Origin of the sequence: Salinibacterium sp. ZJ450 (assembly GCF_011751885.2) — a bacterium.
Classification (GTDB): Bacteria; Actinomycetota; Actinomycetes; order Actinomycetales; family Microbacteriaceae; genus Ruicaihuangia.
Genome location: NZ_CP061771.1, coordinates 1 through 113,130, shown reverse-complemented (window position 1 = coordinate 113,130; position 113,130 = coordinate 1). Strand labels below are relative to the sequence as shown.

At 67.9% G+C, this 113,130-nt stretch carries 111 protein-coding genes and 3 tRNA genes (1 of these 114 only partly in view); 50 read left to right on the top strand and 64 right to left on the bottom strand.

The annotated features are described in order from the left end of the window. The 4 genes in view from HCT51_RS00570 to HCT51_RS00555 are tightly spaced (at most 9 nt apart) and all read right to left on the bottom strand, a layout consistent with a single transcriptional unit that may run on beyond the window. A protein-coding gene (locus HCT51_RS00570; protein WP_166876439.1) for a heme ABC transporter ATP-binding protein crosses the window boundary here: on the bottom strand, positions 1-290 show its 5' end (the start). Its footprint begins 475 nt before the window's first position; 290 of the gene's 765 nt are visible here — the first part of the coding sequence; it begins with the start codon at positions 288-290; the stop codon falls past the left edge of the window. After that, on the bottom strand, positions 287-1,345 hold the full coding sequence (locus HCT51_RS00565; RefSeq protein ID WP_166876442.1) for a FecCD family ABC transporter permease: 1,059 nt from the start codon (positions 1,343-1,345) through the stop codon (positions 287-289). The genes HCT51_RS00570 and HCT51_RS00565 overlap by 4 nt, the downstream gene beginning before the upstream one ends. Beyond that, positions 1,324-2,373 (bottom strand): lipoate-protein ligase LplAB, encoded by a 1,050-nt coding sequence (locus HCT51_RS00560; RefSeq protein ID WP_166876447.1) that lies wholly within the window; start codon positions 2,371-2,373, stop codon positions 1,324-1,326. The genes HCT51_RS00565 and HCT51_RS00560 overlap by 22 nt, the downstream gene beginning before the upstream one ends. Before the next feature lie 9 nt (positions 2,374-2,382). Further along, positions 2,383-3,336 (bottom strand): alpha/beta hydrolase, encoded by a 954-nt coding sequence (locus tag HCT51_RS00555; RefSeq protein ID WP_166876450.1) that lies wholly within the window; start codon positions 3,334-3,336, stop codon positions 2,383-2,385. 61 nt (positions 3,337-3,397) lie between these two features. On the opposite strand from HCT51_RS00555, the gene HCT51_RS00550 reads away from it, so the two are divergent. Further along, positions 3,398-3,817, top strand: coding sequence for a MarR family winged helix-turn-helix transcriptional regulator (locus tag HCT51_RS00550; RefSeq protein WP_166876453.1), 420 nt, complete (start codon positions 3,398-3,400; stop codon positions 3,815-3,817). Next, positions 3,814-5,133 carry an MFS transporter gene (locus tag HCT51_RS00545; RefSeq protein WP_166876456.1) on the top strand — a complete coding sequence of 440 codons (1,320 nt, stop codon included), beginning with the start codon at positions 3,814-3,816 and terminating at the stop codon, positions 5,131-5,133. The genes HCT51_RS00550 and HCT51_RS00545 overlap by 4 nt, the downstream gene beginning before the upstream one ends. Positions 5,134-5,142: 9 nt before the next feature. Here HCT51_RS00545 and HCT51_RS00540 read toward each other — a convergent pair whose 3' ends face one another. After that, a complete protein-coding gene (locus HCT51_RS00540) occupies positions 5,143-5,808 on the bottom strand; it encodes a methyltransferase domain-containing protein (protein ID WP_166876459.1) in 666 nt (221 codons plus the stop codon). A 51-nt stretch (positions 5,809-5,859) separates the two neighbouring features. After that, positions 5,860-6,876 carry a LacI family DNA-binding transcriptional regulator gene (locus HCT51_RS00535; RefSeq protein WP_166876463.1) on the bottom strand — a complete coding sequence of 339 codons (1,017 nt, stop codon included), beginning with the start codon at positions 6,874-6,876 and terminating at the stop codon, positions 5,860-5,862. Between the two features lie 204 nt (positions 6,877-7,080). Between HCT51_RS00535 and HCT51_RS00530 the strand changes: the two genes are divergently transcribed. From HCT51_RS00530 to HCT51_RS00490, 9 genes are all read left to right on the top strand, one after another. Beyond that, positions 7,081-8,601, top strand: a complete 1,521-nt coding sequence (locus HCT51_RS00530; RefSeq protein WP_166876466.1) for a sugar ABC transporter ATP-binding protein — start codon at positions 7,081-7,083, stop codon at positions 8,599-8,601. Further along, positions 8,598-9,635 (top strand): ABC transporter permease, encoded by a 1,038-nt coding sequence (locus HCT51_RS00525; protein ID WP_166876469.1) that lies wholly within the window; start codon positions 8,598-8,600, stop codon positions 9,633-9,635. Before HCT51_RS00530 ends, HCT51_RS00525 begins: the two co-directional genes overlap by 4 nt. Continuing rightward, positions 9,628-10,701, top strand: a complete 1,074-nt coding sequence (locus HCT51_RS00520; protein ID WP_166876472.1) for an ABC transporter permease — start codon at positions 9,628-9,630, stop codon at positions 10,699-10,701. Before HCT51_RS00525 ends, HCT51_RS00520 begins: the two co-directional genes overlap by 8 nt. A 53-nt stretch (positions 10,702-10,754) precedes the next feature. Then, positions 10,755-11,804, top strand: a complete 1,050-nt coding sequence (gene rhaS, locus HCT51_RS00515) for a rhamnose ABC transporter substrate-binding protein (RefSeq protein ID WP_166876475.1) — start codon at positions 10,755-10,757, stop codon at positions 11,802-11,804. A gap of 69 nt (positions 11,805-11,873) precedes the next feature. Further along, positions 11,874-12,236, top strand: a complete 363-nt coding sequence (locus HCT51_RS00510; RefSeq protein ID WP_166876479.1) for an L-rhamnose mutarotase — start codon at positions 11,874-11,876, stop codon at positions 12,234-12,236. A gap of 4 nt (positions 12,237-12,240) precedes the next feature. Next, positions 12,241-13,413, top strand: coding sequence for an L-rhamnose isomerase (gene rhaI / locus HCT51_RS00505; protein WP_166876482.1), 1,173 nt, complete (start codon positions 12,241-12,243; stop codon positions 13,411-13,413). A gap of 1 nt (position 13,414) precedes the next feature. Then, the gene (locus HCT51_RS00500; protein WP_166876486.1) at positions 13,415-15,451 is read left to right on the top strand and encodes a bifunctional aldolase/short-chain dehydrogenase; all 2,037 of its coding nucleotides are present in this window, start codon (positions 13,415-13,417) and stop codon (positions 15,449-15,451) included. Next, positions 15,451-16,893 carry a rhamnulokinase gene (locus HCT51_RS00495; protein ID WP_166876489.1) on the top strand — a complete coding sequence of 481 codons (1,443 nt, stop codon included), beginning with the start codon at positions 15,451-15,453 and terminating at the stop codon, positions 16,891-16,893. Before HCT51_RS00500 ends, HCT51_RS00495 begins: the two co-directional genes overlap by 1 nt. A gap of 9 nt (positions 16,894-16,902) precedes the next feature. Next, the gene (locus tag HCT51_RS00490) at positions 16,903-18,129 is read left to right on the top strand and encodes an alpha-hydroxy acid oxidase (RefSeq protein ID WP_166876491.1); all 1,227 of its coding nucleotides are present in this window, start codon (positions 16,903-16,905) and stop codon (positions 18,127-18,129) included. Between the two features lies 1 nt (position 18,130). Here the strand turns inward: HCT51_RS00490 and HCT51_RS00485 are convergent, their stop codons facing one another. From HCT51_RS00485 to ddaH, 6 genes are all read right to left on the bottom strand, one after another. After that, positions 18,131-19,246: an acyl-CoA dehydrogenase family protein gene (locus HCT51_RS00485; protein WP_166876494.1), complete on the bottom strand. Its 1,116-nt coding sequence runs from the start codon at positions 19,244-19,246 to the stop codon at positions 18,131-18,133. Positions 19,247-19,424: 178 nt separating this feature from the next. Then, the gene (locus HCT51_RS00480; RefSeq protein ID WP_166876497.1) at positions 19,425-20,576 is read right to left on the bottom strand and encodes an ABC transporter ATP-binding protein; all 1,152 of its coding nucleotides are present in this window, start codon (positions 20,574-20,576) and stop codon (positions 19,425-19,427) included. Further along, positions 20,573-22,138: an ABC transporter permease gene (locus tag HCT51_RS00475; RefSeq protein WP_166876500.1), complete on the bottom strand. Its 1,566-nt coding sequence runs from the start codon at positions 22,136-22,138 to the stop codon at positions 20,573-20,575. Before HCT51_RS00475 ends, HCT51_RS00480 begins: the two co-directional genes overlap by 4 nt. Positions 22,139-22,148: 10 nt before the next feature. After that, positions 22,149-23,186, bottom strand: a complete 1,038-nt coding sequence (locus HCT51_RS00470; RefSeq protein WP_166876504.1) for an iron ABC transporter substrate-binding protein — start codon at positions 23,184-23,186, stop codon at positions 22,149-22,151. Positions 23,187-23,295: 109 nt separating this feature from the next. Next, positions 23,296-24,600, bottom strand: a complete 1,305-nt coding sequence (rocD, locus tag HCT51_RS00465; protein ID WP_166876506.1) for an ornithine--oxo-acid transaminase — start codon at positions 24,598-24,600, stop codon at positions 23,296-23,298. Further along, positions 24,573-25,427, bottom strand: a complete 855-nt coding sequence (ddaH, locus tag HCT51_RS00460) for a dimethylargininase (protein WP_166876508.1) — start codon at positions 25,425-25,427, stop codon at positions 24,573-24,575. The genes rocD and ddaH overlap by 28 nt, the downstream gene beginning before the upstream one ends. Before the next feature lie 103 nt (positions 25,428-25,530). Here ddaH and HCT51_RS00455 point away from each other — a divergent pair, with 103 nt between their 5' ends. Next, positions 25,531-25,968, top strand: a complete 438-nt coding sequence (locus HCT51_RS00455; protein ID WP_166876510.1) for an Lrp/AsnC family transcriptional regulator — start codon at positions 25,531-25,533, stop codon at positions 25,966-25,968. Positions 25,969-26,002: 34 nt separating this feature from the next. Here the strand turns inward: HCT51_RS00455 and aceB are convergent, their stop codons facing one another. Beyond that, entirely contained in the window at positions 26,003-27,622 is a 1,620-nt protein-coding gene (gene aceB / locus HCT51_RS00450; RefSeq protein ID WP_166876513.1) for a malate synthase A, read from the bottom strand. 79 nt (positions 27,623-27,701) lie between these two features. Next, a complete protein-coding gene (gene aceA / locus HCT51_RS00445; protein WP_166876515.1) occupies positions 27,702-28,994 on the bottom strand; it encodes an isocitrate lyase in 1,293 nt (430 codons plus the stop codon). Positions 28,995-29,306: 312 nt separating this feature from the next. On the opposite strand from aceA, the gene HCT51_RS00440 reads away from it, so the two are divergent. From HCT51_RS00440 to HCT51_RS00430, 3 genes are read left to right on the top strand one after another with little or no spacing between them, the layout of a single operon-like run. Beyond that, a complete protein-coding gene (locus HCT51_RS00440; RefSeq protein WP_166876517.1) occupies positions 29,307-30,773 on the top strand; it encodes a helix-turn-helix domain-containing protein in 1,467 nt (488 codons plus the stop codon). A 4-nt stretch (positions 30,774-30,777) separates the two neighbouring features. Next, positions 30,778-31,515 carry a GTP pyrophosphokinase gene (locus HCT51_RS00435; RefSeq protein WP_370626880.1) on the top strand — a complete coding sequence of 246 codons (738 nt, stop codon included), beginning with the start codon at positions 30,778-30,780 and terminating at the stop codon, positions 31,513-31,515. A gap of 17 nt (positions 31,516-31,532) precedes the next feature. After that, positions 31,533-31,925, top strand: a complete 393-nt coding sequence (locus HCT51_RS00430) for a toxin-antitoxin system YwqK family antitoxin (protein WP_166876519.1) — start codon at positions 31,533-31,535, stop codon at positions 31,923-31,925. 28 nt (positions 31,926-31,953) lie between these two features. Here HCT51_RS00430 and HCT51_RS00425 read toward each other — a convergent pair whose 3' ends face one another. Together HCT51_RS00425 and HCT51_RS00420 are read right to left on the bottom strand one after the other, a co-directional pair. Further along, a complete protein-coding gene (locus HCT51_RS00425; protein ID WP_166876521.1) occupies positions 31,954-32,298 on the bottom strand; it encodes a DUF1801 domain-containing protein in 345 nt (114 codons plus the stop codon). Next, on the bottom strand, positions 32,285-32,680 hold the full coding sequence (locus HCT51_RS00420; RefSeq protein ID WP_166876523.1) for a cupin domain-containing protein: 396 nt from the start codon (positions 32,678-32,680) through the stop codon (positions 32,285-32,287). The genes HCT51_RS00425 and HCT51_RS00420 overlap by 14 nt, the downstream gene beginning before the upstream one ends. A gap of 80 nt (positions 32,681-32,760) precedes the next feature. On the opposite strand from HCT51_RS00420, the gene HCT51_RS00415 reads away from it, so the two are divergent. Further along, positions 32,761-33,132 (top strand): GntR family transcriptional regulator, encoded by a 372-nt coding sequence (locus HCT51_RS00415; RefSeq protein ID WP_166876526.1) that lies wholly within the window; start codon positions 32,761-32,763, stop codon positions 33,130-33,132. 141 nt (positions 33,133-33,273) lie between these two features. Here the strand turns inward: HCT51_RS00415 and HCT51_RS00410 are convergent, their stop codons facing one another. Further along, positions 33,274-36,747, bottom strand: a complete 3,474-nt coding sequence (locus HCT51_RS00410) for a bifunctional proline dehydrogenase/L-glutamate gamma-semialdehyde dehydrogenase (protein WP_166876919.1) — start codon at positions 36,745-36,747, stop codon at positions 33,274-33,276. 128 nt (positions 36,748-36,875) lie between these two features. Between HCT51_RS00410 and HCT51_RS00405 the strand changes: the two genes are divergently transcribed. After that, complete coding sequence (locus HCT51_RS00405; RefSeq protein ID WP_166876529.1) at positions 36,876-37,766, top strand: LysR substrate-binding domain-containing protein; 891 nt, start codon at positions 36,876-36,878, stop codon at positions 37,764-37,766. 105 nt (positions 37,767-37,871) lie between these two features. Here the strand turns inward: HCT51_RS00405 and HCT51_RS00400 are convergent, their stop codons facing one another. Continuing rightward, a complete protein-coding gene (locus HCT51_RS00400) occupies positions 37,872-38,417 on the bottom strand; it encodes an NADPH-dependent FMN reductase (RefSeq protein WP_166876532.1) in 546 nt (181 codons plus the stop codon). A 107-nt stretch (positions 38,418-38,524) separates the two neighbouring features. Here HCT51_RS00400 and HCT51_RS00395 point away from each other — a divergent pair, with 107 nt between their 5' ends. The 5 genes from HCT51_RS00395 to HCT51_RS00375 are packed head-to-tail and all read left to right on the top strand — an operon-like array spanning position 38,525 to position 42,946. Next, complete coding sequence (locus tag HCT51_RS00395) at positions 38,525-39,025, top strand: MarR family winged helix-turn-helix transcriptional regulator (RefSeq protein ID WP_166876536.1); 501 nt, start codon at positions 38,525-38,527, stop codon at positions 39,023-39,025. Between the two features lie 26 nt (positions 39,026-39,051). Next, complete coding sequence (locus HCT51_RS00390) at positions 39,052-40,623, top strand: phytoene desaturase family protein (RefSeq protein WP_166876538.1); 1,572 nt, start codon at positions 39,052-39,054, stop codon at positions 40,621-40,623. Positions 40,624-40,675: 52 nt separating this feature from the next. Further along, positions 40,676-42,025, top strand: coding sequence for an FAD-binding oxidoreductase (locus HCT51_RS00385; RefSeq protein ID WP_166876541.1), 1,350 nt, complete (start codon positions 40,676-40,678; stop codon positions 42,023-42,025). Beyond that, complete coding sequence (locus HCT51_RS00380; protein ID WP_166876544.1) at positions 42,015-42,524, top strand: SRPBCC domain-containing protein; 510 nt, start codon at positions 42,015-42,017, stop codon at positions 42,522-42,524. Before HCT51_RS00385 ends, HCT51_RS00380 begins: the two co-directional genes overlap by 11 nt. 2 nt (positions 42,525-42,526) lie before the next feature. After that, on the top strand, positions 42,527-42,946 hold the full coding sequence (locus tag HCT51_RS00375; RefSeq protein WP_166876547.1) for a DUF1801 domain-containing protein: 420 nt from the start codon (positions 42,527-42,529) through the stop codon (positions 42,944-42,946). A gap of 12 nt (positions 42,947-42,958) precedes the next feature. Here the strand turns inward: HCT51_RS00375 and HCT51_RS00370 are convergent, their stop codons facing one another. Beyond that, the gene (locus HCT51_RS00370) at positions 42,959-43,516 is read right to left on the bottom strand and encodes an acyl-CoA thioesterase (RefSeq protein ID WP_166876550.1); all 558 of its coding nucleotides are present in this window, start codon (positions 43,514-43,516) and stop codon (positions 42,959-42,961) included. Positions 43,517-43,756: 240 nt separating this feature from the next. After that, positions 43,757-44,653, bottom strand: coding sequence for a DNA-3-methyladenine glycosylase family protein (locus tag HCT51_RS00365; RefSeq protein WP_166876553.1), 897 nt, complete (start codon positions 44,651-44,653; stop codon positions 43,757-43,759). 78 nt (positions 44,654-44,731) lie between these two features. Between HCT51_RS00365 and trhO the strand changes: the two genes are divergently transcribed. The 3 genes from trhO (at position 44,732) to panD (ending at position 47,346) form a co-directional block, all read left to right on the top strand. Further along, positions 44,732-45,607 (top strand): oxygen-dependent tRNA uridine(34) hydroxylase TrhO, encoded by an 876-nt coding sequence (trhO, locus tag HCT51_RS00360; RefSeq protein WP_166876556.1) that lies wholly within the window; start codon positions 44,732-44,734, stop codon positions 45,605-45,607. Positions 45,608-45,747: 140 nt separating this feature from the next. Further along, the gene (locus HCT51_RS00355; protein ID WP_166876559.1) at positions 45,748-46,773 is read left to right on the top strand and encodes a 6-phosphofructokinase; all 1,026 of its coding nucleotides are present in this window, start codon (positions 45,748-45,750) and stop codon (positions 46,771-46,773) included. Between the two features lie 162 nt (positions 46,774-46,935). Further along, complete coding sequence (panD, locus tag HCT51_RS00350) at positions 46,936-47,346, top strand: aspartate 1-decarboxylase (protein ID WP_166876922.1); 411 nt, start codon at positions 46,936-46,938, stop codon at positions 47,344-47,346. A 109-nt stretch (positions 47,347-47,455) separates the two neighbouring features. Here the strand turns inward: panD and HCT51_RS00345 are convergent, their stop codons facing one another. The 20 genes from HCT51_RS00345 to hemE all read right to left on the bottom strand — a co-directional run bounded on the left by HCT51_RS00345 (position 47,456) and on the right by hemE (position 66,016). Beyond that, complete coding sequence (locus HCT51_RS00345) at positions 47,456-49,030, bottom strand: tripartite tricarboxylate transporter permease (RefSeq protein WP_166876562.1); 1,575 nt, start codon at positions 49,028-49,030, stop codon at positions 47,456-47,458. 2 nt (positions 49,031-49,032) lie between these two features. Then, complete coding sequence (locus tag HCT51_RS00340) at positions 49,033-49,593, bottom strand: tripartite tricarboxylate transporter TctB family protein (RefSeq protein WP_166876564.1); 561 nt, start codon at positions 49,591-49,593, stop codon at positions 49,033-49,035. Beyond that, entirely contained in the window at positions 49,593-50,561 is a 969-nt protein-coding gene (locus tag HCT51_RS00335) for a tripartite tricarboxylate transporter substrate binding protein (RefSeq protein ID WP_370626879.1), read from the bottom strand. Before HCT51_RS00335 ends, HCT51_RS00340 begins: the two co-directional genes overlap by 1 nt. Positions 50,562-50,673: 112 nt before the next feature. Continuing rightward, positions 50,674-51,423 (bottom strand): triose-phosphate isomerase family protein, encoded by a 750-nt coding sequence (locus tag HCT51_RS00330; protein ID WP_166876570.1) that lies wholly within the window; start codon positions 51,421-51,423, stop codon positions 50,674-50,676. Positions 51,424-51,425: 2 nt separating this feature from the next. Continuing rightward, positions 51,426-52,466: a 4-hydroxythreonine-4-phosphate dehydrogenase PdxA gene (locus tag HCT51_RS00325; protein WP_224760595.1), complete on the bottom strand. Its 1,041-nt coding sequence runs from the start codon at positions 52,464-52,466 to the stop codon at positions 51,426-51,428. Continuing rightward, a complete protein-coding gene (locus HCT51_RS00320) occupies positions 52,463-52,948 on the bottom strand; it encodes a ribose-5-phosphate isomerase (RefSeq protein WP_166876577.1) in 486 nt (161 codons plus the stop codon). Before HCT51_RS00320 ends, HCT51_RS00325 begins: the two co-directional genes overlap by 4 nt. A 13-nt stretch (positions 52,949-52,961) precedes the next feature. Next, positions 52,962-54,686: a dihydroxyacetone kinase family protein gene (locus tag HCT51_RS00315; protein ID WP_166876579.1), complete on the bottom strand. Its 1,725-nt coding sequence runs from the start codon at positions 54,684-54,686 to the stop codon at positions 52,962-52,964. Continuing rightward, the gene (locus tag HCT51_RS00310; protein ID WP_166876582.1) at positions 54,683-55,642 is read right to left on the bottom strand and encodes a sugar phosphate isomerase/epimerase family protein; all 960 of its coding nucleotides are present in this window, start codon (positions 55,640-55,642) and stop codon (positions 54,683-54,685) included. Before HCT51_RS00310 ends, HCT51_RS00315 begins: the two co-directional genes overlap by 4 nt. 119 nt (positions 55,643-55,761) lie before the next feature. Continuing rightward, positions 55,762-56,451, bottom strand: a complete 690-nt coding sequence (locus HCT51_RS00305) for a GntR family transcriptional regulator (RefSeq protein WP_166876584.1) — start codon at positions 56,449-56,451, stop codon at positions 55,762-55,764. A gap of 158 nt (positions 56,452-56,609) precedes the next feature. Beyond that, positions 56,610-57,971 carry a glutamate-1-semialdehyde 2,1-aminomutase gene (hemL, locus tag HCT51_RS00300; RefSeq protein ID WP_166876586.1) on the bottom strand — a complete coding sequence of 454 codons (1,362 nt, stop codon included), beginning with the start codon at positions 57,969-57,971 and terminating at the stop codon, positions 56,610-56,612. After that, positions 57,961-58,938, bottom strand: coding sequence for a porphobilinogen synthase (hemB, locus tag HCT51_RS00295; RefSeq protein WP_166876588.1), 978 nt, complete (start codon positions 58,936-58,938; stop codon positions 57,961-57,963). The genes hemL and hemB overlap by 11 nt, the downstream gene beginning before the upstream one ends. Continuing rightward, positions 58,938-59,705: a uroporphyrinogen-III synthase gene (locus HCT51_RS00290; RefSeq protein WP_166876590.1), complete on the bottom strand. Its 768-nt coding sequence runs from the start codon at positions 59,703-59,705 to the stop codon at positions 58,938-58,940. Before HCT51_RS00290 ends, hemB begins: the two co-directional genes overlap by 1 nt. Further along, positions 59,702-60,619 (bottom strand): hydroxymethylbilane synthase, encoded by a 918-nt coding sequence (hemC, locus tag HCT51_RS00285; protein WP_166876591.1) that lies wholly within the window; start codon positions 60,617-60,619, stop codon positions 59,702-59,704. Before hemC ends, HCT51_RS00290 begins: the two co-directional genes overlap by 4 nt. Continuing rightward, entirely contained in the window at positions 60,616-61,827 is a 1,212-nt protein-coding gene (locus HCT51_RS00280; protein ID WP_370626876.1) for a ferrochelatase, read from the bottom strand. The genes hemC and HCT51_RS00280 overlap by 4 nt, the downstream gene beginning before the upstream one ends. Further along, positions 61,824-62,492, bottom strand: coding sequence for a hydrogen peroxide-dependent heme synthase (gene hemQ, locus HCT51_RS00275; RefSeq protein WP_224760594.1), 669 nt, complete (start codon positions 62,490-62,492; stop codon positions 61,824-61,826). Before hemQ ends, HCT51_RS00280 begins: the two co-directional genes overlap by 4 nt. 31 nt (positions 62,493-62,523) lie before the next feature. Beyond that, positions 62,524-62,754, bottom strand: a complete 231-nt coding sequence (locus HCT51_RS00270) for a DUF3618 domain-containing protein (protein WP_166876594.1) — start codon at positions 62,752-62,754, stop codon at positions 62,524-62,526. Then, entirely contained in the window at positions 62,751-63,236 is a 486-nt protein-coding gene (locus HCT51_RS00265) for a phage holin family protein (RefSeq protein WP_166876597.1), read from the bottom strand. Before HCT51_RS00265 ends, HCT51_RS00270 begins: the two co-directional genes overlap by 4 nt. A gap of 6 nt (positions 63,237-63,242) precedes the next feature. Beyond that, positions 63,243-63,665, bottom strand: coding sequence for a YtxH domain-containing protein (locus tag HCT51_RS00260; protein WP_191413679.1), 423 nt, complete (start codon positions 63,663-63,665; stop codon positions 63,243-63,245). 42 nt (positions 63,666-63,707) lie between these two features. Continuing rightward, entirely contained in the window at positions 63,708-64,964 is a 1,257-nt protein-coding gene (locus HCT51_RS00255; RefSeq protein ID WP_166876600.1) for a protoporphyrinogen/coproporphyrinogen oxidase, read from the bottom strand. Further along, the gene (gene hemE, locus HCT51_RS00250; RefSeq protein ID WP_166876603.1) at positions 64,961-66,016 is read right to left on the bottom strand and encodes a uroporphyrinogen decarboxylase; all 1,056 of its coding nucleotides are present in this window, start codon (positions 66,014-66,016) and stop codon (positions 64,961-64,963) included. The genes HCT51_RS00255 and hemE overlap by 4 nt, the downstream gene beginning before the upstream one ends. A gap of 44 nt (positions 66,017-66,060) precedes the next feature. Between hemE and HCT51_RS00245 the strand changes: the two genes are divergently transcribed. Continuing rightward, a complete protein-coding gene (locus HCT51_RS00245) occupies positions 66,061-67,275 on the top strand; it encodes a glutamyl-tRNA reductase (RefSeq protein ID WP_166876607.1) in 1,215 nt (404 codons plus the stop codon). A gap of 17 nt (positions 67,276-67,292) precedes the next feature. On the opposite strand, the gene HCT51_RS00240 is transcribed toward HCT51_RS00245, so the two are convergent. Further along, positions 67,293-68,231, bottom strand: a complete 939-nt coding sequence (locus HCT51_RS00240) for a serine hydrolase (RefSeq protein ID WP_224760593.1) — start codon at positions 68,229-68,231, stop codon at positions 67,293-67,295. After that, entirely contained in the window at positions 68,195-70,141 is a 1,947-nt protein-coding gene (locus HCT51_RS00235) for a M13 family metallopeptidase (RefSeq protein WP_166876610.1), read from the bottom strand. The genes HCT51_RS00240 and HCT51_RS00235 overlap by 37 nt, the downstream gene beginning before the upstream one ends. 225 nt (positions 70,142-70,366) lie before the next feature. On the opposite strand from HCT51_RS00235, the gene HCT51_RS00230 reads away from it, so the two are divergent. From HCT51_RS00230 to HCT51_RS00190, 9 genes are all read left to right on the top strand, one after another. After that, entirely contained in the window at positions 70,367-71,014 is a 648-nt protein-coding gene (locus HCT51_RS00230) for a response regulator transcription factor (protein WP_166876613.1), read from the top strand. Next, positions 71,011-72,207, top strand: a complete 1,197-nt coding sequence (locus HCT51_RS00225; protein WP_166876616.1) for a sensor histidine kinase — start codon at positions 71,011-71,013, stop codon at positions 72,205-72,207. The genes HCT51_RS00230 and HCT51_RS00225 overlap by 4 nt, the downstream gene beginning before the upstream one ends. Then, positions 72,204-73,226: a hypothetical protein gene (locus tag HCT51_RS00220; RefSeq protein WP_166876619.1), complete on the top strand. Its 1,023-nt coding sequence runs from the start codon at positions 72,204-72,206 to the stop codon at positions 73,224-73,226. Before HCT51_RS00225 ends, HCT51_RS00220 begins: the two co-directional genes overlap by 4 nt. 13 nt (positions 73,227-73,239) lie before the next feature. Further along, complete coding sequence (locus HCT51_RS00215) at positions 73,240-74,565, top strand: MATE family efflux transporter (protein ID WP_166876622.1); 1,326 nt, start codon at positions 73,240-73,242, stop codon at positions 74,563-74,565. A gap of 84 nt (positions 74,566-74,649) precedes the next feature. Beyond that, positions 74,650-75,879 (top strand): MFS transporter, encoded by a 1,230-nt coding sequence (locus tag HCT51_RS00210; RefSeq protein WP_166876625.1) that lies wholly within the window; start codon positions 74,650-74,652, stop codon positions 75,877-75,879. 118 nt (positions 75,880-75,997) lie between these two features. After that, a complete protein-coding gene (nucS, locus tag HCT51_RS00205; protein ID WP_166876629.1) occupies positions 75,998-76,693 on the top strand; it encodes an endonuclease NucS in 696 nt (231 codons plus the stop codon). A 9-nt stretch (positions 76,694-76,702) separates the two neighbouring features. Next, positions 76,703-78,022: a hypothetical protein gene (locus HCT51_RS00200; protein WP_166876632.1), complete on the top strand. Its 1,320-nt coding sequence runs from the start codon at positions 76,703-76,705 to the stop codon at positions 78,020-78,022. A 212-nt stretch (positions 78,023-78,234) separates the two neighbouring features. Further along, entirely contained in the window at positions 78,235-78,624 is a 390-nt protein-coding gene (locus tag HCT51_RS00195) for a hypothetical protein (protein ID WP_166876635.1), read from the top strand. Between the two features lie 25 nt (positions 78,625-78,649). Continuing rightward, the gene (locus tag HCT51_RS00190; RefSeq protein ID WP_166876638.1) at positions 78,650-79,339 is read left to right on the top strand and encodes an HAD hydrolase-like protein; all 690 of its coding nucleotides are present in this window, start codon (positions 78,650-78,652) and stop codon (positions 79,337-79,339) included. A gap of 28 nt (positions 79,340-79,367) precedes the next feature. On the opposite strand, the gene HCT51_RS00185 is transcribed toward HCT51_RS00190, so the two are convergent. The 3 genes from HCT51_RS00185 to HCT51_RS00175 all read right to left on the bottom strand — a co-directional run bounded on the left by HCT51_RS00185 (position 79,368) and on the right by HCT51_RS00175 (position 80,347). Next, a complete protein-coding gene (locus tag HCT51_RS00185; protein ID WP_166876641.1) occupies positions 79,368-79,562 on the bottom strand; it encodes a DUF1918 domain-containing protein in 195 nt (64 codons plus the stop codon). Positions 79,563-79,586: 24 nt separating this feature from the next. Then, on the bottom strand, positions 79,587-80,009 hold the full coding sequence (locus tag HCT51_RS00180; RefSeq protein WP_166876644.1) for a VOC family protein: 423 nt from the start codon (positions 80,007-80,009) through the stop codon (positions 79,587-79,589). An 89-nt stretch (positions 80,010-80,098) separates the two neighbouring features. Further along, positions 80,099-80,347 (bottom strand): hypothetical protein, encoded by a 249-nt coding sequence (locus HCT51_RS00175; RefSeq protein WP_166876648.1) that lies wholly within the window; start codon positions 80,345-80,347, stop codon positions 80,099-80,101. A gap of 207 nt (positions 80,348-80,554) precedes the next feature. Between HCT51_RS00175 and HCT51_RS00170 the strand changes: the two genes are divergently transcribed. Next, on the top strand, positions 80,555-81,223 hold the full coding sequence (locus tag HCT51_RS00170; RefSeq protein ID WP_166876651.1) for a Pr6Pr family membrane protein: 669 nt from the start codon (positions 80,555-80,557) through the stop codon (positions 81,221-81,223). Here the strand turns inward: HCT51_RS00170 and HCT51_RS00165 are convergent. From HCT51_RS00165 to HCT51_RS00150, 4 genes are all read right to left on the bottom strand, one after another. Next, complete coding sequence (locus tag HCT51_RS00165) at positions 81,195-82,583, bottom strand: flavin monoamine oxidase family protein (RefSeq protein WP_166876654.1); 1,389 nt, start codon at positions 82,581-82,583, stop codon at positions 81,195-81,197. The two genes, HCT51_RS00170 and HCT51_RS00165, sit on opposite strands and share 29 nt — an antisense overlap. Positions 82,584-82,642: 59 nt before the next feature. Further along, entirely contained in the window at positions 82,643-82,894 is a 252-nt protein-coding gene (locus HCT51_RS00160) for a multidrug efflux MFS transporter (RefSeq protein ID WP_166876656.1), read from the bottom strand. Positions 82,895-82,992: 98 nt separating this feature from the next. Beyond that, positions 82,993-83,457, bottom strand: a complete 465-nt coding sequence (locus HCT51_RS00155; protein WP_166876658.1) for a MarR family winged helix-turn-helix transcriptional regulator — start codon at positions 83,455-83,457, stop codon at positions 82,993-82,995. A gap of 50 nt (positions 83,458-83,507) precedes the next feature. Beyond that, positions 83,508-84,683, bottom strand: coding sequence for an ROK family transcriptional regulator (locus HCT51_RS00150; RefSeq protein WP_166876661.1), 1,176 nt, complete (start codon positions 84,681-84,683; stop codon positions 83,508-83,510). A 155-nt stretch (positions 84,684-84,838) separates the two neighbouring features. On the opposite strand from HCT51_RS00150, the gene HCT51_RS00145 reads away from it, so the two are divergent. From HCT51_RS00145 to HCT51_RS00125, 5 genes are read left to right on the top strand one after another with little or no spacing between them, the layout of a single operon-like run. Continuing rightward, positions 84,839-85,888 carry a sugar ABC transporter substrate-binding protein gene (locus tag HCT51_RS00145; RefSeq protein ID WP_224760592.1) on the top strand — a complete coding sequence of 350 codons (1,050 nt, stop codon included), beginning with the start codon at positions 84,839-84,841 and terminating at the stop codon, positions 85,886-85,888. Positions 85,889-85,918: 30 nt separating this feature from the next. Beyond that, positions 85,919-86,899 (top strand): ABC transporter permease, encoded by a 981-nt coding sequence (locus tag HCT51_RS00140; RefSeq protein WP_224760591.1) that lies wholly within the window; start codon positions 85,919-85,921, stop codon positions 86,897-86,899. After that, positions 86,896-87,681: an ATP-binding cassette domain-containing protein gene (locus HCT51_RS00135; RefSeq protein WP_166876664.1), complete on the top strand. Its 786-nt coding sequence runs from the start codon at positions 86,896-86,898 to the stop codon at positions 87,679-87,681. The genes HCT51_RS00140 and HCT51_RS00135 overlap by 4 nt, the downstream gene beginning before the upstream one ends. A 31-nt stretch (positions 87,682-87,712) precedes the next feature. Then, positions 87,713-88,585, top strand: coding sequence for a sugar phosphate isomerase/epimerase family protein (locus HCT51_RS00130; protein WP_166876667.1), 873 nt, complete (start codon positions 87,713-87,715; stop codon positions 88,583-88,585). After that, entirely contained in the window at positions 88,572-89,261 is a 690-nt protein-coding gene (locus tag HCT51_RS00125) for a nucleoside/nucleotide kinase family protein (protein WP_224760590.1), read from the top strand. The genes HCT51_RS00130 and HCT51_RS00125 overlap by 14 nt, the downstream gene beginning before the upstream one ends. Positions 89,262-89,334: 73 nt before the next feature. Here the strand turns inward: HCT51_RS00125 and HCT51_RS00120 are convergent. Next, positions 89,335-89,418: transfer RNA gene (locus HCT51_RS00120), tRNA-Leu, on the bottom strand. Between the two features lie 109 nt (positions 89,419-89,527). On the opposite strand from HCT51_RS00120, the gene HCT51_RS00115 reads away from it, so the two are divergent. The 7 genes from HCT51_RS00115 to pknB all read left to right on the top strand — a co-directional run bounded on the left by HCT51_RS00115 (position 89,528) and on the right by pknB (position 98,410). After that, positions 89,528-90,220 carry an FhaA domain-containing protein gene (locus HCT51_RS00115; RefSeq protein WP_166876670.1) on the top strand — a complete coding sequence of 231 codons (693 nt, stop codon included), beginning with the start codon at positions 89,528-89,530 and terminating at the stop codon, positions 90,218-90,220. After that, positions 90,217-90,783 carry an FHA domain-containing protein FhaB/FipA gene (locus tag HCT51_RS00110; protein WP_224760589.1) on the top strand — a complete coding sequence of 189 codons (567 nt, stop codon included), beginning with the start codon at positions 90,217-90,219 and terminating at the stop codon, positions 90,781-90,783. The genes HCT51_RS00115 and HCT51_RS00110 overlap by 4 nt, the downstream gene beginning before the upstream one ends. A gap of 3 nt (positions 90,784-90,786) precedes the next feature. Further along, positions 90,787-92,031, top strand: a complete 1,245-nt coding sequence (locus HCT51_RS00105) for a PP2C family protein-serine/threonine phosphatase (protein WP_166876673.1) — start codon at positions 90,787-90,789, stop codon at positions 92,029-92,031. Further along, positions 92,024-93,424: an FtsW/RodA/SpoVE family cell cycle protein gene (locus HCT51_RS00100; protein ID WP_166876678.1), complete on the top strand. Its 1,401-nt coding sequence runs from the start codon at positions 92,024-92,026 to the stop codon at positions 93,422-93,424. The genes HCT51_RS00105 and HCT51_RS00100 overlap by 8 nt, the downstream gene beginning before the upstream one ends. Beyond that, on the top strand, positions 93,421-94,875 hold the full coding sequence (locus HCT51_RS00095) for a peptidoglycan D,D-transpeptidase FtsI family protein (protein ID WP_166876681.1): 1,455 nt from the start codon (positions 93,421-93,423) through the stop codon (positions 94,873-94,875). Before HCT51_RS00100 ends, HCT51_RS00095 begins: the two co-directional genes overlap by 4 nt. Next, positions 94,872-96,608, top strand: coding sequence for a protein kinase domain-containing protein (locus HCT51_RS00090; RefSeq protein ID WP_224760588.1), 1,737 nt, complete (start codon positions 94,872-94,874; stop codon positions 96,606-96,608). Before HCT51_RS00095 ends, HCT51_RS00090 begins: the two co-directional genes overlap by 4 nt. A gap of 95 nt (positions 96,609-96,703) precedes the next feature. Continuing rightward, the gene (gene pknB / locus HCT51_RS00085; protein ID WP_224760587.1) at positions 96,704-98,410 is read left to right on the top strand and encodes a Stk1 family PASTA domain-containing Ser/Thr kinase; all 1,707 of its coding nucleotides are present in this window, start codon (positions 96,704-96,706) and stop codon (positions 98,408-98,410) included. Positions 98,411-98,455: 45 nt separating this feature from the next. Here pknB and HCT51_RS00080 read toward each other — a convergent pair whose 3' ends face one another. Continuing rightward, positions 98,456-99,094, bottom strand: a complete 639-nt coding sequence (locus HCT51_RS00080) for an anthranilate synthase component II (RefSeq protein ID WP_166876684.1) — start codon at positions 99,092-99,094, stop codon at positions 98,456-98,458. A 121-nt stretch (positions 99,095-99,215) separates the two neighbouring features. Between HCT51_RS00080 and HCT51_RS00075 the strand changes: the two genes are divergently transcribed. Next, a complete protein-coding gene (locus HCT51_RS00075; protein ID WP_166876687.1) occupies positions 99,216-99,464 on the top strand; it encodes a cell division protein CrgA in 249 nt (82 codons plus the stop codon). A 93-nt stretch (positions 99,465-99,557) separates the two neighbouring features. Here HCT51_RS00075 and HCT51_RS00070 read toward each other — a convergent pair whose 3' ends face one another. Beyond that, positions 99,558-100,211 (bottom strand): rhomboid family intramembrane serine protease, encoded by a 654-nt coding sequence (locus HCT51_RS00070; RefSeq protein WP_370626873.1) that lies wholly within the window; start codon positions 100,209-100,211, stop codon positions 99,558-99,560. Positions 100,212-100,400: 189 nt separating this feature from the next. Then, positions 100,401-100,934, bottom strand: a complete 534-nt coding sequence (locus HCT51_RS00065; protein WP_166876694.1) for a peptidylprolyl isomerase — start codon at positions 100,932-100,934, stop codon at positions 100,401-100,403. 118 nt (positions 100,935-101,052) lie between these two features. On the opposite strand from HCT51_RS00065, the gene HCT51_RS00060 reads away from it, so the two are divergent. Continuing rightward, positions 101,053-101,544, top strand: coding sequence for a DNA helicase (locus HCT51_RS00060; protein WP_166876698.1), 492 nt, complete (start codon positions 101,053-101,055; stop codon positions 101,542-101,544). Here the strand turns inward: HCT51_RS00060 and HCT51_RS00055 are convergent. From HCT51_RS00055 to dnaA, 11 genes are all read right to left on the bottom strand, one after another. Then, positions 101,541-101,984, bottom strand: a complete 444-nt coding sequence (locus tag HCT51_RS00055) for an NUDIX hydrolase (RefSeq protein WP_166876701.1) — start codon at positions 101,982-101,984, stop codon at positions 101,541-101,543. The two genes, HCT51_RS00060 and HCT51_RS00055, sit on opposite strands and share 4 nt — an antisense overlap. Positions 101,985-102,084: 100 nt before the next feature. Continuing rightward, a tRNA-Ala gene (locus HCT51_RS00050) sits at positions 102,085-102,157 on the bottom strand. Positions 102,158-102,187: 30 nt separating this feature from the next. Then, positions 102,188-102,261 (bottom strand) — tRNA-Ile (locus tag HCT51_RS00045). 58 nt (positions 102,262-102,319) lie between these two features. Beyond that, on the bottom strand, positions 102,320-102,727 hold the full coding sequence (locus tag HCT51_RS00040; protein ID WP_166876704.1) for a DUF3566 domain-containing protein: 408 nt from the start codon (positions 102,725-102,727) through the stop codon (positions 102,320-102,322). After that, complete coding sequence (gene gyrA / locus HCT51_RS00035; protein ID WP_166876707.1) at positions 102,720-105,311, bottom strand: DNA gyrase subunit A; 2,592 nt, start codon at positions 105,309-105,311, stop codon at positions 102,720-102,722. The genes HCT51_RS00040 and gyrA overlap by 8 nt, the downstream gene beginning before the upstream one ends. A 45-nt stretch (positions 105,312-105,356) precedes the next feature. After that, entirely contained in the window at positions 105,357-107,318 is a 1,962-nt protein-coding gene (gyrB, locus tag HCT51_RS00030) for a DNA topoisomerase (ATP-hydrolyzing) subunit B (RefSeq protein WP_166876710.1), read from the bottom strand. 90 nt (positions 107,319-107,408) lie between these two features. Then, positions 107,409-107,909, bottom strand: a complete 501-nt coding sequence (locus HCT51_RS00025; protein WP_166876713.1) for a DciA family protein — start codon at positions 107,907-107,909, stop codon at positions 107,409-107,411. After that, the gene (recF, locus tag HCT51_RS00020; protein WP_166876716.1) at positions 107,906-109,072 is read right to left on the bottom strand and encodes a DNA replication/repair protein RecF; all 1,167 of its coding nucleotides are present in this window, start codon (positions 109,070-109,072) and stop codon (positions 107,906-107,908) included. The genes HCT51_RS00025 and recF overlap by 4 nt, the downstream gene beginning before the upstream one ends. 7 nt (positions 109,073-109,079) lie before the next feature. Next, a complete protein-coding gene (gnd, locus tag HCT51_RS00015; protein WP_166876719.1) occupies positions 109,080-109,964 on the bottom strand; it encodes a phosphogluconate dehydrogenase (NAD(+)-dependent, decarboxylating) in 885 nt (294 codons plus the stop codon). Positions 109,965-109,978: 14 nt separating this feature from the next. Next, a complete protein-coding gene (dnaN, locus tag HCT51_RS00010) occupies positions 109,979-111,124 on the bottom strand; it encodes a DNA polymerase III subunit beta (RefSeq protein WP_166876722.1) in 1,146 nt (381 codons plus the stop codon). Between the two features lie 338 nt (positions 111,125-111,462). Further along, entirely contained in the window at positions 111,463-112,881 is a 1,419-nt protein-coding gene (gene dnaA / locus HCT51_RS00005; protein ID WP_166876725.1) for a chromosomal replication initiator protein DnaA, read from the bottom strand. Positions 112,882-113,130: the final 249 nt, after the last annotated feature.

The following is a 113,130-nucleotide window of genomic DNA, read 5'->3' as shown; positions in this document are numbered from 1 at the left end:
ACCTCGCCGACGCGGAACGGGAAGCTGACGAGGTTCTCCTGGGTGAGCACGGCCCTCTGCCGCGCAAGCTCCACCGACCGGTAGGCCTCGATCGGGCGGGAGTCCAGGGTCACCGAGCCGTGGGTCGGGCGCACGTCGCCGGAGAGCACGCCGAGCAGTGTCGACTTGCCCGCCCCGTTCGGCCCGACCAGGGCGAGCAACTCGCCGGCGACGACATCCAGAGTCACGTCCTGAAGAATGGCCGTGCCGTCGTAGACGACCCCGATGCTCTCGGCTGAGATGGCGGTCATGCCCAGCCTCCGCTGCGGGAGCGCTGGCGTGCCAGCAGGAAGAAGAAGAACGGCCCGCCGACCAGCGCCGTGAGGATGCCGATGGGCAGGTCGGCGCCGGCGATCAGGGTGCGGGTGAGCAGGTCGGCGAGCACCAGCAGGGCGCCGCCGCCCACCGCGCTGGCGATGATCAGCGGCCGGTGCGTTGGCCCGATCGCCATCCGGATGATGTGCGGAACCACCAACCCGACGAAGGCGATGATGCCGCAGAACGCGACCGCCACACCGGTGAGCAGCGCCACCAGCACGATCGAGCCCATCCGCAGCCGCTCGATGTCGACGCCGAGGTGCCTGGCGTTGCGTTCGCCGAGCGACAGCAGATCGTAGCGACGGCCGAGGGATGCCGCGACGATCACCCCCGCGACACAGACCACGCCGACGATGGCCACCTCCGGCCAGCGTGACCCGTTGAGCGAGCCGAGCTGCCAGAACACGATCTGCTCCCGGCTGGCCGAGTCGGAGAGGAACTGCACCAGCGCGAGTCCGGCGCCGGCCACCGCGTTCACTGCGATGCCGGTGAGCAGCAGCGTCACGACCTCGGTGCGGCCGTTGGCGCGCGACACGAAGTACACGATCAGGGTGGCGAGCAGGCTGCCCGCGAAGGCGAACACGGCGAGGCTCCAGCCGCCGAGGGCGGTGATTCCGGCGGCGATCGCGATCGACGCGCCCAGGGCGGCGCCGGCGGAGACTCCGACCACGCCGGGTTCGGCCAGCGGGTTGCCGAAGATGGCCTGCATCACCGCGCCCGCGGCGGCGAGCGCCGCGCCGACCAGCAGGCTCATCATGATGCGGGGGAAGCGCACCGCCCACAGCGTGGACTCCACCACCGCGTCATCCGGTGCCCACGCGGTATCGATGCCGATGGCGCGCAGCACCGAGCCGAGCACGTCGGTCGGCGCGATCGGCAGCTGGCCGGCCACGGCCGAGGCGAGCACGCCCAGAAGCAGGAAGGCGGTGAGTAGGAGGGAGAGCGTCAGGCCACGCGAGCGCCTTGTCACGGCACCCGGTGCAGCCATTCCTCGGTGCCGAACTTGTCGACAACGAGGTCTTCTGCTCGCTGCAGCTCGTCCGCGGTGATCGCGCTGTCGGTCAGCCCGTGCAGGTCACGGAAGGTGTCGATGAGCTGCTCGATGATCTCTGCCCGTGACAGGCCTGTCTGGCTGCGCAGCGGATCGACGCGCTTCTCGGCGCTCTTGGTGCCCTTGTCGCTCATCTTTTCGCGACCGATGCGCAGCACCTGCACCATCTTGTCGCCGTCCATGTCATAGCTGAGCGTGGCGTGATGCAGCACCGCCCCGCTGCCGAGGCGTTTCTGCGCGGCGCCGCCGATCTTGCCGTGCGGGCTCGCGATGTCGTTCAGCGGCTGGTAGGTGGCGTTGATGCCGAGCGATTGCAGCCCGAGGATGACCCACTCGTCGAGGAAGGCGTAAGAATCGGCGAAGGTCATGCCCTGCACCAGGTCGCTCGGCACGTAGAGCGAGTATGTGACGATGGCACCGGCGTCCATGAACATGGCACCGCCACCGCTGATGCGGCGCACCACGTCGAAGCCGTACTTGGCGGCGTTGTCGAGGTCGACTTCGTTCTTCACTGACTGGAAGCTGCCGATGACCACGGCGGGCTGGTCCCACTCCCAGATGCGCAGGGTGGGCTTGCGGCGTCCCTCCCCCACCTCTTCGGTGAGTACCTGGTCGAGTGCCAAGTGCAGGCGCGGCGGCAGCGGACCGGGATGCACCAGCTGCCAGTCGTAGTCGTTCCAGGTGGTGGCGCGCTTCAGTGCGCGGCGGATCGTGGTGGCCACGGCATCCGGTGAGAACCCGAGCAGTTGCGCTTCGGCGGGCAGGGCCCGCTGGATGGCGTCGGCGATGTGCTTGGACTCGGTCTCGGCCGGCAGACCGTTCACCGCCGCGTTGATCGCCTCGAGCGCCTCGTCTGGCTCGAGGAAGAAGTCGCCCGCGAGCCGGAAGTTCGCGATGCGGCCGTCGATCACGTCGAGGTCGACAACGACGAGCTTGCCGCCGGGAACCTTGTACTCTCCGTGCATACGACCAGCCTAATCGTCGGCTGAGTCGTCCTTGGTTTCGGCCAGTGGCTCGGCCTGAGCCTCGGCCTGAGCCTCGGCCTGCGCGCTGCGCTCGGCCAGCACCGGCAGCCGGGCGCGCAGCCACGCCACCAGGTCGTCGCGCACCTCGGCCTGGTTGAGTTCGTTGAAGACCTCGTGCCGGGCATCGGTGTACACCACCACCTCGACATCCGTCAGTCCGGATCGTTCCACGTAGCTCTCGGCGAGCTTGCGCACGCTCTTCTCCCCGCCGAGGCTGTCGTCCTCGCCGATCATGATCAGCAGTGGGATGTCGCGTAGCCCCTTCGCCGGACGTCCGAACAGGCGCAGCCCGTCGCGCGGGCCGAACAGCTTGAGCACGTCGGCGTTGAAGGTAAGTGCGTCGTCGAGGAACGCCTGCGAGATCGCTTCGTCGCGGCTGAGCCACTCGTATCCGGTGTCGCCGAGTGACTTGTGTCGGGAGTTCAGGTCGCCGCTGTTCATGTAGCCGGGCATGCGGTACGCGGTGCCGGTGAGGATCGCGGCGGCGTAGCCGACGGAGTACTTGTTGAGAACCTTCTGCACCAGCAGGGAGCCCAAGCTGTGGCCGAGCAGCACGATCGGCAGTCCGGGATGGTCGTCGCGGATGATGCCACTCAGCTGGGTGAGATCGTCGATAGTGGCCGGGATGCCGCCGGGCCCCAGCTTGCCGAGCTTGCTGACGTCGCCGTTCCACTGTTCCAGTCCGGTGGCGCCGTGCCCGCGCAGGTCGCTGGCGTACACCGCGATGCCCGCGTTCACCAGCTCGTGCACCAGCAGCTCATACCGCCGCGCGTATTCGCCGAGGCCGTGCACGAGCTGCACCACCGCCTGGGGCGCCCCCGGCTGCCAGACGTAGTAGTGCACGGTGACCCCCTGGGCGTCGACGAAGGTCAGGTCTTGTCGCACGGGAATGAACTTGGGCACGTCGCCATGCTAGAGCCTAGGGTTTATTTAGCGCGGCTAATTTGTTAGGCTAAGCATCCCCATGACTGACCCGACGCTTCCCCACGACCTCCGCTTGTCCATTGGCCGGCTGGCCAGACGGTTGCGTGCGCAGAAGGTGGACGATCGCATCTCCGACAGCCAGTTCTCGGTGCTGTGCACGCTCGGCGACCGCGGTGCAGCCCCGATCGGAGAGCTGAGCGTCAGTGAGAAGGTCACACCCCCGTCGATGAATCGCACGGTCAACGCTCTCGAAACCGCGGGCTATGTCAGCCGCGGATCCGCCCCGGATGACGGCCGCAAGGTGGTGGTCGCCATCACGGATGCCGGTCGGCAGCTGATCCAGCAGACCCGGCTGCAGCGGGATGCCTGGTTCGTCGAACGGCTCGCGGAGCTCTCCCCCGAACACCGTGCCGCGCTGTATGCCGCCGCTCCGGTGCTCCAACAATTGGCCGAGCAATGACCGCGATGTTCCGCTCCCTCGGCATCTTCAACTACCGCCTGTGGTTCGCCGGCGCGCTGATCTCGAACATCGGCGTCTGGATGCAGCGCACCGCGCAGGACTGGATCGTGCTCACCGAGCTCACCGACCACGACGCCACCGCGCTCGGCATCAACATGGGACTGCAATTCCTGCCGCAGCTGCTGCTGGTGGCGTGGGCCGGGCTGATCGCCGACCGGTTCGACCGCCGCAAGCTGCTGATCATCACGCAGGCCGTGATGGCCGCGCTCGGGCTGGCGCTCGGCCTCATCGTCGTCACCGGCATTGCCGAGTTGTGGCACGTCTACGCCTTCTCCTTCCTGCTCGGAGTCGTCGCCGCCATCGACACTCCCGCGCGGCAGGCATTCGTCTCGGACCTGGTCAGCGAGAAGAACCTGCCAAACGCAGTGGCGTTGAACTCGGCATCCTTCAACACCGCTCGTCTGATCGGCCCGGCCGTGGCCGGCGGCCTGACGGTGCTGGTGGGCGCCGGCTGGGTGATGCTGCTGAACGGCGTGACGTACGGGGCCACCATCATCGCCCTGCTGCTGCTCGACAAGTCAGCGCTGCGCAAGCCGAAGCGGGCGCCGCGCGGGCGTGGCCAGCTGCTGGAGGGGTTCCGTTATGTGCGGCACCGACCCGACCTCATGGTGATCATGGTGATCGTCTTCCTGCTGGGAACCTTCGGCCTCAACTTTCCGATCTACTCGTCAACAATGGCCAGCATCGAATTCGGTCTGGGCGCTGGCGAGTATGGGGTGCTGTCCTCGATCCTGGCGATCGGCTCGGTCACCGGCGCACTGCTGGCAGCCCGGCGCGACCGGCCGCGGCTGCGCCTCGTGTTCGCCTCGGCCGGCCTGTTCGGAGCGAGCCTGGTGGTCGCCGCGCTGATGCCGACTTACTGGACCTACGCGGCCTCGCTCGTGCTCGTCGGATTCACCTCAATCACCCTGATGACCACGGCCAACGGCACCGTGCAGACCACCACGTCGCCGGTGATGCGCGGCCGCGTGATGGCGCTCTACATGGCGATCTTCGTGGGCGGCACCCCGCTCGGCGCGCCGATCGTGGGGTGGGTGGCCGACGAACTGGGACCCCGCTGGGCGCTCGGCGTGGGCGCCACCGCCGGCTTCGTTGCCATGGGGGTGGGCGTGCTCTGGATGGTGGCGTCCCGCCGCATGCGCATCCGCTACGACTCATCGCTGCGCAGCCGGTTCTACCTCAGCTACGAGGGCGACGGGCGGGAGATCGCCGAAGAGGACCTCGCGCTGGACGAGTCGGTGGCGCGCAAGGGCTGAGCCGGGCGGTCAGCCCGCGGCCACCGGCGCGACGGCGACCACGCACCACGCGATGCCCCGCTGCTGCTCGCGCGGTTCGAACCCGTGCGCCCGCAGGCTGCGGAGCATGGCGTCCGGCGAATGCACGAACCCCTGATAGTTGCGCCCCGAGCGCCGGATGAAGAAGTTGCTGATCCGAACGCCCATCCGGGTGAACCAGGACGCGGTCGGATAGCTGAACACCACCAAGCGCCTGGCGCGGCTGGCCACCGCCGCGAGCAGACGTTCCACGTCGGGGTAGCAGCAGACCACGCGGTGCAGCACGACAATGTCGGCGGGCTCGACGACATCCGGATGTCGCGCAATATCGATACCCACCCGCCTGGTGACCCGCTCGGCGACTCCGGCTTCGGCGATGAGACGGGCCGCTTCCGTCTCATAGCCGGGCGAAAGCTCCAGATTCACGGTGCTGGCGGCGCCGCGGGCGAGCAACTCCAACTGGATCTCGCCGACACCGCCCCCGACCTCGAGCACCGACGCGCCGGCAACACCCGCGGCCGACGCGTACTCGACGATGCGGCGTTCGGCGCGAGCCAGGCCGCGCCGCCGGTAGCGGCGAGCGACCCGGGAGGCGAACCGCTCATCGAACACCGCGGCGTAATCGGCGGAACCGTCCGGCGTGCAGCAGGCGTCCATTCCCCCAGTATGCGACCACCCGGTCAGCGTTTGAAGGCGGCGGATGTCGGGTCAGCGCGCTGTCGGCACGGTACTGGCCCGCACCACCAGCTCCGGCTGGAAGACGATCTGCTCGCGGGGCTCGCCGTCGGCGGCCTTGCTCTCCCGCAGCAGCAGGTCGACCGCGGTGTACCCGATCAGCTCGCTCGGCTGCCGGATGGACGACAGCGGCACGACGGCCGCCGACGCGAAATCGATGTCGTCGTAGCCGATCAGGGCGATGTCCTCGGGCACGCGCACATCGCCGAGCATCATCAACGCCTGCAGCACCCCCATGGCGAGCAGGTCGTTGGCCGCGAAGATGGCGTCCGGCCGGTCGCTCGCGGCCCGCTCGCGGATCGACTCCCCTGCGGCGCGGCCCTGCAACACCGTGAGCGACTCGGTCGGGATCAGCTCAAGCGACACCCCGTCGGCCTCCGCCACCGCCTTGCGGGCGCCCGCCAGCCGGCGCGCGACCTGCTGGATGCTCGCCGGCCCGCCTATGAAGGCGAGGCGACGGCGGCCGATCTCGATCAGGTGACGCGCGGCGAGATAGCCGCCGGCGACGTCGTCGACGGCAACCGACGAGAAGCTGAGGTCGTCGGTCTCGCGGTCGACCAGCACGGTCGGGGTGCCGCGTTCGCGCATCCGCCGCAACCGAGGGAGGTGATCGGCGAGCGGCGAGATCAGCACCCCCTGCACGCGCTGCTGTTCGAACAGGTCGAGGTACGCCGCCTCCCGCTCACCGGTCTCATTGCTGTTGCCGAGCAGGATGGTGAGGCCGTCTTGCGCGGCCCTGGCCTCCGCGCCCCGAGCCAGGTCGGTGAAGAACGGGTTGCGCACGTCGAGCACGACCAGGCCGATGCTCCGGCTGCGGCCCGCCCGCAGCTGCCGTGCCGCGTCATTGCGCACGAAGCCGAGCGCGGCGATCGAGGCCTGCACCCGTTCCACCGTGGCGGGGGCCACCTTCTCGGGCCAGTTCATCACGTTGGAGACGGTGCCCACCGAGACGCCGGCGTGCGTCGCGACATCCCTGACGCTGACGGCCATGCGAACTCCTGACTTCCCCACGCGAGGCGGCTCGGGGCACCAGTGCGCCCGATTGGAACGATTTAATCACATCTCGGACGAAGTCGCGCCCCACGGGTTGACACCGCTTTCCGCTCGACATACATTGCTTTCAATCGCGCGTTTAAAACGTTTCATTTGCCCGCGTGTCCCACAGCTCAGCGTTGAGAAGTCAGGAGCCGTCGAATGTCGACTACCCCCGATCCCGCGGCGACGCCCGCCCTCGAACTCCGGAACGTCAGCAAGTCATTCGGCCCCGTGGTGGCGCTCAAGTCCGCCAGCCTCCGCCTCGACTTCCGCTCGATCCACGCCCTCGTCGGCGAGAACGGGGCAGGCAAGTCCACGTTGGTGAAAGTGATCGCCGGCGTCTACCGGCGCGACGCCGGCGAGTTCCGCCTGGTCGGTGAGGATGCCGATTTCCACAGCACCGCCCAATCGAAGGCCGCCGGCATCGCGGTGATCTACCAGGAGCCCACCCTCTTTCCCGACCTGTCCGTGGTCGAGAACATCTTCATGGGCCGCCAGCCCACCGGCCGGTTGGGCCGGATCGACCGCAAGGCCATGCGCACCGAGGCGAACGCGATCTTTGCCCGCCTGGGCGTGCGGATCGATCCCGACCGGCTCACCGAGGGGTTGTCGATCGCCGACCAGCAGATCATCGAGATCGCGAAGGCCATTTCGCTCGACGCGCGCGTGCTGATCATGGACGAGCCGACCGCCGCCCTGAGTGGCATCGAGGTCGAGCGGCTGTTCGCGGTGGCGCGCAGCCTGCGCGACGAGGGTCGGGCGCTGGTGTTCATCTCCCATCGCTTCAACGAAGTGTTCGACCTGTGCGACACCGTGACCGTGATGCGGGACGGCGAGTACATCGCCACGCACGCGATCGACGAGACCAACGTCGACGAGATCGTGCGGCTGATGGTAGGCCGGGACGTGTCCACCCTGTTCCCCAAGATGGAGACCACGATCGGCGACGACCTGCTGCGGGTGCAGAACCTCACCCGCGCCGGCGTCTTCCACGACATCAGCTTCACGGTGCGATCCGGCGAGATCGTCGGACTCGCCGGCCTGGTGGGCGCCGGCCGCAGCGAAGTGGCCCGCGCCGTGTTCGGGGTCGACCCGTACGACTCCGGCACCGTGACGGTGTCGGGCAAGACACTCAGCCCGGGCAGGCCCAGAGCGGCCATGGCATTCGGGCTCGCCCTGGTGCCCGAGGACCGCCGCAAGCAGGGGCTGGTGCTGGACTCCTCGGTGGCCCACAACCTGACCCTCGCCATCCGCTCCAAGCTGGCCAAGGCGGGGTTGATCCGCGAGTCCGCGGAGACCAAGGCGTCGCAGATCTGGGCGAGCCGACTGGAGGTGAAGACTAGCTTCCTCGACACCGAGGTGGGCACCCTGAGCGGCGGCAACCAGCAGAAGGTCGTGCTCGGCAAATGGCTGGCCACGAATCCGCGCGTGCTGATCATCGACGAACCCACCCGCGGCATCGACGTGGGCACGAAAGCGGAGGTGCACCGGTTGCTGTCCGAACTCGCCAGCACTGGCCTCGGCATCCTGATGATCTCCTCGGAACTGCCCGAAGTGCTCGGCATGGCCGACCGGGTGCTGGTGATGCGCGAGGGCCGGCTCACCGCCAACCTCGATCGTGACGCGGCAACCCCCGAAGCGGTCATCCTGGCCGCCACCCATGAGGAGGCGGTCCGATGAGCATCGGCGCCACCGGCGGCACTACGCGCAGCCCGATCGCCCGCACCCTGGGAACGGTGTTCGGCGCCCGCGAGACGGGCATCGCGATCGCGCTGGTCGTGATCATCATCGCCGCGACCCTCCGCAACCCGAGCTTCCTGTTCAGCGCCGACGGCTACCGCGACCTGCTGCTTACCCCGTCGATCCTGCTGCTCGTCGCGGTCGGACAGGCGATCGTGATCATCACCCGCAACGTGGACCTGTCCGTCGGCTCCGTACTCGGACTCACCGCGTATCTCACCGGCCGCCTGTTCATCGACTTCCCCGGCATCCCGCCCGCCCTGGTCTTCGTCGCCGGCATCGCGTTCGGTGCCGTGCTCGGCCTGATCAACGGAGCACTGGTCGCGTTCGCCCGCGTGCCGGCCCTGGTGATCACCCTCGGCACCCTGTACATCTACCGCGGCATCAACGTCGCCTGGGCTGGCGGCGACCGGATCAACGCCTCGGACATGCCCGCCGAGTTCCGCGGGCTCGGCACCGCCCAACTGGCCTCCATTCCGGTGCTCACCGTCATCGCGCTCGTCGTGCTGGTGGTCGCCGCCTGGTACATGCGCAACGCCCGCGGCGGCCGGGAGTTCTATGCGATCGGTTCGGATCCGGATGCCGCGCAGCTCTATGGCCTCAAGGTGACCCGCCGGATCCTGGTCGCGTTCGTCGTCTGCGGCGCCCTCGCCGGGCTCGCCGGGGTGCTCTACGCCGCCCGATACGGCACGGTCAGCTCGCAGGCGGGCACCGGATGGGAACTGCAGGCAATCGGTGCCGCGGTCATCGGCGGTGTTGCGATCTCCGGCGGAAGCGGCACCGTGTGGGGCGCCGCGATCGGCGCGTTCCTGCTGCTCACCATCAACCGGGCCCTGCCCATTCTCGGCATCCAGGATTTCTGGCAGCGCGCCGTGGTCGGCGCGCTGATCCTCGGCGCCATCGTGCTCGACCGCGTGCTGTCGCTGCGCCAGTCACGAAAGCTCATCGCTCAGAGAGACGAGACCCATGTCTGACACGATCTTGCGAGAGAACTCGGCGGTGCGCCGAGCCCCCGACAGCTATCGGGCGCACGGCCGTCCCGCCTGGCAGCGCGTGCTGTTCACCCGGGAATCAGCGATCATCGGCCTGCTCGTGGTCGTCATCCTGGTCGCTCTCGCCACCGTCCGGAACTTCGACAGCCCGCTCACGGTGACCTACCTGTTGCTGGATGTCGCGCCGATCCTGTTGATCGCGCTGCCCATGACGCTGATCATCGTCTCCGAAGAGATCGACCTCTCCGTCGCCAGCACGGTCGGCTTGAGCAGTGTGATCGTCGGCATCCTCACCCAGGCCGGGCTGCCGTTCGAGGCGACCGCCCTGGTGGCGCTTTTTGTCGGCGTCATCGCGGGGGCGCTCAACGGCTTCCTGATCACCGTCGTCGGGCTGCCCTCCCTCGCGGTAACGATCGGCACGCTGGCGCTGTTCCGCGGAATCGCGGTCGGCCTGCTCGGCACCACTGCCATCACCGACTTCCCCGAGTTCTGGACCGACCTTGCGCAGTCCCGCATCCCCGGCACACCGGTGCCCTCGATCGTGATCCCGATCGTCGTGCTCGCCGTGGCCTTCGCCATCCTGCTTCACTTCACCTCGTTCGGCCGGGGGATCTACGCCATCGGCCTGAATAAGGAAGCCGCCGCGTTCTCCGGCGTGCACGTCGACCGCACCAAGTTCCTCCTGTTCGTGTCGAGTGGTCTCGTCTCCGCGTTCGCCGGCATCTTCTTCACCCTCCGCTTCGGCAATGCGCGAGGCGACAACGCCATCGGCCTGGAGCTGTCGATCATCGCCGCGGTCCTGCTCGGCGGGGTCTCCATCTTCGGCGGCCGCGGCGCCATCCACGGCGTGATCGCGGGCGTGCTGCTGATCGGCACGCTCGGCAGCGCGCTGCGCCTGGCGAACGTCACCTCCGACGTGATCAACGTCATCACCGGAGTGCTGCTCGTGCTCTCGGTGGTGTCGACCAGCGTCCTGCGCTGGGTCCGCAGCAAGCGGCTCGGATCGGCCGGGAAGTCCAGGAAAGAAGTCCCCGCCTCCTCCGGGTAGGCGCGACTCCAGTCCACCGCAATCACACGAATCGCCAACGAAAGGAAACAACGATGTTCAGTCAGAGGATTCGACGCGGCCGGTCGGTCACAGCACTCGCCGCCGTCGCAGTGAGCGTGGCGCTGGTCGCCACCGGCTGTGCGGGCGGCAACGGCAACGGCGATGGGGATGGCGACGGCGGTGGCGACGGGGAACTGTCGATCACCTTCCTGCCGAAGAACCTCGGCAACCCGTACTTCGACACCTCCAACGCCGGAGGAGAAGAAGCGATCGACGAGTTCGGCGGCACCTACTCAGAGGTTGGCCCGTCCGAGGCGAGCCCGACCTCACAGGTCAGCTTCATCCAGACGGCCGCGCAGCAGGGCGTCGGGGCGTTGGTTATCTCAGCGAACGACCCGGAAGCCATCTGCGACGCCCTGAACGAGGCCCGCGACGCCGGAGTAAAAGTCGTCACCTTCGACTCAGACACCAACCCCGAGTGCCGCGACCTATTCATCAACCAGGCCACCGCTGAAGGCATCGCCAAGGTGCAGGTCGACATGATCGCCGAGCAGATCGGCGACGCCGGTCAGATCGCCATCCTGTCTGCCTCGGCCAACGCCACCAACCAGAACGCCTGGATCAAGATCATGGAGGAGGAACTGGCGGCCAACCACCCGAACATCGAACTGGTGGAAACGGTTTACGGCGACGATGACGACCAGACCTCGTTCGACAAGACCGCGGCGCTGCTGCAGACCTACCCGGACCTGAAGGGGATCATCTCGCCGACCACCGTCGGAATCACCGCCGCGGCGCGGTACCTGTCGACCTCGGAGTACAAGGGCACCGTGGCGCTGACCGGACTCGGCACGCCCAACCAGATGCGTGAGTACGTGGAGGACGGCACCGTGACCGAGTTCGCCCTATGGAACCCAGGCGACCTGGGCTACCTCGCCGCGTATGGCGCGAAGGCCCTCATCGAGGGCGACATCACCGGCGAAGAGGGCGACACCTTCGATGCCGGCCGACTCGGTGAATACACCGTCGAGGCCGACGCGACCGTGCTGCTCGGCGACCCGTTCCGGTTCAACGCTGACAACATCGGCGACTTCGACTTCTAGTCGACGCCGCCCCGGTGCCCGGCCGCGTGCCGGCCGGGCACCCCGACAACCCATGAGGAAGGCTGTGCCGTGACCCGCATCTGCTTCCAGCTCACCGTCAAGCCCGATCGGCTCGACGAATACCGTGCCAGGCACGCCGCAGTCTGGCCAGAGATGCTCGAGGCACTGCAGGCGGCCGGCTGGACCAACTACTCACTGTTCCTCCGGCCGGACGGGCTGCTCATCGGCTATTTCGAGACCGAGTCCCTCGCCGCCGCCCAGCGTGCCATGGCCGAGACGGAAGTCAACACGCGCTGGCAGGCGGAGATGAGCGACTTCTTCGACCAGCTTGACGGGGTAACCCCCGACGCAGGTTTCCTCGTGCTCGAGGAGATCTTCCACCTTGAAGACCAACTCGCTGACGCCCGATCCGACGCAGCTCATAAGGACTAGCACCATGACACTCACCGACCTCGGCCCCCTCGCCCAGCAGCTCGAGGCCCAAGCGATCGAACTGCCGTCCTGGGCGTTCGGCAACTCCGGCACCCGCTTCCGGGTGTTCGGCACACCGGGCACGCCACGCACTCCGCAGGAGAAGATCGCGGATGCCGCGACGGTGAACCGCTTCACCGGGCTCGCCCCGACGGTGGCGCTGCACATCCCCTGGGACCGTGTCGACGACTTCGCCGCACTGCGCGCCTATGCCCAGGACCTCGGGATGCAGCTCGGCACCGTCAACTCGAACACCTTCCAGGACGAGGCGTACAAGTTCGGCTCGCTGGCCTCCCCCGATCCCGCGGTGCGGCAGAAGGCAATCGACCACCACTTCGAGTGCATCGAGATCATGAACCAGACCGGCTCCCGGGACTTGAAGATCTGGCTTGCCGACGGAACCAACTACCCAGGGCAAGACGATATGCGTCGCCGGCAGGACACCCTCGCCACCTCCCTCGCCACCATCTACGAGCGGATTGGCACCGACCAGCGGCTGGTGCTCGAGTACAAGTTCTTCGAGCCGGCGTTTTATCACACCGACGTGCCGGATTGGGGTACCGCGTACGCGCAGGTGCACGCCCTCGGCGAGCGCGCCGTCGTCTGCCTCGACACCGGGCACCACGCCCCCGGCACCAACATCGAGTTCATCGTGGCGCAACTGCTGCGCCTCGGAAAACTCGGCTCGTTCGACTTCAACTCCCGCTTCTACGCCGACGACGACCTCATCGTCGGCGCCGCCGACCCGTTCCAGCTGTTCCGCATCCTGGTGGAGGTGATTCGCGGCGGCGGCTACGGCCCGGACTCCTCGGTGGCGTTCATGCTCGACCAGTGCCACAACATTGAGGAGAAGATCCCCGGGCAGATCCGCTCGGTGCTGAACGTGCAGGAGATGACCGCGCGCGCCCTGCTGCTTGATCGCGACTCGCTCGAGCTGGCGCAACGCGAGAACGACGTGCTGCAGGCGAACGAGATCATGATGGACGCCTTCTACACCGACGTGCGCCCCGCCCTCGCCGAGTTCCGTGAGGCACGCAGGCTGCCTGCGAACCCGATGACGGCATACAAGGAAAGCGGATACCAGCAGCGCATCCGGGCAGAGCGGGTCGGCGGAGCCCAGGCCGGATGGGGAGCCTGAGATGACCAACCCGACCGCTGCCGACCTCATTGCCCGCTCCAACCGGCTGGGCGCGGACCCGCGCAACACCAACTACGCGGGCGGCAACACCTCCGCCAAGGGCACCGACACCGACCCGGTCACCGGGGAGCAGGTCGAGCTGCTCTGGGTGAAGGGCTCCGGCGGCGACCTCGGCACCCTGACCGAATCCGGGCTCGCCGTGCTGCGCCTCGACCGGTTGCGCGCGCTCTCCGCGGTGTACCCCGGCGTCGGCCGCGAGGACGAGATGGTCGCCGCCTTCGACTACACCTTGCACGGCAAGGGCGGCGCGGCACCCTCGATCGACACCGCCATGCACGGCCTGGTCGACGCCGCACACGTCGACCACCTGCATCCGGATTCCGGCATCGCCTTCGCCACCGCCGCCGACGGTGAGGCGCTCACCGCGCAGGCGTTCGGCGACCGCGTGCTGTGGGTGCCGTGGCGGCGTCCGGGCTGGCAGCTCGGCGAGGACATCGCCCGGATCAAGGCCGGCAACCCGCAGGCGATCGGCTGCATCCTCGGCGGTCACGGCATCACCGCCTGGGGCGATACCAGCGAGGACTGCGAGCGCAACTCGCGCTGGATCATCGACACCGCCGCGGCGTACATCGAGGCGCACGGCCGCCCCGACCCGTTCGGCGCGCGACTGCCGGGCTTCGGCCCACTGCCAGAGACCGAACGGCGTGCGAAGGCAGCCGGTCTCGCGCCCACCATCCGCGGACTGGTGTCGACCGACAGGGCGCAGGTCGGCCACTTCACCGACGCGACGGAGGTCACCGAGTTCCTCGGCTCGATCGAGCACCCGCGGCTGGCCGCGCTAGGCACCAGCTGCCCCGACCACTTCCTGCGCACCAAGGTGAGGCCGCTGCTGCTCGACCTGCCGGCCGATGCCTCGGTCGCCGACTCGCTGGCCCGGCTCACCGAGCTGCACGAGCAGTACCGGGTGGACTACGCCGCGTACTACGACGCGCACGCGACGCCGGATTCGCCGCCGATGCGCGGCGCCGACCCGGCGATCGTGCTGATCCCCGGCGTCGGGATGTTCAGTTACGGCGCCAGCAAACAGACCGCCAGGGTGGCCGGCGAGTTCTACCTCAACGCCATCAACGTGATGCGCGGCGCGGAGGCGATCTCGTCATACTCCCCGATCTCCGACGCCGAGAAGTTCCGCATCGAGTACTGGGCGCTCGAGGAGGCGAAACTGCAACGGATGCCGAAACCCAAGCCACTGGCATCCCGAATCGCATTGGTCACCGGCGCGGCATCCGGAATCGGCAAGGCGGTCGCCGCGAGGCTTGCCGCGGAGGGCGCCTGCGTCGTCATCGCCGATCTGGAGGCGGCCAAGGCTGAGGCTGCCGCGGCCGAGCTGGGCGGAACGGATGTCGCGATCGGGCTGCAGGCGGATGTCACCAGCGAGGACCAGGTCCAGGCGGCGATCGACGCCACCGTGCTGGCCTTCGGCGGGCTCGACCTGGTGGTGAACAACGCCGGACTGTCGCTGTCGAAGTCGTTGCTCGAGACGACCACCGCAGACTGGGACCTGCAGCACAACGTGATGGCGAAGGGCTCGTTCCTGGTCTCCCGGGCGGCCGCGCGGGTGCTGATCGACCAGAAGCTCGGCGGCGACATCATCTACATCTCGTCGAAGAACTCGATCTTCGCCGGGCCGAACAACATCGCATACTCGGCGACCAAGGCCGATCAGGCCCACCAGGTACGCCTGCTCGCGGCCGAGCTCGGCGAGCACGGGGTGAAGGTGAACGGCATCAACCCCGACGGGGTGGTGCGCGGGTCCGGCATCTTCGCCGGCGGATGGGGCGCCAAGCGGGCCGCCGTCTACGGCGTACCGGAGGAGGAACTCGGCAAGTACTACGCGCAGCGCACCCTGCTGAAGCGTGAGGTGCTGCCCGAGAACGTGGCGAACGCGGTGTTCGTGCTCTGCAGCAGCGACCTCAGCCACACCACCGGTCTGCACATCCCCGTGGACGCCGGCGTCGCCGCCGCGTTCCTGCGCTGATGACCGCCGCGGTGGCCGCCGTCGACCTGGGCGCGACGAGCGGCCGGGTGATGCTCGGCTACGTCAACCACAACGAGCTGCGCCTGGTTCCGATCAGCCGGTTCCCGAACCACCCCGTGCGGCAGGCGGACGGCCTGCACTGGGACCTGACCGGGCTGTACCGGCACGCGCTCGACGGCCTCGCCGCAGCGACCCGGCAGGAACCCGGGCTGGTCAGTATCGGCGTGGACTCCTGGGCGGTCGACTACGCGCTGCTCGCTGGCGGCCGGACGCTTGGCGAGCCGTTCCACTACCGCGACGAGCGCACCGCCGCCGGGGTTCAGGCCACCGAGGCACTGGTCGACCGGGCCGAGCTGTACGCGGCGAACGGCCTGCAGTTCCTGCCGTTCACCACGCTGTACCAGCTGGCCGCCGACCGGATCAGCGGACGGCTCGATCAGGCGGACACGTTTCTGCTGGTGCCCGACCTGATCAACTTCTGGCTCACCGGCGAGCAGTTCGCCGAGAAGACCAACGCCTCCACCACCGGGCTGCTCGATCCGCGCACCGGCCGCTGGAACGACACCCTGATCGGCCGGCTGGCGCTGCCCCGCGCCGTGTTCCCGCCGCTGGTCGACAGTGGCGCCAGAGTCGGAGCGCTGCTACCGGATGTCGCCCGCCAGCTCGGCATCCCCCGCAAGCTCACCGTGCATTCGGTCGCCTCGCACGACACCGCATCGGCGGTGGTCGCGATTCCCGCCGCGACTGCCGACTTCGCGTACATCTCCAGCGGAACCTGGTCGCTCGTCGGGGTCGAGTTGGAGCATCCGGTGCTCACCGATGCCGGCCGGATCGCCAATTTCACCAACGAGGGCGGCGTGGACGGCCGCATCCGGTATCTAAAGAATGTAATGGGCCTGTGGCTGCTGAACGAGTCGGTCGGGGCCTGGGAGGCGGCATCCGGTGACCGTGTCGATCTGCCGCAGCTGCTGCAGCAGGCCGCCGAGGTGGATCGCCCGGTCGCCGTGTTCGACGTGAACGATGACCGATTCCTGCCGCCGGGTGACATGCCGGCGCGAATCGAGCAGCTCTGCCGCGAGACCGGGCTGCCGGTGCCGACCGGGCGGGCCGAGCTGGTGCGCAGCATGATGGAGAGCCTGGCCGCCGCCTACGCGGATGCCGTTGCTGCCGCGCACCGGCTGACCGGCAAGAACGTTGCGATCGTGCACCTGGTCGGTGGAGGATCACAGAATGCCCTGCTCTGCCAGCTCACCGCCGACCGCACCGGAATGCCCGTGATCGCCGGCCCGGTCGAGGCCACCGCGATCGGCAACGTGCTGATCCAGGCGAGGGCGCATGGCCGTCTCGTTGGCGATCTGGAGACCCTGCGCGCGCTGGTGCTGCGCTCGGTCAGCCTCACCCGGTACCTTCCCCGCACCGCTCTGCACGACACCGCTCAGTAGAAGGACATCATGGTTCAGCGCCGACTCCCCAACCCCCGCGACCTGATGCCGCTGATGCGGTTCAAGAAGCCGCAGTTGAACGCCAAGCGCCGCCGGCTGCAGTCGGCGCTCACCATCTACGACCTGCGCACCATCGCGAAGCGCCGCACCCCGCAGGCCGCGTTCGATTACACCGATGGCGCGGCGGAGGCCGAGATCTCGCTGGCGCGCGCCCGGCAGGCGTTCGAGGACATCGAGTTCACGCCGAGCATCCTGCGCGATGTGTCGAGGCTCGACACCGGCTGGGACGTGCTCGGCAAACGGGTGGAGCTGCCGTTCGGTATCGCCCCGACCGGCTTCACCCGGATGATGCAGACCGAGGGTGAGATCGCCGGCGCCGGTGCGGCGGCCGCGGCCGGCATCCCGTTCGCGCTGTCGACGATGGGCACGACCACGATCGAGGATGTCGCGGCTCAGGGCGCCCGCAGCTGGTTCCAGCTGTACATGTGGAAAGACCGCGACCGTTCGATGCAGCTCGTCGACCGGGCGGCGAAGGCCGGGTTCGACACCCTGCTGGTGACCGTCGATGTTCCGGTGGCCGGCGCCCGGCTGCGCGATGTGCGCAACGGGATGACGATCCCGCCGACGCTCACCCCGAGAACGGTGATCAACGCGATCCCCCGCCCGGAGTGGTGGATCAACTTCCTCACCACCGAGCCGCTCGCGTTCGCGTCGATCGACCGCTGGTCTGGCACCGTGGCGCAACTGCTCGACAGCATGTTCGACCCGACGGTCACCTTCGACGACCTGGCCTGGATCAAGGAGCAGTGGCCGGGCAAGCTGGTCGTGAAGGGGGTGCAAAGCCTGGCGGATGCGCAAAGGCTCGCCGGGATGGGCGTCGACGGGATCACCCTCTCCAACCACGGCGGGCGCCAGCTCGACCGGGCGCCGATTCCGTTCCACCTGCTGCCGGATGTCGTGCGGGAGGTGGGCATGGACACCGAGGTGCACCTGGACACCGGCATCATGTCGGGCGCCGACATCGTGGCGTCGGTCGCGCTGGGCGCCCGGTTCACCATGGTCGGCCGCGCCTACCTGTACGGGCTGATGGCCGGCGGGCGCGAGGGCGTCGATCGGGCCATCGAGATCCTGGCCACCCAGATCGCGCGCACCATGCGCCTGCTCGGCGTGAACTCGCTCGAGGAGCTCGAGCCCGGCCACGTGCGGCAGTTGCAGCGCCTCGTGCCGCGCCCCTGATCTACTCGAGCGGGCCGAGCAGGTTCTGCGCCACCGTGGAGTGCGCCGACTCGGGGTCGCTCGGGTGGAACAGCCCGGCGAGCACGTCGCGGTACAGTCGGGCCAGCTCGTTCGAGGCGCCGTAGGAGCGGCCGCCCGACACACGAATCGCGGTCTCCACCACCTGCCGGCTGACGTCGACCGCGCGGGTCTTGGCGCCGACCAGCAGCCGGAACCAGTCGCCGCCGTGGTTCACCAGCTCGTCGACGTCGCGGGCCAGGCCCTCGAGCTGCGGCGCCAGCGAGTCCAGAGCGATCGCGGCATCCGCCAGTTGCCAACGGATGTCGGGATCCTGCGCGTACGTTCGGCCGCCGTTCTTCAGCGAGGTGCGCTGCCCGACGGCCTCAACACCGAGCTCGAGCGCCCGGTCGGCGATGCCGGCGTACACCGAGCCGATCGCCAGCAGGAAGTTGGCGAACAGGCCGAAGATGTACGGGTCACCGGTCGGCCCGACCGGCAGGATGCGGGCGATGCGCTCGGCGGGAACGCGCGCGCCGTCGAGCCTGGTGCTGAAGCTCTGGGTGGCGCGCATGCCGAGGGTGTCCCAGCTGCCGACCGCCTGGTGGCCCGCGGTGTCGCGGGTGAGGTAGCCGTGCACCAGTTTCGGGTCGTCGGGGTCGGTGTCGTCGCGGCCGAAGATGCCGAGCCGGGTCCACGCCGGCGACAGTGAGGTGAAGATCTTGGTGCCGGTGAACTCGTAGCCGCCGTCGCCGAGCGGGGTGGCGACCGTGCGGGAATCGAACATGACCTGGTCGTTGCCGGCCTCGCTGTTGCCGAACGCGAACAGTTCGCCGGCTTCGGCGTCGGCCAGCACCCAGTCCAGAGTGGTATCACCGCGGTCGTGCAGCACCCGGGCGACGCCGACCACGACGTGGTGCATGTTGATGCCGAGCGCCGTCGCCGGGGCGTACCGTGCGAGCAGCCGCTGGTTGCGCACGGTCTCGAGCAGGGTCTGTGGGCTGAGGTAACCGGCATCCTTCAGCTCGGCGAGGTCCTCGTCGAAGAATCGGTTCTCGCGGTCGTATTCCGGCGCTCGCTCACGCAGTCGATGCAGCAGATCTTCGCTCAGGGCAATCACCCCTTCACCCTACGCGCGGTGGGTTGCGGCTGATCCGGGTTGCCGCCGACTCAGGTTGCCGCTCGTCCGGCTCGCCGCCGACTCCGGACGGGAGGAGATCAGGCGCAAGAAAGGCCGAAATGGCCAGAAACCATCCTCCCGAGCTCGCGTTTACCGTCCGAGCGGGCGTCCGAGCGGGTCAGGCGGGCAGCGCCGTGGCGAGGGTCGCGCCGCTCGGCTGCGGGTACACCAACGCGCGGTGACGCACCGCCACGTGCACCCGATCGCCGCGCCGCGGCAGCCGGGGCGACGCGATCCGGGCGCGCACCCGCCCGCCGCTGGCAAGCTCAAGGGTGACCAGCGCATCGTGGCCGGCGTACGCGATCGCGGTGACAGTGGCCGCGACGCTGGCTTCGGTTCCGGATGTCGCCAGCTCCAGCCACTCCGGACGCAACACCACCCGTACCGGAGTGCCGTCGGCGAGCGCCGCATCCACGGTGTCGGCGCTGCGCGGGTCGGCATCGAGCGAGTCGGCACTGCGCTGGTCAGCGCTCCGCGGGTCGGCGCTCAGGGCGTCCGCATCCAGGAGCCCGAGCGCGGTGTCGACGCGCCCGTCGATCCAGACACCGTCGAACTCGACGGTGTCGCCGACGAACCGGGCGACCCACGGGGTCGCCGGGCGCTCATAGACGTCGGCCGGCGTGCCCCACTGCACGATGCGGCCGGCCATCATCACCGCGACGAAGTCCGCCAGCGACAACGCCTCTTCCTGGTCGTGGGTGACCAGCAGGCTGGTGGAGTTCTGCGCCCGCAGCAGGTCGGTGACCTCGGTGCGCAGCGCCGTGCGCAACAGCGGGTCCAGGGCCGCGAACGGCTCATCGAGGAGCACCAGGTCCGGGCGCGGGGCGAGCGCACGGGCCAGCGACACCCGCTGCGCCTGGCCGCCGGAGAGCTGCGATGGTGCCCGGTCGACGTAGTCGCCGAGGCCGATCAGCGTCGCCAGCTCGCGGATGCGAGCCGCCCGTCCGGTGCCGCGTGGCAGACCGAAGCCGATGTTCTCGCCGACGCTGAGGTGCGGGAACAGCGACGCATCCTGCGGAACCCAGCCGATGCCGCGCTTCTCCGGCGCCAGCTGCTGGGTGGATGAGGACAGCACCCGGTCGCCCACCCTGATGGTTCCGCCCGTGGCGGGCAGCAGGCCGGCGATCGCGCGCAGCAGTGTGGTTTTGCCGCATCCGCTCGGTCCCAGCACCGCCACCAGAGTGCCGCGCGGGATCTCCAGGTGCACGTCGACGAGCACGGCAGAGCCGGAGTACCCGACCCGCAGATCGTCGATCGACACCCAGCTCACAGCTCGTCCTCCTCTTTCGCCACCCCGCGGATACCGGAGAGCACCACCGCGGGAACCGCGGCCAGCAGCACCAACGCGGCCGCGTACGGTGCCGCCGCCCCGAACTCGAACACCGCGGTTCGCCCCCAGAGTTCGGTGGCGAGTGTGGAGATGCCGGTCGGCCGCAACAGCAACGTCGCCGGCAATTCTTTCATGACCGAGATGGCCACCAGCAGGGCGCCGACTCCGATGCTCGGCAGCGCCAGCCGCGCGGTGACCCGCCACCAGGTGACAAGCGGCGACAGCCCGAGCGATCGGGACACGTCGATCAGGCCGCCGGGCACCGCGGCGATGCCGCTGCGGGTGGATCCGATCGCCTTCGGCATGAACAGCACGGCGTAGGCGAACACCAGCACGATTACCGTTTGGTAGAGCGCCGGCACTGCGGCAAGCGAGAAGAACACTAGGGACAGGCCGACGACGATGCCGGGCAGCGCGTGGCCGAGGAAGCCGACCGCTTCGATGGCGTTCACCAGGCGCCCGCGGTGCCGCGCGGCGAGCGCGGCGATCGGCAGCGCCAGCAGTACGGCGAGCGCGGCGCCGCCGACGGCGAGGCCGAGCGAAGCGCCGATGGCACCGAGCAGCCGCGGCACTTCGATGCTGCGGATCGTTTCCGCCTGCAGCAGCCGGGTGACCAGGCCCGCCACCGGGATCAGCACACCGACCACCGGGGCGGTCAGCACCAGCGCCCCGAGCGGTATCCGCCAGCGTCCCGGCAGCACCCGCGGCGGCACGGTGCGGGCGGCCGGGCGGGGCACCTGGCCGCGCGACCGTCGCTCCCCCGCCACCACGACCAAGGCGAGCACCACCAGCACCAGGGCAAGCAGCGCCGCCTGGTTGCGGTCGAAGCTGGCGCTGTATGCGGCGTTGATGCCCCAGGTCAGGGTCTGATAGCGCAGCATCGACACGGCGCCGAAGTCGGAGAGGGTGTACAGGCAGACCAGCAGCGCGCCGGCGATCGCGGCCGGGCGCACCTGCGGCCAGGTCGCCGCCCGGAACGCCGCCAACGGACCGCGGCCGAGCGTGCGGGCCACTGCTTCCAGATCACCGGATGCTCCGCGCAGGGCGGCAGCGACCGGCAGGGTCACATAGGGGGCGCAGACCGCGGTCATCACCAGCCAGCTCGCGAAGAACCCGTTCATCGACGGCACCGCCACCAACCAGCCGTATGCCGCCAGGTAGGACGGCACCGCCAGCGGCAGCGCCGACACCAGCAGCCAGAACCGGGCGGCGGGCATCCGCACCCGGGTCAGAACCCAGGCGACCGCGGTGCCGAGCACCAGACAGGTCACGGTGACGGCCAGCGCCAGCAGCACCGAGTTGACGGTGAGCATGAGCACCCGCTGCCGCAGCAGCGTGTCGAGCAGCTCGGTCAGTCCGGCATCCGCCGTCCGTACCAGCAGGTAGACGAGCGGGATCGCCGCGGCGGATGCGCACAGCGCGGCGAGCACCACCAACCAGACCGGTGCGCTGAAGGGGCGCGCCCGCGGTCTGCGGTCACGCACCTTCAGCGCACTGGTCATCGGTCGCCGGTCAGATCAGGCCGTGCTTCGCCAGCAGTTCCTGCGTGACGGACAGCGACTCAAGGTCGGACAGGTCGAGCTTGGGGTTCACCAGCGACTCGAGCTCTGGCAGACCTTCCGGCGCGTCCACACCCTCGACTAGCGGGTACTCGAACGTGCCCTCGACGAAGTACTGCTGGGCCTTCTTCGAGACCAGGAACTCGACGAACTCGAGCGCGTCGGCATCGTTCGCCGCGGTCTTCAGGATGCCGGCGCCGGAGACGTTCACGATGGAGCCGGCGTCCCCCGCCTCGGGGTAGGACAGCTGGGCGCGCATGTTCTCGGCGCCGGCCTCGGCGGCCTGGGCGAACCAGTAGTAGTGGTTGATCAGCCCCATGTCGATGACGCCATCGTTGACGGCAGCGAGCACGGCCCGGTTGTTCTCGAAGATCTGCGGGTTGTTCGCGGCGATCGCCTCAACCCAGGCGTCGGCCGCCTCCTCGCCGTTCAACACCCGGTATGCGGTGACGAAGGCCTGGAAGCTGGCATTGGTGGGGGCGATGCCGAGCCGGCCCGACCACTCGGGGTCGGTGAAGGCATCGACGCTGGCCGGCACCTGCTCCGGGGTGAACTCCTGACCGTCGTAGACGATGACGCGGGCACGCCCGGTGACGCCGACCCAGGTTCCGTCGGTGGAGGTGAAGCCGGCGGGGACGGCGTCGGTGACGTTTTCGGGAAGGGTGCTGAACAGGTCGGCGGCACTGAGCGCGCCGAGCGCGCCGGCATCCTGAGACAGGAAGACCTGCGCCGGAGTGCGGTCGCCCTCCTCCAGCAGCAGCGCCCCGAGTTCGGCGGTGTTGCCGTACCGCACCTCGACGTCGACGCCGCTCTCTTCTTCGAACATGTCGATCAGCGGCTGCACCAGCTCCTCCTCACGACCGGAGTAGAGGGTGAACGCGCCGTCGCTTTGCGGCGCGGCATCCGATTCGGTGTCTGGTGCGGGGCTGGCGCATCCGGCCAGAACGAGCGCGCCGACGGCGATGACGGCAAGGCGTGTAACAGGGCGCAAGGCGACTCCAAGGGAGAGAAAAGTAAGGCCGGAGTTAGGTTAGGCTAACTTTCCCCTGATCGCCAGTCGTGTTACCCAACGGTGAGCAAACCGCGGGCCGCAGCCCCGGCTACGGCAGGTCGGCCGCGGTGTCCTCCTCCTCCGACACCGGGGACACCCGGCCGGCAGCCAGCTCATCCAGCACGGCTCCGAGCTGTTCCACGGCGAACTCGAGGTCTTCGGCGGTGACCACGAGCGGCGGCGCCAGGCGGATGGTCGACCCGTGGGTGTCCTTCGCGAGCACCCCGCGCTCCATCAGCAATTCACAGACGCGGCGACCGCTGGCGAGCTGCGGATCAATGTCGATGCCGACCCACAGTCCGGCGGCGCGCACATCGACGACGCCGCGACCGAGCATCTGCCGCACGCCGTCCTCGAGGACGCGGCCGAGCCGTCTGGCCCGCTCCTGGTATTCGCCGCTGCCGAGCATCCGCACCACAGCGTGGCCGACCGCGGTGGCCAGCGGGTTGCCGCCGAAGGTGGAGCCGTGCTCGCCGGGTTTCAGCACGCCTAGGATGTCGGCGTCGCCGACGACGGCGCTGATCGGCACGATGCCGCCGCCGAGCGCCTTGCCGAGCAGGTAGAGGTCGGGCACGACGCCCACGTTGTCGCACTGGAAGGTGGCGCCGGTGCGGCCGAGGCCGGACTGGATCTCGTCGGCGATCAGCAGCACGTTGCGGCGCTTGGTGATCTCGCGCAGCCTCGGCAGGTAGTCGGCCGGCGGGATCACGATGCCCGCTTCACCCTGGATGGGCTCGATCAGCACGGCGACGGTGTTCTCGTCGATCGCCTCCTCGAGCGCGTGCGCGTCGCCGTAGGGCACGCTGATGAACCCCGGCGTGTACGGCCCGAAGTCGTTGCGGGCGTCGGGGTCGTTGGAGAAGCTGATGATGCTGATGGTGCGGCCGTGGAAGTTGCCGTCCGCCACGATGATGGTGGCCTTGTCCGGCTCGACACCCTTCACCCGGTATCCCCAGGCACGGGCGATCTTGATCGCCGACTCCACCGCTTCGGCGCCGGTGTTCATCGGCAGCACCATGTCTTTTCCGGCGAGCCCGGCGAGCGCCGTCACGAACGGACCGAGCTGGTCGTTGTGGAACGCGCGGCTGGTCAGGGTGATCTTCCCAAGCTGCGCTCTGGCGGCATCCACCAGCACCGGGTTGCTGTGGCCGAAGTTCACGGCCGAGTACGCGGCGAGGCAGTCCAGGTAGCGCTTGCCGTCGACATCCGTCACCCACGCGCCTTCGCCGTGACTGATCACGACCGGCAGCGGGTGGTAGTTGTGCGCGGCGTGCGATTCCTCGAGTTCGATCGCGGCGGCGGTTGCCGGCGTCAGGTCGCCGGCGGTCACCGACGAAGTTCCAGGGTGCAGCATTTCACTCCTCCTCCTCCGCGCAGCAGCTCCGACAGGTCGACGCCGATCGGGTTGTAGCCGCGTTCGCGCAGCTGCCGCTCAAAGTCGAGGGCTCGGGACGCGATGACAATGTTCTGGCCGTCGCTGAAGCTGTTCAAGCCGAGGACGGCGGCGTCTTCCTCGGTGACGATGACTGCATCCGGATACCGCGTGCGCAGGATGTCGAGCGAGGGTCGGTCGAACGCGCTCGGCAGGTAGGCGATGTTGGCCGGGCGGCCCTCCGACGACTGGTTCAGCACGGCGACGGCGGTGTCGAGGTGATAGAAGTTGGGGTTCACCAGGTTCAGCGTGACGACCTCACGGCCGTAGATTCTCGCCAGTTTCTTGTGACTGCTCGAGGCGCTGCGGAAGCCGGTGCCGGCGAGTATGACATCGCCCACCAGCAGGAAGTCGCCCTCGCCCTCGTTGATGTCGTCCGGCACGCGCACGTCGAACCCGTTCGCGCGGAACCAGTCCATGTACGCCGGACCCTCGGGTTGCCGTTCCACGTGGGTGAACTTGGCGCCGTACGCGATGTTGTCGATCACGAACCCGCCGTTCGCGGCATAGACCATGTCGGGCAGCCCCTCGACGGGCTCGATCAGGTTCACGTCGTAGCCGAGACCGACGTAGGTGTCGTGGAGGGACTGCCACTGGCTGAGCGCCAGGTCGGTGTCGGTCGGGAGCTCCGGGAACATCCACGGGTTGATCCGGTAGCTCACGGTGAAGTACGTGGGCCGGCACATGAGCACGCTCGGCTTCGTCGGCACCTGGTCGACGGCAGCGGATTCGGTGTCAGTCAAGGTCATGCCTCCATACTCACACGCTCGTCTCGCAAGTTTTCGGGAACTCCACGCACTATATGATCGCGTCAACCCCGGCGATCGCAACAAATCTTCTATTGTTGCTGGCATGGACAACCTCGATCACGGCATCATCTCCCTGCTGCGGCAAAATGCGCGGGCGGGCTATGGGGATATCGGTGAGGTCGTCGGGTTGTCAGCGTCGGCGGTGAAGCGCCGGGTGGACCGACTGGTGGCCGATGGCGTCATCCGCGGCTTCACTGTGCAGGTGGATCCGGCCGTGGAGGGGCTCGCCGTCGAGGCATACGTGGAGCTGTTCTGCCGCGGCACCGTGGCCCCCGACGAGCTGCGGCGCATCCTGAACGGGGTGCCGGAGATCGTCGACGCGGGCACCGTGACCGGGTCCGCCGATGCCATCGTGCACCTGAGGAGCCGCGACATCCCGAGCCTGGAAGACGCTCTGGAGCGGGTGCGCATCGCCCCCAACGTCGACCACACCCGCAGCGCGATCGTGCTGTCGAGCCTGGTGCAGCGCGACCGCAGCTGACTCCCCACCGCTGGGTGGGGAGTCAGCCAACGGGCTACGCTGCGGCGGCCGCCTGCTCCGGCTGCTCAACCAGGTAGCGGCTGTAGGCGCACAGGGTGAGGAAGGTCGGGAACTCCTCGCGCAGCGCCACCTCGCGGAACACCTCGACCGCGTCGTCGATGCGGTCGCCGTCGGTGCGCGGCAGCCCCGCGACCACCTCGGCCAGCAGACCCTCGACGTAGGAGCGGCTGATCACCGCGCCATCCGTCGTCTCGGTGTCCTGGTGGATCCACTGCCAGATCTGCGATCGGCTGATCTCGGCCGTGGCGGCGTCCTCCATCAGGTTGTCGATCGCGGCGGCGCCGATGCCGCGCAGCCAGGAGTCGACGTACTTCACCGTGATGGCGATGTTGCCGCGCACGCCGGCCTCGGACACCTGACCGCCGGCCGAACGGATGTCGAGCAGCTGGTCGCCCGTGACGTGCACGTCGTCGCGCTTGCGGTCGATCTGGTTCGGCCGGTCGCCGAGCACCGCGTCGAACTCGGCGCGGGCGGTGTCGATCAGGTCGGGGTGCGCCACCCAGGTGCCATCGAAGCCGTCGGTGGCCTCACGCTGCTTGTCGGCCGTCACCTTCTGCAGCGCGCGCTCGGTGACCTCGGGGTCGCGTCGGTTCGGGATGAACGCGCTCATGCCGCCGATCGCGTGTGCGCCCCGCTTGTGGCAGGTCTGCACGAGCAGTTCGGTGTATGCCCGCATGAACGGCAGGGTCATCAGGATCTGGTCGCGGTCGGGCAGCACGAACCACTGGCCGCGGCCGCGGAAGTTCTTGATGATCGAGAAGACGTAGTCCCAGCGGCCGGCGTTCAGCCCCGCGCAGTGCTCGCGCAGTTCGTAGAGGATCTCGTCCATCTCGAACGCTGCCGAGATGGTCTCGATCAGCACCGTGGCGCGGATGGTGCCGTGCGGGATGCCGACGTACGCCTCGGCGAAGCTGAACACGTCGTTCCAGAGCCGGGCCTCGAGGTGGTTCTCGAGCTTCGGCAGGTAGAAGTACGGTCCGCTGCCGGTCTCGATCAGTCGCTTGGCGTTGTGGAAGAAGTACAGGCCGAAGTCGACCAGGCTGCCGCTCGCCGCCATCCGGGCACCGGTGCGGTCGGTGTAGCTGACGTGCTTCTCGACCAGGTGCCAGCCGCGGGGCCGCATCACGATCGTCGGAGTGGAGTCCCCCACCGTGTACTGCTTGCCCGCCTCGTTGACGTACTCGAGCTGACCGCGGATCGCGTCAAACAGCGACAGCTGACCCTCGACCACGTTCTGCCAGGTGGGGCTGGTGGCATCCTCCTGGTCGGCGAGCCAGACGTTCGCTCCGCTGTTCAGGGCGTTGATCGCCATCTTGCGGTCGGTGGGTCCGGTGATCTCGACCCGGCGGTTCTGCAGGCCGGGTCCGGCGCCGGCGACCTGCCAGGTGCTGTCGGTGCGGATGTGCTCGGTCTCGGGCAGGAAGCGCAGGTTGCGTCCGTTGCCGAGGTCGTAGCGCAGCTGCATCCGGTCGGCGAGGCGTTCGTGCCGGGGGCCGGCGAAGCGGTGGTGCAGTTCGGCGATGAACTGCAGCGCGTCAGGGGTGAGGATCTCGTCGTAGCGGTCGCGGGTGGGGCCGGTGATGGTGATGGACATGGTCGTGGCCTTTCAGAAGTGCGGCTGGTTGAGGAGCGGGCGACCCGGTCGCGCGCTCCTCAACCGGCGAGGTGTGAAATCAGTGGAATTGTTCGGACTCGGTGGAGCCAACGAGGGCGAGGGTTGCGCTGTCAGGGTTGAGCGCCGTGGCGATCCGGTCGAAGTACCCGGTGCCCACCTCTCGCTGGTGCTTGGTGGCGGTGTAGCCGTCTGCCTCGGAGGCGAACTCGGCCTCCTGCAGCTCGACGTATGCACTCATCTGACGCTCCTTGTAGTCGCGCGCCAGCGTGTACATCGAGTGGTTCAGGGCGTGGAAGCCGGCCAGGGTGATGAACTGGAAGGCGTAGCCCATCGCCGCGAGCTCCTTCTGGAAGCGGGCGATCTGGTCGTCGTCGAGGTGACGCTTCCAGTTGAACGACGGCGAGCAGTTGTACGCGAGCTTCTTGCCGGGGAACTCCTTGTGGATCGCCTCGGCGAAGGTGCGGGCGAGCTCGATGTCGGGCTCGGCGCTCTCCACCCAGATCAGGTCGGCGTACGGCGCGTAGGCGAGTCCGCGGCTGATCACGGTGTCGATGCCGGGGTTGGTCTTGTAGAAGCCCTCGGCGGTGCGGTCACCGGTGAGGAACGGCTTGTCGCGGTCGTCGACGTCGCTCGTGATCAGGTTCGCGGCGAGCGAGTCGGTGCGGGCGATGATGATCGAGGGCACGCCCGCGACATCCGCTGCCAGACGGGCCGCGTTCAGGGTGCGGATGTGCTGGCTGGTGGGAATGAGCACCTTGCCGCCCATGTGGCCGCACTTCTTCTCGCTGGCCAGCTGGTCTTCCCAGTGCACGCCCGCGGCGCCGGCCTCGATCATCGAGCTCATCAGCTCGTAGGCGTTCAGCGGTCCGCCGAAGCCCGCCTCGGCGTCGGCGACGATCGGCTGCAGCCAGTCACGCACCTCGCCGCCCTCGGCGACCTCGATCTGGTCGGCGCGCAGCAGCGCGTTATTGATGCGACGCACCACCGCGGGAACCGAGTTGGCCGGGTACAGGCTCTGATCCGGGTAGGTCTGGCCAGACAGGTTCGCGTCGGCGGCAACCTGCCAGCCGGAGAGGTAGATCGCCTTCAGGCCGGCGCGCACCTGCTGAACCGCCTGGTTGCCGGTGAGGGCGCCGAGCGCGTTCACGAACGGCTCCTCCTGGATGTACTTCCACAGGTTCTCGGCGCCGCGGCGGGCCAGCGTGCGGTCTTCGCGAACCGATCCACGGAGGGCGATGACATCTTCGGCCGAGTAGTTGCGGGTGATACCGCTCCAGCGGGCGTCGGTCTTCCACTGGGTCTCCAGCTCGGCCGCGGTCTGGGTCTGGTCGCCTGGGCGAGTGGTGCTCATCGGTGCCTCCGGTACATGCTTGGTGGCCCGCCTGTCGGGCCGTGGCATCAACTCTCGAGGCAAAACAAGCCATTCTGCGGGGATCGTGCAGCAGAAATTTGGCAATTCTTCCACGCGTCAGAAATTTAGCCCGTCTGGCACCGACGGACGATTTAGGGGCGCTAACCCGCCCATTTCTACGGATTTGGCAGCTCGCGGCCGATTAGCTACAGGCACCCAGTCCAATCGTTGTGACACGGCGGCCGCCGCAACCTGATCCTGAAAACGCTGGACGCGGTGGGTTTGGGCTTCGACTCCTGACATGGTTATGGGATGACGAGCTACGACGAGGTGCCCGACGCCCTGACGATCGGCAAGCGGATCCGGCAGCTGCGCACGCAGCGCGGCATGACGCTCGACGCCCTCGGGTCGGCCATTGGCCGTGCCGCCTCGCAGGTCAGCGTGCTCGAGAACGGCAAGCGCGAGCCCAAGCTAAGCGACCTGAAGACCGTCGCCAAGGCACTCGGCGTGCCGCTCGACGCGCTGCTCACCGCCGAAGCCCCGTCCAAGCGAGCGGCGCTGGAGATCGCCCTGGAACGTGCCATGCGCGGGCCGCTGTTCTCCTCGCTCGGCCTGCCGACGCTGCCGGTGCGCCGCAGTCTCAGCGACGAGGCGATCGAAACGATCCTGGGGCTGCACACCGAGCTGGACCGGCTGCACCGCGAGCGCGCCGCGACGCCCGAGGAGGCCCGCCGCGCGAACACCGAACTCCGCCAGCAGATGCGCAGGCAGAACAACTACTTCGCCGAACTGGAGACCGAGGCGAAACGCCTGCTCGCCGCCGTCGGGCACACCGGCGGCCCGCTGTCGCAGCGGCTGACCGCCGAACTGGCAGCGCACCTCGGTTTTTCACTGCACTATGTCGCCGACCTGCCCGCATCCACCCGGTCGGTCACCGATCTGCGCAACGGCCGCGTCTACCTGCCGGTGAAGGCCGACGGCGACCCGCGCAGCACGCTGCTGCAGGCGCTGGCCAGTCACGTGCTGGGGCTCGCCGAGCCGCGCGACTACGCTGAGTTCCTTCGCCAACGGGTGGAGACGAACTACCTGTCGGCGGCGCTGCTGGTGCCGGAAGACGACGCCGTCGCGTTTCTGACCACCGCGAAAGCGCAGAAGCAGCTCTCGGTCGAAGACCTGCGCGACGCCTTCGCCGTGCCGTATGAGACGGCCGCGCACCGGTTCACCAACCTGTCGACCGAGCACTTCGACATTCCGGTGCACTTCCTGAAGGTGCACGAATCCGGGGCCATCTCCAAGGCATACGAGAATGACAAGGCGCAGTTCCCGACCGACGCGCTCGGCGCCGTCGAGGGGCAGCTGGTCTGCCGCTACTGGAGTGCCCGCCAGGTGTTCGCGGTGGAAGACCGGTTCAGCCCGTATCACCAGTACACCGACAAGCCGGGTGGCACGTACTGGTGCACTTCCAGTATCCAGACAACCGCGCAGGGTGCGTTCTCGGTGAGCGTCGGCACCCCGTTCGCGCACGCCAAGTGGTTCCGCGGGCGTGATACCACCAACCGGCAGGTGTCGACCTGTCCGGATGACGCGTGCTGCCGCCGCGCGCCGGAGGGCCTCGCCTCGGCCTGGGCCGGCAACGCGCTGCCGAACGCGCGCATGCAGTCCTCTCTGCTGGCCGCGATGCCCGCCGGCACCTTCACCGGCGTCGACAGCACCGAGGTGTACACCTTCCTCGAGCAGCACGCTCCCCGGGCAAAAACTAAGCTGGCTTTGACAGACTGACGCGGTGCAGATCGACAGCCCCGACGAACTTCAGCGACTCCATGACCTGAGGGGTGAGTTCACTCGGTTCATGCTCAGCTACAAGTTCGGCGTCGATGAGCTCATGACCAAGATCAACATCCTCAAGGAAGAGTTCAGCCACACCCACGAGTACAGCCCGATCGAGCAGGTCAGCTCCCGGCTGAAGACACCGGAGAGCATCCTCGAGAAGGCGGCGCGCAAGGGCATTGACATCTCGTTCGACGCCATCCGGCGCGAGATCTCCGACATTGCCGGCGTGCGGGTCACCTGCAGCTTCATCACCGACACCTACCGCGTCTGCGAACTGCTGGCCGGGCAACGGGATATCACCGTGCTGGAGGTGAAGGACTACATCGCGAAGCCCAAGCCGAATGGCTACAAGAGCCTGCACATGATCGTGGAGATTCCGGTGTTCCTCTCCGACCGGGTGGAGCAGGTGAAAGTCGAGGTGCAGATCCGCACGATCGCGATGGACTTCTGGGCCAGCCTCGAGCACAAAATCTATTACAAGTACAACCGCGCTGTGCCCATCGACCTGCTCACCGAGCTGAAGCTGGCCGCGGATGTCGCGAGCACGCTCGATCGCAGCATGGAACACCTGCACGACGAGGTGCGCGCCCTCCCCGAGGAGCCAGACGCTGGCCGGATGCCCGCAGAGTCGCTGCGCCTGCCCGAGAACCTGCGGGTGACCCTCGGGCCGGATATCCCGCCCAGCGCCTGAGCTGCGAGAGTAGAGGGATGGCCGAGCCGATCAACCAGACCGACGACCAGGGCCGCAAGAGGGGCATCTGGGAGGAACGCTTCAAGGACGGCACCCTCGCCGGCCGGGGCAGCTACGTCGACGGCGAGAAGTCCGGCGAGTGGAAGTACTACTTCCGCACCGGAGAGCTGCGCGCCGTCGGCAACCTGTCCGCCGGCCAGCTCACCGGATTCTGGGTCTGGTACCGCGACGGCGGCGGCAAGCTGCAGGAGGGGCGTTTCCTCGACGGCGAGCAGGACGGCCTGTGGAAGCGCTGGTTCGCGAACGGCAAGCTCCTCGACGAGGGCGAGTACGCGCGCGGCAAGAAGCGCGGCGAGTGGAAGTACTACAACGAGGACGGCACCCTCAAGAAGCCGACGTCCCACCGCTAGGGGCGGCCGCTCTCGGCGACATCCGCTCTCACGTGAGCGCGGCGGTCTGCACCAACCAGTCGCGGAACAGGTCGTCGTCGATCTCCTCGACGCTAGCGACCTTCACCGAGGCAAGGTCGGTGGAACCGACGGATGCCTCGAGCCTGCCGGAGGGGTCCGACACCCGCTTCCCACCCCAGAGCAGCAGGCTCACGTAGCGCGGATACGCCTTGAAGCCCGCCACCGGCACGTCCACGGCCATCCACACCGGGTGGCCGTGCCAGATGCGCACGGCAGCCTCGGGAAGCGCCTCGTCGATGAGTTCCTGCAGGCGCAGGGCGACCACGCGCTGCGGCACCGCGAGGTGGCTGATGTACTCCTCAACGGTTTGCATGGAGTCTCACCTCGCTTGCGTCAAGTTCCGGTGTCCAGTCCTCCTGCACCATCCGCGGCACCGGGTGGATGTTCACCATCAGCGCGTTGCGGGTGGAGCGGTTCTTGAACTCGTGCCAGGTGTTCGCGGGGATCATCGCGATGGTGCCGCCATGCAGCATGTGCATTTCCCCACCGACGATGGCTTCGATCTCGCCTTCGATGACCACGAAGGTCTCGATGTACGGATGCCGGTGCTTGCTCGCGCCCTTGCCGGGCGGGCTCGTCACGAAGAAGAACGACACCGGTGACCCGTGGTCCTCTCCCTCGAACCTCCCGGCGCCACCGGACTGGGCGATGAGCTGTGCGATCTCGACGGTGTTCATCTGGCGCTCCATGTTCATCTGGCGCTCCGTTCCCTCACCGCTATGGTCGACCGGTCCACGGCATCCGTCAATGGCTTTGTAGTGCTACATTGCGGAGCATGGATGCCGCGCCCTTCCCTGTTTCGATCGACGCCTCAGGCAAGACTCCCCCGTTCGAGCAGCTGCGGCTGCAGGTGATCGAGCAGGTGCGAGCCGGGACGCTCGCTGCCGGAACCCGGCTGCCGCCGGTGCGCCGGCTGGCCGAAGACCTTGGCCTCGCCGCTAACACCGTTGCCCGGGCGTACCGCGAGCTGGAGGCCGACGGGGTGATCGAGACCCGCGGCCGCAACGGCTCGTTCATCTCGGCGCACGGCGACGAGACGGAGCGCGCCGCGCAGCTCGCGGCGCGTGACTATGCGGCGCGCATCCGGCACCTCGGGCTGTCGACGGATGCCGCGCTGGCGCTCGTCGCGGCGGCGCTGCGCGACTGAGGCAGCCCCGGCACCCGCACCGGTAAACCGCGCGGGGTTTCTCACTCAATGCGGCGCTATGTAGGTCCGCATGGTGGGAGAAACCCCGCGCGGTGCGGAAGGGCACCCGCGGCGGGGCAACCCGCGGCGTCACCGGCTCCGCTACAGCGGCAGCTCCTGCATCATCCGGTCGGGGTTGCCAAAGCGGTGCGCGGTCACCGACACCGCCTGCTCGTGCAGGAAGGCGAGCAACTCCACCCGGCCGGCCGTGGTGACCGGGCCTGCGTAGATCGCGACATCCGGTGACCCGCCCAAGGCGGTGGCCAGATCGGCTGCCGATCCGCCGATCAGCCGCACCCGATGCGTGGTGAGCGCTCCGGATGCCACCCGCACGTGCCAGCGCGCGTCGGATTCCACGATCAGCGAGCCGACCGTGACCGGCGACTCCGGACCGGCGATCAGGGTGGCCAGCTCCGCCGGCAGCACCACAGCCGAGCTGATGTCGATGCTGGCGCCGGCAAGGGTGGCCCCGGCGATCAGCCGCACCAGGTCGCCGATCGAGGCGCCCTCGGCGAGCCGCAGGGTGACCGGAACCGGCCGGTACCGGAACACGTTGCGCTCCACGCCCAGCTGCGAGACATCCTTCGAGATGCCGAACTCCTCGGCCCACACCCGGCTGTCGTCCTCGGCAGCCTGCCGCACCCGGTCGAACTCGAGGTAGTCCATGCCGGGCTGCGCGGCGGTGATCACCGAGGTCACGGAACGGGCCAGCCCGGTCAGCCGCAGGTTCGACTTGGGTGGCGCATCCACCGGCTCCCACGAGCCCAGCGTGAGCAGGTAGTTCGGGCCGCCGGCCTTCGCGCCGGCCCCCACCGAGGAGCGCTTCCAGCCGCCGAACGGTTGCCGCTGCACGATCGCGCCGGTGATACCACGGTTGACGTAGAGGTTGCCGGCCTGCACCCGCTCGGCCCAGAGGGCGACCTCGTCGGCGTCGAGTGAGTGGATGCCCGCGGTTAGCCCGTACGCGGGGGCATTCTGCAGCTCGATCGCGTCCTCAAGGGTGCGCGCGGTCATGATGCCGAGGATCGGGCCGAAGTACTCGGTGCGGTGGTATTCCGAGCCGGGCGCCACGCCGTCCCGCACCCCCGGCGACCAGAGCCGGCCGCTGTCGTCGAGCTGTCGCGGCTCCACCAGCCAGGTCTCCCCGGCGCCGAGCTGGGTGAGCCCGGCGAGCAGCTTGCCGGTCGGCTTCTCGATCACCGGCCCCATGATCGTCGTCGGGTCATCCGGCATCCCGACCCGCAGCGTCTTAACCGCGTCGATCAGCTGCCGGCGGAAGCGGTCGGAGGTGGCGACCGAGCCGACCAGGATGACAAAGGATGCCGCCGAGCACTTCTGCCCCGCGTGCCCAAACGCGCTCTTCACCACGTCGTTCGCGGCGAGGTCAAGGTCGGCGTGCGGGGTGACGATGATGGCGTTCTTGCCGCTGGTCTCGGCGAGCAGCGGCAGGTCGGCCCGCCAGGAGCGGAACATCTGGGCGGTCTCGTATCCGCCAGTGAGGATCACCCGCTCGACCGCGGGGTGCGCCACCAGTTGCTTGCCGAGCGTGCCGGAGTCGAGGTTGGCGAGCACCAGCAGGTCGCGCGGGATGCCGGCCGCCCAGAGCGCCTCGACCATCACGGCTGCGGTACGCCGGGCGGTGCGAGCGGGCTTGATGATCACCGCGCTGCCCGAGGCGAGCGCCGCCAGCACCGAACCGGTGGGAATGGCGATCGGGAAGTTCCACGGCGGGGTTACCACGGTGAGTGTGGAGGGCACGAAGCGGGCGCCGGTTACCGTGTCGAGCAGGCGCGCCTGGGCGGCGTAGTAGTGCGCGAAGTCGACCGCCTCGCTCACCTCGACGTCGCCCTCGGCGATGGTCTTGCCGGTCTCGGCGGCGGCCACCTCGATCAGCTTCGCGCGGGAGGCCTCGAGCTCCGCTCCGGCGCGGTCGATCAGGGCGGCGCGGTCGGCGGCCGGGGTGGCACCCCAGGTGGTGCCGGCGCGCACGGCGGCGGCGATGGCGTCGGCGAGCCTGGTCTCGTCCGGGATGCGCGCCGCCTCGAGCGTGGCGATGCCGAGGGTGCTCGACGCGCTGCGTTCGAGGATGGCCCGACCCCAGGCGCGGTTGGCGGCGAGCGCGGGGTCGGTGTCCGGGGTGTTCGCGAACGTGGTCGGCGCGAGCGAGGCGGGCACCGCGCCGCGGTCCTGCGCGCGGTTCGGCGCCGGCACCTCGGGCGTGAGCGCCGCGAGGGACGCCCGGAACCGGTTGGCCTCACGCCGGAACACGGGCTCGTGCTCGGCCAGGTCGAACAGGCCGCTCATGAAGTTCTCCGGGCTGGCGTTCTCCTCGAGCCGGCGCACCAGGTAGCTGATCGCGGAGTCGAACTCCTTCGGGTGCACGACGGGCGTGTACAGCAGCAGCCCGCCGACGTCGCGGCGTACGGCATCGGCCTGGCTGGTGGCCATGCCGAGCAGCATCTCGACGTCGATCCGGCCCTCCACACCCCGCCGCTTGGCCAGCAGCCAGGCGAAGGCCAGGTCGAACAGGTTGTGCCCGGCCACGCCGATGCGCACGGCGTCGGTGCGGTTCGGGGTGAGCGCCCAGTCCAGGATTCGCTTGTAGTTGGTGTCGGTCTCGACCTTGCTGCCCCAGGTGGCGAGCGGCCAGCCGTGCATCGTGGCGTCGACCTGCTCCATGGCGAGGTTCGCGCCCTTCACCACGCGCACCTTGATGCCGGCGCCGCCGGCCCGCCGTCGCTCGGTGGCCCAGGCGTTCAGCCGCTGCATCGCCGCGAACGAGTCGGGCAGGTAGGCCTGCAGCACGATGCCGGCCTCGAGGTTCTTCAGCTGCGGCTGATCGAGCAGCCGCATGAACACCGCGATCGTCAGGTCGAGGTCGCGGTACTCCTCCATGTCGAGGTTGATGAACTTGCTGCCCTGCCCGCCGCGTGCGGCCAGCAGGTACAGCGGAGTCAGTCGCTCCACGACTCGCTCCACCGTCTCGTCGAACGCCCACATGTTCAGCTGGCTGACGATCGACGACACCTTGATCGAGACGTAGTCGACGTCGTCGCGCTGCAACAGCTGCCGGGTTCCGGCCAGCCGGCTGTCGGCCTCGGCGTCGCCGAGTACGGCCTCGCCGAGCAGGTTGAGGTTCAGCCGCACCCCCTGCTGGCGCAGCGTCGCCAGGGTCTTGTCGAGCTTGTCGGGGGTGGCATCGATCACGAGGTGGCTCACCATCGAGCGCAGCACGGTGCGCGCGGTGGGGATGATCGGCCACGGCAGCAGCGGCGCGAACGCCCCACCCAGCGACACCGCGCCGCGCAGGTACCAGGGCAGGAACGACGGCACCAGGTGGCTCACCCGCTCGAGGTTCTTGCCGGCCACATGCAGGTTCTCCGGCCGCACCACGCGGTCGACGAAGCCGAGGGTGAAGTCGAGTCCCTTGGGGTCTTTCAGCACGCCGGCCAGGCGCGCGGCGCTGGCATCGGTGGCGACATCCGTGCTCTCACTGAGCCAGCGGCGCACGGTCGCGATGACCTCGTCGGACAGCTCGCCGGCGTGGAACTCCTCGGTCGAGGAAGTGGGCGAAATACTCAAGAATCTGCCTCGCAAATCGGGGTCAGGGTGCGTGCTGCGTATAGTGTGCGGCACAACTCTCGTTAGATAAAGCGCCTAGTTCTGCACGATATTATTCACAATCACTTACGAATGGATGCCGCATGCTCGACGTTCGCAGACTACGCCTACTTCGTGAGCTGAAGATCAGAGGAACCCTCGCCGCCGTTGCCGAGGCCCTGGCGTACAGCCCGTCCGCGGTGTCGCAGCAGCTCGCCATCCTCGAGCAGGAGGCGGGAGTGCCGCTGCTCAGCAAGTCCGGCCGTCGGGTGCAGCTGACCCCGCAGGCCGACGTGCTGGTCGCCCACACCACCCAGCTGCTCGAGCGACTCGAGCTGATGGAGTCCGAGATGCACGCGTCGCTCAGCGAGGTGTCCGGCACCGTGCGGCTGGCGGTGTTCCAGTCCGCAGCGCTCGGCATCGTGCCGCAGTCGCTCACCCTGCTAGCCGAGCGCTACCCGCAGCTGCGGGTCGAGGTCACCCAGCGCGAGCCGGAGAGCGCGCTCGCCTCGGTCTGGGCGCGCGATTTCGACCTGGTGATCGCGGAGCAGTACCCGGCGCACTCCGCCCCGCGGCTGGCCGAACTCGACCGCGAGGTGCTCTGCGACGACGGCCTGCGGCTCGGTACCACTAAGGCCAGCGGCATCCGTTCGATTCAGGATGCCGCCACCCTGCCCTGGGTGATGGAACCGCGCGGCACGGCCTCACGGCACTGGGCGGAGCAGACCTGCCGGTTGGCGGGGTTCGAGCCCGACGTGCGTTTCGAGACGGCCGACCTGCAGGCGCACATCCGGTTGATCGAGTCGGGCAACGCCGTGGCGCTGCTGCCCGATCTGGTCTGGGCCGAGCAGACGCCGACCCTCGACCTGGTCGAGCTGCCAGGGTCGCCGTCGCGCACGGTGTTCACCTCGGCGCGGGAGGCCAGCGCCAGTAGGCCCACGATCCAGGCCTGCCGGGCGGTGCTGCTGGAGGCCGTGCAGTTGCTCGGCGCCTGACGAACCGCTCGCCTGACCGCCCGTTAACGGACTGTGCCCCACGGAAGACCGTGGGGCACAGCAGCGGATGTGGAGTTTCGGGTCCTCCGCATACAGGGGGACGAACTACGCGGCGATTGCCTCGGCGTCGGCGCGAACGGTCTGCAGCGCGGCAGCCCACGGGAGCAGCTGGTCGATCTGGCCCTGCAGCTCGCCGGCCTTGACCTCGGCGGGGGTGAACTTGACGTCGGCGGTGAACATGCCCTCGAAGTCGGTGAACAGCGAGAACATGACTGCGGTGCGGATGTCGGCAACCTGCAGCTCGCCGAGGATCTGACGCACGTGCTCAGCGGCGCGAACGCCACCCATCGAGCCGTAGGAGATGACGCCGGCAGCCTTGTTGTTGTACGCGGTGGGCGCGATGAAGTCGAACGAGTTCTTCAGGCCACCGGGCAGCGAGTGGTTGTACTCGGGGGTGATGAAGAGGAAGCCGTCGAAGCTGTCGATCTTGGCCTGGTACTCGGCACCCAGGTTCGGGTAGTCGACGAGGTCGACGAGCTCGAACGAAGCGCCCTCACCCTTGGCGTTGGCGAGAACCCAGTCGCCAACCATGCGGCCGACGCGGCCTTCGCGGGTGCTTCCAACGATGATGCCGATGTTGAGGTTAGACAAAGAATGTCCCTTTCTTGAAAGTTCAGGTACCACCCTATGAATTTGGGTGACGCGTCAACGATATGTGCCCCTAGATGATGTGTCAACTACTTGATAGAATATTCAGCATGTCCGAAGTTTCGGAAGTCAGTACCCAGGAATGGACCGTCTGGCGCACCTTCCATATGATGCGCCGACAGCTTGACCGCGCCCTGGAGGGCCAGCTGCAGCGGGATGCCGGAATCTCCGCCGCCGACTATGAGGTGCTGCTCGCGCTGTTCGAGTCGAGAGACAACCAGCTGCGCAGCCGCGACCTCGGCGAACTGATCGGCTGGGAGAAGAGCCGCATCTCGCACCAGGTTTCGCGCATGGAAAGCCGCGGCCTGGTGGAACGTCGCGAATGCTCCGACGACCTGCGCGGCACCTGGGTCGGACTCACCGCCAACGGGCGGCGGGCGATCCTCGGGGCGATGCGGGAGCACGCCAGCAAGATCCGTCAGCTGTTCCTCGACGTGCTGACCGACGACGAGAAGGCCGCGCTGTTGGCGGCATCCGTGCGCGTGCTCGACACGATCGCCCCGCCGGTCTGCGACGACGTCGCACCGGGCCGCCCCGCCGCCGCAGGTTAGGCGCGCCACCGCCCTAGGCTCGACCCATGTCTGACCTCTACGACGTCGCCATCATCGGGGGCGGCCACAACGGGCTCACCGCTGCCGCGTACCTCGCGGACGCCGGTCTCCGCGTGATCGTGCTGGAGAAACTCGACGTGCTCGGCGGGGCAGCCGTGTCCACCCAGGCCTTCGACGGCGTCGACGCGCAGCTGTCGCGATACTCCTACCTGGTCAGCCTGCTGCCGAAGCGGATCATCGACGACCTGGGCCTCGAAATCCGGCTGGAACGCCGCCGCTATTCGTCATACACGCCGGTTCCCGGCTCGGACACCGGCCTGCTGATCGACCACGGCGACCCCGCCGCCACCACCGCGAGCTTCGCGGCGATCGGTGCGTTCGAGGATGCCGCGGCCTGGCGCGACTTCTACTCCGGCACCGGGCGCCTGGCCACGACCCTGTTCCCCACCGTGTGCGACCCGCTGCTCACCCGCCGTGAGGCGCGCGCCGCGGTGGGCGACGACCGCGTCTGGCAGGCGTTCATCGAGCGGCCGGTGGGCGAGGCGATCGAGTCCGCCTTCGCGAGCGACGTGGTGCGCGGGGTGGCGCTCACCGACGCCCTGATCGGCACCTTCGCCCCGAATCTCGACGAGAGCCTCGCGGCGAACCGCTGCTTCCTGTACCACGTGATCGGCGGCGGCACCGGCGACTGGGACGTGCCGGTCGGCGGCATGGGCGCGGTCAGCGGCGAGCTGGCCCGCGCCGCCAGGCTTGCCGGGGCCACCCTCGCCACCGGCGCCGAGGTGACCGCGATCACCCCCGACGGCGAGGTGTCCTACACCGTCGGCGGTGAGCAACGGCGGCTCGGCGCGACGAGGATCCTGGCGAACGTGTCGCCGTGGACGCTGGACGGGCTGCTCGGCCGGGGCGGGACCGACCGCGTCGCCGCGACAGGCGGGTCCGGCCCCACGGTCGCCAAACCGGAAGGCGCCCAGCTCAAGGTCAACCTGCTGCTCTCCCGTCTGCCCCGGTTGCGCGGCGATGTCGACCCGGCGGCCGCGTTCGGCGGCACCTTCCACATCAACGAGGGCTGGCGGCAGCTGCAGGCCGCATACGACAGCGCCGCCGCCGGCCGGATCCCCGACCCGCTGCCCGCCGAGATCTACTGCCACACCCTCACCGACCCGAGCATCCTGTCCCCCGAGCTGCGCGCCAGCGGAGCACACACCCTCACCCTGTTCGGGCTGCACGCACCCGACCGGCTCACCGCCGACCGCGACCAGCTGCAGGCGGCAGCACTGGCGTCGCTCAACTCGGTGCTCGCCGAGCCGATCGAACCGCTGCTGATGACGGATGCCGCGGGCGCACCATGCATCGAGACGAAGACCACCCACGACCTCGAGTCGGCCCTGGGACTGCCCGGCGGCAACATCTTTCACGGCCCGCTGACCTGGCCGTTCGCCGAAGACGATGCTTCGCTTGGCACCGCAGCGGAACGCTGGGGCGTCGCGACAACCGACCCCTCGATCCTGCTCTGCGGCGCGGGCGCCCACCGCGGCGGCGCGGTGAGCGGCATCGGCGGACATAACGCCGCGATGGCGGTGCTCGAGGAGCTGTAACCGGACGACCCTGCCCTGTTGCTCGGCAGACCCCCCGGTCTATGGTGGCGTCATGCCCGAATTCGCAGAGTTGCGTGCGCGCATCTCGTCGCCCGTATTCACGCCCTCCGATCCCGGTTTCCCCGACGAGACCACCGGCTTCAACCTCGCTGTCACCCATCAGCCGGATGCCGTGGTCGTGGCCGAGAACGAGTCCGACATCGCCCAGACGGTGCGGTTCGCCCGGGAGAACGGGATGCCGGTGCGCGTTCAGGCCACCGGCCACGGCGCGACCGAGCCGTATACCGACGGCGTGCTGGTGATCACGAGGAAGCTTGACCGGGTGTCGATCGACGCCCAGGAGCGGACCGCCACCTTCGGCGCCGGTGTGCGCTGGGCCGCCGTGCTGGCCGCGGCCGCCGAGCACCACCTCGCCCCGATCACCGGGTCGTCGCCGCAGGTCGGCGCCGTCGGGTTCCTGCTCGGCGGCGGCCTCGGCCCGCTGGCGCGCAGTCACGGCTTCGGCTCCGACTACCTGCGCGAACTGCGGCTGGTCACCGGCCTCGGCGAGATCGTGGTGGCGAACTACACCGAGCATCCCGACCTGTTCTGGGCGCTGCGCGGCGGCAAGGGCGGCCTCGGCATCGTCACCCAGGCCACGATCGAGCTGATCGAGGCTGACACGCTCTACGCGGGGTCGCTGGTCTTCGACGAGCCGCACATCGAGCAGGCGCTGCGGGCGTGGGTGGACTGGTCGGCCAGCGCCCCAGACGAGGTCACGTCGAGCGTGGCGCTGATGCGGATGCCCGATCTCGACCTGGTACCGCCGCCTCTGCGCGGCAGGCATGTGCTGAGCGTGCGGGTGGTCTCCAGCGGGCCGGTGGACGCGGGCCCGGAGCTGGCCGATCCGCTGCGCCAGGCCGCGCCGGTCTACCTCGACCTGCTCGGTGAGCTGCCGACCAGCCGACTCGGCCTGGTGCACAACGACCCCACCGATCCGGTGCCGGTCTGGGATCACGGGATGCTGCTGACCCCCATCGACCAGGACTTCGCCAGCGCCCTGCTCGGCGAGGTCGGCCCCGGCACCGAGATTCCGGTGGTGATCACCGAGGTGCGGCACATCGGCGCCGGAACCAAAATCGACGTCGACGAGGGCTCCGCGGTCGGCGGCCGCAACTCCGACTACTCGCTGGCCTTCATCGGAATGGAGCCGGAGCTGTTCGAGACGGTGCTGCCGGCATTCGCCGACCGGGTGAGCGCTGCGGTGGCGCCGTGGGTCTCCCCCGAGCTCACCATCAACTTCATCGGCCGCACCACCTCACCCGACCGCGTCGCGAAGGCCTGGCCATCCGACATCCTGAACCGCCTCACCGAAGTCCGTCATCGTTACGACCCCGAAGGAGTCTTTCCCTATGGCTACTGAGAACCTGGCTGCCGAAACGCCCGAGGCCACCGGCTGGTTGGAACGCGACAGCCAAGGCATGGCGCTGATGATCAGCCGCACCTTCTACGCGCCCGCGCGCGAACTGTGGGGCAGCCTCACCCGCCCAGACGAGCTGGCGAAGTGGATCGGCCGCTGGTCGGGAACCGCCGGCATCGGCAAGACCATCGCCTTCGAGATGATCGAAGAGGACGGCACCCTCGAGCACGTGACCATCCTGGGCTGCGAGCCGCCGCGGCACTTCCGCGGTGACTTCGGTCGGTCGGGAGACACCTGGCGAGTCGGCTTCGACCTGACCGACGCCGAAGGCATCACCACGCTCACCCTGAAGCACTACCTGCGCAGCAAGGAGGACCTGGCCGACATCGGCCCCGGCTGGGAGTGGTACCTCGACCGCCTGGTCGCGTCTCGCGAGAACAGCCCGATGCCAGACTGGGATGACTATTACCCAGCACTGAGCGAGTACTACGAGAGGCTTTGACAATGGCGGATGCCCAGAAGACCCTGCCCACCGAGGTGGCGCCCGCCGATTTCATCGCCCAGCTGCCGGAGGACAAGCGCCGCGAGCAGGGCGAGCGCGTGCTCGCCCTGATGAGCGACGCGACCGGCGATGTCCCGATCATGTGGGGGCCGAGCATGATCGGCTACGGCTCGCAGCACTACCGGGGCAAGAGCGGGCGCGAGGGCGACTGGCCCAAGGTCGGGTTCTCGCCGCGTAAGGCGGCGATCACCTTCTACGGGCTGCTCGACCACGAGGAGCTGCGGCCGCTGCTGGGCAAGCTCGGCAAGCACACCCTCGGCAAGGGCTGCATCTACGTGAAGAAGCTCGAGGACATCGACGAGACGGTGCTGCGCGAGCTGGTTTCCCGCGCCTATGGTCTGGCGAACGGGATCTTCGCGTAGCGCCGACGCCCGCTACCCCGCTGATTCCCAATGGCTGGGCGTCGGCGTGCGGGTGCTGGGCAGCGCGACATCCGTTCCCCAGGTCAGCAGCCACTCCGGCACCTGCACCTCGTGGGGGGCGACGCCGATCACGTCGTGAAGCTCGGCCATGTGCACGTGTCCGCCGCCGCGTTTCAGGAAGCGCCCGCGCAGGTACATCCGGGCGTACACCTCACCCTTCACCACGAAACGCTGCTCGAGGTACACCGCGCGCTCGTCATAGCCCAGGAACCGGCTCTCAACCACGAAGCGCTGCCACGGCATCAGCGACTTGCGGTAGCTGATCGTGGAGCTCGCCACCACCGGGTACCAGCCGCGCCGGGTCATCTCCTCATACATGCCGTTGCGCTTCAGCAGGTCGAACCGGCCGATGTCGGCGATGGAGAGGTACCGGCCGTTGTTCATGTGCCGGTAGATGTCCAGGTCGGTCGGCAGCACCCGGAAGTTGGTGCGCACCACATCGAACGGGCCGACCTTCGCGCGGCGGGCGGAGAGCCAGAGATGCAGCAGGGTGCGCCAAAGCAGATTCACTCCGGCAGACTAGCGAACCCCGCAACGCATCGGAGATTCGACTGTAGAGATGCCACAAACGGATGCCGCGGACACCGGCGCCGACTGGTGCGCAAGCACTCGCCCGTGGCCTTTTGATCCACTTCGTCGGGGTTGAGCCACGGCGCGGTGGCTCAGACCCGACAAACTGGATCAGACGCCCCGACCAGCACGCCCGCCCGCCCCGAGGATCCCACCCGCACCAAGCACCGAGCACTCCGCTCAGTGCCGGCGGTGGTCCTGGATTGTCATCCGCGGGCCGAATGCGGGCTTGCGCACCCCGCTCGCCAGCAGCAGCCGCACCACCCGTTGCCGGTGGCCGCGCCACGGTTCCAGCAGTTCGAGCATGCCGTCATCGTCGACCGGCGCACCGACCATCGCCCAGCCGACGAACGCGGCCAGGTGGTAGTCGCCGACACTCACCGCGTCGGGGTCGCCGTGCGAGCGCTGGGTCACCTCCGCGGCGGTCCAGATGCCGATGCCCGGGATGCTGCGCAGGCGCGCCCCCGCGTCATCCTTGTCAGCCAGCCGGTCGATCGACGCCGCGACGGCGGCCGCGCGCATGACCGTCGCGGAGCGCTGCGGTCCGACGCCGGCCTTGTGCCACTCCCAGGACGGGATCCGCTTGAAGCCGTCACCGGTGGGGATCAGCCGCATGCCGAGGGGCGCCGGCCCGGGCGGCTCCTCGCCGTGCTTGGTGACCAGTTGCCGCCACGCGCGCAGCGCCTCGACCGCGGTGACCTTCTGCTCGAGGATGGCCGGCATCAGCGCCGCGAAGACCCGGCCGGTGCGCGGCAGCCTGAGTCCCGACATCCGTCGCCTCGTCTCGGCCAACAGCGCATTGCCGCTCACGTCGAGGGCTGACCAGTCGTCGCCAGCCCCGCAGAGGTCGGGCACGCCGGCGATCGCGTGCTCGGCGCCCGGGCCCCAGGCCGTGGCGGCAATCTCGGCGCCGGCGCGCAGATGCAGGGTGGCCGGGCCGTCCGGAGTGCGCAGCGTCAGCCAGACGTTCGACCCCTCCCAACGGAAGGTGGGGTCGTACGTGCCGCGGCCGACCGGGCCGAGCGTCTGGCGAAGGTCGACCGGCTCGCGCGGAGCGTAGGTCGACTCGAGGGGCATGCAGGCAGGCTACGCCAGTCGGCTGAGGGGGTGGACGCCAACCGCGCACCCAGCACACCCCGCCTACACTGGACGCTCGTGGCCATTCCGAAGATCCTGCTGTTCTATGTCTTCACGCCCCTCGCCGACCCCGACGCAGTCCGCCTCTGGCAGCGCGACCTGTGCGAATCGCTCGGGCTGAAGGGGCGAATCATCCTCTCCGCCGACGGCATGAACGGCACAATCGGCGGCGACCTCAAGGCCGTCAAGAAGTACGTGCGCAAGACCCGCGAGTACGCAAGCTTCAAGAACATCGACTTCAAGTGGAGCGAGGGCACCGGCGACGACTTCCCCAAGCTCAGCGTCAAGGTGCGCGACGAGATCGTCAGCTTCGGCGCACCTGGCGAGTTGAAGGTCGATGCGAACGGCGTCGTCGGAGGCGGCACGCACCTCTCCCCCGACGAGCTGCACGAGCTCGTGGCATCCCGCGACGTCACCTTCTTCGACGGCCGCAACGCGTTCGAGGCCGAGATCGGCCGGTTCGAGGGCGCGGTGGTTCCGGATGTCGCGAACACCCGCGAGTTCGTCGCCGAGCTTGACAGCGGCAAGTACGACCACCTCAAGGACCAGCCGATCGTCACGTACTGCACCGGCGGCATCCGCTGCGAGGTGCTGTCCTCGCTGATGCTGAACCGCGGCTTCAGCGAGGTCTACCAGCTCGATGGCGGCATCGTGCGCTACGGCGAGCGATTCGGGGACGCCGGCCTGTGGCAGGGCTCGCTGTACGTTTTCGACCAGCGGATGGCGGTGAACTTCACTCCGGATGCCGCGGTACTCGGGCACTGCGTCGCCTGCGGCAACCCCACCAGCCGGATGCGCAACTGCACCGAGCCGTCCTGCCGCGACCAGTTCGTGGTGTGCGAGGCCTGCGACGCGGTGGCCTGCGAGCGGCACGCGGTTGAGCCCGCCGCCTGAAGCCGTCGGCCGCGACATCCGTCACATGACGCCGTCAACTCAGCCGTTCCGCCGCCCGCGATAAGCTCAACCCCAACATCACCCTGACCCTGGCGGGCGTCGCAAGCGTCCGCACCACCACCCAGAAGGCAGGCGCATTCATGCGAATTGGCATCCTCACGTCGGGCGGCGACGCTCCCGGTCTCAACGCGGTCATTCGTGCCGCCGTGCTGAAGGGGCAGACGCTCAACGGCCAGGAGTTCGTCGGCTTCAAGAACGGCTGGAAGGGTGTGATCGAGGAAGACCTGATCCCGCTCGGCCGCCACGAAGTGCGCGGCATCAGCAAGCAGGGCGGCACGATCCTCGGCACCTCGCGCACCAACCCGTTCGAGGGCAACGGCGGACCAGACCGCATCCGCGAGGTGATGGCCCGCAACGAGATCGAGTCGATCATCGTGATCGGCGGCGAGGGCACCCTGGCCGCCGCGAAGCGACTGTCCGATGAGGGCCTGCCGCTGGTGGGCGTACCGAAGACGATCGACAACGACATCTCCGCCACCGACTACACGTTCGGATTCGACACCGCCGTGCAGATCGCCACCGACTCGATGGACCGCCTGCGCACCACCGGCGACTCGCACGGCCGCTGCATGATCGCCGAGGTGATGGGCCGGCACGTGGGCTGGATCGCGCTGCACTCCGGCATGGCCGCCGGGGCTCACGCCATCCTGATCCCGGAGCAGAAGACCTCGATGGACCAGATCATCGAGTGGGTGACCAGCGCCCACGACCGCGGTCGCGCACCGCTGATCGTGGTGTCGGAGGGCTTCGAGCTCGACACCATGGACGACCCGCACCACGAACGCGGCCTCGATGCGTTCGGACGGCCCCGGCTCGGCGGCATTGGCGAGAAGCTCGCGCCGGTGATCGAGGAGCGCACCGGGATCGAGACCCGCGCCACCACCCTCGGCCACATCCAGCGCGGCGGCACGCCCACCTCGTACGACCGGGTGCTCGCCACCCGGCTCGGCATGGCCGTGCTCGACCTCGCCCTGGACAAGCAGTGGGGCCAGATGGTGGCGCTCCACGGCACCGACATCGTCACGGTCGGATTCGAAGAGGCGCTCGGCAACCTGAAGACCGTGCCGCAGGCCCGGTACGACGAGGCCCGCATCCTGTTCGGCTGAGTTTCCCGACCTGCTCGGTCGGACTTCGGCGGCTCGGGAGGATGATTTCGCGCTAAACCGTCCTTCCGAGCCGCCGAAGTCCGTCCGTGGAGCAGCCGACCGGAGAATTTCGCCGCGTCCAGAAGGGTCCGGATGCCGCGGCACGAGTATCGTGGACGCGTCATGCTGCTCACGATGCTGAAGTCCAAGATCCACCGCGCCACGGTCACCCACGCCGACCTGCACTACGTCGGCTCGGTCACCGTCGACAGCGAGCTGCTTGAGGCATCCGGCATCCTGCCCGGTGAACTGGTCTCCATTGTCGACATCACCAACGGGGCGCGGCTCGAGACCTACACGATCGCCGGCGAGCCCGGCAGCGGCGTGCTCGGCATCAACGGCGCCGCCGCGCACCTGGTGCACCCCGGCGACCTCGTCATCCTGATCGCGTACGCGCAGATGACCCCGGACGAGGCGCGCGCCTTCCAGCCGGCGATCGTGCATGTGGACGCCGGTAACCGCATCGTGCATCTGGGAGCGGATGCCGCGGACGCCACCGGTGTCGACGCCGTGCGGGCCCCGCTCGCGCTTTAGCCCTCGACTGCCGGCGACCCCAGCGTGAGTGCTGCGGCCACACGCGTGATTCCGCAGAGAACGCCCATGCTCTGAGCAAACATGGGCGTTCTCTGCGGAATGACGGAGGCTACTTCGACTCGACCGACTCCGTGTCCTGCTCGGTGTCCTGCTCGGTGTCCGAGCCCGTGGCTGCGCCTGCGCTCGTACCCGCAGCGCCCGCGGCAGCCTTGCGACGGGCGCGCAGCTTGCCGAAGACCATCGGGCCGAACGCGAGCAGCGCCGCGAGCAGCAGGATGCCGATCGAGATCGGGCTTTCCAGCATGATGCCGAAGCTGCCCTGGCCGAGCGCCGAGGTCTGCACGAGGGCCTTCTCGAACAGCGGGCCGAGCACGAGGCCGAGCACCAGCGGGGCGACCGGCAGGTCGAGTTCCTTCATGATGTAGCCGACGATGCCGAAGATCAGCACCAGCACCACACTGAACATGTTGTTGCTCACCGAGTAGGCGCCGATGAAGCTGGTCAGCAGGATGATCGGGTACAGGTAGCCGTACGGGATCCGCAGCATCTGCGCGAACACCGGCGCCAGCGGCAGGTTCAGGATCAGCAGCAGCACGTTGCCGATAAAGAACGAGACGAGCAGTCCCCAGACCAGGGTCGGCTGGGTCTCGAACAGCAGCGGGCCGGGCTGCAGGCCGTAGATGGTGAACGCTCCGAGCAGCACCGCGGTGGTGCCACCGCCGGGGATGCCGAGCGCCAGCGTCGGCACGAAGTTCGCGTTCGCTGCCGCATTGTTCGCGGCCTCCGGTGCGGCGACGCCCTCGATGGCTCCCTTGCCGAACAGGTGCTTGTTTCTCGACACCTTCTTCTCGATGCCGTACGACATGAACGAGGCGAGCGTGGATCCGGCGCCGGGCAGGATGCCGAGCAGGAAGCCGATGCCGCTGCCGCGCAGGATCGGACCGGTCGAGCGCTTCAGCTCGGACTTGGTGATCACCATGTCGCGGAACCGGGTGCGGATGGGCGCCGCGGCACCGACCCTAATCTGGTACAGCACCTCACCGAGCGCGAACAGGCCGATCATCACCTCGACGAACGGGATGCCGCCGAGCAGGTCGATGTTGCCGAACGTGAACCGGGCGTCGCTGAAGCCGGTGGCGACGCCGACCGTGGAGATCAGCAGACCGACAGCGGCCATCATCAGGCCTCGCGCGAGCGAGCCGCCGGCGAAGCTGACCACGATCACCAGTCCGAGGATCATGATCGCGAGGTTCTCGACCGGGCCGAAGTTTAGTGCCAGGTCGGCCAGCGGCGGGGCGAGCGCCATCAGCAGCGCGAGCGAGATGATCGCGGCGACGAACGAGCCGATGGCGCTGATCGCCAGCGCGGCGCCCGCTCGACCGTTTCTGGCCATCTGGTAACCGTCCAGCGTGGTTACCACGCTCGCCGCTTCACCGGGCGTGGAGATCAGCACCGAGGTGATGGTTCCGCCGTACTGGGCGCCGTAATAGATGCCGGCGAGCATGATCAGCGCGGTGACCGGCTCAAGCGCCAGGGTCAGCGGGATCAGGATGGCGACACCGGTGGTGGACCCGAGACCCGGCATGAGGCCGATGATCGTGCCCATGAGCACGCCGATGAAGCACCAGAGGATGTTCTCGGGGGTGAGCGCGGTCTCAAAACCGAGGATGAGGTTGTCAATCATGGCTACAGAATTCCGAGTAGGCCCTGGGGCAGCGGCACGCGCAGCAGAACCCCGAAGACGAGCCAGGCGACAGCGAGGGCTGCCACGGTGACGATGAGAGAGGAGAGCATCTTGCGCTTCTCGATGACCACGGCGATCACGAACAGCATGAGACCGAAGGCGAGCAGGAAGCCAATCACGTTGACCAGTAGCAGCGCCACGATCAGGATGCCGGTGACCGCGACGAGCATGCGGTTGCGCTGCTTCTGGGTGCGACCGAAGATGTCGACATCCGTCGCCTTCTCGGTGTCGACCTCGGCCTGCAGTGCGTCGATGGCTTCGGTGTCGAGCGCGAGTTCGGCGTCGTAGTTGTGTTGGCGCCGCTCGAGCAGCCGGCCGATGATGTCGATCACGGCGAATGCGGCGACGAGGCCGCCTGCCAGGACGGGCAGGAAGCCCGGCCCGATGCGGCCTTCCTCGCCGAATGCGCCATAGCCGATGCCGCCGATGACGGCGGCAACGCCGACGGCCGCCAGGACCGCGGTGAACGCGATCCCGGCGACCTTGAGTCGTGCAGATTCCACTACTTCAGTACCTTCTTGAGGTCTTCGTTGTTGCCCTCGAGGTACGTGACGAAGTCGTCGCCGTAAACGGCGTTGGCCTGCATCACATTCTGCTCGATGTACTCGGCGTAGGCGTCCGACTTCTCGAACTCCTTGGCCGCGTTGATCCAGAACTCCTTGGCGTCGTCGCTGATGCCGCCCGGGGCGATGAAGCCACGGAACTGCGCGAACGCCACGTCGATGCCCTGCTCCTTGGCGGTGGGGATGTCGGCGAGCTGGTCGTACTCGTAGCGCTCATCCGAGAACGCGCAGAGCGCCTTCAGGTCGCCGGATTCCAGCTGGCCGAGCACCTCGCCCGGGTTCAGCGAGGCGATGTCGATCTGGCCGCCGAGCAGGGACGCGAGCACTTCGCTGCCCGATTCGAACGGAACGCGGTCGAACTTGACGTCCATTTCGTCCTCAACCAGCGTGAAGACGATCTCGTCGAGGCTGGTGGCGCCGGACACGGCCGCGACGACGCGGTCGGTCTTCGCCTGGTCGACGACGTCGGTGCAGGTCTCGAACGGCGAGTCGGGTGCGACCACGAGCAGGGTGTAGTCATCGCCGAGCTTCATGATCGGGGTGAAGCTGGTGAAGTCGAATTCGACGTCCTGGGTGAGCGGCAGGGCGAGCATCGCCGTCTCGGAGGCGAGCAGGTAGTTGTCCTTGCCCTCCTGCGCGAGGAAGTGCGAGTAGCCCACCGCGCCGGAGCCGCCCTCGCGGTTCTCCACACTGACGTTGGTTCCGGTGACCGATTCGAGCCCAGCGGCGATGGCGCGGCCGCTGAGGTCGCTGCCGCCGCCGGCGCTGAACGGAACGATCATGCGCGCGTCGCCGGAGAGGCTGAATGCTCCGCCTTCGCTGTCGGCCGAGGATGCGCCCGAGCTGCAGGCGGTGAGGGCCAGGATGGCGGCTGCGCCGATCGCGGTCACCTTTGCTGTGGTTGACACCATTGTCTGTCTATCTCCTTTGATGAATACCAGTGGGGTTGGTTGGCAATCAAAGATCCTATTGGATCTATGACTCGCAGTGTGGCAGAACCACGACAGCGACGCAACATGGTCATGGGCGACGCGCGGATGCCTCGTCGAGCACCTGCGCGAAGTTCGCGGCGTCGTGCGCGAAGCGGCCGAGGAAGAGGCCGTCCACCCCGTCGAGCCGGGCGATCAGCCCCGGTCCGGCGCTGCCGCCGTAGAGGATACTGAGGGCGAGGTCGGGGTACGCCGGCTCCAGACGGGCGCGGAGTTCGCGCACCACCGCGGTGACGTAGTCGGGGTCGGCCGGCGCGTCCGCGCCGATCGCCCAAATCGGTTCGTAGGCGAGCAGCAGGTCACCGCGCGCGCCGGTCGGCACCGCGGCGGTCACCTGCCGCGCACAGTGCTCCGCGGCATCCGCTGGTGACAGCCGCTGCGGCTCTCCCACGCAGAGCAGGGCGGTGACCCCGGCCTGCGAACTCGCCCGGTACTTCAGCGCCACCACGTCGTCGGTTTCGCCGAACAGGTCGCGGCGCTCGGCGTGGCCGATCTCGGCGAGGCCGACGCCGAGTTCGGCCAGCATGGATGCCGACACCTCGCCGGTGAGTGGGCCGTCGCCCCATGCCACGTTCTGCGCGCCGACGATCACGCCGGTGTCGCGGAAGGTTTGCAGGGCGGCGGGAAGGAGCGGGAACGACGGGATGACGAACGGCACCACCCCGGCATCGGCAAGGCCGGGGCGAGCCAGCACCGCCTCCCGGGACTCGGCGAGCCAGTCGAGTGTCTGGTGGTATCCGAGGTAGGCCTTGGTGCTGACCCCGACGTACTGCTTACCCATGCCTAGACCGCGGCGACGAGCTTGCGGGCGGCGATGCTGACCGCGAGGTCGAAGGCGTGCTCGGTGGCGCCGGTGCCGGCGATTCCCTTGCCGACGATGTCGAACGCGGTGCCGTGCGCGGGCGTGGCGATCACCACGGGCAGCCCGCCCTGAATGGTGACGCCTCGGTCGAAGCCGATGAGCTTCATCGCGATCTGACCCTGGTCGTGGTACATCGTGACGATGCCGTCGAAGTCGTGGCGCTTGGCGGCGAAGATGGTGTCGGACGGGAACGGGCCCTCGACGCCGATGCCGAGTTCGCGCGCGGCTTCCACGCCGGGAGCGATCTCGTCAATCTCCTCGCGGCCGAAGTTGCCGTTCTCGCCGCCGTGCGGGTTGAGCGCGCAGACGCCGATGCGCGGCGCCGCCAGGCCCGAGCCGAGCAGGGTCTCGTTCAGTAGCTCGATCGCGGCGGTGACCGCGGGGGCCTTGATGTGCTGCGCCACCTCGGAGATCGGGATGTGCGAGGTGACCCTGGCGGTGGTGAGGTCCTCGAGCACGTTGAGCTCACTGGTGACGCCGGTGTGGCCCAGCTCGTGCGCGAACCAGCGCAGTTCGTCTTCGTGGTTCATGCCGGCGAGCTTGAGGCTGGTCTTGTTGAGCGGGGTGAAGACGATGGCGTCGATCTTGCCCTCGTTCGCCAGCTGCAGCGCGCGGGTGAGCTGGTGCATCACGCGGGCACCGGCCTCGACGCTGACCTGCTGGGCCGGGATCGGCTCGGTCGGTGCGGAGGAGTCATCCAGCAGCACCGCGTGCCCGGGCGTGGGCTCGTCGGCGAGCGGGATCTGCACGCCGGCGATTCGCGCGGCGGCTTCCAGCTCCGATGCGTCGGCGAGCACGTAGACCTCGGCGGCATCCAGGCTTCCGGGGCGCGCGAGCAGCTTGGCGGCCAGTTCCGGGCCGATGCCGGCAGGGTCGCCCAGAGTCAGCGCGATCCGCGGCAGGCGCGTCGCGGTGCCGGCGCTGGGGGCGGTGCTGATGGAGGTGCTGGTCGAGGTACTCACAGTGCGGGCCTTTCGTAGCTGGAGATGGCGTCGACCTTGTCGGCCGACGCGGAGGTGGTGTCGAAGCGGTAGTCGAGCCATTCGCCAACCAGCCGCCTGGCCAGTTCCAGGCCGATGACGCGCTGCCCCATGGTGAGCACCTGCGCGTTGTTGCTGAGCACGCCGCGCTCCACCGAGTAGCTGTCGTGGGCGGTGACGGCACGGATGCCGGGGACCTTGTTCGCTGCGATGGCCACGCCGAGTCCGGTGCCGCAGAACAGCAGGGCGCGGTCGGCGTCTCCGGCCCGCACCTTGCGGGCCGCGGTCACCGCGACGTGCGGGTATGCGGTGTGGCCGTCAGCGTCGACGCCGACGTCGGTGACGGAGGCCACACGGGGGTCGGCCTCGAGGTCCTTCTTCAGGGCTTCCTTGTAGTCGAAGCCGGCGTCATCCGATCCGATGACAATGTGCAGTGGGGCGGTGCTGTGCAGGTGCGCGGTCATGATTCCTTCTTGCCTATTCTGCCGTGGCGGCCGAGAGCCGCTCACCGATGGTGGTGACGATGCGGGCGAACGAGACGGCGCCGGCATCCGGATGTCCCACGCTTCGCTCGACGTGCGGGCGGGCTCGCCCGAGCCTGGGCTTCAGCGTGGCGGTGGCGGCCGCGGCGGTGTTCGCGGCCTCGGCGGCGGACCGCCAGGCGGCCGGGAGGGGCTGCCCTCCCTCGACGGCGCGGCCGAGCTCCTCGGCGAACGGCACGAAGGCGTCGACGAGGGTCTTGTCGCCAATCTGGGCCTTGCCGAGACGCTGCACGCCGGCGAGTCCGGCGGTGACGGCGTCGGCGATCGCGCGGGCGTCCAGGGCGGATGCCGCGGCGAGGCTGCTGCCGGCGCCGGTGAGGGTGATCCCCCAGAGTGCGCCCGACGTGCCGCCGCCGTGCTCCGACCAGCCTTCGCCGGCATCGTGTAGCAGCCGCACCACGTCACCGTGGTGGGCGACCACGCGTTCGGCGGCGGAGAGGGCCCCGGTGACACCGCGGCTCATGCCGATGCCGTGGTCACCGTCGCCGGCGATGGCGTCGATGCGACCGAACTCGTCCTCACCGTCGAGCACGACCTGGCGCACCGCGCGCAGCAGTTCCAGGGCTGCCGCGGCGGCGGCGGCCTGATCGGCACTGGCGGGCGCGATGGTTGCGGTCGCGACATCCGACTCGGCGGCGCGGTTGTCCGGCTCGGTCGGGATGACCTCGCCCTTGCGGAAGGCCGGGGTGTCGGCGGGAGCGCGCCAGAGCCGTTCCAGCTCGTCGTCGACCCAGAACAGGGTGAGCGAGACGCCGGCCATGTCGAGGCTGGTGACCAGTTCGCCGCACTCCGGTTCGACGATCTCGACGCCGGCGGCGGTCAGGCGCTCCGACACGGCGGAGAAGAGCACGAACAGCTCCTCGTACTTGAAGGAACCGAGTCCGTTCAGGATGACGACGGCGCGACGCTCGGTGACGTCAGCCGGGATCTCGTCGAGCAGGCGTGCGGTCAGCAGGTCGGCAAGCTCCGGGGCGGTGCTGACGGCGCTCTCGCTGAGGCCGGGCTCTCCGTGGATGCCGAGGCCGATGGCCATCATTCCCGGCGCCACCGTGAACAGCGGCTCGGATGCCCCGGGCAGCGTGCAGCCCGAGAACGCGACGCCGAGCGAGCGGGTGCGGGCGTTCGCCTTGCGGGCGAGGCGTTCCACCTCGTCCAGGCTCGCGCCGGTCTCTGCCGCGGCGCCGGCGATCTTGAACACGGTGAGATCGCCAGCGACGCCGCGGCGCTTCTCGATCTCGTCGGGCCCGGCGCTGGCGATGTCGTCGGTGACGACCACGGTGCGCACGTCCAGGCCTTCGCCGCGCAGCCTTTCCTCGGCCAGGCCGAACTGCAGCACGTCGCCGGCGTAGTTGCCGAAGCTGAGCAGGATGCCGGCGCCGCGCTCGACCGACTTGGCGACCCGGTACACCTGTCCGGTCGCCGGTGAGGCGAAGATGTTGCCGCAGACGGCTCCGGCGGCCAGGCCAGGCCCGACGAGGCCGGCGAAGGCCGGGTAGTGGCCGGATCCGCCGCCGACGACGACGCCGACCCGGCCGTCGGGGATCACGGTGGATCGCACGACGCCGCCGTCGACGCGGCGCACGTAGCGTCGGTTGGCGGCCACAAAGCCGTCGATGGCGGTGTCGGCGAAGGTGGTGGCGTCGGTGATCAGGTGGGTCACGGCTGGGCCTCCCGCTGTGGCTGGGTTGCGACATCCGGTGCCTGCGCGGTCTGCGGCAGCAGCGTGCGCAGGTACTGCATGTTCATGGCGCTGACGCCGAGGCCATCTCCGCCGTAGTGCTCGCAGCAGAGCACGCCCTGGAAGCCGAGCGCGAGGGCCTCGCGAATGGCGTCGCGGTAGTTGATGAAGCCGAGCGCGAGCGGCGCGGGGTGGGTGACGATGGCGCCGGTGGCCGGGTCTTCGTCGCGGTAGTAGTTCTTGACCTGCCAGTAGTTGGTGTACGGCAGGGTCTTGGCGAGCATCTCGCGCCAGTCCTCGATCGGCCGGTGCAGGCGCACCAGGTTGCCGATGTCGGGGTCGAGGCCGACGTTCGGCAGGTCGATGTCCTGAATCAGGCGCACGGCGCTGTCTGCGGTGCCGAGGTAGGTGTCCTCGTACATCTCCAGCGACACGATCATCCCGACCTCGGCCGCGTGCTTGCCGATCTCACGGAACCGGGAGACCGCGAGCGCCCAGGTGTCGGCGTCGTGCTCGGGGTCGCTGGCGCCGGGGGCGTTCCAGAACCAGAGCTGCTGCTGTTGCGCCGGCGTGAATGGGCGGTGCAGGCCGAGCGAGAGCACCTCGACGCCGAGCGCCGCCCCGGCCTCGATGGTGCGGTGCGTGTAGGCCAGGTTATCGGCCGCGGTGTCGGGGTCGATGATGCTGCGACGGGTAATCGAGATCGCGGGCAGGCGGAGACCGGCGGCGACCAAAGTCAGCTCGAACTCGGCCAGGCGCTCGGGGGTGAGATCGCCGACGCGCAGCCAGTTGTCGGTGAGGTCGACGTGCTGGAAGCCGACATGGGCGACCTCGCGCAGGTCGCGCAGCCAGTCCTCGGCCGGGGCGTCCTGCACGCGGGGATGGGCGAACTGATGCAGGGCGGCCGCGATGGGCCAGCTCTCGCTCGTGTGGGGCAAATCGACACCTCGTTGTGTGGGCGTTCGGCTGCGCCGAATGCTCAATCCTGTTTCCTATAGGAAAGAGCATCCGGGGGGCGATGTCAAGTCGCGAAACCCACGGAAGGATCAGCCGAGCGTCAGTGGTGGTGCGCCTGATCGGCGATGGCGCGGCGCTTCACGCTCTCGATGTGCAGCTCCATCTGGTGGCGCGCGGCATCCGCGTCACCCGCTTGGAACGCCTCGAGGATCGTGGTGTGCTCGGCGATGGCGTGGTCGGCGTCACTCACCCCGAGCCCTCCGAACAGGCGGAAGCGTTGCACGTGGCCGCCAAGGGCGGTGTATGCCGCCAGCAGGAACCGGTTGCCCGCGTTCTCGGCGATTAGCCGGTGGAAGCGCTCGTCCGCTTCCCAGTACGGCCTGATCGTGCCGGTGGTGGGATCGGTCGGGGAGTGCCGGAGGTCGTCGATGCTGCGGGCGAGCTCTCCGACGAGGTCGGTGCTGGTGCGGGCGCACGCGCGGTAGGCGTTCTCGGGCTCGAGCAGGTGCCGGGCGTCCATCAGCTCGGTGACCTCGTCGACGGTGAACAGTGGGGCGACCCGGTAGCCCTTGAGCGCCGCGCGCACCACCAGGCCGGTGGCCTCAAGCCTGGCCAGCGCCTCGCGGATCGGGGTCTGCGAGATTTCCATGCCGCGGGCGAGCGCGTCGATGTTGAGCGGCTCATCCGCTTCGAGGCGGCCGTCGATGAGCGCCACCATGAGCTCGTCGTAGACGTGGTCCGCGAGCACCTGCCTCGACGCGACGCTGCGGATGGAAGATCCTATAGGCATGCGATTACTGTAGTTCGTCGCAGAGCGTCACCGGACGCTTCAAGCCCGTTCGGGCGCGTTCAGCTCCCTTCAACCCCGTTCGGGCGCGTGAGGTCTGTCCTTTAGTCCTTCCCTGAGGTCGGGAAGAACCAAAGGCCGTACCTCAGCCGCTTGGCGGGTTACTCGGGCCGTGCGGCCGCCGCCGCGCGCGCCGCGGCCGGCAGGGCGTTGAGGATGCGGGTCACCGCTGCGTCGTCGTGCGCTGAGGTCACGAACCAGGCCTCGAAAACCGACGGCGGCAGGTTCACGCCCGCGTCGAGCATCGCGTGGAAGAACGGCGGGTAGCGGAAGGCATCCTGCGCCTTCACGCCGGCATAGTTGTGCGGGGCATTCGCGCTGAACGCGAAGGAGAACAGGGTTCCGGCGCGCTGCACCGAGTGCGCGACGCCTTCGGCGGCGAGGGCGGCGGATGTCGCGGACGCCACCTGATCGGCGACCGTGCTGAGCCGCTCGTAGACGGCGGCATCCGCGGCACGCAGTGTGGCAATGCCCGCCGCCACGGCGAGCGGATTGCCGCTCAGGGTGCCGGCCTGGTACACCGGGCCGACCGGGGCCAGGTAGTCCATCACGTCGGCGCGTCCGCCGAGGGCGGCCAGCGGCATCCCGCCGCCGACGACCTTGCCGAATGTCATCAGGTCGGGCACCCAGCCGGTGCCATCGGGCACCTGTCCGGAGGCTTCCAGACCCCACCAGCCGGCGGGGCCCGAGCGGAATCCGGTGAGCACCTCGTCGAGGATCAGCAGCGCGCCGTGCTCGCGGGTGATGCGGGAGAGTTCCCGGTTGAAGCCAGGCGCCGGAGGCACCACGCCCATGTTGGCGGATGCCGCCTCGACGATGATGGCGGCGATGTGGTCGCCGTGCTCGGCGAACGCGGCCCGCACCGCGTCGAGGTCGTTATACGGCAGCACGAGAGTCTGCGCGGCGGTCGCGGCGGTGATGCCAGCGGAACCGGGCAGCGCCAGCGTGGCGACACCGGAGCCCGCCTCGGCCAGCAGCGAGTCGGAGTGCCCGTGGTAATGGCCGGCGAACTTGACCAGCAGATCGCGGCCGGTGAATCCACGGGCCAGCCGGATCGCGGTCATGGTGGCCTCGGTGCCGGTGGACACCAGGCGCACCTTCTCGACCGGGTGCACGGCAGACTGCGCGCCGCCGAACGGCTGACGGCTGTCGCTCACCCGGCTGTGGATCAGCTCGGCCAACTCGGTCTCGCCCGGGGTGGACGCCCCGAACGACAACCCGCGCGCCGCAGCGTCCTGCACGGCGGCCACCACGTCCGGATGTGCGTGGCCGAGCAGGGCAGGACCCCACGACGCGACCAGGTCGACATACTCGCGACCCTCGACGTCGGTGATGTACGGCCCGTTCGCGCTGACGAAGAACCGGGGTGTTCCGCCGACCGACCCGAAGGCGCGAACCGGTGAGTTCACGCCGCCAGGGATCAGCTGCCGTGCCTGCTCGAACTGCTGCTCGTTAGTGTCCATTCAGTGACCTAGCCACTTCTGTTGCCCAATAGGTCAGCACGGCGTCGGCACCCGCACGCCGAATGCTGACAATGCTCTCGAGGATCGCCCGCTCCCGGTCGATCCATCCGTGCGCCGCGGCGGCCTCGATCATCGCGTACTCGCCGCTCACCTGATATGCCCAGACCGGAATATCACTGATGGCGCTCACGTCGGAGAGCACGTCGAGATAGCTCAACGCCGGCTTGACCATGATCACGTCGGCGCCCTGCTCGATGTCGAGCCGCGCTTCGCGCAGTCCCTCGCGACGGTTCGCCGGGTCCTGCTGGTAGGTTCGCCGGTCGCCCTGCAGCGAGGAGTCGACCGCCTCGCGGAACGGCCCGTAGAACGATGAGGCGTACTTGGCGGCGTATCCGAGTATGGCGGTGTCGGAATATCCGGCGCCGTCGAGCGCTTCCCGCACCGCTTCGACCTGGTTGTCCATCATTCCGGACAGTCCGATCAACGCCGAACCGGCGGCCGCGTGAGCGAGCGCCATCTCCTGGTAGCGCAGCAACGTTGCATCGTTGTCGACCCGGCCGGCAGCGTCCAGCACACCGCAGTGTCCGTGGTCGGTGAACTCGTCGAGGCACAGGTCGGTCTGCACGACGAGCGCGTCACCCACCTCGGCGACCGCCGCGCGGGTAGCGACGTTGAGGATGCCGTTCTCGTCGGTCGCGCCGCTGCCGACGGCGTCCTTGTGCACGGGGACGCCGAACAGCATCACTCCGCCGATACCGGCCGACGCGGCATCCTGCAGCGCGCTCTTGAACGAGTCGAGACTGTGCTGCACGACCCCGGGCATCGAGGAGATCGGCACCGGTGCGTCGATGCCTTCCCGCACGAACATCGGCAGGATGAGTTCGGCCGGGTTGAGCCGGGTTTCCGCGACCAGGCGGCGGAGCGGCGCTGTGGCGCGCAACCGCCGGGGACGTTCCACGATGGCCATTACGCCTGGACCTCCGCATATTCGACGAGAGCTTCGATGAGGGACTGGGCCGAACGGGTTTCGGCGATGGTGTGCACAGTGAGCCCGGCCGAGCGGGTGTCGAACGCTGTGCGCGGTCCGATGCAGGCGACGACGGTGGCGGGTGGCAGCGGGGCGAGCTGCGCGGCCAATTGCCGGGCGACGCTGCCGGAGGAGACGAGCACGGCGTTGATGCGTCCGGAAGCGACATCCGCCGCCACCTCGTCGGAAACCGGCACGCCGACGGTGCGGTACGCCGAGATGAAGGTGACGTTAAAGCCGAGCTTGGTGAGCCCGGCGAGCAGCGTGGGTTCCGCGATGTCGGATTGCGGCAGCAGCACGCGGCCGGAGCCGTGGCCGCCGGGCCACTCCTTGAAGAGGCCGCGGGCGGAGTAGTCGCCCTGCGGCACGAAGTCCACCTCGTAGCCGGCCAGGCTGAGCGCCCCGGCCGTGGTCTCGCCGACCGCGGCGATCCGGGTGCCCTCCGGCACTGTGGTGCCGTGGCTGGCGAGCACGTCCACCGTGGTGGCGCTGGTCACGACGAGCCAGGCAAAGGCGCCCGCCTCGAGCTCGCGCAGCGCGCCCTGCAGCGCTTCGGGGTTGTCGGTGCTGGCGAAGTTGATGATCGGGGCCACCACCGGAACCGCGCCGAGGCCGCGCAGCGACGCCGCGACGGAGTCACCCCATCGCCCGCCGCGCGGCACGAGCACGCGCCAGCCAGCGAGAGGTTTTGTGGGGATTACCGTCATGACTGGCCGCCGAGCGGAGCGAACTCCGCGGCGCCGTTTGCGAGCAATTCGTCGGCGATGCGGGCCGATACCTCGACGGATGGCTCCGCAGAGTCCGACACGTACAGGGCGTGCGAGCTGGTGAGGTGGGCCGTGCCGTCTGGCCGGTACACGCGGGCCGAGACGAACAGCATGCCGTCCTCGATCATCGCGGTCGCGCCGATGGGTGCCGCGCATCCGGCCTCGAGCCGGTGCAGCACGCCACGCTCGGACTCGACCATGGTGCGGGTGGGCCCGTGGTCCAGCGCCGCGACGAGCTTCTCCTCGCCGGCGCGCGTCTCGAGCGCGAGCGCTCCCTGGCCGGGGGCGGTCGGCCAGCTGGACAGGTCCAGGTACTCGGTGATGGCCTCGGTGCGGCCGAGCCTGGTGAGGCCGGCGACCGACAGGATCACGGCATCCAGATCACCGGATGCCACGCGCCCGAGCCGCGTGTCCACATTGCCGCGGATGTCGAGCACTTCGACATCCGGACGGCGAGACCGCAGCTGCGCCTGGCGACGCGGCGAGCCGGTGCCGATGCGCGCGCCCTGCGGCAGGGTCTCCAGGGTGAAGCCGTCGCGGGCGCAGACCGCGTCACGGGCGTCGGCCCGCTTCGGGATGGCGGCGATGGCGAGCCCTGGCAGCGGCTGGGTCGGCAGGTCCTTCAGGGAGTGCACCACCACGTCGCATTCGCCGGCGAGCAGGGCTTCGCGCAGGGCCGCGGCGAACACGCCGGTGCCGCCGATCTCGGCGAGCGAGGCCTTGTTGCGGTCGCCCTCGGTTGTGATCGGGATGATCTCGACATCCTGACCACTCTTCTTCGCGAGCAGCTCGGCCATCATCCCGGTTTGGGCCATGGCGAGCGCGCTGGCGCGCGTTCCGATGCGGATGGTCATGGTGCAACTCCTGCCGCGGCCGGCTTGAACCCGGCACGCACGTTCTCACAGCAGCCCGGCCTGCAGATGTCGTACCAGGGGCCGAGCTCGGTGAGCGCCGGACGCTCGGCGACAGGGGTGCCGGTGACCCGCTCCATGACCAGGTCGACGAGACCGGTCACGTATCGCGGGTTGACGCCGGGGGTAGGCACGCGGATGGCGGTGAAGCCGTTCTGCTGTGCGGTTTCCAAGGCCTCATTGTCGAGGTCCCACATCACTTCCATGTGGTCGCTGACGAAGCCGAGCGGCACGATGATGACGGCCTTGACGGTGCTCTTGTCGAGTTCCGCGATGGCGTCGTTGATGTCGGGCTCGAGCCACGGCATGCTGGGCGGCCCGGACCGGGACTGGTAGACGAGGGACCAGGGGGTTTCGACAGGCTCAACCAGCGAAGGGGTCGCGGCGGCGGCGGCCATCACCACGGCGGCGACGGCGCGGTGCTGCGCCGCATAGGCGCCACCGTCACCGAAATCGATGTCCGACGGCCCGCTGCGCTCGGCATCCGTGGTGGGAATGCTGTGCGTGGCGAACATGACGTGCGTCTCGGCCGGGCCGATGCCTTGCGCGGCGAGGTCGAGCATCGCGGCGCGCACGCCCTCGATGAACGGTTCGACGAAGCCGGGGTGGTCGAAGAACTGGCGCACCTTGTCGATGTGCACCGTGCCGAGCAGTCCGGTCTCATCCAGCGCCTTCGCGAAGTCCTCGCGATACTGGCGACAGCTGGAGTACGAGCTGTACGCGCTGGTGGCCACGGCGATCAGGTTGCGGAAGCCCCGCTCGTGCGCCTCGACGACGGCGTCCTTCATGTACGGCGCCCAGTTGCGGTTGCCCCACACCACGGGCAGGGTGATGCCGCGCGAGGCGAGCTCGGCCTCGAGTGCGGCCTTCAGCTGCCGGTTGTGTTCGTTGATCGGGCTGATGCCGCCGAAGTGCCGGTAGTGCGTGGCCACCTCTTCGAGACGTTCCTCGGGGATTCCGCGGCCCCCGGTGACATTGCGGAGGAACGGGATGACATCATCCTGCCCCTCGGGGCCGCCGAAGCCGGCGAGCAGGATCGCGTCGTAGGCCACGGGCTCGGTGACGTACGGGTGACCGGTTGCACAGACATCCGTCGCCCCCAGTACCGGCCCGGTTGCCGTGCTCGGCGTGTGACCGTTGGTGATGGTCACGACAGCAACTCCGCGATCTCGGCGAGTTCGATCCGCCGCCCGGTGTAGAACGGCACCTCCTCGCGCACGTGCCGGCGGGCCTCGGTCTGCCGCAGGTGGCGCATCAGGTCGACCAGGTCGACCAGATCGTCGGCCTCGAGCGCCAGGATCCACTCGTAGTCGCCGAGCGCGAAGCTCGCGACCGTGTTGGCGAGCACCTGCGGGAATTCGGCGCCCTTGCGTCCGTGGCTGCCGAGCATCGCCCGACGCTCGTCGTCTGGCAGCAGGTACCACTCGTATGAGCGCACGAACGGGTACACCGTCAACCACTGCTTGGGCTCCTTGCCGCGCATGAACGCCGGCAGGTGGTTGGCGGTGAACTCGGCGTCGCGGTGCACGCCCATCACGTTCCAGGTCGGCAGCAGGGTGCTGAGCAGCCCGGCCCGGCGCAGTTCGCGCAGCGCCCACTGCAGCTGCTGCGGGTCGGGGCCGTGCAGCCACACCATCAGGTCGGCGTCGGCGCGCATGCCTGAGACGTCGTAGAAGCCCCGGATGTCCACCCCCGCCGCGTCGACCTGAGTCACGCGGTCGGCGAGGTCGTCCAGTGATCCGGCGGCCGGTCGCAGCGGGTCCCGCCGCAACACTGCCCAGAGGGTGTAACCAAGTTCGGGTGTATCAGTTGCCACGGTGATCGCGACGCTCCTTGTATTGCAGAAATTAGTCGTCGGAGAAGATGGCCCATGCCATCAGTCCAACCACCACGATAGACGCAGCAGTTGCGCCAATGATCCATGGCACCGGGTTGCGCTCGTACGACGCCTGAGCCCGCTCCACCATCAGCTTCGACTGCTTGGGAATGTTGAATTTATCTTCGATCGCGTCGAGCGTGGCGGTGAGTTCGGCGCGGGATGCCGCGGCCTTCGCCTGAAGCTCGGTGGTATCACTCATCGGGGCTCCGTCTCCGCTGGGGTGCTGCCGTACCGGGTGCGTGTGCTCGCCGGCTGTCGGTTGGGTGCGTTTCGGGCGACGATTCCGCGGATGGCGAAGTAATCGCGCTTGACGCTGTCAATCGTCTCGGTCGGAGTGGGCGGCATGGCCTTCTTGATCTCGCGGTATCCGATGAAGGCCAGAATCGCGATGATGATGAGCAGCACCAGCGCCACCAGCAGGGCGGCCAGCCAGCCCGGCATCACCAGCGACAGGGCAAAGATTGCCGCCGTGAGCAGCACGCCCAGGAACAGCAGCAGGATCACCGCGGCGATCAGGATCAGGCCGGCGCCGACACCTGCGAGCTTCAGCTTGCCGACGATCTCGGCCTTGAGCAGTTCGAACTCGCTGCGAACGAGGTCACTGACCAGGGTGGGTACGTCGCCGAGCAGGGCGAACAGCGATCGTTGCCGGGCGCGCGGCTGCGCGTTCGGTTCCGTCATGTCGTCCTACCCGGGGTTTCCCGCGGACGGCGGAATCGACAAGTCCGGGGAAGGCGGGATGGACTGCGACGTGCCGCTCGGGATCACCGGGGCGGGCTTTGAGGTGATGGTGCTGCCCTCAGTTGGGGAGGAGGAAGCGGTGCCGCCCTTCGATGCGGCGCTGCCGTTCGACTTCTTGGCGGCCTGCTTGTCCTTCAGCGAAGACACCTGGCCGGCGACCTTCTTGGCGCCCTCAGCGACGAGGTCCGCGACATCCGGAGCCTTGTCCTTGACGAATTCTTCGACCTGCACAACGCGCTCGTGCACGCGGGGGTCGCCCCAGAACTTGTCTGCGGCTGCCTTGATCTGGTCGTAGCGCTTGCGGCCGGCCTTGCTGCCGAGAACGTATCCGACCGCCAACCCGGTCGCAAAGAGAATCTTGCCTTTCACGGTGTTCTCCGTTCGTTGTGTGGATTTCAACACTAGCCCCGATCAGGGGCCGTTCTCCTGAAGAAGATTCTGGGCGGTGGAACGGGCCTGCGCCACCACGCTGGCGAGCCCGGTGCCCGCCGCAGTCTCGCCAACCACCTGTATTCCAGTATCGGCATACGTCTGGGCGGCCGCGCGCTGCCATTCGACGTGAGCGAATCCCAGAACCGCGGATGCCGGAATCGACACGCCGAGCAGTGTCTGCGCGTCGGCGGTGGCCACCTCGCGGAACCGGTCGTGGGCTCGGTCATAGGACAGCCGGATCACGTGACGGCCCTCGGCCCGGTCGGCCAGCCACGGCCACTTCGCCGTCGCATGGGTGAGCGCGCGGGCCTGGATGCCGGGCGCCCCGGTGGCGACCAGCACCCCGGAGCCGCGCGGGGCGGAGTCGAGCGCGGGCGCGTCGACGACCAGGGTGGCGACCACCGCCCGGCGCAGCGTGGCCGGGGCGAGCACGCCGGGCGCTGCCACGATCACGGTGCCGGCAAGCATCTCGGTGCCGACGCGCGCGCCGTCCGGCGTCACGTCGGAGGCCGGCTGGCCGAGTCGCACGTCCACCTGGTACCGGTCGAGGTCGGCGGTGAGCTCGTCGACGAGCCTCGCCATCCCGCCCCGGATGCCCAGCACAGCCGATCCGGCCGGCGCCTTCTCGCGCAGGTCGCGCACGCCGCGGGCAAGCGAGCCCTCGCGCAGCAGCGCGTTGCGCAGTCCGGGCGCCACCCGATCGAGCGGCAGGTCGTCGGGGTGAGCGCTGTGCACGCCGGTCACCACGGGCGCCACGAGTTTGTTCAGGATGCCGGCGCCCATCCGGGTGCGCACCAGCTCGCCGAGCGTCTGCGCCTTGGCGCCGACCGTGGCCGGCAGCAGCGTCTCCAGGTAGGCGCGGAAGGCGGTCGCGCCGCCGACCACCGCGATCACATCGGTGGCGAGCGGTGAGCCGGGGATGCCGAGCAGGCTCGTCGCGGGCAGCGGGATGGCGGCGCCCTGTGCGGGCTGCAGCCAGGCGCCGGCCGGTGCCGGCGGCACGATGTCGCCGCCGAGCCCGAGCAGCGTGGCCAGCTGCTGCACCGCTCCCCCGCGTACCGCGAAGGCTTCGGCACCGGTGTCGAGGTCGATGCCGGCCACCGTGTGGCGGCGCACCTGGCCGCCGAGGCGGTCGCTCGCCTCGAGCAGGGTGACCCGTGCCCCGGCCGCGGCCAGGTCACGGGCGACGACGAGTCCGCCGACGCCGCCCCCGACGACCACGAAGTCGCGGGTCATAACGAGTGGACGAGCTGCACGATCCGGGTGAGCACGTCGGGGTCGGTGTCCGGCGGAACGCCGTGGCCGAGGTTCACCACGTGGGCGGGCGCCGCCCGGCCGGCCTCGATCACCGCGCGCACGTGCGCTTCGAGCACGGGCCACGGTGCGGCCAGCAGTGCCGGGTCGATGTTGCCCTGCAGCGGCGTGGTGCCGCCCAGTCGGCGGTTCGCCTCGTCCAGCGGCAGGCGCCAGTCCACGCCCATCACGTCGGCGCCGATCGACCGCATCGCGGGCAGTAGTTCGCCGGAGCCGACGCCGAAGTGCACCTTCGGCACGTCGAGGCCGCGCAGGTGGTCGATGGCGCGCTTCGAGTGCGGGCGAACCCTGCGCACGTAGTCGTTCTCGCTCAGCGAGCCGACCCAGGAGTCGAACAGCTGAACAGCGGATGCCCCGGCCTCAACTTGGGCGCGCAGGAACATTCCGCTGGCGTCGGCTGCCCAGTTGAGCAGCGCCGCCCAGGTGTGCGGGTCGGAGTGCATCATTGTGCGGGCGCGCAGGTGCTCCTTCGACGGGCCGCCCTCGACCAGGTAGGCGGCCAGGGTGAACGGCGCCCCGGCGAATCCGATCAACGGAGTGGAGCCCAGCTCGGCGACCGTCATGGCGACGGCCTCGCTGATCGGCGCGAAGACTGCAGGGTCGATCGGGCGCAGGGCCGCGACATCCGCTGCGCTACGAATGGGGTTCTCCAGTACCGGACCGCGGCCCGGCACGATGTCGACGGCGACGCCGCCGAGCTTCACCGGAACCACGATGTCGCTGAAGTAGATCGCGGCGTCGACCGCGTGCCGGCGCACCGGCTGCAGGGTGATCTCGCTCGCCAGGCTCGGCGTCAGGCAGGCCTCGAGCATGTCGCCGTCCTGACGGAGCGCGCGGTACTCGGGCAGCGAGCGTCCGGCCTGGCGCATGAACCACACCGGAGGCGTGTCGGGTCGGTCACCCCGATAGGCGCGGATCAGCGGGGATTCGGCGGTACGGCCGTCGACGAGGGGATGCGTGGGAGCGAGGGGCACGCCCCTAAGCCTAGGCACAGAAATCTGTAGGCTAAAATGACCGTGTGCTTCTCTGCCTCACTGCCAGCCACCGCACCACCAGCTTCGACGTGCTCGAACAGCTGACGGTCGGCGCTTCTGCGGTGGCAAGCACACTCGGCGCCCACGCCGACATCGCCGGTGCGGTGGTGCTCTCGACCTGCAACCGGTTCGAGGTGTACCTCGACACGGACGCGACGGATGCCGTTGATCTCATTGCCAGCGCGGCCGGCTTGGATGCCGACATCCTGCGCAGCTCGGCCACGCAGCTGCACGGCGACTCGGTGGCCCAGCACCTGTTCTCGGTCAGCTCAGGGCTCGAATCGGTGGTCGTCGGTGAGGACGAGATCTCCGGCCAGGTCAGCCGCGCGCTGCTCGACGCCCGCGACACCGGCAGCACCTCGCCCGCGCTGGAGAAACTGTTCCAGCGCGCCACCAAGACCAGCCGCGGCGTGAAGACGCAGACCGCGCTGGGCGGTGCCGGTCGCTCACTGGTTCGGCTGGCCCTTGAGCTGGTCTCCAGCCGCATCACCGACTGGGCCGAGACCCGCGTGCTGCTCGTCGGCACCGGTCAGTACGCGGCAACCACCGTGGTCGCGCTGCGCGACCGCGGCGCCGAGCAGATCAGCGTGTACTCCCCCAGCGGGCGGGCACTGCCGTTCGCCACCAAGCACACCCTCTCGGCCGAGGTCGATCTGGCGTTGGCACTCACTGCCGCCGACGTTGTGATCACCTGCACCTCGGGAGCCGAGCCGGTCATCACCCCCGAGGTGCTCGCCGCCGGGGCGCGCCGCATGATCGTGGACCTCGGCCTGCCCCGCAACGTCGACCCTCTGGTGGTGGGCGTGGCCGGTGTCGAGCTGCTCGATCTCGAGACCATCAGCCTGCACGCCCCGCTCGACGAGATCACGGCCACCGCAGACGCCCGCGAGCTAGTGGGCAGCGCCGCATCCGAATTCGTCGCCGACGTAGCGATCGCCCCCGCCGTTGTTGCGCTGCGCACCCATGTGCTGGGCATCCTCGACGCGGAACTGGCCCGCGGCCGCGCCGCCACCCCCGAGGCCGAGGCCGCCCTGCGCCACTTCGCAGGGGTCCTGCTGCACGGCCCGTCGGTGCGCGCCAGGGAGCTCGCGCTTGAGGGCCGCGCCAGCGACGTGACCGCCGCGCTCGAGACCCTGTTCGGGGTGCAGGTGGAGGCCCCGGCCGCTGCCGGCGAGGCCGCGGAGCCCGCCACAGCCTGACGCTGGCCGCACGAAACTCAGTGCACGTACTCCAGCAGGTCCGTGCCGAATGAGCGCATCGCGTCGAGCACCTGCAGCCGTGCGGGCAGACTCGCGTCGTCGAACTGCACGGTCAGTGCGTAGGAGACACCCGCCCGCGTCCCGCGCAGCACGCCGGCCTCGGAGCGCACGCCGACATCCGTTCCGGTCTTGTTGATCAGCAGCGTGCCGTGGTCGGTGGCGCGGTGTGCCAGCGGGTCGAGGCCGAATGCGGAGGCCACCAGCGACAGGTCGGTGTTCAGCGAGAGCCAGCCGATCACCCGGTTGCTGGTGACCGAGTCGATGATCTGGCCGCGGGCGAGCGCGGCGAACAACCAGGACAGTTCCGCCGCCGAGCCGATCGAGAGCTGCGGCGCATCGTCGGGGCCACGGCTGTCGCGCACCAGGTCGAGCAGGGCGGTGCGGGCCAGGCCGAGCGCGTCGGTGCGACGGCGCACCGCCTCGAGGCCCACGTGCTCGAGCAGCACGTTGGTGGCGAGGTTGTCGCTGGTCGCGCCCACCAGGCTCGCGACATCCAGCACCGGCAGTGCCGGAACCTGCAGGTGCTGCCACACCCCGGAGTCGCCCACCGGCCCGACGGCGTGCTTGTCGACGGTCGCGAACGGCTGCAACGAGCCGTCGGACAGTTGCGCGGACACCTCGATCAGCAGTAGCACCTTGCCCACGCTCGCCGTCGGCAGGGCGATGCGGTCATCGATCGCCACCAGGTTTCGAGAGTTGTCGAGGTCGATGACGCTCGCCGACACCTGGGCGCCCTGATAGGCGATGTCGCCGAGCGCGCCGAAGCTTCTGGCGAAGTTCTCGACGTCACCGGGCGCGCGGTGCCGCGGCGCGTGCTCCGCACGCGTCCGATCCCGCCGTTGTCTGAGAGGGGTTGCGTCTACCAGATCGTCACCCTCTCGGCAGGGTCGAGCCACAGCGCGTCAGCCTCAGTGACCGAGAAGGTGCTGTAGAACTCGTTGATGTTGCGAACGATCTGGTTGCAGCGGAACTCGTTCGGCGAGTGCGAGTCGATGGAGAGCAGTCGCAGTGCCTCCTCGTCGCGCAGCTTCACCTGCCAGGCCTGGGCCCAGGACAGGAAGAACCGCTCGGCGCCGGTCATGCCGTCGACCACGGCGGGTTCCTCGCCGTGTAGCGACAGCAGGTACGCCTTCCAGGCGATCGACAGTCCGCCGAGGTCGCCGATGTTCTCGCCGATGGTGAGTGCCCCGTTGACGGTGTGGTCGGGCAGCTGGTCCGGCGATAGCGCGTTGTACTGCTCGATCAGCGAGGCGGTGCGCTGCTCGAACGCGGCGCGGTCGGCTTCGGTCCACCAGTCGAGCAGCCGGCCGTCGCCGTCGTAGCGGGAGCCCTGATCATCGAACCCGTGACCGATCTCGTGCCCGATCACCGCACCGATGGCGCCGTAATTGGCCGCGGCATCCCGTGTCTCGTCGAAGAACGGGAACTGCAGGATCGCTGCGGGAAAGACGATCTCGTTGAAGCCGGGGTTGTAATACGCGTTGATCGTCTGCGGGGTCATGAACCACTCGTCGCGGTCGATCGGCTTGCCGATCTTGCCGAGCTCGCGCTGGAACTCGAACTCGCTGGTCGCGCGCACGTTGCCGATCAGGTCGCTGGCGTCGATCGCCAGGGTCGAGTAGTCGCGCCACTTCACCGGGTACCCGATCTTCGGCGTGAACTTGTCGAGCTTGTCGAGCGCGCGCGCCCGGGTCTGTTCGGTCATCCAGTCGAGGGTGGTGATGCTCTGCCGGTACGCCTCGACCAGGTTGCCGACGAGCTCATCCATCGCGGTCTTCGCGGTCGGCTTGAAGTGCCGATCCACGTACACCTTGCCGACCGCCTCACCGAGTGCGCCCTCGACCAGTGAGACGCCGCGCTTCCAGCGTGCTCGCAGCTCCGGGGTGCCGGACAGCGTCTTGCCGTAGAAGTCGAAGTTGGTCTCGACGATCTCCTTGGTCAGGTATGCCGCGTTCGACCGGATGATCTGCCAGCGCAGCCAGTCGCGCCAGGCGTCGAGCCGGTCGTCGGAGAACACCCGCGCCAGGCCCTCAGCGAAGCTGGGCTGACGCACCACGACCTCGTCGAACGAGCCGGCCGGAACGTCGAGCGCGGCGAGCCAGCCGCCGAAGGTCTCGGCACCGGGCACGTCGTGCCAGGCCATCGGGTTGTATGTGGCCTGGCTGTCACGGGAGTGCACGTTGTCCCAGTGGTGACTGGCGAACTCGGTCTCCAGCTCGAACACGCGCTGGGCGCGGGCGGCGCCGTCGTCGACGCCGACCAGGCCGAACATCTTGCTGATCAGCTGCTGATACGACGAACGGATGTCGCTGAACTTGTCTTCGCGGTAGTACGACTCGTCTGGGAGCCCGAGTCCGCCCTGTTCCACGAAGACCAGGTACCGCTCCGGGTTGCCCGGGTCGTTATCGACGAACAGCTGGAAGAAACCCGTGGTGCCCGCCCGCTCCAACCGGCCGATCGTCGCCAGCAGGGACTGGACGGAGTCGATGCCGTCAATGGATGCCAGCAGCGGCTGGATCGGGGCGGTGCCCAGCTGTTCGATGCGCTCGTCGTCCATGAAGCTCGTGAACAGGTCGCCGATCTTGCGCGGCTCTGAGCCGGGTTCGGCCGACTGCGAGTCGGTGATGATGTCGCGCACCGCCTGCTCCGCCTCCTCGGCGAGCAGGTAGAACGAGCCATACCGTGCCTTGTCGCTGGGGATTGTGGTTCGGCTGATCCATTTGCCGTTGACGTGCCGGAACAGGTCGTCCTGGGGGCGGATCGCGGGGTCGAGCTCTGAGGTGTTAATACCGGAGGACAGCGTCATGCGCTCCAGCCTAGTTGCGGCCGCCGACCCAGAGACGAGGAGGGGGCGGAGCCGCGAGGCGTCCACGCCCTACCCCTCATCTCCCCTCCCCCCGGAGGTGCATTCGGGTTGCAATCACCAGTCTGCCGAAAGTGAAAGAGTTTTCACAGCCCGGTTTTTCGCGGCACCCCAACGGGGGATAGACGCTGTGAGTATCCTAGGAACGCAGGACTGAGTGGGGGAATCATGGTCGATCGTCGATGCGAGATCGCGATAGTCGATGACCACGAAATCGTCTGCCTCGCCTTCCGTCAGGCGTTTGAGGGCGTGGTGGGCATCGACGTCGTGGGCAGCGCCCGCACCGTCGCCGAACTGCTGAAGCGGCATCCCCACCCGGATCTCGTCGTGCTCGACCTTCGGTTGGCCGATGCGTCAACGCCGGACGACAACGTGGCGGCGCTGAACGCCGCGGGCGCGGAGGTGCTGATTTACACGGCGGGCGACGACGCGCACATGATCCGGCGGGCGGCCAGGGCCGGCGCACTGGCGGTGCTGCGCAAGTCACAGCCCTTGGCCACGCTGGTCGATGCCGTTGAGCGGGTCGCCCGCGGCGAACTCGTGGTGTCCACCGACTGGGCGGCGGCGATCGACGGCGACCCGGAGCTCGCCGGCGCACTGCTCAGCCCGCGGGAAGAGGAAGTGCTCGCGCTCTACGCGTCGGGCCTGAAAACGCACAGCGTGGCGTCGCAGACCGGCATTGCCGTGGACACCGTCGAGGACTACGTGCGGCGAATCCGGGCCAAGTACGCCAGAGCCGGGCGGGCGGCGCCGACCAAGATCGACCTGTACAAGCGCGCCGTCGAAGACGGCCTGTTGCCCACACCGCACGCGTGACGGGGGTGACCCCGACGCGCGGTACTGCCGCGCCGCCGCACGGGGCTCGCTACATACGCATCGTGCGCGTGCTGTCGGTGGGTCTCGGGGCATCCGGCGTGGTGTTCATCGCCCTCGCCATCCCGTCCATCACCACCCAGTTGCCCGTGCTACAGCCCTGGTTCGGTCTGCTTGCGCTGCTGGTGACGCCGGTGCTTCCCGTGGCACTCAGCATCCTGTCCCGGCGGCTACCGGTCGGCGTACTGAAGGTACTGGCCGGATGCATCGGCATCGGCTACCTCGTCGTGCTGGTTCTCTGGATGCCCGCCATGACACCGCCCGCCCTGCCGTCCGGCGAGTCACCGTGGGTGCTCGGGTTCCTCGCTCTGCCCACCGTCGCCGCCGCGATCGCCTGGCGGCCGGCGATCGCCTGGGCGTACGTCGGCGTCGCCAGCGCGGCCCTCGGGCTGCTGCGCTTCTTCGCGTCCGGGGGCAGCGCCCTGGTTGTCGCGCTGCAGGACACCCTGTACGGGGCGATGTTCTCCGCGATCATGACGGCGCTGGCCATCGCCATGATCAACGCCAGCGCGCGGCTCGATGTCGCGGCGGCCGCGGCACGCGCCGAGACCGCGAACGCCGCGGCGGCCGCGGCACGGGAGCGACAGCGCGCCCGCGTCGACGGCCTGCTGCACGACTCCGTGTTCACCGCCCTGTTGATGACTGCCGAGTCGGCGGTGCCCCCGCCCGCGTCGGCATCGCACGCTCGCCAGACCCTCGCCGAGCTCGACCGGCTGAAAGCCCACGACGCCGCCGGGGTGCCCATCGACGCCCCCGATTTCGCCGCGCTGCAAACCGAGACGATCAGGCAGATCGCCCCGGACACGGCACTCAGTGTGCAAACGGATGCCACAGCTGAGGTGCACGGCGACGCCGCCCTGGCACTCGGTGAGGCGCTCACCGAAGCGCTGCGCAACAGCGTGCGGCACGCGCCGCTCGCCCGACGGTCGGTGCAGATCACGGCAACCGAACGGGGCGTCCGAATCCTCGTCGACGACAACGGCCCCGGCTTCGACCCCGCCGCGGTCCCCTCCAACCGGCTCGGCATCGCGATCAGCATCATCGAGCGGATGCGCTCGGTCGCGGGCGGCGACGCCGCCGTTCGCTCCACGCCGGCCGGCGGAACTCGGGTCATCCTGCAGTGGAGCAGGTCATGACCGCGGCGCGGGACTTCGGCGCCATGCTCGAGTTCGGCTCGTGGGGCGCGCGGCTGCTGCTCGTCCTGTTCGTCGTGGTGCACACCATGATCGCGCTCAGCTCGCTGCGGTCGGCAGAGTCGACCTGGCCGAGCCTCGTCGCGCTGGTGCTGGTCTGCTCGGCCGCGGTGGTCAGCATCCACCCCGCGCCAGCGAAGCTCGGGCTCTGGCGCACGCTCGTGATCGTCGCAGCCGTGGTTGCCTCAACGGTGGTGGTGTGCACGCAACTCCCGCTCACCGGGCCGATCTCCTATGCCGCCTGGTACCTCGGAGCCGACACCTTCCTGTTGATGCTGCTCGCCTTGCGTGGCCGCATCGGCTGGGCCTGGGCGGGCTTCGCGCTGATGGGCGCCATCACCCTCGGCTGGGTGGCCTGGTCAGGACGCGGGGTGCTCGACAGCCTCGAGTTAGTCGCACGGCACGCGGCCACACTGTTCATCGGGTCGCTCGTCGCGGTCATGCTGCGCCGCACCGCGCAGCGGATCGCGCGCTTTCACGCCATCGAGGAGCGCCGGGCCACCGACGAGGCGGTCGCACGGGCGTCGCTCGATGAGCGTCGCACCCGGATCGCGCGGGTTGAGGCGATCGCGCGGCCGATGCTCGAGACGATCGCCTCCGGCCGGCCGCTTGATGCGGCCGAACGCGACGAGTGCCGGGTGATCGAGGCCACGCTGCGCGATTCCGTGCGAGCCCGCCTGCTCTCCACCGCGACCCTGGACGCCGCCGTGATCGGCGCCCGGCGGCGCGGGGTCGCGGTCACGCTGCTCGATGATCGGGCAACGCCCCTCACCGACTTCGACGGCGAGCGGATGTCGGAGTGGGTGACCGACAAGCTGGAGTCGACGCTCACCGGCAGCGCGGTGGTGCGGCTGCTTCCGGCGGGCCGGGCTAGCCTGGCCACCGTCGTGGTCGAAGACGGCACCGAGCCGAGCGTGCACCACCTGAGATGCGAGGGCGAGCCCGCGCCCGGCGGCGGGTAGGGTCGCAGATGCCATGCCGCTCCTGAAGAACCCCCTCGACCGCGACATCCTGCGTCTGGCACTGCCGGCCCTCGGCGCGCTGATCGCGGAACCGTTGTTCCTGCTCACCGACACCGCGCTGGTCGGCCATCTCGGCGAGAACGCGCTGGCCGGGCTCGGCATCGCGAGCATTGTGCTGCAGACCGCCCTCGGCCTGCTCGTCTTTCTCGCCTATGCCACCACTCCTGCCGTGGCGAGACGGCTCGGCGCGGGCGACACTCCCGGTGCGATCCGGGCGGGCATCGACGGCCTGTGGCTCGCGGTGATCGTCGGCGCGCTGCTCGTGATGATCGGTGCACCGAGCGTGGAACCGATCGTCACCGCGTTCGGGTCGACGGATGCCGTGAACCAGGCGGCCACCACCTACCTGGCCATCTCGCTCTGGGGCATGCCCGCGATGCTGCTGGTGCTCGCCGCCACCGGCCTGCTGCGCGGCCTCCAAGACACCCGCACCCCGCTCGTCGTCGCCACCGTCGGGTTCGCCGCGAACGCCGGGCTCAACGCGCTGTTCATCTACGGGTTCGGCTGGGGCATCGCCGGCTCGGCGATGGGAACCGTTCTCGCGCAGTGGGGCATGGCCGCCGTGTACCTGGTGATCGCGGTGCGCGCCGCCCGTGCCACCGCGGTGTCGCTGCGGCCGGGCCTTGCCGGTGTCACCGGGGCCGCCAGCTCGGGCGGCTGGCTGCTGTTGCGCACGCTGTCGCTGCGCATCGCCATGCTCGCCACCGTGGTCGTCGCCACCGGCCTCGGCGTCGAAGAACTCGCCACGATGCAGATCGCCCTCACCCTGTTCTCCACCGCGGCATTCGCCCTGGACGCTCTGGCCATCGCCGGGCAGGCGATGATCGGCCACGGGCTGGGCGCCTCCGACGTCGACCGAGTGCGGGCGATCACCACCCGCCTGATCCAGCTCGGCATCCTCGCCGGGCTCGCCATCGGTGCCGTGATCGCGCTCACCAGCGGGGTCATCGGCCCGGTGTTCACCTCGGATGCCGCGATCCACCAGTCGCTGTCGGTGGTGCTGCTGGTGATGGCGGTGGGCGTGCCCCTCGCCGGCTACGTGTTCGTGCTGGACGGGGTGCTGATCGGTGCCGGCGATGCCAAATACCTTGCGCTCACCGGCATCCTCAACCTGGTCGCGTACCTGCCGATGCTCGGCGTGCTGGCCTGGCTGCAGCCCACCGGCGACAGTGCGCTTGTCTGGCTGTGGCTCGCGTTCGGCCTCGGTTACATCGGCGCCCGCGCGCTGACGCTCGGGCTGCGCGCCCGCAGCCCGCACTGGATCCTCACCGGCGCCTGAGCCTGCGCCGCGAGATGCACCGGGCAGCGACGCCGCCCGATTGGGCGCGCTAGCGTTGGGCGCACCACTCGACCGAGGATCCGCATGACCGAACAACCCTCGCACCGCCGCGGCTCAGCTGGTGGCCTCACCAGAGGCCAGCTGACCGCCTGGCGAAACGCCCTGTTCGTGATCTTTGGGCTGTCCGGGCTCGGCATGGCCAGTTGGATGGCCAGGGTGCCCGCCGTGCGCGATGTGCTCGGTGCGTCGACCGCCGAGATGGGCTGGCTGATCTTCGGACTGTCTGCGGGGTCGATCCTGGGACTCACGGCATCCGGTCACATCGTCGCCACCTTCGGGGCTCGCTCCACCATGGCCGCGGCCACCGCACTCGGCGCGGCGGGCCTCGCGCTGACCGGCCTGGTCGTCACCCTGACCGCCAACTTCTGGCTCGCCTTCGCCGGGCTCGCCATCCTCGGTATCGGCATGGCAGTCTGCGACGTGGCGATGAACGTGTCTGGTGCCGCCAACGAACGGGCCCTGGGCCGCACCGTGATGCCGATCTATCACGCGTTCTTCAGCTTCGGCACCATGATCGGCGCCGCCCTCGGCGGACTGGCCGAACTGGCCGACCTTCCCCTCGCCACGCACATCGGCAGCGTCGCCTTGGTGATGGCGATCGGTGCGGTGATCGCCGCCCGCTACGCGCACTCCGAGCACGTGATCGGGCCAGGGCAGACGGCGCCGCCGCCGACCACCTGGCGGGAGCGGCTCGGCGTCTGGCGGCACTCGCGCACTCTGCTGATCGGCGTGATCGTGCTCGGGATGGCGTTCGCTGAGGGCTCCGCGAACGACTGGCTGGCACTGGCCATGGTCGACGGGCACGGCGTCGACAATGCCACCGGGGCGTTCGTGTTCGGGGTGTTCGTGACGGCGATGACCGTCGGCAGGATCGTCGGGGTCAAGGTGCTCGACCGGTACGGCCGGGTGCCGGTGCTGCGCGGCTCGGCCGTGCTCGCCTCGGTCGGCCTGCTGATCGTGATCCTGGTGCCGAACGCCTGGGTCGCCGGATTCGGCGTGGTGCTCTGGGGGCTCGGCTCGGCGCTCGGCTTCCCGGTGGGCATGTCCGCCGCCGCAGACGACCCGCGTACCGCAGCGGCCACCGTCAGCGCGGTCGCCACGGTCGGCTACTGCGCGTTTCTGGTCGGGCCCCCGGTGATCGGCTTCCTCGGCGAACAGGTGGGCCTGCTGAGCGCTCTGCTGGTGGTGCTGGTGCTGGTCGCCGCGGCCGGGGCGGTGGCGGGGGCCGCGCGGGAACCCGCCGACCCGCGGTAAGCGCGCCGGAGCCCACCTCCCGCGGCGACCGCGGCGAAATCGGCCGACCGCGGCCGCCGCGGCACCGCATCTCGGCCGTTATGGCCGCGCTCGCAGGGACGCCCCGTAAACTCTGGGGGTGCGTCTCGTCATTGCCCGCTGCTCCGTCGACTATGCCGGTCGTCTGAGCGCGCATCTCCCCCTCGCAACCCGACTGCTGATGCTGAAAAGCGACGGCAGCCTGCTGGTACACAGCGACGGCGGAAGCTACAAGCCGCTCAACTGGATGAGCCCGCCGTGCACGATCACCGCGCAGGCTCCCGACGAGGAGCAGGCGGATGCCGGCATCGCCGAGGTCTGGAAGGTCACCCAGACCAAGACCGGCGACGTGCTGCTGGTGAGTATCTACGAGACCATCCACGACAGCGCCCACGACCTGGGCGTCGACCCCGGCCTGCAGAAAGACGGCGTCGAGGCGCACCTGCAGAAGCTGCTGGCCGAGCAGATCGAGCTTCTCGGCGACGGCCACACCCTGGTGCGCCGCGAGTACATGACGGCGATCGGCCCGGTCGACATCCTGGCGCGCGACGAGAACGGCTCGAGCGTCGCGGTCGAGATCAAGCGCCGCGGCGACATCGACGGCGTCGAGCAGCTCACCCGCTACCTGGAGCTGATGAACCGTGACCCGCACCTCTCCCCGGTGCAGGGCGTGTTCGCGGCGCAGGAGATCAAACCGCAGGCCAGAACGCTGGCGCTGGATCGCGGCATCCGTTGCGTCACCCTCGACTACGACGCGATGCGCGGCCTCGACGACAGCCACTCGCGATTGTTCTAGCGAGACGCGATGGATGTCTTCAGCGCCCTGATCACCGCCGTGGGAACGGTCGGCGTGCTGGCGGTGACGGGCACGGTCACCGCGGTCATCGTGATCGCGCGGCGGTCCCGGTCCAAAGCGGCACGCCCGAGCGTGGCCGGTGCTCCGGAGCGCGAGAGCATCCGATCGCTCGAGCTTGACGCCGGCAGTGCCCTGGTGCGCGTCGATGATCTGATCCATGATGCCGAGGACGAGCTCGGCTTCGCCCTCGCGCAATTCGGTGAACGGGAGACGCGCGACTTCGCTCGGGCGATCGGCGAGGCAAAGCGTGACGTGCGTGAAGCCTTCGCCCTCAAGCAGCGGCTCGACGACGCGGTGCCCGACACCGACCGGCAGCAGCGCGACTGGAACCGTCGCATCCTGGTGCTCTGCGCGGCGGCCGAGGCGGCGCTCGGCGAGCACGAGCGCGACTTTGAAGCACGCCGCCGGCGGGAATCGAGTGCCCCCGCAGACCTCGAGCGGGTGCGCGACCGGATAACCGCGACCCGCGCCAGGCTCGAGGCGCTCGGCGCAGGTCCGGATGCAGTCCCAGATGCCGGCGCGGTACCGGATGCCGGCGCAGTTGCGGATGCGGTTCCGGATGCCGGCGCGGTACCGGATGTCGCTGGCCCGCGCTTCGCGCAGGTTGAGCGCCTACTCGCCGAGGCCGATGGCACCGCTAACCGTGCTGAGGGGTTACTCGGCGGACGTGAGCCGGTGAGCCCCCTCATCTGGCAGGCCGAACGGAGCGCGACCGCCGCCGACCGGGTGCTCGACGCGGTCCAGCGGGCCGAGCAGGATGCCCGCCGCGCGACGGCGGAGCTCGGTACCTTCATCGCGCGCACCCGCGACAACCTGAGTGAAGCCAAACTTGAGCGCGACCGCAACCCTGATCCTGACCAGCGCGACAGCGTGAACGCCGCGATCGCCGAGGTGGAGGACGAGCTCGCCGCCGTGGACCACAACGAGGCGCGGGCATCGATCGACCGTCTGCACCGCGCGGTCGACCGACTCGACACCGCCCTCGCCGGTGCACGCAGCGCCGAGCGGCGACTCGCTCAGGCCAGGGACGCGCTGGATGGCGCACTGCATCAGGCGGTCAGCCACATCGCGGCGGCCACCGACTTCATTGCGGCCCACCGCGGCCGCGTCGGACCGGACGCCCGCACCCGGCTCGCCGAAGCCGAACGCCAGCTCGACCTGGCCCGCGCCGAGGCCGACCCTGTCGCAGCGCTCGATGCCGCGCGCCGGGCCTCCACCCGGGCGATCGACGCCGACGCCCTGGCCCGCTACGACGCCCTGCACCGCTGACCATGCGGAGCGTCTCACACCATGCGGCGGTACGTAGCCCCGCATGGTGTGAGAAACCCCGCGCGGTTGGGAAAGCCCCGCGATTGGCAGCTGCGCCGACCGATTGACGCGACGCCGCTCGGTAACTATTCTGAGCATCCCATCGGCCGTCCCTCGGCCGAGTCACGGCGTTCACGACCCGACACCGTCCACCCGACGAAAGCTGGTGTGATGTGACTGACGTCGACCATCCCCGGGAGCGGATGCGGCACCTCGGTTTCGGCCTCACCTTCTTGGTGATCGCCGTCATCCAGGTCGGCGCGGCACTCATCGCGGCCGGTCTCGCCGACGTCACCGCGTTCGGGATCCCGCTGGCGATCGGCGGCCTGCTCGTCGCATTCGGCGCCAGCTACCTGCTGCTCAGCGAACCGAGCAGCGGCAGCGGCCGTCGCATCGCGCAGCTCAAGGTCTACCGGTGGTGCTTCGGCGTCGCACTGGGGGTCAGCCTGCTGACCATCCTGCTCGCGGCCGTGCTCGGCTCGGCGGTGCCGTTCGTCATCGGCGCCATCGCCACGGTGATCGCCTACATCGTGTTCGTCGTGCTGGTTCGCATGGCGAAGTGAGAAGGAAGCCTAGGCTGAACCCACCATGACCTACAGTTGCATCCTGCTCGACCTCGACGGAACGATCCTCGATTCCGCACCCGGCATCATCAAGACCCTTGAGTTCACGCTCGAGCGCATCGGTCGGCCGATCCCCGGCCCCGCCGAGCTGCTCAAGTGGGTCGGCCCCCCGATCATGGATTCATTCCGTGACCTCGCCGGCCTGAACCCGGCAGAATCCGAGCACGCCCTCGCCGTTTACCGCGAGAAGTACCTGGATGACGGCGCATACGACGCCACCCTGTTCCCCGGGATGCCGTCGATCATCCGCGACATCCACCGGCACGGGATCCCGCTCTCGCTCGCCACGAGCAAGCCGGAACTGCCCGCCACGCTCATGCTTGAGCACTTCGACCTTGCCCGGCACTTCACCGTGATCACCGGGGCGTCAGAGGACGAAACCCGAAGTGCGAAGGCGGATGTCGTCGCCGAGGCCCTGATCAGGCTCGACCGTCTCGGTGTCGACATCTCGAACCCGGTGATGGTCGGTGACCGCGAACACGACATCGCGGGCGCCGCCGCGAACGGGGTTCCCACGATCGCGGTCGAATGGGGTTACGGATCACCGGTCGAGTACGTGGGCGCCGTGGCGCTCGCGAACACCCCGGCCGAGCTGTGGATGCTGCTGTTCGCCCAAGAGATCGAGGAAGAGGAGGAGCGCGCGGTCGCCAACTGATGCGACATCCGCGCGCTCCCCTGCCCTGCTAGCTCTGGTGCTCCGGCCGCTCCACCATGAAGTCGCCTCCCGGGTACACCACGCTTTCATGTCCGTCGTCGAATCGCACGGTGTACGGCGGCCCGCCATCGGGCCCGCGAACCTCGATGATCTCGCCATGTCGGTCTGACGACTCCACTGTCTTACCGCGAATGATGATGCGGTCTCCTTGTTGAGCGCGCATGAGCGTTTCCTTCCTCTCGCCCGCTCAGCCCTGAGCGGGCGCTCCCGCAATGTTGACCAGCCAGCTGACGCCGTACTTGTCGACCAGTTGGCCGAAGCTGTCGCCCCACGGCGCCTTCTCGAGCGGCATCGACACCGTGCCTCCCTCGCTCAGCCGCTCCCAGTAGCCGCGCAGCGCGGAGTCATCGTCGCCACTCAGCGACACCGCGTAGTTCGTGCCGGCGGTGTAGTCCATGCCGTTCGGGGTGTCTGCGCCCATCAGGGTGAAGCCGTTGTCGGTGGTCAACTGGGCGTGCATGATCTTGTCCTGCTCGGCCGGATCCTCGGACGCCTGATACTCGCCGAACGTGCTGAGGGTCAGGTCACCGCCGAATACCGACTGGTAAAAGGTCATCGCGTCCCTCGCGGAATCGCGAAAGCTCAGATACGGATTAAGAAGCGTGCTCATGTGTCGTTCCTTCCGATCGGTGGGTGTTCGATCCCCATTCTCGGTCAGAAGCCTCGCCACCGCGAGGGGTGGCTTCCCTCAGCGCAGGTTCAGCGCTTGGGTCCGCCGATGCAGCCGGCGGAGTCGCGACGGAACAGCATCCGGCGAACCACGGCGGGCACCTTCGCCGAGTATGTGTGCTCGTGGAATTCCCCGGGCAGGCCGGTCAGTTCGTGTGTGTAGGTGTGCGAGGCCACGGCGACTTCGCCGCGGGCCTTGCCCTGCGCGGGGAGCACGAAGCCGAGGAAGTAGCCGACTGCTGCGAGTAGGCCGCCCAGAAGGAGTTCGGTCGGAGACATGGTGGATCACTTTCACTGGCGTGGCACCGGCGTCGCGTGGGCGGCGGGGGTGCGCGTATGGAGCAGCTTCTCGGCAAGTCCCCCGGCCCACCGGCGAGCCGACACCGACGTTACGCCAGCCGTGCCGAGTGGTTGCTGAATGACGGCTTCGCCCGATCGCGCGTAGCGTGGCTGCATGGCCGAGCGCACGAGTCCCATCCCGACCGGATGAGCGGCACGACTCGTCGGGTGTTCGGGGCCGCGCGCTTTCTGCTCGCCGGCGTCTGGGTGTTCGCGCTGATCGGCGATATCGAGTACACGCTGGGCTTTCCGGCATCCGTGATCGGCAACTTTTTCAGTTATTTCACGGTGCAGAGCGCGATTATTGCGGTGGCCGTCTTCATCGCCGGCGGCATTCTCGCCGAATTGCGGATGTCGGATCCACTGTGGTTCGACGTGCTGCGCGCGCTGGTGACCACGTACACGGTGTCCTCTGGCCTGGTCTCGGTGGTGATTCTCAGCCAGTGGGCGGTCAACGACGTGCGGGTGGATGTGCCGTTCTCGAGCCAGCTGCTGCACTTCTGGCTGCCGCTCGCGGCTCTTGCCGACTGGCTGTTCGCGCCCGGCCGGGTGCATGTGAGCGGCGTGACCGCGCTGCTGTCCGTGCCGTTTCCGCTGGTCTGGGGCGTCTTCACCTTCATCCGCAGTCCGCTCGTGGGGTGGTATCCGTACTTCTTCCTCGACCCGGTTCAGGTGAACCCCTGGGAGACGGCGCTGTACTGCGTCGGAGCCCTCGCCGTGATCGCCGGCGTCGCCGCCCTGCTTGCCGCGACCACCCGGTGGGACCCGGTCACCCGCAGTCGTTCGGTCACGGCCGAGCGAAGGGTTCGAGACTGAGCAGAGCCCCGCGCAGCACGTCGTCGTCGGTCAACTCGGCGACCCGGCGGGCGGCGTCACCGGTGGCGATCCCCATCAGCACGGGGTCGCCGGTGAATGGCTGCAGGTTGACCCACATGGCGAAGTCGGTTTCGGTGCCCACCGTGCGCCAGAGCGCGGTGGTGGCCTGCCAGAACGGTTCGTCGAACCGCAGCCAGACTTTCTCGAGGGCGCCCATTCCCAGCGCGTCGATCGCCGCACGGTGGCCGAACGGCAGTGGCGGGTCGAACTCGAGTGCGCTCGACTTGAGGACGCCGAGCGGAGCGGTGATGATCACCCGGTCCACGGTCAGCGACTGACCGGTTGCGAGGCGCATGCTGACCCCCGCCTCGGTGTGCACGATGCGGGTGACCACGCTCGAGCTCACGACGTCCAGCCCCTCCGCCTCGCGCTCGAGCACTGCCATCATGCCGCCGAGCACGATCTGACCATCGCCCGCCTGTTCGCTCACCCCGTACCAGGCCGACAACTCGTCCGCGGGCGCGCCGACATCCGCCGCCAGCTGCGTCTGCAGGTATTGCGCCAGCCAGTCGGCCTCGGAGATGGCGCCGGTTGTCGACACCTCGCCCGCGCCGGAGTCGGCGATCGCCGTGTCCACTGAGACGTCCCGGCGGCCCGCGGCGGCCCAAGCGACGGCCTCGGCCACGACCTCCGCAGGCACCGGCGACTGCTCCACTACGGCGCCGTCCGGGGCGCGGGTCTCAACGGTCTCCGGCAGTGCGCGCACGGTCAGCCCGCCGTTCTTCAGCTCCTCGACCAGGGGGTCGCCGGTGCCGTTCTGCAGGAATGACGCGCCCAACTCGATCGGGAACGGCCAGTCGTCGGACTCGTAGGTGGCGATGCGTCCGCCGATGCGGTCGCGTGCCTCGATCACCACCACCTCGAACCCGGCGTCCGCGAGTGCCCGCGCGGCAGCAAGGCCGGCCGCCCCGGCGCCGATCACGCCGATCCGCTCGCCGACGGCTGCCAGATCGGCCACCTGCTGCGCGGCGGCGCGCCCCGATCCGATCGCCCCGGTCACGGTGCCGGGGTTCGCGGATACCGCCTCCCCAGAGAAGAACAGTCGATCCTCGACGGCGGTCTGCAGCGTCGCGCGGTCATCCGGATTCGACCCTGTGGCGTAGAAGCTGGCCGCGCCCCGCGAGAACGGGTCGGTCGACCAGGCGGTGCGCCGGAACGCGGCGGGCGTAGGCACCAGGGCGGGCGTCGGTGACGCGGTGGCTGTCGGGGACGGCGTGGGCGGCCGCTGGTCGGTGCAGCCGACGAGGCCGGCGATGGCAAGGCTCGATGCCGACGCGATCAGGAAGGTCCGCCGATCCATGGATGCCACTGTGCCTCGGCTCTCTCCCACATCGAGTGCCCGTCTGTTTGCCGACCAACTTACTCCGCCGTACGCGAAAAGGGCCGGTCGGCACCGTCGGCGGCATCCTCACGGATGCGACGCACGAAGAACGAGAACACCACACCGATCAGCGCGATGACTCCGCCGACCATGAACGCGGTCTGCGCACCCTCGGCCTGGGCGAGCGCGGCGTCGGCCCCGGCGGTGGCAGCGATCGCCGCCCCGATGGTCATCCCTGCGATGAGCACCGCGGTGCCCGCCGCACCGGCGAGCTGCTGCAGGGTGTTCATGATCGCGCTGCCGTGCGGGTACAGGCGACGCGGCAGCGAGCCGAGCCGACGGCCATCAGGATGGCTCCGGGGACCAGTCGAAGCGTAAGTGTTTTTTCTCAGTGACCGAGGTTCGCCGCGATCCGCCGGAATGCTGGAAGGCTGGCCTGGATCTGCGCCTGTTCCACCGGTGACAGTTGCGAGACGGCGATCTCGAGCGCCTCGCCCCACGCCGTTTCCAGAAGAGTCTTGACTCGCAGGCTCTCCGGCGTCGGATACAGCGACACGTACCGCTTGTCGGCGATGTCGCGGGTGCGGGTGACGAGGCCCAGCGCCACCAGCTCACGCAATTGCGTGCTCACATTGCTGAACTGACGGCCGAGCCTCGCGGCCACCTCAGCCACGGTGATGCCGGGATTCGATTCGATGACTCGGATGATCTCAATCGCGCCGTTCGGCAGCGGCTTGACGTCGGTTCCCTCGAGCGACTTTCGGCGCACCTCCGAGGAAATGTCATGCAACGCCACCGCGAGGGCTCGATGGTCCACCGCGGGTCCAGCCGGCGCATCCGGAACAGTTGTCATGTCATAAACATAAGGCTTGCGACATCCATGAAGTCCCGACGAGACAACGCTCAGCGCGCCAGCGACGCGGCGCCGAGCAGGTCGTCGACGGCCGCCGTGCCGAAGATCTGATCGGCCGCGATGAGCGCGAGCCCCGAGACCCCGGCCAGTTCTCGCAGGTCGGATGTCGCGATCTGCAGATTGCGGGTGGCGAGCGGCAGCGCCCGCTGGTAGACCCGTTCGCGCACCCCAGACAGCAGCACTTCGTCGCATTCGGCCAGTTGCCCAGACACCACGATCATCGCCGGGTTCAGGATGCTGACCAGCCCGGCAACCGCATCGCCGAGCACCCGCCCCGCCTGCCGCACCAGCCGCACCGCATCGAAGTTGCCTTGCCGCACCAGCGCGACCACGTCGGCGGTGTGTTCGGTGGCGATGCCGTGCTCGGCGAGATCCCGCATGATCGCCCACCCACCGGCATATGCCTCCACGCAGCCGACGTTCCCGCAGCGGCAGTGCGGAGCAGAGCTGTCGTTCGCCGGCGCCGCCCTGGTGTGACCGATGTCTCCGGCTGCGCCCTCGCTGCCCCGGATGATCTGACCGTTGAACACGAGACCCGCGCCGATTCCGGTGCCGATTTTCAGGCTGATCAGATTGTCGACCTGCCGGGTGCGCGACTCCGCCACGGCGCGGGCATTGGCGTCGTTCTCGACGATCACCGGCCCGGAATACCGCTGGGAGAACCAGCCGGCGATGTCGAACCGGTCCCAGCCGGTCATGATCGGCGGATTGACCACCCGCCCCGCCGCGAACTCGACCGGACCGGGAACCCCGATCCCGATCCCACAGACTTCGGCGTCATCACGCAGACTCTCGACGGCATCCTGCACCGTCTGCAGCACGCGCGCTGGGCCCTCCCACACGTTGATCACCCCTGCGGCGCTCCGCAGCGGTGTGCCGGCCAGATCGCAGACCGCGACCGTGAACCCCGAGGCGCCGATGTCCGCGGTGAGCAGCACCCCACGGTTCTTGTTGAACACGAACCGACTGGACGGGCGGCCGCCGGTCGACTCTCCCCCTTCGATCGGCGTGATGAGATTCGACGCGAAGAGCGCGGTCAATCGCTGGTTCACGGTCGACCTGGACAGGCCGGACATCTCGATCACGTCGGTGCGGCTCAGCTCCCCGTGCTTGCGGAAGAGCGTGAGGACGTCCCCCATCAGCGGTCGGCCATCGATTGAAGTCAAGAAAAGCTCCATTGCTGTCGGGGTGATCATTCGGCATATTAGCCGTTTCACGAGAAAACTTACCGCTACTTTTGGGTTGCGTCCACACAAAAGGTGTCGTAGTTTGACTCCACCGGCACATAGTGGTGCCACTGACCTCGCTGAGGATGAAGAAGATGTCAAGCAAAGATGCAAGATGGACGCACCTCATGCGCGTCACCGTTCCAATCGGAGCTCTCGCTCTCGTCCTGGCGGGCTGCGCGACGGGAGGTGACGGCGGGGGCGGCACCACCGAAGCTCCCTCCTCGGACAAGGTCGCCGCCGTGATCAAGGGCCTCGACAACCCGTTCTTCCAGGCGATGGAAGACGGCATCAACGACACTGCGGAGCAAGACGGCGTGGACGTCACGGTGCAGGCCGCCGCCGATATCGGCGACACTACCGGCCAGGCCGACAAGCTCACCGCCCTCGCCGGGCAGGACTTCGGCTGCTACATCGTGAATCCCATCAGCGGCACCAACCTGGTGCAGGCACTCAGCCAGATCTCCTCCGCCGGTAAGGCCATCGTCAACATCGACAGCCCCATCGATCCCGACGCTGCGGAGACCGCGAACCTCGACATTGCGACATACATCGGCACCGACAACGGTGCGGCCGGCGGCAAGGCCGGCGACTTCGTGGTGGAGCAGGTGCCGGCATCCTCTGAAGTTGCCATCATCGGCGGCATCGCCGGAGACGTGACCAGCGCCGCCCGAATCGACGGGTTCAAGGAGGCGGTCGGCGACACACTCACCGTTGTGCAGGAATCCGCAGCGGATTGGAAGCGCGAGCTGGCTCTCACCGCGGCGACCGACATCATTGCCGCCAACCCGAACGTCACGGCGTTCTTCGCCGCGAATGACGACATGGGTCTCGGCATTGTGAAGGCAATCGAGAATGCCGGACTCACCGGCCAGATCGTCGTGGTCAGCGTGGACGGCAACCAGGACGCGCTCGAGTCTGTGGAGGCGGGCGGCCTGACCGCAACCGTCGCCCAGTACCCGTACGCCATCGGATCGCTCGGCGTCCAGGCCTGCGAGGTGGTCGCCGGCGGCGAGACCCTGCCGGAGAACATCGAATCGCCGACCGCCCTGGTCACGAAGGATGTCGCTGCCGACGCCATCGCGGCATTCCCGCAGCCGTTCGAAGAGTTCGAGAACCCGCTGACCGACCTGCTGGCCGAGTAGCCTCGCCGAGCATCGAGAACGGTGAACATCATGAGTACCGCTGAAGCAACACGACCGAAAGCGATGACCTCACTGGTCGACAACGCACGACAGCTCAGTTTCTGGGCAGAGCACGCCGCCCCGATCGGGCTGGTGGTGCTGGTGATCGTCTTCTCGATCCTCAGCCCGACCTTCCTGACGCTCGGCAACATCCGCGCCATGCTCGTGGCCGCCGCCATCCTGGTGGTGCTGGCGATCGCCCAGGCGTTCGTCATCACCACCGGCGGTATCGACCTGTCGATCGCGGCAACGATGACCTTCGGCGCGATCAGCTTCGGGCTGGCTTGGCAAGCCGGACTCGGCTTTTGGCTCGCGGCGCTCGTGGCTCTCGTGGCGGCCGGGGCCATCGGGTTGATCAACGGCTTACTGATTGCCAAGGGCAAAGTCACTGACTTCATCGCCACGTTAGGAACCCTGGGGGTGGCCACAGGTCTCTCACTCATCGTGTCAGACGGCAAGCCGATCACCGTCAACAGCACCGAACTGCTGACCCTGACCACCGGATCGATCGGGATCTTCGGATTCCCGATCATCCTCGCCGCGATCATCGGGGTTCTCACCTGGTGGGTGATGTTCCGAACTCGGTTCGGCCTGCACGTGCAAGCGGTCGGTGGGAACGAGGAGAGTTCCGTGGCCAACGGCATCGCCGTGGCCAAGGTTCGCATTGTGGTCTACCTCATCTCCGCCGGGCTCGCGGGTGTCGCCGCGATCCTGCTGGTGGCGAGAGTGGGCGCCGCGGAACCGGCGATCAACACGGGCTTCCTGCTCAACTCCATTGCCGCAGTGGTACTTGGCGGCGTGAGCCTCACCGGCGGCAAGGCACGGATCGGCGGGCCCATCATCGGCGCCCTGCTGCTGACGGCCCTCGCCAACGGCCTCACTCTGCTCGGCGTGTCCCAGTTCTACCAGCCGCTCGCCGTCGGACTCGTCGTGGTCCTGGCAGCCCTACTCACGAGGTACCAGAAGAAATGACCGATACAGCAGCAGCGGCCACGCCGACCAAGGCCGGCTCCGACATCATCCTGTCGGCAACCGAGATCACCAAGTCGTTCGGCGGGGTACACGCCCTGAAGGGCGCCTCGATCCAGATGCGGCGCGGCGAGATCACCGCACTCATCGGCGACAACGGGGCCGGCAAGTCGACCCTCGTGCGCTGCCTCTCCGGCGTGCACCGGCCCGACTCCGGCACCATCCGGCTGGATGGTGAGGATGTCACGTTTGAAACCCCCAACCTGGCGCGCAAGCACGGTATCGAGACCGTGCACCAGAACCTCGCGCTGGTCGAGGAGCTCGCCGTCTGGCAGAACTTCTTCCTCGGGCGCGAGATCACCCGCGGCTTCGGACCGTTCCGCACGCTGGACCGCAAACAGATGAAAGCCAGCGCCAGCACCCAGCTCGGTAATCTCGCGGTCAATGCACCACCCGTTAGCAACAGAGTTCGACGGCTGTCCGGCGGCCAGCGGCAGGCCGTTGCCATCGCCCGGGCGGCCGGCTACGGCAGCAGGATCGTGATCATGGATGAGCCCACGGCGGCTCTCGGCGTGCAGGAGACCGCACGCGTGGAGAAGGTCATCAACACCCTCCGTGATTCCGGGGTCGCGGTGCTGCTGATCAGCCACAACTTCGAACAGGTGATGCGCCTGTCGAACCATGTCTGGGTGATGCGCGGCGGGCTGGCCGTGGCTGAGCGCCGCACCACAGAGACATCCGGCGACGAACTCGTCGCCCTGATCACCGGCGCGAAAGCCGCCTAGGGCACCTGCCCACCAGTCACGAAGGAACCACATGTTGAACAACAAATTGGGTGTCCACGCGCTCGTTTTCTCCGGCGGAACCACGCCCGCCGAGGTCGAGTACACCGTCGGTGAGGCGAAGAAAGCCGGCTTCGACCTGCTCGAGCTGTCACTGCATGACGCGGTGAATCTGGATGTCGCGGCGGCGAAGTCGGCGCTCGAGGCCGCCTCGCTCGGCATCGTCTGCTCTCGCGGACTCGCCTTCGACGCCGACGTATCAAGCGAGGATTCTGCCGTGGTCGCCCGCGGCGCGAAGCTGCTCGAGGACTCGCTGCGGATCACCCACGAGCTGGGCGGCACCCACTTCACCGGGGCGCTCTACAGCGCGCTCGGTAAGTACGGGCACCCGCTCAGCACGGCCGGCCGCAACAACGTCGTCGCCGTGCTGCGCGACCTCGCCAAGGAGGCGGCGACGAAGAACATGACGCTCGGCCTCGAGGTCTGCAACCGGTACGAGACCAACGTGGTCAACACGGCGAGCCAGGCCCTCGCCCTCGCCGATGACATCGGGGAGGACAACGTGCTGATCCACCTCGACAGCTATCACATGAACATCGAGGAGGACGATTTCGTGCGGCCGATCATGCTCGCCGGCGACCGGCTCGGCTACGTGCACGTCGGCGAGAACCACCGCGGCTACCTCGGCAGCGGGCACCTGGACTTCATCTCGTTCTTCCACGCCCTGGTCGACATCGGCTACACCGGTGCGATTACCTTCGAGTCGTTCTCGTCCGCGATCGTGTCGCCCACCCTGTCCAACGACCTCGCCATCTGGCGCAACCTGTGGGACGACGGCCCGGAGCTGGCCGCGCACGCGCACGACTACCTGCGCACCGCCCTGGGCGGCAACCGTGTCTCATCCTGATCAGGAGGCCGCGGCATCCGTCATCCCCGTCGCACAATTGGATGCGCTCGCCCAGCGGGCGATCGGGCTGATGCGTCCGGGGCAGCGGGTGATCCTCGGCATCACCGGGAGCCCGGGGGCCGGCAAGACCACGGTTGCGCGGGGGCTGGTGGAGCGGCTGAACCAGCTGCTCGCTGGCGAGCAGTCGTCGATCGAACGTGCCGCCTACCTGCCGATGGACGGCTTCCACCTGGCCAACGCGACCCTCGACCGGCTCGGCAACCACGACCGCAAGGGCGCCATCGACACCTTCGACGGCTGGGGCTTCGTCGCCCTGCTCGGCCGGCTGCTGGTGGAACTCGATCACCCGGTCTATGCGCCGAGCTTTGACCGGAGAGTCGACGAAGGGATCGCGGCCGAGCTTGTCGTGCTGCCGGAGGCCGAGATCGTCGTGGTGGAGGGCAACTACCTGCTCGTCGATCAGAAACCCTGGTCTGCCATCCACGGGCTGCTCGCCGAAGCCTGGTACTGCGACACGTCCTCCGACGAACGGTTGCGCCGACTGGTCGACCGGCACGAACGCCACGGCCGCTCCCCCGAAGCCGCACAAGCCTGGGCCGAATCGGTCGATGGTGTCAACGCGCTGCTGATCGAGTCAACGCGCGACCGCGCCGACCTGGTCGTCTCCGGCGGCTAGCCCCCACAATCGACCCATCGACCGAAATGCAAGAAGGCCGACCGGGAACCCGGTCGGCCTTCTAATCTGTGAGTGCGCGAGGGGGGACTTGAACCCCCACGCCCTTTCGAGCACTGGCACCTGAAGCCAGCGCGTCTGCCAATTCCGCCACTCGCGCTCACATGGCCCTTACGAACCAACTCAGCGAGATTACCACAGTCTTCAGCCTCGCTTTCAGCGCTACCCACTAACATCAGTGAGGAACATCTGGCCGAGCGGGGAAGTCTTTGGGTCTACTGGACAATTTCGAACGAGGTCTCGAGAGGGCTGTCAACGGCGCCTTTGCGAAGACGTTCAAAAGCGGACTGCAGCCTCTCGAGATCACAAGCGCGCTCCGACGCGAGCTCGACACGAAGGCCGCGGTCGTCGCGCGCGACCGCATTCTGGTGCCAAACCAGTTCACGGTCGGCCTGTCGCGCCACGACTATGCGCGCATGGCGAACCTCGGGCCGGCGCTGATCGACGAACTCATCGGGCAGGTGCAGCGACACGCCACCGCCCAGCACTACTCCTTCTCCGGCGGCATCTCGATCAAGCTGGTCGAGCGCGACAACCTCACAGAGGGCATCCTGCAGGTCGACTCCGTGAGCGTGCAGGGTCAGGTGGCTTGGACGCCGGTTCTGGATGTCGCGGGCAAGCGCTATCCGCTCGCCAAGGGCCGCACGGTCATCGGCCGCGGCTCCGAAGCCGACATCACCGTGGATGACCCCGGAATTTCGCGCAAACACGTCGAGGTGCTCTGGGACGGCACCCGCGGTCAGGCCAACGACCTGAACTCCACCAACGGCTCGAAGCTGAACGGGGAGCCGCTGCGCAGCGCCCTGCTCGAGCCCGACTCGGTCATCGACATCGGCCGCACCCGTATTGTGTTCAGGGTGCTTGCCCAGTCCACCCCCACCGATCAGGACACCCGACGGTGACTAGCGAACTGACGCTGCTTGTGCTGCGCCTGGGTTTCCTGGCGTTGCTCTGGCTGTTCGTCTTCGCCGTCGTCTATGCCTTGCGCACCGACATGTTCGGGCACAAGGCGCGCAAGCTGCCGCCCGGCGAGGTGCCGTCGGCCGCCCAGTTCCCGTCGGCGCAGGCCGCACCGGTGCCGGCGCCCGCCCCCGTGCCGGCTCCCACTCCGGTCGCGGCGCGCGCCTCCGCGGCATCCGAACCCACTGAAGCGCTGTCATTCTCCAACGATGCCCCGGCGAGCCGGTTGGTGATCACATCCGGTCCGAAGGAGGGCATGGAGATCACACTCGGCGGCGAACAGGTGACCATCGGCCGCTCTAGCGAGTCAGGCCTCGTCATCCGCGACGACTACACATCCACCCACCACGCCCGCCTGATGCTCTGGAACAACGAGTGGATGGTGCAGGATCTCGACTCAACCAACGGAACCTTCCTCGCCGGCACCCGCGTGACCGTGCCCACCAAGGTCCCGTTGAACACGCCAGTCAAGATCGGCACCACAACGTTTGAGCTCCGGCGGTAGTTGATGGCCAGCAACCCCAAGAGCGTCGCCGTCTCGCATGTCGGCAAGATCCGGTCGAATAACCAGGATTCCGGCTATGCGGGCGCGCACCTCTTCGTCGTGGCCGACGGAATGGGGGGCCACGCCGGCGGCGACGTCGCGTCGGCGATCGCGATCAAGCGCATCATCGACGCGGACAAGGCGTATGAGTCCGCCGCAGACGCCGAGTTCGCGCTCAAATCCGCGCTGATCGCCGCTAACTCGCTGCTCGCCGAAGCGGTGTTCGAGCACCAGGAACTCACCGGCATGGGCACAACCGTGAGTGGTCTGCTACGGGTCGGCGACGAAATGGCGCTCGCCCACATCGGCGACTCGCGCATCTACCTCTACCGGGACGGCGAACTGACCCAGGTCACCGCCGACCACACGTTCGTGCAACGCCTCGTCGACAGCGGCCGCATCACGCCAGAGGAGGCGGCGGTGCATCCCCGACGATCAGTGCTGATGCGCGTGCTCGGCGACGTGGACGCCTCCCCCGAGATCGACACCACGATCGTGCGTACCCGGCCGGGCGATCGCTGGCTGATCTGCTCCGACGGGCTCTCCAGTTACGTCACAGACGACAGAATCCGATCGGCGCTCAGCCACCACCCGAACACGAAGGATGCCGCCAACCGACTGGTGAAGGAGAGCCTCGACCAGGGCGCGCCGGACAATGTCACCGTGGTGCTCGTCGACATCGACGAGTCAGGCGAGTCGTCGGCGCACACTCCGGTAATCGTGGGATCCGCGGCACAGCCGCTCACCTACGAAAGCGAGGCGGGACGATCGGCGCTGCGTCTGCCCACCCTGCTGCTGCATCCGCTGAAGGCGACCAAACCCGACCCCAGCCACTTCGAGCCGGAGAGCGAGGAGTACCTCACCGCGCTGATCGACGAGGATCGGCGCCGAGCCCGGCGCCGCCGCATCACCTGGCTAGTGGCGCTTGCGCTCGTGCTCGCGGTGGTGGCCACCGGTATCGTGGCCGCGTACCAGTGGACGCAGACACGGTTCTACGTCGGCGCCTATGACGGTGAAGTGGCAATCTACCAAGGGGTGCAGCAGGGCCTCGGCCCCATCCGGCTCTCGAATGTGTACGAAGAGACCGGAATCCCGCTCGACGACCTGCCGCCGTACTGGCTATCCAGCGTCGAGTCCACAATCAACGCCGATGATCTCCCCGACGCCAGGGCAATCGTCGATCGGCTGGAGGTGATGGCGGATGAGTAAAGTCAGTCCAGACGCCGGGCCACGCACAACAATCTCCGAGACGATCCGCATCAAACTGAGGCAGCCGGCGAAGCTCCGCAACCTCGAACTGGTGCTGCTGTTCGTCGCGTTCGCGATCGGCGGGGCGGCGATCGCCCTCTCGCAACTCGGAGTCACCGACCAGATCGACTGGAGCGTACTGTGGCTCGCGTCGGGTCTCGCCGTGCTGATCCTCGGAACCCACGTGGCCTTGCGGGTGACCGCACCCGAGGCGGATCCGTTCATCCTCCCCATCGTCACCACGCTGAACGGGCTCGGGATCGCGATGATCTACCGGCTCAGCCTTGCCGACGGCGACGTCGGATGGGGAAGCGCCGGAGTGCGTCAGATCGTCTGGACGGCGCTGGCGATCCTCGTGTCGCTGGCGGTGCTGCTCCTCATCCGCAACCATCGGGTGCTGCAGCGCTACCGCTACATCGCCATGTTCACCGGCATCGTGCTGCTGCTTCTGCCCATGCTGCCGGGCATCGGCCGGGAGGTGTTCGGTGCCAGGGTGTGGATCAGCGTCGGCCCGTTCTCGTTCCAGCCCGGTGAGATCGCCAAGATCGCCCTCGCGGTCTTCTTCGCCGGTTATCTGGTGACCGCGCGCGACAACCTGTCACTAATGGGCACCAAGTTCCTCGGCATGCGTTTCCCGCGGATGCGCGATCTGGGGCCGATCCTCATCATCTGGGCGGCCGCCATGGCAGTGCTGGTGTTCCAGCGCGACCTCGGTACCTCACTGCTGTACTTCGGCCTGTTCCTGGTGATGATCTACGTCGCCACCGGCCGCGCCAGCTGGATCGTGCTCGGTCTCGTGCTGTTCCTCGGCGGAGCACTGGTCGCCAGCCAGGCGCTCACCTATGTCAACGGCCGATTCGACGCCTGGCTGAACCCGTTCAACCAGGACAACTACGATGCCGCACTGCACGGCAGCTACCAGCTCGTGCAAGGGCTGTTCGGCATGGCCAACGGCGGCATGATCGGCTCCGGCCTCGGCAGTGGCCGGCCCGACATCACCCCTCTCGCCGACAGCGACTTCATCGTCGCCTCGCTCGGTGAGGAACTGGGCCTCGTCGGCATCTTCGCCATTCTGTGCCTGTACCTGCTGCTGGTCTCGCGTGGCTTCCGCATCGCGTTCCTCGGCCAGGACGACTTCGGTCGCCTGCTCGCGGTCGGGCTGTCGTTCGTGATCGCGTTGCAGGTGTTCATCGTGATCGGCGGTGTCACCCGCGTCATCCCGCTCACCGGACTCACCACGCCGTTCCTCGCTGCGGGCGGGTCGTCCCTGCTCGCCAACTGGATCATCGCCATTTTGTTACTTCGCCTGTCTGACACCGTCCGCAATCAACCGCAACTGGTGGTGGAATCATGAACAAAGAACTCCGTCGCGTCAGCGCGGCCGTGCTGATCATGTTCCTTGCCCTGTTCGGCTCCAGCACCATGATTCAGGTGGTGCAGGCCGACACCCTGCAAGCCGATGACCGCAACGTTCGCACCCTGTACGACAGCTACTCCGCGGAACGCGGGCCGATCCTCGTCGACGGGGTGCCGGTCGCGCAGTCGATGCCGGTGGATTCGCCGTACAAGTTCCTGCGCCAGTACCCGCAACCCGATCTGTACGCGCACGTCACCGGGTACTTCACCCTGAACCAGGGCAACAGCGGGGTCGAGGGCGCGCTCAACGACTACCTGAGTGGAACCGCCAACGAGCAGTTCCTCGACAACATCACCTCGGTGTTCACCGGGCAGACCCCGAAGGGCGCCTCGGTTGAGCTGACCATCGACCCGGTGGTTCAGCAGGCGGCCTGGGACGCCCTCGGCGACAACTCGGGAGCCGTGGTGGCGCTCGACCCGAAGACCGGTGCGATTCTCGCCATGGTCTCGAAGAAGAGTTACGACCCGAATCTGCTCGCCTCACACAACACCCGCGATGTCATCGCGCAGTACGACGCCCTGCTCAACGACCCGGCCGACCCTCTGCAGAATCGGGCCATCTCCGGCGACCTTTACCACCCCGGGTCGGTGTTCAAGGTGCTGGTGGCGGCCGCCGCGATCGACAGTGGCAAGCTCGCCGCCGACAGCCAGATCCCGAACCCGCCGACGCTGACGTTGCCCGGAACCTCGTCCGTCGTCCGCAACTCCGGCGACAGCAACTGCGGCGGCGCCGAAACTGTGTCGGTCACCGATGCGCTGCGCCTGAGTTGCAACGTCGCTTTCGCGCAGATCGGTCAGACGATCGGTGCCGAGACGCTCTCCGATTACGCCGAAGCCTTCGGGTTCGGTGACAGCCTCGATATCCCGATGTCGACCACGCCGAGTCAATACCCCATGCCGGATGACGAACCGGAACTGATGCTGTCGTCCTTTGGCCAGGCCAGCACTCGCGTGACCCCGTTGCAGATGGCCATGGTCTCGGCCGCGGTCGGCAACGGCGGGACGCTGATGACGCCCACCCTGGTCGAGAGCATCACTGCCCCAGACTTGACCGAACTGCAGGGACCGCAGGTCGAGGTGTACAACGAGCCGATCAGCCCGGAAACAGCGGAGGCGGTCAAGCAGATGATGGTCGCGGCCGTGAGCGATGGTGTGTCGAACAATGCAAGAATAAGTGGGGTTGAAGTGGCGGGGAAGACGGGCACGGCTGAAAACGCCGTGGGCGAGCCGTACACGCTCTGGTTCACCGGATTCGCTCCAGCGAGCGACCCGGAAGTAGCGGTAGCGGTGGTCGTGGAAGATCGTGGGGGTCGTGGGCAGAACGCCTACGGGAACACTGTTGCCGCGCCCATTGCACGACAGGTGATTGAGGCGGTGCTGAGTAGATGAGACCCACAAGCGGGCTCACCTTCGGGGGTCGGTACCAGCTCTCATCCCGTATTGCCATTGGCGGTATGGGTGAGGTCTGGCAGGCAACTGACCTGGTGATCGGACGCACCGTCGCGATCAAGATCCTCAAAGACGAGTACATGGGAGACCCCGGGTTCCTCGAGCGCTTCCGCGCCGAGGCCCGGCACGCCGCCCTGGTCAGCCACGAGGGCATCGCCAACGTCTTCGACTACGGCGAGGAGGAGGGCAGCGCCTACCTGGTGATGGAGCTCGTTCCCGGTGAGGCGCTCAGCGCCATCATCGAACGCGAACGCGTGCTGTCCACCGATCGAGTTCTCGACATCGTGGCGCAAACCGCGAACGCGCTGCAGGCGGCGCACGCCGTCGGGCTGGTGCACCGCGACATCAAGCCCGGCAACCTGCTGATCACGCCGGAGGGTCGCGTCAAGATCACCGACTTCGGCATCGCGCGGATCGCCGATCAGGTGCCGCTGACCGCCACCGGTCAGGTGATGGGCACCGTGCAGTACCTCTCGCCGGAACAGGCGAGCGGCCACCCGGCGTCTCCGTCCACCGACATCTACTCGCTCGGCATCGTGGCGTACGAGGCCCTCGCCGGGCGTCGCCCGTTCACCGGTGAGTCGCAGGTCGCGATCGCGATGGCGCAGATCAACGAGGCACCGCCGGAGCTGCCTGCAACGGTGGCCGAGCCGGTGCGCAACCTCGTGTACTCCAGCATCGCCAAGCGCCCGGACGAGCGTCCCGCCTCGGCGGCCCACCTGGCCCGCGCCGCGCAGGCTCTGCGTCGCGGCGATGTCGCCGGTGCCGCCCTCGCCGTGCCCGCGGTCGCCGGCGGTGCCGCGATCTCCACCCTCACAGGTGCAGCAGGGTCGGATGCCGCCACCCGCGTGCTGACGACCCCCACGATGACCGCCGCCGGCCCCACCGACACCGCCCAGGTTCCGGTGGAGGAGAAGAAGCGCAATCCGTGGACCTGGCCGCTGATCGCCATCGTCACACTGCTGGCCATCGTGCTGATCGGGGTGCTGATCGCCCTGTTCGCCAACCCCGGCGACGAGACTCCGACCGAAACCAGCACGTCGGCCGCGCCGCAAACGCCTACGCCCACTCCGACGCCGACCCCATCACCGACGAGCAGCACCGTCTTCGCCGACCGGGATGAGCTGCTCGGCAAGAACCGCGATGAGGTGCAGCAGCTGATCGACTCACTCGGGCTGTCGCTCGACCCCGTCAGTGGCAGCACGGCGCCGACCCCCGCGCAACAGGGCCTGTCATACGACGCCACCCCCACCGGCAACGTGCAGCCGGGCACCACGATCCGCGTCACGTTCTACTCGGAGATTCCGTCACCGGGCGCCCCGGGCGCGGCAACGGCCGATCCGGCGCGGGCCGAAACCGGTGGCACGGTGGATATCTCCTGGCCGCAGTACACCGGATGCTCGAACGGAACCTCCCTGACCGGGTACAGCTTCACCATCTCATCGAACGGCCGGTTCGAGGACATGCAAGACAATGTGGCGGGCCCTGGACGCACCAGCGCCGTCGTGCAGATCATGGAGGCCACCCAGCCGGTCACCATCAGCTACACGGCAAACTGCGGCGAGTTCGTTTCGGAGACTTCGCCGACGCTCACAATTCCGGTTGAGGCAGGCCAGGCGCCCACACCCTCTCCCACCAACGGGGCTCCCGCCACCGTGGCACCGGTCCTTTAGTAACCCTCCCTGACCTCGTCGGGAGAGCCCTCGCCAGCAGCTAAACTGGCGAGGGCTTAAAGGGTTGGATGGCAGTTGATCAGGAGTAGTGGCTTGTGATTGAAGGCGGAACCCACTCGTTGCGCCAGTTGGCTGGGCGATACCAGGTTGGCGAGCTCATCGGGCACGGCGGAATGGCCGACGTGCACGTCGGCACCGACTCGCGTCTCGGGCGCCGCGTCGCCATCAAGCTACTCAAGCCCACCCTCGCCGACGACCCGTCGTTCCGCACCCGATTCCGCCAGGAAGCCCAGGCTGCGGCCCGGATGGCGCATCCCACGATCGTGCGCGTCTTCGACGCCGGCGAAGAAACCGTCACCGACCAGAACGGCATCGAACGGCAACTGCCGTTCATCGTGATGGAGTTCGTCGACGGCCGCCTGCTGAAGGACATCATCGCCGACGGCCCGATGGATCCCCACGAGGCCACCCGCATCACCGAGGGCGTGCTCACTGCCCTCGAGTACTCGCACCGCGCCGGTGTCGTGCACCGCGACATCAAGCCGGGCAACATCATGGTCACGCCGAACGGCCAGGTGAAGGTGATGGACTTCGGGATCGCCCGCGCCATCTCCGACTCGTCGGCAACCGTCGCGCAGACCAGCGTCATCCTCGGCACCGCGCAGTACTTCTCGCCGGAGCAGGCCCGCGGCGAGTCCGTCGACGCCCGCACCGACCTGTACTCCACCGGTGTGGTGCTGTTCGAAATGCTCACCGGCCGCCCGCCGTTCCGCGGCGACAGCCCGGTTGCCGTCGCCTACCAGCACGTCAGCGAGGCTCCGGTTCCGCCCAGCGCCTTCAACCCGCGGGTGTCACCGGCTCTCGACGCGGTCGTGCTGCACGCACTCGCGAAGGACCGCTTCGAGCGGTTCCAGAGCGCCGCAGATTTCCGCACGGATGTCGAGGCAGCCGATGCCGGCCAGGTGCCCACCCGCCGGATCGAATCGCAGCACGACGCGAGCTCCACACTGTTCGGAGTGAACCCGAGCGCAACCGCCGGCTCAGAGGCCGCCATCCGCCAGCTCACCGTGGCGCCGGATCGACCCGTGCGTTCCCAGAGCCGGCCTCCGGTGGCGTGGATCTGGGCGGGCATCGCCGTCATGGCCGTGATCGTCGCAGCCGTGCTGTACTGGACGTTCTCGCTCGAGGGAACCCGGCTCACCGGCGCAGTCTCTGTCGCCATTCCCAATGTGGCCGGCCAGACGTACGACGACGCCGCGAAGGTGCTCGAGGGCAACGACCTCATTCCGCAGCGCTTCAGCGAGATCAGCGACACCGTCGCCGAGGGCGACGTGATCCGCACCCAACCGGCGGCGGATGTCACCGTGTCACCCGGCATGGAGGTCGAAGTCTTCGTCTCACTCGGCAAACGGCAGGTCGACGTTCCCCATGTCGCCAGAGTCGAAGAGGATGCCGCGATCACCGCGATCACCGACGCTGGGCTGATCTACGGCTCCACCGAACAGTCGTACTCCACCAACATCCCGAGCGGTGTCGTGATCAGTTCCGACCCCGCCGGCGGTCAGCGGGTACGCGCCGGTGACACGGTCAATCTCACCGTCAGCAACGGAATGGTCAGCGTGCCGGACGTCGTTGGCCGCACCGTGGCCGAGGCGAGCACCGTGCTCGGTCAGGAACTGGGGCTCACGGTTGACGTCGTGGCCGACTACGGATGCTCCGGCCAGATCGTGTCCGGACAGTCGCTGAGCCCGGGTGACCAGCCGCAGCGCTCCGACGTGACGCTGCGCTACTGCGTCAACTAGCATCCCCGCTGGGAACGTTCGTCGACTGAAACGACGGGTTGGACCTCAGCGCAGCGTAACGAGCGGGGTGAGGCCCTTCGCGACCTCTGCAGCCTCCGGCAGGCCAGCGACGGCGAGCCAGTTGCCCAGCATGCGGTAGCCGCCCTCGGTGAGCACCGACTCCGGGTGGAACTGCACGCCGAACACCGGAGCGGTGGCGTGCCGCACGCCCATGATCACGCCGCCTTCGGTGTGCGAGGTGACGATCAGTTCAGCGGGCACGGTGTCGTTCACCACGGCGAGCGAGTGGTAGCGGGTCGCCGTGAACGGCTGCGGAACACCCTCATAGAACGCGCTGTCATCGTGGCTGACCTGTGAGGTCTTGCCGTGCATCAGTTCGTCGGCATGGGTGACTGTGGCGCCGAGCGCCTCCGCGATCGCCTGGTGGCCGAGGCAGACTCCGAGCAACGGGATGCCCGCCGCCAAGGCCGCGTGCACGACCGGGATGGAGACGCCGGCCGCAGCGGGGGCGCCGGGACCTGGCGACAGCAGCACCGCGTCGTACCCGGCGATCACAGCGGCTGCCTCGTCTGCGGTGAACGCGTCGTTGCGGACGACCTCGGTTTCGGCACCGAGCTGCAGCAGGTAGCCGTTCAGCGTGTAGACGAAGCTGTCGTAGTTGTCGATGACGAGCACGCGGGTCACTGGTCGACCGTCACTTTCCTTCGGGGGTTGATCAATTGTAGACGGGGCAGCATCCGGAGCCACGAACCACCGGAGGCCGCCAACACCGGGCCGTCAAGGTCGACAGGATAGAATCTGGCGCATGGCTCGAACGAATGCACGCACCAGCAAAGACGACCGCTCGCCCGACACCCCTTCGGGTGAGAACGCGCCGAACCCGGTGTGGTTCAAGCCGATCATGTTCGGCTTCATGCTGCTCGGGCTGATCTGGATCATCGTGTACTACGTCAGCGAGACCCGGTTCCCGATTCCTGACCTCGGAAACCTGAACATCCTGGTCGGCTTCGGCATCATGTTCATCGGCTTCCTGATGACCACGCGCTGGCGCTGATCGCACGGATCCGGTCCCCTCATCGGGGGTGAACTACACCGCTGTAATTATCCCCAGTGTGGATTAACCTGTGGATAACTTTCAGCCGGCGGCTCAGGCCAGCACGAACCGGGCCACCGTCAGCAGCACGAGCAGCAGCGCCACCCCGGCCACCAGCACAGCCTGCAGCGGGCGTTGCTGCCGCTTGCGTGTACGCATGTAGACGAGCGCAACAAGGGCACCCGTGACGAGCCCGCCGACGTGTGCCTGCCAGGAGATGCCCGAGACGAAGAACCCGATGGCCAGGTTCAGCACGATCACGACCACCAGCTGCGTGGAGTTTCCGCCCAGCCCGCGTTGAATCACGAACAGCGCGCCGAGCAGGCCGAATATCGCCCCGGAAGCGCCAACCACGGGCACGAGGGGTTCAGAGAGCCAGAGCACGGCGACGGAACCGCCGAGGCCGGCCACCAGGTACAGCCCGAGGAATCGCGCCCGACCGACCATGTGCTCGAGCATGGGCCCGAGCACCCAGAGGGACAGCATGTTCACCGCGAGGTGCAGGAATGACGCGTGCGCGACCGTGGCGGTCAACATCGTCCACGGCGCGAACAAGGTCAGTACCGGGCGGTACCAGAGCGTCTGGTTCAGTGCATCGTTGCTCAGCTCGTTCAGCACGAATACGATCACGCTGATCGCGATCAGCGACCAGGTGACCACGGGCGCACCGCTCGATATCCGGCGGCCGGTGCGGATCGCGCGCGCCATTGACGGCCTCCTCTGCGGAATGCTTTGCCTGGCCTCGCGCGTGCATTCGGGGCAATGGACACCCACGGCAGCCTGCGTCTGGCAGTCAGGACAAATCGTACGCCCGCAGCGTTGGCACAGAACCCAACTCGGTCGCTCCGGATGCCGGTAGCAGGAGCTCGCCGAGCGGGTCTGTGGCGCTTCGGTCACTTAGACCTCGGTGATCGTGATGCTCTTGATGACGACATCCTCAAGCGGCTTGTCACGGCCATCGGTGGCCACTGCCTCGATCGCGTCGACGACCTTCTTGGATTCGTCGTCGGCGACGGCGCCGAAGATGGTGTGCTTGCCCTGCAGCCACGGCGTGGCAACGGTGGTGATGAAGAACTGTGAGCCGTTGGTGCCGCGGCCGAACTGGACGCCGGCATTCGCCATCGCGAGGATGTACGGCTCGGAGAAGGTGAGCTCAGGGTGGATCTCGTCGTCGAACTGGTAGCCGGGGCCACCGATGCCCTGGCCGAGCGGGTCGCCGCCCTGGATCATGAAGTCTTTGATGATGCGGTGGAAGATCACACCGTCGTAGAGCTTGTCGGTCGTGGTCTGCCCGGTGCCCGGGTGGGTCCATTCGATCTGACCAGTCGCCAGGCCCGTGAAGTTCTTCACCGTCTTGGGTGCGTGGTTCCCGTAGAGATTGACGTTGATGTCGCCGAGGGTCGTGTGGAAGGTCGCTACTGCGGTATGCATAGGGCAATTGTTTCACAGGACTCCCCGCTGGTTGTCAGCGACCATTCAGGAGTCGCTTGTTTGCCTCGCTCAGGTTTCATGACACGATGGGGACTGTTCACGTCCGACGGAGGTTGACATGGGATTGACACGTAAGCGCAAGCGGGAGCTCAAGAAGCTTCAGGGGAATGCCGAACGCCTCTGGGAAGAACAGAGAGACGTACTCGATCACGCGAGCCACGTCATTCGTGAGGCGCGCCGACAGGCCGGCAACTTCGCCCGCGAGGAAGTATCGCCGAAGGTTGTCGGGGCGTATGAAGCCCGGTTGAAGCCGGTTGTCTCGTCCACCCGCGATCGTGTCAGCGATGTCGTGCCCGCCGTCACGTCGGTGGTCGGCTCTGCCGTCGCCGTCCTGAACGCAGTCCGCGACCCGCATCTGCGTGAGGCTCTGCTGAAGACCGCCAAGAAGGCGCCACCGAAGCCCAGCTTCGGCGCCGGTCGTATCGTGTTGATCGGTGTCGGCGTGCTCGCCGCGGCCGGCCTCGCCTATGCGGTGTGGCAGACGCTCCGTGCTGATGACGACCTGTGGGTCGAGGACCAGCCAGAAGAGACCCACCTCGACGACATTTAGCCGCTGCTGCTGTCAGCGGCGTTGTTGGTCTCGTTCATCGCCAACGCGATGTCGACGAGGCCGACTCTCTTGAGGCGGTCGACCTGATCGAGCGGCACCCAGCGTGCCTCGTCCGAGCTTCCATCGAGTTCGTGGGTGAGTTCACCGCCGATGATGTGCGCGCGGTAGACGATGCGGATGGCGTGCAGATCGTTGCTGTGCTCGATCGCGCGCTGCGCAGCGGGCACGACATGCGAGTCAACGCCGAGCAGCCCATCGAGTTGTGCGTGGTAGCCCGTCTCCTCGAAGATCTCGCGCACCGCGGCATCCGCTGGGTCCTCGCCTGGGTCGATACCGCCACCCGGCATGCTCCAGCCCGACCCGCCGTACTGATTCCAGTGTGAGAGCAACACCGATCCGTTATCGATGATCACGGCATAGGCCGCCACTCTGATGTCCATGGGGCACATCATGGCACAGGTCGGCCGTGTCCCCGCCGAGGCCCGTTAAACGCAGAACGCCCGCCAGAGGCGGGCGTTCTGTCATTCACACGATGCAGGGTGGAGCCTAGGAGAATCGAACTCCTGACCTCCTGCTTGCAAAGCAGGCGCTCTACCAATTGAGCTAAGGCCCCGGGGGACGGAATCCCTTGTGAGGATTCCAGTGGGGCTACGAGGACTTGAACCTCGGACCTCTTCGTTATCAGCGAAGCGCTCTAACCGCCTGAGCTATAGCCCCCCGGGCCGCATACGACATTACCGCATTACGGCCGGTTTCTCGTAATCGAGAGGTCGTCTCAGCTATTAGTGAAGCCGACCAGCAGTCCGCCGGTGATGCGGACGCTGAGGTTGTACAGTGCGCTCATGATCGCTCCGAGCGCGGTGCCGATGACGACGTTGAGCACGGCCACGATGACCGCGAACATGGCCACCTGCGCCAGACCGAACGCGCTGGTGACGCTGAAGCTGGGATCGCTCAGCACATCCTGGAGCAGCGTGTCGACGCCGCTGAAGACACCGGTGGACTGCAAGACGATCCAGACCAGGATGGCGGCGACGATGAGCACGATGCCGGCGCACACCATCACCAGGAACGACAGCTTGACCGCCGACCAGAAGTCGACGTAGACGAGCTTCAGCCGCACCTGCTTGGTGGCGGGCTGACGCTGCGCCTTGCGCTGGAGTTTCTCCGCGACGCTACTCATTGGTATTGGTGTCCTCTCCGGGCTCGTCGACAGGTGCCACCTCAGCATCGACGGACTCGGCTGCTGTGGCGTCAGTCACGGTGCCCTCTTCGACATCCGCTTCATCAAGATTACGTTCGCTGTTCTTCGCGATGGCGATGATCCGGTCATCGTCTGCGAATCGGGCGAAGACGACACCCATGGTGTCTCGTCCCTTGGCTGGCACCTCGGCCACGGCAGAGCGTACCACCTTGCCGCTGGCCAGAACCACAAGAACCTCGTCGTCGTCTTCCACGATCAGGGCGCCGGCGAGGTCGCCGCGGGAATCCTGAAGTTTCGCGACCTTGATGCCCAGGCCGCCACGGTTCTGCACCCGGTACTGGTCCACGGCGGTGCGCTTGGCATAGCCGCCCTGGGTGACCACGAAGACGTAGCCTTCGTCAGAGACCACCGAGGCGCTCAGCAGCTCGTCTTCGCCGCGGAAGTGCATTCCGATCACGCCGGACGTCGAGCGACCCATCGGGCGCAGGGCGTCGTCGGATGCCGTGAATCGCAGCGACATGCCCTTGCGGGAGACGAGCAGGATCTCAGAATCGGCGTCGACGAGCATGGCCGACACCAGTTCGTCACCCTCGCGCAGGTTGATCGCGATGATGCCGCCGGTGCGGTTCGTGTCGTACTCGGTGAGCGCGGTCTTCTTGATCAGACCGCCGCGCGTGGCGAGCGCCAGGTACTGCGCCACACCGTAGTCCTGGATCGGAAGGATCTGGGCGATCTCTTCGTCCGGCTGCAGCGCGAGCAGGTTGGCGACGTGCTGGCCCTTGGCGTCGCGGCCGGCCTCCTGCAGTTCGTACGCCTTGGCGCGGTAGACACGGCCCTTGTTGGTGAAAAACAGCAGCCAGTGGTGCGTGGTCGTCACGAAGAAGTGCTCGACCAGGTCATCCGCGCGCAGCTGGGCGCCCTTGACGCCCTTACCGCCGCGGTGCTGGCTGCGGTAGTTGTCGCTGCGGGTGCGCTTGACGTACCCGTCGCGGGTGACGGTCACCACCATCTCCTCAACCGGGATCAGGTCTTCGACGTTCATGTCTCCGCCGTAGCCGTACATGATCTCGGTGCGGCGGTCATCGCCGAACTTGTCGACGATTTCGGTGAGCTCGTCGCTGACGATGGTGCGCTGGCGGTCCGGGCGGGCGAGGATGTCGTTGTAGTCCGCGATCTCACGCTCGAGTTTGTCATGCTCGTCGATGATCTTCTGGCGCTCGAGGGCGGCCAGGCGCCGCAGCTGCATGTCCAGGATGGCGCGCGACTGCAGTTCGTCGATCTCGAGCAGCAGCATCAGACCGTCACGCGCGTCTTCCACGGTGGCCGATCGGCGGATCAGCGCGATCACGTCGTCGAGGGCGTCGAGGGCCTTCAGGTAGCCGCGCAGGATGTGCGCGCGCTCCTCGGCTTCACGCAGCAGGTACTGCGTGCGCCGTACGATGACTTCGATCTGGTGGGTGGTCCAGGCGGTGATGAATCCGTCGAGTGGCAGGGTGCGGGGCACGCCGTCGACGATTGCGAGCATGTTCGCGCCGAAGTTGTCTTGCAGCGGCGTGTGCTTGTACAGGTTGTTGAGCACGACCTTGGCGACGGCGTCGCGCTTCAGCACGATCACCAGACGCTGGCCGGTGCGGCCAGAGGTCTCATCGCGGATGTCGGCGACCCCGGACAGCCGGCCGTCCTTGACGAGGTCGGCGATCTTGATGGCCAGGTTGTCGGGGTTCACCTGGTACGGCAGTTCGGTGACGACGAGGCAGGTGCGGCCCTGCAGCTCTTCGACACTGACCACCGCGCGCATGGTGATCGACCCGCGCCCGGTCGTGTACATGTCGGTGATGCCCTTGACGCCGAGGATCTGGGCCCCGGTCGGGAAGTCGGGTCCCTTGATGCGGTGCATCAGCGCGTCGAGCAGCTCCTCGCGGGAGGCGTCGGGGTTGGCGAGGTGCCACAACGCCGCATCCGCGACCTCACGAAGGTTGTGCGGAGGGATGTTGGTGGCCATGCCGACCGCGATGCCGACCGAGCCGTTGACCAGCAGGTTCGGGTACCGCGCCGGCAGGACGCTCGGCTCCTGGGTGCGACCGTCGTAGTTGTCCTGGAAGTTGACGGTGTCCTTGTCAATGTCGCGCACCATCTCCAGCGCGAGCGGGGCCATCTTCGTCTCGGTGTATCGGGGCGCGGCGGCACCGTCGTTGCCCGGGGATCCAAAGTTGCCCTGGCCGAGCGCGAGCGGGTAGCGCATGCTCCAGGGCTGAACCAGACGCACCAGCGCGTCGTAGATCGCGGAGTCACCGTGCGGGTGGAACTGCCCCATCACGTCGCCGACGACGCGGGCGCACTTCGAGAAGGCCTTGTCTGGGCGGTATCCGCCGTCGTACATGGCATAGATCACTCGACGGTGTACCGGCTTCAGACCGTCGCGCACCTCGGGAAGGGCGCGACCCACGATCACGCTCATCGCGTAGTCGAGGTAGCTGCGCTGCATCTCGAGCTGCAGGTCGACCTGGTTGATCTTGTCGTGCGTGTCGTCTGGGGTGTCGACCGGTGTCGTGTCGTCTGTCATCTGTCTCTAGTCTTTGTCGTCGTTCTCGATACGGTCGCTGCTCGATCAAATATCGAGGAAGCGCACGTCCTTCGCGTTCTGCTGGATGAAGTGACGCCGCGACTCCACGTCTTCACCCATCAGAGTGGAGAACACTCCATCGGCGGCCGCCGCATCGTCGAGGGTGACCTGCAGCAGCGTGCGCGTGGCGGGGTCCATGGTGGTCTCCCACAGTTCCCGGTAGTCCATCTCGCCGAGACCCTTGTAGCGCTGGATCGCGTTCTCCTTGGGGATGCGCTTGCCCGAGGCGCTGCCGGCCTCGAGCACGGCGTCGCGCTCACGGTCGCTGTAGACGTAGTCGTGCTCGGCGTTCGACCACTTGATGCGGTACAGCGGCGGCTGCGCCAGGTACACGTAACCCAGCTCGATGAGCGGTCGCATGTAGCGGAAGAGCAGGGTGAGCAGCAGGGTCGTGATGTGCTGGCCGTCCACGTCGGCATCCGCCATCAGCACGATCTTGTGATAGCGCGCCTTCTCCGGGTTGAAGTCCTCGCCGATGCCCGCGCCGAACGCGGTGATCATCGACTGCACTTCGGCGTTGCCGAGAGCGCGGTCGAGGCGGGCCTTCTCGACGTTCAGGATCTTGCCGCGCAACGGCAGGATGGCCTGAGTCTCGGGGTTGCGTCCCTGCACGGCCGAGCCGCCGGCGGAGTCACCCTCGACGATGAAGATCTCGCTGAGCACCGGGTCCTTCGACGAGCAGTCCTTCAGCTTGCCCGGCATGCCGCCGGACTCCAGCAGCCCCTTACGCCGGGTCTGCTCGCGCGCCTTGCGGGCGGCCATTCGAGCCGCGGCGGCCTGCTGCGACTTGCGGATGACATCCTTGGCCTGCTGCGGGTTGCGGGCGAACCAGTCGCCGAGCTGATCGCCGACCACCTTCTGCACGAACGACTTGGCCTCGGTGTTGCCGAGTTTGGTCTTGGTCTGGCCCTCGAACTGCGGTTCGCCGAGCTTGATCGAGATCACCGCGGTGAGGCCCTCGCGCACGTCTTCGCCGGAGAGGTTCTCATCCTTCTCGCGGAGGATGTTCTTCTCGCGCGCGTACTTGTTCACCAGTGTGGTGAGCGCCGCCCGGAAGCCCTCTTCGTGGGTTCCGCCCTCGTGGGTGTTGATGGTGTTCGCGAAGGTGTGCACGCTCTCCTGGTAGGAGGAGGTCCACTGCATCGCCACCTCGAGCGCGATGCGGCGTTCGTGGTCTTCGGACTCGAACGAGATGATCTCGGGGTGCACGACCTCGGTCTTCTTCGACGAGTTCAACGACTCCACGTAGTCGACGAGGCCGCGCTCGTAGAGGAAGACGTCGCCGCGCGGGTCATCGGGGTTGACGTCGGCGCGCTCGTCATTGAGGACGATCTTGAGTCCCTTGTTGAGGAACGCCATCTGCTGGAATCGAATTCGCAGGGTCTCGTAGTCGTAATCGGTCGACTCGAAGATCTCGTTGTCCGCCCAGAACGTGATCGTGGTTCCGGTGGCGTCTGTCTTCTCGCCTTCAGCGAGCGGGGCCTCCGGCGCTCCGCGGTGGAAGCGCTGGCGCCAAATGGAGCCCTGACGGCGCACCTCGACCTCGAGCTTCTCGGACAGGGCGTTCACCACCGAGCTGCCGACACCGTGCAGACCGCCGGAGACGGCGTAGCCGCCGCCGCCGAACTTTCCGCCGGCGTGCAGGATGGTGAGCACGACCTCGACCGTGGACTTCTTCTCCACAGGGTGGATATCCACCGGGATGCCGCGGCCGTTATCGATCACGCGCACGCCGCCGTTGGCCAGCAGGGTGATGTCGATGGTGTCGCAGTGGCCAGCGAGAGCCTCATCGACCGAGTTGTCGACGATCTCGTACACCAGGTGATGGAGCCCGCGCGGACCGGTGGATCCGATATACATCCCAGGACGCTTGCGTACGGCCTCTAGACCCTCAAGAACCTGAATCGAACTAGCACCATAAGAGTCATGCGAAGTCGTATCAACCATTTGCTGTAGTCTACCGGGTTCACCTGTGAGAACCGGCCAGAAACGCCTGTCTAAGCGGGTTTCAGAACGGCATAGACCTGATTTGAGTCATCACCCGTAAGTATCGCGAGGACCACGGCCTGGAATTGCTCTGGGGCCACGTTTCCAGCTGGGGGCGTTGGGTCCATCGAAACGCACCGACGTGATTCCGGCGTCTGGGTAGCGTTCGGCGATCTCCGTGGTGATGGCCGAGCGCATCAGCCTGAGCTGGGTTGCCCATGCCGTCGATGAGCACTGCACGGTGAGCAGCCCCTCGGTGATACCAGTCGGGGTGGAGTGCGCGGCGGTCTCCTCACCGACCAGGTCTGGCCAGGCGAGGATCAGATCGGACTGGGCCAGCGGCGAGTTCCAGCCGAGCTTAGCGGTGAGCGCATCCAGCACATCGCCGACCCCGGCGGGGTCCCTGCCGGAGCCGAACGGAACCGACGGCTCCTTCGCCTTCTTCAGGCGTCGACGGGCATCCGTTGTCCGCAGCGACGGATCGCCGAACACCCGGCGGAACCGCTGGTAGACGATGCGGGCCTCGGTGTCCTCCGGTTCGCGATCGCTCATGCTGTCTCCATGATCTCGCCGGCGCGAATGCGCACCGTGTGCGTGGCGAGCTGTTCCGGAACATCGTCGAAGACGGCGGCGGTAATCAAGACCTGTTCGAAATCTCCGATCGCCGCGGCGAGGCGGCCGCGGCGATTTTCGTCGAGCTCGGCGAAGACATCATCGAGGATGATCACCGGGTCGCCGGCAGACGAGTCGCGCCGCAGCACCTGCGCTGAGGCGAGCTTCAGCGAGAGCGCGAACGACCAGGATTCGCCGTGGCTGGCGTAGCCGCGCGCCGGCAGCCCGTTCAAGGTGAGGACGAGGTCGTCGCGGTGGGGTCCGGCCAGCGTGACGCCGCGTTCCAGTTCCGATCGGCGCAACCGCGACAGCGCGCTGCGGAACCAGCCGGCCGCCTCGGCGGCGGTGGTGCGTTCGGCGCGCAGGGCGTCGGGTGCCGGCTCCCCGTCGTCATCCGCTGCGCTGGCGAGGATGCTGAGGTACCCGGTCAGGCTGGCCGCGTGCTCGGCGCCGGCGATCGCGGCATAGGCGCGCTCGACCTCGGGCTGCAGGTCGTGGACGAGCTGGGATCTGGCTTCGATCAGTTCCGAGCCGAGCGCGATCAGCCGGTCGTCCCAGATCTCGAGCGTGGTGAGCTGGTTCGTCTTCACTCCCGTGGCGCGGGCCGACTTCAGCAGGGTGTTCCGCTGTTTCAGGACGCGCTCGTAGTCGGCGAGCACTCCGGCCAGCCGCGGAAACCGCAGCACCAGCAGCTCGTCGAGGAACCGTCGGCGCACGGATGGTTCGCCCCGGACCAGGGCGAGGTCTTCCGGCGCGAACAGAACGCTGGAGAAGTAGCGCGGCAGGTCGCGGGTCTTGATCACCGACCGGTTAACCTGGGCGCGGTTGGCGCCGGTGCGGTTGATCTGAACCTCGGCGAGCATCGATCGGTCGGCGTGTTCCAGCCGGGCGCGGATGATCGCGGCATCCGTTCCCTGTCTGATCAAGGCATGGTCGGTCGAGACCCGATGCGACCCCAGGGTGCTCAGGTAACCGAGCGATTCCACGAGGTTGGTCTTGCCCTGCCCGTTGCTGCCGACGAACAGGTTGGGTCCGCGGCGCAGTTCGACGTCGGCGTGCTGATAGTTACGGAAGTCGGTCAGGCTGAGGTGGGTGACGATCACGGGGTGGTCACGCCTTGCGGACCGCGTGCCCACCGAACTGCTTGCGAAGCGCTGCGACCGCCTTCATCGACGGCGAGTCCTCCTGACGCGAAACGAAGCGGGCGAAGATCGACGCGCTGATCGTGGGAACCGGAACGGCGTTGTGCAGCGCCTCCTCCACGGTCCAGCGGCCCTCACCGGAGTCTTCGACGTACCCCTCGATGTCGGTGAAATCGGGGTCTTCCTCGAGCGCCTTGACCAGGAGTTCGAGTAGCCAGCTACGCACCACAGTGCCGCGCTGCCACGCCTTGAACGTGCCGGGAACGTCCTTGATGAGCTCGTCTTTGCTGCTGAGGAGCTCGAATCCTTCGGCCCAGGCCTGCATCAGCGCGTACTCGATGCCGTTGTGCACCATCTTGGCGTAGTGGCCTGCGCCGATTTCGCCGGCGTGCACGAAGCCTTCGTCGCGCGGGCCTTCCGGGCGCAGTGCGTCGAACACCGGCATGGCGCGTTCCACGTCGGCCGCGTCGCCGCCGACCATGAGTCCGTAGCCGTTTTCCAGGCCCCAGACTCCGCCGGAAACGCCGGCATCCACGTAGTGAATGCCCTTCGGCGCCAGGATCGCGGCGTGCTTGGCGTCATCGGTGAAGCGGGAGTTGCCGCCCTCAATCACCAGGTCGCCGGATTCCAGCACCTCGGCGAGGTTCTCGATGACGCCGGTGGTGATTGCACCGGACGGCACCATCACCCAGACAACGCGGGGAGCCGGCAGAGCGGCGACCATGTCGGTCAGCGTCGCGGCATCCGTGACATCCGGATTGGGGTCGTAGCCGGTGACCTCGATGCCGTTGTTCCTCAGCCGGGCACGCATGTTGTTGCCCATTTTGCCGAGGCCGATCAGCCCGATGTGCATGGAAAATCCTTCGGCTAGCGCAGCAGCAGGTTGGGCTGCAGCAGGTACTTGTAGTTGTCGGCGCCGGGCTCTTCGCGAGAGGTTTGACTCGTGATCAGCACCGGTCCCGGCTTGTTCGGGTTCTCGGTCTTGGTGAACGAGATGCGCACGAATTCCGAGTGCACGGCGCCGAGGCCGTCGAGCAGGAACGCGGGCTTCAGAGACACCACGATGTCGTTGCCGACCAGGTGGGCGTCGATTGTCTCAGAGGCCTGGGCCTGTTCAGATCCGATTGCCTCGAGGGTAAGCCCGTCAGCTGTGAACGTGAACCGGAGTGCGGCCTCGCGCTCGAGCACGAGTGAAACGCGACGGGTGGCCTCGATCAGCTCTGCGGTGTTCAGCACCGCGTAGTTGTCGACGGTCTCGGGGAACAGGCGCTTGACCGGCGGGAAGTTGCCCTTGATCAGCAACGATGTGACCGTCTTCCGGTCGGCGCTGAACGCGATCAGCTCGCGGTCATCCGTGCTGGTGATCGAGACCGAAATGGTGCCGCTGTTGCCGAACGTCTTACCGATCTCGGTCAAGGTTCGTGCCGGGACCAGGGCGGTGACGGCCTCGCTTGGCGCGTCCCCGGAATCCCACTCGATCTCGCGGACCGCGACGCGGTAGCGGTCGGTTGCCACCAGTGACAGGTGATTTTCGCTGACCTCGAGCTGCACGCCAGTGATCACCGGGGTGACGTCATCACGGGATGCGGCCACGGCGACCTGGGACACGGCGGCCGAGAAACTGTCGGCCGGAAGCAGTCCGGACTGCCCGCCAACCTGCGGAAGCGTCGGATATTCCTCGACCGGCATGCTCAGCAGGGTGAAGTTGGCGGAACCGCACGACACGACGATCCGGCCGCTGTCGGTGCTGAAATTGACCGGCGCACTGGGCAGCCGGCTGGCGATGTCGGCGAGCAGCCTGCCGGAGACCAGGACGACGCCGGATTCCTGCACGTCAGCGTCGATGTGGGTCTGCGCCGAGACCTCGTAGTCGAATGACGACAGCGTGAGCCCGGTTTCGGTTGCCTCGATCAGCACACCGCTCAAAATCGGCAGCGTTGTGCGCTGAGGAAGCAATTTCACGGCGAAGGAAACAGCCTCACTGAAGACATCGCGATTTACCTGGAACTTCACTGAGTCACCCCTGTCGTGGAGAAGGTTGGGAGAGCGGGATCAATACTGGCACAGGCCGAAGATCGGCCCGAACCCACGGAGTTCAGGTTATCTCGCTGCCCAATCCTGTTTTAAAGGATTAATCGTGTTAACCGCTGTGCACAATGTGGATAACCCTGTTAATACCGCTGAAACAGAGGGAACTACAACCGTGTGACTTGTTGACGAGCTGTGGGCGAATACTCAAAAACATGTCATTCTCTGCGCGAGCCCCAAACCGAGTTTCCACAGGGTTGTGATTAACGTCCCCATTAATCCCGGGCGTTTTCCACCGCTCTCCACAGGTTATCCACAAGGGGTTACATCTTGTTGAAGCGGTGGTTCTGTTTGATGCGGCTGGTGAGCTCGGTCACCTGGTTGTAGATCGAGCGCCGCTCCTTCATGAGCTCGCTGATCTTCTTGTTCGCGTACATCACCGTGGTGTGGTCGCGGTTTCCGAACAGCTGGCCGATTTTCGGCAATGACAAATTGGTCATCTCACGGCAGAGGTACATCGCAATCTGGCGCGCGGTGGCGACAGCCTGCGACCGCGACGAGCCATACAGGTCGTCGACGGTGAGCTTGAAGTAGGCCGCCGTGTGATTGATGATGTCGACCGGCGCGATGACATTGTCGTCGTCAAGAGTGATGAGGTCTTTCAACACCGTCTGCACCAGCTGCATATCGACCGGGGTGCGATTGAGATTGGCGAACGCGGTGACCCGAATCAGCGTCCCCTCGAGCTCGCGGATGTTCGAGGACACCTTCGATGCCATGAATTCGAGGATGTCGTCCGGCACCTTGAGCTTCTCGCTCTGCGCCTTCTTCCGGAGGATCGCGATGCGGGTCTCCAGATCAGGTGCCTGCACGTCGGTGATCAGACCCCACTCGAACCGCGACCGCATCCGGTCTTCGAAGCCGGTGAGGTGTTTCGGCGGCAGGTCACTGGTGATCACCAACTGCTTGTTGTGATCGTGCAGCGTGTTGAAGGTGTGGAAGAAGGCCTCCTGGGTGGAGTCCTTGCCCTGGAGGAACTGGATGTCGTCGATCAGCAGGATGTCGATCTCGCGGTAGCGCGACTGGAACACCGAGGCCCGGTTGTTCGCGATCGAGTTGATGAAGTCGTTGGTGAACTCTTCGCTGGAGACATACCGAACCCGGATGCCGGGATACAGCGACTCGGAATAGTGACCGATCGCATGCAGAAGGTGCGTCTTGCCGAGCCCGGACCCGCCATAAATGAAGAGCGGGTTGTATGCCTTCGCCGGCGCCTCGGCCACAGCGACGGCCGCGGCATGGGCGAACCGGTTGGATCCGCCGATCACGAAGTTGTCAAAGCTGTACTTCGGGTTCAGCCGGCTGTCGGAACGCCGGTTCGCGCCCGTATCGTGCAGCGCCGGCACGACGGCCGGTTCGATGTATGGCTGCTCAGGCTGCTCGCGGATCGGCTGTTCCAGGACGTCCTGTTGAATCTCGGGATTCACCACGATCGCGAAGTTCTGCACGCTGTTATCGCCCAGTTCGCCGAGGGCATTCAGCAGCGGAACCCTGATGCGCTGCTCGAGCATGCCCCGCGTCAGCTCGTTCGGCACCTCCAGATAGAGAGTGCCCGACAGTACGCCCTTGGGCTCGACCAGGTTGATGAAACCGTGCAACTGGGGGGTGATGCGGTCGTCAGTGCCGAGCCGAGCGAGTACCGATCTCCAGATTGCTCCGGTTGAGTCCGGTTCATCCGACATTTTTCCCCACATCCTCAAAGACTTATGCACAGGCTTATCCACCGCCCGTGACTAGTGTGAATTACCCGGATGCCCCCGCAATCTCAGGATGTCCACCACCTTAGTTCGCTCCCCCGTGTCGTTACCAACAGTGAGTTATCCAGATGTGGATAATGTTCCTTTGGCCGGTCCAAGTTTGACCGAATCTCCATAAGGCCGTACATTTAATCAGTTGTCTCGGCCGAATTCCGGCTACCACATACTTTCCTG

Bases quoted from the DNA above. Each gene is read 5' to 3' on its own strand.
- HCT51_RS00565 (WP_166876442.1), bottom strand. From the start codon at position 1,345: ATGGCTGCACCGGGTGCCGTGACAAGGCGCTCGCGTGGCCTGACGCTC.
- HCT51_RS00560 (WP_166876447.1), bottom strand. From the start codon at position 2,373: ATGCACGGAGAGTACAAGGTTCCCGGCGGCAAGCTCGTCGTTGTCGAC.
- HCT51_RS00550 (WP_166876453.1), top strand. From the start codon at position 3,398: ATGACTGACCCGACGCTTCCCCACGACCTCCGCTTGTCCATTGGCCGG.
- HCT51_RS00545 (WP_166876456.1), top strand. From the start codon at position 3,814: ATGACCGCGATGTTCCGCTCCCTCGGCATCTTCAACTACCGCCTGTGG.
- HCT51_RS00540 (WP_166876459.1), bottom strand. From the start codon at position 5,808: ATGGACGCCTGCTGCACGCCGGACGGTTCCGCCGATTACGCCGCGGTG.
- HCT51_RS00535 (WP_166876463.1), bottom strand. From the start codon at position 6,876: ATGGCCGTCAGCGTCAGGGATGTCGCGACGCACGCCGGCGTCTCGGTG.
- HCT51_RS00530 (WP_166876466.1), top strand. From the start codon at position 7,081: ATGTCGACTACCCCCGATCCCGCGGCGACGCCCGCCCTCGAACTCCGG.
- HCT51_RS00525 (WP_166876469.1), top strand. From the start codon at position 8,598: ATGAGCATCGGCGCCACCGGCGGCACTACGCGCAGCCCGATCGCCCGC.
- HCT51_RS00520 (WP_166876472.1), top strand. From the start codon at position 9,628: ATGTCTGACACGATCTTGCGAGAGAACTCGGCGGTGCGCCGAGCCCCC.
- rhaS (WP_166876475.1), top strand. From the start codon at position 10,755: ATGTTCAGTCAGAGGATTCGACGCGGCCGGTCGGTCACAGCACTCGCC.
- rhaI (WP_166876482.1), top strand. From the start codon at position 12,241: ATGACACTCACCGACCTCGGCCCCCTCGCCCAGCAGCTCGAGGCCCAA.
- HCT51_RS00500 (WP_166876486.1), top strand. From the start codon at position 13,415: ATGACCAACCCGACCGCTGCCGACCTCATTGCCCGCTCCAACCGGCTG.
- HCT51_RS00495 (WP_166876489.1), top strand. From the start codon at position 15,451: ATGACCGCCGCGGTGGCCGCCGTCGACCTGGGCGCGACGAGCGGCCGG.
- HCT51_RS00490 (WP_166876491.1), top strand. From the start codon at position 16,903: ATGGTTCAGCGCCGACTCCCCAACCCCCGCGACCTGATGCCGCTGATG.
- HCT51_RS00475 (WP_166876500.1), bottom strand. From the start codon at position 22,138: ATGACCAGTGCGCTGAAGGTGCGTGACCGCAGACCGCGGGCGCGCCCC.
- rocD (WP_166876506.1), bottom strand. From the start codon at position 24,600: ATGCTGCACCCTGGAACTTCGTCGGTGACCGCCGGCGACCTGACGCCG.
- ddaH (WP_166876508.1), bottom strand. From the start codon at position 25,427: ATGACCTTGACTGACACCGAATCCGCTGCCGTCGACCAGGTGCCGACG.
- HCT51_RS00455 (WP_166876510.1), top strand. From the start codon at position 25,531: ATGGACAACCTCGATCACGGCATCATCTCCCTGCTGCGGCAAAATGCG.
- aceB (WP_166876513.1), bottom strand. From the start codon at position 27,622: ATGTCCATCACCATCACCGGCCCCACCCGCGACCGCTACGACGAGATC.
- aceA (WP_166876515.1), bottom strand. From the start codon at position 28,994: ATGAGCACCACTCGCCCAGGCGACCAGACCCAGACCGCGGCCGAGCTG.
- HCT51_RS00440 (WP_166876517.1), top strand. From the start codon at position 29,307: ATGACGAGCTACGACGAGGTGCCCGACGCCCTGACGATCGGCAAGCGG.
- HCT51_RS00430 (WP_166876519.1), top strand. From the start codon at position 31,533: ATGGCCGAGCCGATCAACCAGACCGACGACCAGGGCCGCAAGAGGGGC.
- HCT51_RS00425 (WP_166876521.1), bottom strand. From the start codon at position 32,298: ATGCAAACCGTTGAGGAGTACATCAGCCACCTCGCGGTGCCGCAGCGC.
- HCT51_RS00420 (WP_166876523.1), bottom strand. From the start codon at position 32,680: ATGAACATGGAGCGCCAGATGAACACCGTCGAGATCGCACAGCTCATC.
- HCT51_RS00415 (WP_166876526.1), top strand. From the start codon at position 32,761: ATGGATGCCGCGCCCTTCCCTGTTTCGATCGACGCCTCAGGCAAGACT.
- HCT51_RS00405 (WP_166876529.1), top strand. From the start codon at position 36,876: ATGCTCGACGTTCGCAGACTACGCCTACTTCGTGAGCTGAAGATCAGA.
- HCT51_RS00395 (WP_166876536.1), top strand. From the start codon at position 38,525: ATGTCCGAAGTTTCGGAAGTCAGTACCCAGGAATGGACCGTCTGGCGC.
- HCT51_RS00390 (WP_166876538.1), top strand. From the start codon at position 39,052: ATGTCTGACCTCTACGACGTCGCCATCATCGGGGGCGGCCACAACGGG.
- HCT51_RS00385 (WP_166876541.1), top strand. From the start codon at position 40,676: ATGCCCGAATTCGCAGAGTTGCGTGCGCGCATCTCGTCGCCCGTATTC.
- HCT51_RS00380 (WP_166876544.1), top strand. From the start codon at position 42,015: ATGGCTACTGAGAACCTGGCTGCCGAAACGCCCGAGGCCACCGGCTGG.
- HCT51_RS00375 (WP_166876547.1), top strand. From the start codon at position 42,527: ATGGCGGATGCCCAGAAGACCCTGCCCACCGAGGTGGCGCCCGCCGAT.
- HCT51_RS00365 (WP_166876553.1), bottom strand. From the start codon at position 44,653: ATGCCCCTCGAGTCGACCTACGCTCCGCGCGAGCCGGTCGACCTTCGC.
- HCT51_RS00355 (WP_166876559.1), top strand. From the start codon at position 45,748: ATGCGAATTGGCATCCTCACGTCGGGCGGCGACGCTCCCGGTCTCAAC.
- panD (WP_166876922.1), top strand. From the start codon at position 46,936: ATGCTGCTCACGATGCTGAAGTCCAAGATCCACCGCGCCACGGTCACC.
- HCT51_RS00345 (WP_166876562.1), bottom strand. From the start codon at position 49,030: ATGATTGACAACCTCATCCTCGGTTTTGAGACCGCGCTCACCCCCGAG.
- HCT51_RS00330 (WP_166876570.1), bottom strand. From the start codon at position 51,423: ATGGGTAAGCAGTACGTCGGGGTCAGCACCAAGGCCTACCTCGGATAC.
- HCT51_RS00320 (WP_166876577.1), bottom strand. From the start codon at position 52,948: ATGACCGCGCACCTGCACAGCACCGCCCCACTGCACATTGTCATCGGA.
- HCT51_RS00305 (WP_166876584.1), bottom strand. From the start codon at position 56,451: ATGCCTATAGGATCTTCCATCCGCAGCGTCGCGTCGAGGCAGGTGCTC.
- hemL (WP_166876586.1), bottom strand. From the start codon at position 57,971: ATGGACACTAACGAGCAGCAGTTCGAGCAGGCACGGCAGCTGATCCCT.
- hemB (WP_166876588.1), bottom strand. From the start codon at position 58,938: ATGGCCATCGTGGAACGTCCCCGGCGGTTGCGCGCCACAGCGCCGCTC.
- HCT51_RS00290 (WP_166876590.1), bottom strand. From the start codon at position 59,705: ATGACGGTAATCCCCACAAAACCTCTCGCTGGCTGGCGCGTGCTCGTG.
- hemC (WP_166876591.1), bottom strand. From the start codon at position 60,619: ATGACCATCCGCATCGGAACGCGCGCCAGCGCGCTCGCCATGGCCCAA.
- HCT51_RS00270 (WP_166876594.1), bottom strand. From the start codon at position 62,754: ATGAGTGATACCACCGAGCTTCAGGCGAAGGCCGCGGCATCCCGCGCC.
- HCT51_RS00265 (WP_166876597.1), bottom strand. From the start codon at position 63,236: ATGACGGAACCGAACGCGCAGCCGCGCGCCCGGCAACGATCGCTGTTC.
- HCT51_RS00255 (WP_166876600.1), bottom strand. From the start codon at position 64,964: ATGACCCGCGACTTCGTGGTCGTCGGGGGCGGCGTCGGCGGACTCGTC.
- HCT51_RS00235 (WP_166876610.1), bottom strand. From the start codon at position 70,141: ATGACGCTGTCCTCCGGTATTAACACCTCAGAGCTCGACCCCGCGATC.
- HCT51_RS00230 (WP_166876613.1), top strand. From the start codon at position 70,367: ATGGTCGATCGTCGATGCGAGATCGCGATAGTCGATGACCACGAAATC.
- HCT51_RS00220 (WP_166876619.1), top strand. From the start codon at position 72,204: ATGACCGCGGCGCGGGACTTCGGCGCCATGCTCGAGTTCGGCTCGTGG.
- HCT51_RS00215 (WP_166876622.1), top strand. From the start codon at position 73,240: ATGCCGCTCCTGAAGAACCCCCTCGACCGCGACATCCTGCGTCTGGCA.
- HCT51_RS00210 (WP_166876625.1), top strand. From the start codon at position 74,650: ATGACCGAACAACCCTCGCACCGCCGCGGCTCAGCTGGTGGCCTCACC.
- HCT51_RS00200 (WP_166876632.1), top strand. From the start codon at position 76,703: ATGGATGTCTTCAGCGCCCTGATCACCGCCGTGGGAACGGTCGGCGTG.
- HCT51_RS00190 (WP_166876638.1), top strand. From the start codon at position 78,650: ATGACCTACAGTTGCATCCTGCTCGACCTCGACGGAACGATCCTCGAT.
- HCT51_RS00185 (WP_166876641.1), bottom strand. From the start codon at position 79,562: ATGCGCGCTCAACAAGGAGACCGCATCATCATTCGCGGTAAGACAGTG.
- HCT51_RS00180 (WP_166876644.1), bottom strand. From the start codon at position 80,009: ATGAGCACGCTTCTTAATCCGTATCTGAGCTTTCGCGATTCCGCGAGG.
- HCT51_RS00175 (WP_166876648.1), bottom strand. From the start codon at position 80,347: ATGTCTCCGACCGAACTCCTTCTGGGCGGCCTACTCGCAGCAGTCGGC.
- HCT51_RS00170 (WP_166876651.1), top strand. From the start codon at position 80,555: ATGAGCGGCACGACTCGTCGGGTGTTCGGGGCCGCGCGCTTTCTGCTC.
- HCT51_RS00165 (WP_166876654.1), bottom strand. From the start codon at position 82,583: ATGGATCGGCGGACCTTCCTGATCGCGTCGGCATCGAGCCTTGCCATC.
- HCT51_RS00160 (WP_166876656.1), bottom strand. From the start codon at position 82,894: ATGAACACCCTGCAGCAGCTCGCCGGTGCGGCGGGCACCGCGGTGCTC.
- HCT51_RS00155 (WP_166876658.1), bottom strand. From the start codon at position 83,457: ATGACAACTGTTCCGGATGCGCCGGCTGGACCCGCGGTGGACCATCGA.
- HCT51_RS00145 (WP_224760592.1), top strand. From the start codon at position 84,839: ATGTCAAGCAAAGATGCAAGATGGACGCACCTCATGCGCGTCACCGTT.
- HCT51_RS00140 (WP_224760591.1), top strand. From the start codon at position 85,919: ATGAGTACCGCTGAAGCAACACGACCGAAAGCGATGACCTCACTGGTC.
- HCT51_RS00135 (WP_166876664.1), top strand. From the start codon at position 86,896: ATGACCGATACAGCAGCAGCGGCCACGCCGACCAAGGCCGGCTCCGAC.
- HCT51_RS00130 (WP_166876667.1), top strand. From the start codon at position 87,713: ATGTTGAACAACAAATTGGGTGTCCACGCGCTCGTTTTCTCCGGCGGA.
- HCT51_RS00105 (WP_166876673.1), top strand. From the start codon at position 90,787: ATGGCCAGCAACCCCAAGAGCGTCGCCGTCTCGCATGTCGGCAAGATC.
- HCT51_RS00100 (WP_166876678.1), top strand. From the start codon at position 92,024: ATGAGTAAAGTCAGTCCAGACGCCGGGCCACGCACAACAATCTCCGAG.
- HCT51_RS00095 (WP_166876681.1), top strand. From the start codon at position 93,421: ATGAACAAAGAACTCCGTCGCGTCAGCGCGGCCGTGCTGATCATGTTC.
- HCT51_RS00090 (WP_224760588.1), top strand. From the start codon at position 94,872: ATGAGACCCACAAGCGGGCTCACCTTCGGGGGTCGGTACCAGCTCTCA.
- HCT51_RS00075 (WP_166876687.1), top strand. From the start codon at position 99,216: ATGGCTCGAACGAATGCACGCACCAGCAAAGACGACCGCTCGCCCGAC.
- HCT51_RS00070 (WP_370626873.1), bottom strand. From the start codon at position 100,211: ATGGCGCGCGCGATCCGCACCGGCCGCCGGATATCGAGCGGTGCGCCC.
- HCT51_RS00065 (WP_166876694.1), bottom strand. From the start codon at position 100,934: ATGCATACCGCAGTAGCGACCTTCCACACGACCCTCGGCGACATCAAC.
- HCT51_RS00060 (WP_166876698.1), top strand. From the start codon at position 101,053: ATGGGATTGACACGTAAGCGCAAGCGGGAGCTCAAGAAGCTTCAGGGG.
- HCT51_RS00055 (WP_166876701.1), bottom strand. From the start codon at position 101,984: ATGGACATCAGAGTGGCGGCCTATGCCGTGATCATCGATAACGGATCG.
- HCT51_RS00040 (WP_166876704.1), bottom strand. From the start codon at position 102,727: ATGAGTAGCGTCGCGGAGAAACTCCAGCGCAAGGCGCAGCGTCAGCCC.
- gyrA (WP_166876707.1), bottom strand. From the start codon at position 105,311: ATGACAGACGACACGACACCGGTCGACACCCCAGACGACACGCACGAC.
- gyrB (WP_166876710.1), bottom strand. From the start codon at position 107,318: ATGGTTGATACGACTTCGCATGACTCTTATGGTGCTAGTTCGATTCAG.
- HCT51_RS00025 (WP_166876713.1), bottom strand. From the start codon at position 107,909: ATGAGCGATCGCGAACCGGAGGACACCGAGGCCCGCATCGTCTACCAG.
- gnd (WP_166876719.1), bottom strand. From the start codon at position 109,964: ATGCACATCGGGCTGATCGGCCTCGGCAAAATGGGCAACAACATGCGT.
- dnaA (WP_166876725.1), bottom strand. From the start codon at position 112,881: ATGTCGGATGAACCGGACTCAACCGGAGCAATCTGGAGATCGGTACTC.